93 protein-coding genes and 3 riboswitches are annotated in these 100,203 nt (G+C 63.5%); of the genes, 51 read left to right on the top strand and 42 right to left on the bottom strand.

What is annotated here, in order from left to right; translation table 11 throughout:
• Together bcsP and bcsD are read right to left on the bottom strand one after the other, a co-directional pair.
• Positions 1-484: cellulose biosynthesis protein BcsP (bcsP, locus tag QM685_RS31050; RefSeq protein WP_415122688.1), on the bottom strand; the 484-nt coding region annotated here is incomplete at its 3' end.
• 271 nt (positions 485-755) lie between these two features.
• Positions 756-1,211, bottom strand: coding sequence for a cellulose biosynthesis protein BcsD (gene bcsD, locus QM685_RS31045; RefSeq protein ID WP_415122686.1), 456 nt, complete (start codon positions 1,209-1,211; stop codon positions 756-758).
• Between the two features lie 467 nt (positions 1,212-1,678).
• Between bcsD and QM685_RS31040 the strand changes: the two genes are divergently transcribed.
• Together QM685_RS31040 and QM685_RS31035 are read left to right on the top strand one after the other, a co-directional pair.
• The gene (locus QM685_RS31040; protein WP_415122684.1) at positions 1,679-2,824 is read left to right on the top strand and encodes a GGDEF domain-containing protein; all 1,146 of its coding nucleotides are present in this window, start codon (positions 1,679-1,681) and stop codon (positions 2,822-2,824) included.
• 176 nt (positions 2,825-3,000) lie between these two features.
• Entirely contained in the window at positions 3,001-5,376 is a 2,376-nt protein-coding gene (locus QM685_RS31035) for an EAL domain-containing protein (RefSeq protein WP_415122682.1), read from the top strand.
• A gap of 13 nt (positions 5,377-5,389) precedes the next feature.
• On the opposite strand, the gene hpaI is transcribed toward QM685_RS31035, so the two are convergent.
• Genes hpaI through QM685_RS31000 form a run of 7 tightly spaced genes read right to left on the bottom strand, consistent with a single transcriptional unit; the run spans position 5,390 to position 11,367 of the window.
• Positions 5,390-6,193, bottom strand: coding sequence for a 4-hydroxy-2-oxoheptanedioate aldolase (gene hpaI, locus QM685_RS31030; RefSeq protein ID WP_415122680.1), 804 nt, complete (start codon positions 6,191-6,193; stop codon positions 5,390-5,392).
• Positions 6,194-6,203: 10 nt separating this feature from the next.
• Positions 6,204-7,007: a 2-oxo-hept-4-ene-1,7-dioate hydratase gene (gene hpaH, locus QM685_RS31025; RefSeq protein ID WP_415122679.1), complete on the bottom strand. Its 804-nt coding sequence runs from the start codon at positions 7,005-7,007 to the stop codon at positions 6,204-6,206.
• Between the two features lie 9 nt (positions 7,008-7,016).
• Entirely contained in the window at positions 7,017-7,415 is a 399-nt protein-coding gene (locus QM685_RS31020) for a 5-carboxymethyl-2-hydroxymuconate Delta-isomerase (RefSeq protein WP_415122677.1), read from the bottom strand.
• Between the two features lie 24 nt (positions 7,416-7,439).
• Positions 7,440-8,303 carry a 3,4-dihydroxyphenylacetate 2,3-dioxygenase gene (gene hpaD / locus QM685_RS31015; protein ID WP_415122675.1) on the bottom strand — a complete coding sequence of 288 codons (864 nt, stop codon included), beginning with the start codon at positions 8,301-8,303 and terminating at the stop codon, positions 7,440-7,442.
• Positions 8,304-8,340: 37 nt separating this feature from the next.
• Positions 8,341-9,798: a 5-carboxymethyl-2-hydroxymuconate semialdehyde dehydrogenase gene (gene hpaE / locus QM685_RS31010; RefSeq protein ID WP_415122673.1), complete on the bottom strand. Its 1,458-nt coding sequence runs from the start codon at positions 9,796-9,798 to the stop codon at positions 8,341-8,343.
• Positions 9,799-9,838: 40 nt separating this feature from the next.
• Complete coding sequence (locus QM685_RS31005) at positions 9,839-10,597, bottom strand: fumarylacetoacetate hydrolase family protein (protein ID WP_415122671.1); 759 nt, start codon at positions 10,595-10,597, stop codon at positions 9,839-9,841.
• Entirely contained in the window at positions 10,594-11,367 is a 774-nt protein-coding gene (locus QM685_RS31000) for a fumarylacetoacetate hydrolase family protein (protein WP_415122669.1), read from the bottom strand. The genes QM685_RS31005 and QM685_RS31000 overlap by 4 nt, the downstream gene beginning before the upstream one ends.
• A gap of 198 nt (positions 11,368-11,565) precedes the next feature.
• On the opposite strand from QM685_RS31000, the gene hpaR reads away from it, so the two are divergent.
• Positions 11,566-11,973, top strand: a complete 408-nt coding sequence (gene hpaR, locus QM685_RS30995; RefSeq protein ID WP_415122667.1) for a homoprotocatechuate degradation operon regulator HpaR — start codon at positions 11,566-11,568, stop codon at positions 11,971-11,973.
• A gap of 32 nt (positions 11,974-12,005) precedes the next feature.
• On the opposite strand, the gene QM685_RS30990 is transcribed toward hpaR, so the two are convergent.
• From QM685_RS30990 to QM685_RS30980, 3 genes are all read right to left on the bottom strand, one after another.
• Complete coding sequence (locus QM685_RS30990; RefSeq protein WP_415122665.1) at positions 12,006-13,154, bottom strand: DSD1 family PLP-dependent enzyme; 1,149 nt, start codon at positions 13,152-13,154, stop codon at positions 12,006-12,008.
• Positions 13,155-13,184: 30 nt separating this feature from the next.
• The gene (locus QM685_RS30985; protein WP_415122663.1) at positions 13,185-13,859 is read right to left on the bottom strand and encodes an HAD-IA family hydrolase; all 675 of its coding nucleotides are present in this window, start codon (positions 13,857-13,859) and stop codon (positions 13,185-13,187) included.
• A 99-nt stretch (positions 13,860-13,958) separates the two neighbouring features.
• Complete coding sequence (locus QM685_RS30980; protein WP_415122661.1) at positions 13,959-14,864, bottom strand: LysR family transcriptional regulator; 906 nt, start codon at positions 14,862-14,864, stop codon at positions 13,959-13,961.
• A 138-nt stretch (positions 14,865-15,002) separates the two neighbouring features.
• Between QM685_RS30980 and QM685_RS30975 the strand changes: the two genes are divergently transcribed.
• The gene (locus QM685_RS30975) at positions 15,003-16,094 is read left to right on the top strand and encodes a hypothetical protein (protein ID WP_415122659.1); all 1,092 of its coding nucleotides are present in this window, start codon (positions 15,003-15,005) and stop codon (positions 16,092-16,094) included.
• 22 nt (positions 16,095-16,116) lie between these two features.
• On the opposite strand, the gene aroQ is transcribed toward QM685_RS30975, so the two are convergent.
• From aroQ to QM685_RS30960, 3 genes are all read right to left on the bottom strand, one after another.
• Positions 16,117-16,560, bottom strand: a complete 444-nt coding sequence (gene aroQ / locus QM685_RS30970; RefSeq protein ID WP_415122657.1) for a type II 3-dehydroquinate dehydratase — start codon at positions 16,558-16,560, stop codon at positions 16,117-16,119.
• 48 nt (positions 16,561-16,608) lie between these two features.
• Positions 16,609-17,676 (bottom strand): Gfo/Idh/MocA family protein, encoded by a 1,068-nt coding sequence (locus QM685_RS30965; RefSeq protein ID WP_415122655.1) that lies wholly within the window; start codon positions 17,674-17,676, stop codon positions 16,609-16,611.
• Between the two features lie 80 nt (positions 17,677-17,756).
• Positions 17,757-19,160: an MFS transporter gene (locus QM685_RS30960; protein WP_415122653.1), complete on the bottom strand. Its 1,404-nt coding sequence runs from the start codon at positions 19,158-19,160 to the stop codon at positions 17,757-17,759.
• Positions 19,161-19,400: 240 nt separating this feature from the next.
• Between QM685_RS30960 and QM685_RS30955 the strand changes: the two genes are divergently transcribed.
• Complete coding sequence (locus QM685_RS30955) at positions 19,401-20,357, top strand: LysR family transcriptional regulator (protein ID WP_415122651.1); 957 nt, start codon at positions 19,401-19,403, stop codon at positions 20,355-20,357.
• A 61-nt stretch (positions 20,358-20,418) separates the two neighbouring features.
• Here the strand turns inward: QM685_RS30955 and QM685_RS30950 are convergent, their stop codons facing one another.
• The 3 genes from QM685_RS30950 to QM685_RS30940 are packed head-to-tail and all read right to left on the bottom strand — an operon-like array spanning position 20,419 to position 22,888.
• Positions 20,419-21,765, bottom strand: coding sequence for an MFS transporter (locus tag QM685_RS30950; RefSeq protein WP_415122649.1), 1,347 nt, complete (start codon positions 21,763-21,765; stop codon positions 20,419-20,421).
• 54 nt (positions 21,766-21,819) lie between these two features.
• Positions 21,820-22,383, bottom strand: a complete 564-nt coding sequence (locus QM685_RS30945; protein ID WP_415122647.1) for an isochorismatase family protein — start codon at positions 22,381-22,383, stop codon at positions 21,820-21,822.
• A 52-nt stretch (positions 22,384-22,435) separates the two neighbouring features.
• Positions 22,436-22,888 carry a MarR family winged helix-turn-helix transcriptional regulator gene (locus tag QM685_RS30940; RefSeq protein ID WP_415122645.1) on the bottom strand — a complete coding sequence of 151 codons (453 nt, stop codon included), beginning with the start codon at positions 22,886-22,888 and terminating at the stop codon, positions 22,436-22,438.
• Positions 22,889-23,029: 141 nt separating this feature from the next.
• On the opposite strand from QM685_RS30940, the gene QM685_RS30935 reads away from it, so the two are divergent.
• Positions 23,030-23,572 carry a GNAT family N-acetyltransferase gene (locus tag QM685_RS30935; RefSeq protein ID WP_415122643.1) on the top strand — a complete coding sequence of 181 codons (543 nt, stop codon included), beginning with the start codon at positions 23,030-23,032 and terminating at the stop codon, positions 23,570-23,572.
• A 46-nt stretch (positions 23,573-23,618) separates the two neighbouring features.
• Here the strand turns inward: QM685_RS30935 and QM685_RS30930 are convergent, their stop codons facing one another.
• The 7 genes from QM685_RS30930 to QM685_RS30900 all read right to left on the bottom strand — a co-directional run bounded on the left by QM685_RS30930 (position 23,619) and on the right by QM685_RS30900 (position 31,060).
• On the bottom strand, positions 23,619-24,680 hold the full coding sequence (locus QM685_RS30930) for an alkene reductase (RefSeq protein WP_415122641.1): 1,062 nt from the start codon (positions 24,678-24,680) through the stop codon (positions 23,619-23,621).
• Positions 24,681-24,763: 83 nt separating this feature from the next.
• A complete protein-coding gene (locus QM685_RS30925) occupies positions 24,764-25,066 on the bottom strand; it encodes an ArsR/SmtB family transcription factor (protein ID WP_415122690.1) in 303 nt (100 codons plus the stop codon).
• Positions 25,067-25,232: 166 nt separating this feature from the next.
• Positions 25,233-25,967, bottom strand: a complete 735-nt coding sequence (locus QM685_RS30920) for a hypothetical protein (protein ID WP_415122639.1) — start codon at positions 25,965-25,967, stop codon at positions 25,233-25,235.
• Positions 25,968-25,984: 17 nt separating this feature from the next.
• Positions 25,985-28,474: a TonB-dependent siderophore receptor gene (locus QM685_RS30915; protein WP_415122637.1), complete on the bottom strand. Its 2,490-nt coding sequence runs from the start codon at positions 28,472-28,474 to the stop codon at positions 25,985-25,987.
• 123 nt (positions 28,475-28,597) lie between these two features.
• The gene (locus tag QM685_RS30910) at positions 28,598-29,602 is read right to left on the bottom strand and encodes a FecR domain-containing protein (RefSeq protein WP_415122635.1); all 1,005 of its coding nucleotides are present in this window, start codon (positions 29,600-29,602) and stop codon (positions 28,598-28,600) included.
• Positions 29,603-30,106 carry a sigma-70 family RNA polymerase sigma factor gene (locus QM685_RS30905; RefSeq protein WP_415122633.1) on the bottom strand — a complete coding sequence of 168 codons (504 nt, stop codon included), beginning with the start codon at positions 30,104-30,106 and terminating at the stop codon, positions 29,603-29,605.
• 438 nt (positions 30,107-30,544) lie between these two features.
• Complete coding sequence (locus tag QM685_RS30900; RefSeq protein ID WP_415122631.1) at positions 30,545-31,060, bottom strand: DUF2889 domain-containing protein; 516 nt, start codon at positions 31,058-31,060, stop codon at positions 30,545-30,547.
• A gap of 217 nt (positions 31,061-31,277) precedes the next feature.
• Between QM685_RS30900 and QM685_RS30895 the strand changes: the two genes are divergently transcribed.
• The 9 genes from QM685_RS30895 to QM685_RS30855 all read left to right on the top strand — a co-directional run bounded on the left by QM685_RS30895 (position 31,278) and on the right by QM685_RS30855 (position 41,793).
• The gene (locus QM685_RS30895; RefSeq protein WP_415122629.1) at positions 31,278-32,300 is read left to right on the top strand and encodes an amidohydrolase family protein; all 1,023 of its coding nucleotides are present in this window, start codon (positions 31,278-31,280) and stop codon (positions 32,298-32,300) included.
• Positions 32,297-33,514, top strand: a complete 1,218-nt coding sequence (locus tag QM685_RS30890) for an aromatic ring-hydroxylating oxygenase subunit alpha (protein ID WP_415122627.1) — start codon at positions 32,297-32,299, stop codon at positions 33,512-33,514. Before QM685_RS30895 ends, QM685_RS30890 begins: the two co-directional genes overlap by 4 nt.
• Positions 33,515-33,516: 2 nt before the next feature.
• On the top strand, positions 33,517-34,794 hold the full coding sequence (locus QM685_RS30885; protein ID WP_415122625.1) for an NAD(P)/FAD-dependent oxidoreductase: 1,278 nt from the start codon (positions 33,517-33,519) through the stop codon (positions 34,792-34,794).
• Between the two features lie 67 nt (positions 34,795-34,861).
• Positions 34,862-35,656, top strand: coding sequence for a TetR family transcriptional regulator (locus QM685_RS30880; protein ID WP_415122623.1), 795 nt, complete (start codon positions 34,862-34,864; stop codon positions 35,654-35,656).
• A gap of 159 nt (positions 35,657-35,815) precedes the next feature.
• On the top strand, positions 35,816-37,753 hold the full coding sequence (locus QM685_RS30875; protein ID WP_415122621.1) for an AMP-binding protein: 1,938 nt from the start codon (positions 35,816-35,818) through the stop codon (positions 37,751-37,753).
• A gap of 60 nt (positions 37,754-37,813) precedes the next feature.
• Positions 37,814-38,134 carry a 2Fe-2S iron-sulfur cluster-binding protein gene (locus tag QM685_RS30870; protein ID WP_415122619.1) on the top strand — a complete coding sequence of 107 codons (321 nt, stop codon included), beginning with the start codon at positions 37,814-37,816 and terminating at the stop codon, positions 38,132-38,134.
• A gap of 58 nt (positions 38,135-38,192) precedes the next feature.
• Positions 38,193-39,116, top strand: coding sequence for an HpcH/HpaI aldolase/citrate lyase family protein (locus tag QM685_RS30865; RefSeq protein WP_415122617.1), 924 nt, complete (start codon positions 38,193-38,195; stop codon positions 39,114-39,116).
• Positions 39,117-39,253: 137 nt separating this feature from the next.
• Positions 39,254-40,396 carry a porin gene (locus QM685_RS30860; RefSeq protein ID WP_415122615.1) on the top strand — a complete coding sequence of 381 codons (1,143 nt, stop codon included), beginning with the start codon at positions 39,254-39,256 and terminating at the stop codon, positions 40,394-40,396.
• A 14-nt stretch (positions 40,397-40,410) separates the two neighbouring features.
• On the top strand, positions 40,411-41,793 hold the full coding sequence (locus QM685_RS30855; protein WP_415122613.1) for an MFS transporter: 1,383 nt from the start codon (positions 40,411-40,413) through the stop codon (positions 41,791-41,793).
• A 254-nt stretch (positions 41,794-42,047) separates the two neighbouring features.
• On the opposite strand, the gene QM685_RS30850 is transcribed toward QM685_RS30855, so the two are convergent.
• On the bottom strand, positions 42,048-42,935 hold the full coding sequence (locus tag QM685_RS30850) for a LysR substrate-binding domain-containing protein (RefSeq protein WP_415122611.1): 888 nt from the start codon (positions 42,933-42,935) through the stop codon (positions 42,048-42,050).
• Between the two features lie 620 nt (positions 42,936-43,555).
• Here QM685_RS30850 and QM685_RS30845 point away from each other — a divergent pair.
• The 10 genes from QM685_RS30845 (at position 43,556) to QM685_RS30800 (ending at position 52,309) form a co-directional block, all read left to right on the top strand.
• Positions 43,556-44,950: an acetyl/propionyl/methylcrotonyl-CoA carboxylase subunit alpha gene (locus tag QM685_RS30845; RefSeq protein WP_415122609.1), complete on the top strand. Its 1,395-nt coding sequence runs from the start codon at positions 43,556-43,558 to the stop codon at positions 44,948-44,950.
• A complete protein-coding gene (pxpB, locus tag QM685_RS30840) occupies positions 44,947-45,696 on the top strand; it encodes a 5-oxoprolinase subunit PxpB (protein WP_415122607.1) in 750 nt (249 codons plus the stop codon). Before QM685_RS30845 ends, pxpB begins: the two co-directional genes overlap by 4 nt.
• Entirely contained in the window at positions 45,693-46,634 is a 942-nt protein-coding gene (locus tag QM685_RS30835) for a biotin-dependent carboxyltransferase family protein (protein ID WP_415122605.1), read from the top strand. The genes pxpB and QM685_RS30835 overlap by 4 nt, the downstream gene beginning before the upstream one ends.
• 2 nt (positions 46,635-46,636) lie before the next feature.
• Positions 46,637-47,410 (top strand): LamB/YcsF family protein, encoded by a 774-nt coding sequence (locus tag QM685_RS30830; RefSeq protein ID WP_415122603.1) that lies wholly within the window; start codon positions 46,637-46,639, stop codon positions 47,408-47,410.
• An 8-nt stretch (positions 47,411-47,418) separates the two neighbouring features.
• Complete coding sequence (locus tag QM685_RS30825) at positions 47,419-47,649, top strand: biotin/lipoyl-binding carrier protein (protein ID WP_415122601.1); 231 nt, start codon at positions 47,419-47,421, stop codon at positions 47,647-47,649.
• A gap of 86 nt (positions 47,650-47,735) precedes the next feature.
• Positions 47,736-49,061: an MFS transporter gene (locus QM685_RS30820; protein ID WP_415122599.1), complete on the top strand. Its 1,326-nt coding sequence runs from the start codon at positions 47,736-47,738 to the stop codon at positions 49,059-49,061.
• A gap of 36 nt (positions 49,062-49,097) precedes the next feature.
• On the top strand, positions 49,098-49,913 hold the full coding sequence (locus QM685_RS30815) for a putative hydro-lyase (protein ID WP_415122597.1): 816 nt from the start codon (positions 49,098-49,100) through the stop codon (positions 49,911-49,913).
• Positions 49,914-50,166: 253 nt separating this feature from the next.
• Positions 50,167-50,592, top strand: coding sequence for a VOC family protein (locus QM685_RS30810; RefSeq protein WP_415122595.1), 426 nt, complete (start codon positions 50,167-50,169; stop codon positions 50,590-50,592).
• A gap of 101 nt (positions 50,593-50,693) precedes the next feature.
• A riboswitch (Fluoride riboswitch) is annotated at positions 50,694-50,759 on the top strand.
• A gap of 328 nt (positions 50,760-51,087) precedes the next feature.
• The gene (locus tag QM685_RS30805; RefSeq protein ID WP_415122593.1) at positions 51,088-51,660 is read left to right on the top strand and encodes an inorganic diphosphatase; all 573 of its coding nucleotides are present in this window, start codon (positions 51,088-51,090) and stop codon (positions 51,658-51,660) included.
• 199 nt (positions 51,661-51,859) lie between these two features.
• Positions 51,860-52,309, top strand: a complete 450-nt coding sequence (locus QM685_RS30800; protein ID WP_415122591.1) for a host attachment protein — start codon at positions 51,860-51,862, stop codon at positions 52,307-52,309.
• A 287-nt stretch (positions 52,310-52,596) separates the two neighbouring features.
• Here the strand turns inward: QM685_RS30800 and ilvD are convergent, their stop codons facing one another.
• Positions 52,597-54,270, bottom strand: coding sequence for a dihydroxy-acid dehydratase (gene ilvD / locus QM685_RS30795; protein WP_415122589.1), 1,674 nt, complete (start codon positions 54,268-54,270; stop codon positions 52,597-52,599).
• Positions 54,271-54,489: 219 nt separating this feature from the next.
• Positions 54,490-54,557: riboswitch (Fluoride riboswitch) on the top strand.
• Between the two features lie 471 nt (positions 54,558-55,028).
• Between ilvD and gltA the strand changes: the two genes are divergently transcribed.
• From gltA to QM685_RS30775, 4 genes are all read left to right on the top strand, one after another.
• A complete protein-coding gene (gltA, locus tag QM685_RS30790) occupies positions 55,029-56,300 on the top strand; it encodes a citrate synthase (protein ID WP_415122587.1) in 1,272 nt (423 codons plus the stop codon).
• An 84-nt stretch (positions 56,301-56,384) separates the two neighbouring features.
• Entirely contained in the window at positions 56,385-56,735 is a 351-nt protein-coding gene (locus QM685_RS30785; protein ID WP_415122585.1) for a DUF3331 domain-containing protein, read from the top strand.
• Between the two features lie 265 nt (positions 56,736-57,000).
• Positions 57,001-57,066, top strand: a riboswitch (Fluoride riboswitch).
• Positions 57,067-57,692: 626 nt separating this feature from the next.
• Positions 57,693-58,157: an IS1096 element passenger TnpR family protein gene (locus QM685_RS30780; RefSeq protein ID WP_415122583.1), complete on the top strand. Its 465-nt coding sequence runs from the start codon at positions 57,693-57,695 to the stop codon at positions 58,155-58,157.
• Between the two features lie 29 nt (positions 58,158-58,186).
• Positions 58,187-58,645: a universal stress protein gene (locus QM685_RS30775; RefSeq protein ID WP_415122581.1), complete on the top strand. Its 459-nt coding sequence runs from the start codon at positions 58,187-58,189 to the stop codon at positions 58,643-58,645.
• 68 nt (positions 58,646-58,713) lie between these two features.
• Here QM685_RS30775 and QM685_RS30770 read toward each other — a convergent pair whose 3' ends face one another.
• The 11 genes from QM685_RS30770 to QM685_RS30720 form a co-directional block, all read right to left on the bottom strand.
• Positions 58,714-59,190, bottom strand: a complete 477-nt coding sequence (locus QM685_RS30770) for a PaaI family thioesterase (RefSeq protein WP_415122579.1) — start codon at positions 59,188-59,190, stop codon at positions 58,714-58,716.
• The gene (accC, locus tag QM685_RS30765; RefSeq protein WP_415122577.1) at positions 59,183-60,562 is read right to left on the bottom strand and encodes an acetyl-CoA carboxylase biotin carboxylase subunit; all 1,380 of its coding nucleotides are present in this window, start codon (positions 60,560-60,562) and stop codon (positions 59,183-59,185) included. Before accC ends, QM685_RS30770 begins: the two co-directional genes overlap by 8 nt.
• Positions 60,555-61,358: a LamB/YcsF family protein gene (locus QM685_RS30760; protein ID WP_415122575.1), complete on the bottom strand. Its 804-nt coding sequence runs from the start codon at positions 61,356-61,358 to the stop codon at positions 60,555-60,557. Before QM685_RS30760 ends, accC begins: the two co-directional genes overlap by 8 nt.
• Positions 61,351-61,779, bottom strand: a complete 429-nt coding sequence (locus QM685_RS30755; RefSeq protein ID WP_415122574.1) for a hypothetical protein — start codon at positions 61,777-61,779, stop codon at positions 61,351-61,353. Before QM685_RS30755 ends, QM685_RS30760 begins: the two co-directional genes overlap by 8 nt.
• Before the next feature lie 5 nt (positions 61,780-61,784).
• A complete protein-coding gene (locus QM685_RS30750; RefSeq protein WP_415122572.1) occupies positions 61,785-62,783 on the bottom strand; it encodes a biotin-dependent carboxyltransferase family protein in 999 nt (332 codons plus the stop codon).
• Positions 62,777-63,472, bottom strand: a complete 696-nt coding sequence (locus QM685_RS30745; RefSeq protein WP_415122570.1) for a 5-oxoprolinase subunit B family protein — start codon at positions 63,470-63,472, stop codon at positions 62,777-62,779. The genes QM685_RS30750 and QM685_RS30745 overlap by 7 nt, the downstream gene beginning before the upstream one ends.
• Positions 63,459-63,932, bottom strand: a complete 474-nt coding sequence (locus tag QM685_RS30740) for an acetyl-CoA carboxylase biotin carboxyl carrier protein (protein ID WP_415122568.1) — start codon at positions 63,930-63,932, stop codon at positions 63,459-63,461. The genes QM685_RS30745 and QM685_RS30740 overlap by 14 nt, the downstream gene beginning before the upstream one ends.
• Before the next feature lie 15 nt (positions 63,933-63,947).
• The gene (locus QM685_RS30735) at positions 63,948-65,150 is read right to left on the bottom strand and encodes a pyridoxal phosphate-dependent aminotransferase (protein ID WP_415122566.1); all 1,203 of its coding nucleotides are present in this window, start codon (positions 65,148-65,150) and stop codon (positions 63,948-63,950) included.
• A gap of 66 nt (positions 65,151-65,216) precedes the next feature.
• Complete coding sequence (locus QM685_RS30730) at positions 65,217-65,963, bottom strand: enoyl-CoA hydratase/isomerase family protein (protein ID WP_415122564.1); 747 nt, start codon at positions 65,961-65,963, stop codon at positions 65,217-65,219.
• Between the two features lie 73 nt (positions 65,964-66,036).
• Positions 66,037-67,419 carry an NAD(P)/FAD-dependent oxidoreductase gene (locus tag QM685_RS30725; protein WP_415122562.1) on the bottom strand — a complete coding sequence of 461 codons (1,383 nt, stop codon included), beginning with the start codon at positions 67,417-67,419 and terminating at the stop codon, positions 66,037-66,039.
• 109 nt (positions 67,420-67,528) lie between these two features.
• A complete protein-coding gene (locus QM685_RS30720) occupies positions 67,529-68,653 on the bottom strand; it encodes a hypothetical protein (RefSeq protein WP_415122560.1) in 1,125 nt (374 codons plus the stop codon).
• Positions 68,654-68,920: 267 nt separating this feature from the next.
• Here QM685_RS30720 and QM685_RS30715 point away from each other — a divergent pair, with 267 nt between their 5' ends.
• From QM685_RS30715 to QM685_RS30635, 17 genes are all read left to right on the top strand, one after another.
• Positions 68,921-69,706 carry an ABC transporter ATP-binding protein gene (locus tag QM685_RS30715; RefSeq protein ID WP_415122558.1) on the top strand — a complete coding sequence of 262 codons (786 nt, stop codon included), beginning with the start codon at positions 68,921-68,923 and terminating at the stop codon, positions 69,704-69,706.
• A gap of 10 nt (positions 69,707-69,716) precedes the next feature.
• Positions 69,717-70,712: an ABC transporter substrate-binding protein gene (locus QM685_RS30710; protein ID WP_415122556.1), complete on the top strand. Its 996-nt coding sequence runs from the start codon at positions 69,717-69,719 to the stop codon at positions 70,710-70,712.
• On the top strand, positions 70,712-71,542 hold the full coding sequence (locus QM685_RS30705; RefSeq protein ID WP_415122554.1) for an ABC transporter permease: 831 nt from the start codon (positions 70,712-70,714) through the stop codon (positions 71,540-71,542). Before QM685_RS30710 ends, QM685_RS30705 begins: the two co-directional genes overlap by 1 nt.
• Before the next feature lie 159 nt (positions 71,543-71,701).
• A complete protein-coding gene (locus tag QM685_RS30700) occupies positions 71,702-72,442 on the top strand; it encodes an IclR family transcriptional regulator (RefSeq protein ID WP_415122552.1) in 741 nt (246 codons plus the stop codon).
• Between the two features lie 87 nt (positions 72,443-72,529).
• Positions 72,530-74,191 carry a class I adenylate-forming enzyme family protein gene (locus tag QM685_RS30695; RefSeq protein WP_415122550.1) on the top strand — a complete coding sequence of 554 codons (1,662 nt, stop codon included), beginning with the start codon at positions 72,530-72,532 and terminating at the stop codon, positions 74,189-74,191.
• Positions 74,192-74,203: 12 nt separating this feature from the next.
• On the top strand, positions 74,204-75,340 hold the full coding sequence (locus QM685_RS30690) for a CaiB/BaiF CoA transferase family protein (RefSeq protein WP_415122548.1): 1,137 nt from the start codon (positions 74,204-74,206) through the stop codon (positions 75,338-75,340).
• Between the two features lie 4 nt (positions 75,341-75,344).
• Positions 75,345-76,127: a LamB/YcsF family protein gene (locus QM685_RS30685; RefSeq protein WP_415122546.1), complete on the top strand. Its 783-nt coding sequence runs from the start codon at positions 75,345-75,347 to the stop codon at positions 76,125-76,127.
• A gap of 133 nt (positions 76,128-76,260) precedes the next feature.
• Positions 76,261-77,442 carry a porin gene (locus QM685_RS30680; RefSeq protein ID WP_415122544.1) on the top strand — a complete coding sequence of 394 codons (1,182 nt, stop codon included), beginning with the start codon at positions 76,261-76,263 and terminating at the stop codon, positions 77,440-77,442.
• Between the two features lie 557 nt (positions 77,443-77,999).
• Positions 78,000-78,980 carry a PhnD/SsuA/transferrin family substrate-binding protein gene (locus tag QM685_RS30675; protein WP_415122542.1) on the top strand — a complete coding sequence of 327 codons (981 nt, stop codon included), beginning with the start codon at positions 78,000-78,002 and terminating at the stop codon, positions 78,978-78,980.
• A gap of 16 nt (positions 78,981-78,996) precedes the next feature.
• On the top strand, positions 78,997-80,022 hold the full coding sequence (locus tag QM685_RS30670; protein ID WP_415122540.1) for an amidohydrolase family protein: 1,026 nt from the start codon (positions 78,997-78,999) through the stop codon (positions 80,020-80,022).
• 24 nt (positions 80,023-80,046) lie between these two features.
• Entirely contained in the window at positions 80,047-80,895 is an 849-nt protein-coding gene (locus tag QM685_RS30665; protein WP_415122538.1) for an amidohydrolase family protein, read from the top strand.
• A gap of 124 nt (positions 80,896-81,019) precedes the next feature.
• Positions 81,020-82,267 (top strand): MFS transporter, encoded by a 1,248-nt coding sequence (locus QM685_RS30660; RefSeq protein WP_415122536.1) that lies wholly within the window; start codon positions 81,020-81,022, stop codon positions 82,265-82,267.
• Between the two features lie 91 nt (positions 82,268-82,358).
• The gene (locus tag QM685_RS30655) at positions 82,359-83,345 is read left to right on the top strand and encodes a protocatechuate 3,4-dioxygenase (protein ID WP_415122534.1); all 987 of its coding nucleotides are present in this window, start codon (positions 82,359-82,361) and stop codon (positions 83,343-83,345) included.
• Positions 83,346-83,381: 36 nt separating this feature from the next.
• Entirely contained in the window at positions 83,382-84,239 is an 858-nt protein-coding gene (locus tag QM685_RS30650) for an HpcH/HpaI aldolase family protein (RefSeq protein ID WP_415122532.1), read from the top strand.
• Entirely contained in the window at positions 84,240-85,787 is a 1,548-nt protein-coding gene (locus QM685_RS30645; protein WP_415122530.1) for an acetolactate synthase large subunit, read from the top strand.
• A gap of 31 nt (positions 85,788-85,818) precedes the next feature.
• Positions 85,819-86,712 (top strand): phosphate ABC transporter substrate-binding protein, encoded by an 894-nt coding sequence (locus tag QM685_RS30640; RefSeq protein ID WP_415122528.1) that lies wholly within the window; start codon positions 85,819-85,821, stop codon positions 86,710-86,712.
• Between the two features lie 74 nt (positions 86,713-86,786).
• On the top strand, positions 86,787-88,739 hold the full coding sequence (locus QM685_RS30635) for a hypothetical protein (protein WP_415122526.1): 1,953 nt from the start codon (positions 86,787-86,789) through the stop codon (positions 88,737-88,739).
• Between the two features lie 264 nt (positions 88,740-89,003).
• Here the strand turns inward: QM685_RS30635 and QM685_RS30630 are convergent, their stop codons facing one another.
• The 4 genes from QM685_RS30630 to QM685_RS30615 all read right to left on the bottom strand — a co-directional run bounded on the left by QM685_RS30630 (position 89,004) and on the right by QM685_RS30615 (position 92,578).
• Positions 89,004-90,029, bottom strand: a complete 1,026-nt coding sequence (locus QM685_RS30630; protein ID WP_415122524.1) for a porin — start codon at positions 90,027-90,029, stop codon at positions 89,004-89,006.
• A 141-nt stretch (positions 90,030-90,170) separates the two neighbouring features.
• Positions 90,171-91,253 (bottom strand): MFS transporter, encoded by a 1,083-nt coding sequence (locus QM685_RS30625; protein WP_415122522.1) that lies wholly within the window; start codon positions 91,251-91,253, stop codon positions 90,171-90,173.
• Positions 91,223-91,453 carry a hypothetical protein gene (locus QM685_RS30620; protein WP_415122520.1) on the bottom strand — a complete coding sequence of 77 codons (231 nt, stop codon included), beginning with the start codon at positions 91,451-91,453 and terminating at the stop codon, positions 91,223-91,225. Before QM685_RS30620 ends, QM685_RS30625 begins: the two co-directional genes overlap by 31 nt.
• 51 nt (positions 91,454-91,504) lie before the next feature.
• The gene (locus tag QM685_RS30615) at positions 91,505-92,578 is read right to left on the bottom strand and encodes a hypothetical protein (protein ID WP_415122518.1); all 1,074 of its coding nucleotides are present in this window, start codon (positions 92,576-92,578) and stop codon (positions 91,505-91,507) included.
• A 324-nt stretch (positions 92,579-92,902) separates the two neighbouring features.
• Here QM685_RS30615 and QM685_RS30610 point away from each other — a divergent pair, with 324 nt between their 5' ends.
• The 5 genes from QM685_RS30610 to QM685_RS30590 form a co-directional block, all read left to right on the top strand.
• Complete coding sequence (locus QM685_RS30610) at positions 92,903-93,850, top strand: helix-turn-helix domain-containing protein (RefSeq protein ID WP_415122517.1); 948 nt, start codon at positions 92,903-92,905, stop codon at positions 93,848-93,850.
• A gap of 183 nt (positions 93,851-94,033) precedes the next feature.
• Positions 94,034-95,176, top strand: a complete 1,143-nt coding sequence (locus QM685_RS30605; protein ID WP_415122515.1) for a lactonase family protein — start codon at positions 94,034-94,036, stop codon at positions 95,174-95,176.
• Positions 95,177-95,322: 146 nt separating this feature from the next.
• Positions 95,323-96,345, top strand: coding sequence for a MerR family transcriptional regulator (locus QM685_RS30600; protein WP_415122513.1), 1,023 nt, complete (start codon positions 95,323-95,325; stop codon positions 96,343-96,345).
• A 299-nt stretch (positions 96,346-96,644) separates the two neighbouring features.
• Complete coding sequence (aceE, locus tag QM685_RS30595) at positions 96,645-99,338, top strand: pyruvate dehydrogenase (acetyl-transferring), homodimeric type (protein ID WP_415122511.1); 2,694 nt, start codon at positions 96,645-96,647, stop codon at positions 99,336-99,338.
• Between the two features lie 21 nt (positions 99,339-99,359).
• Positions 99,360-100,203: biotin/lipoyl-containing protein (locus tag QM685_RS30590; RefSeq protein WP_415122509.1), on the top strand; the 844-nt coding region annotated here is incomplete at its 3' end.

The following is a 100,203-nucleotide window of genomic DNA, read 5'->3' as shown; positions in this document are numbered from 1 at the left end:
CCCAGGCCGGCGCGGCGGGTGGAATCGGCGCGGCCACCGCCGCGCCATCACCTTGCGCCGGCGCATCCGTTCGTCCCGCATCCGGCGCCGCCCGCGCGTCATCCCCGGCCGCGTCGAGCACGCCGAAGCGCGATGACGCGCCACTCGGCATCGCGGGCTTCCCGGGCGCCGCGGCCACCGGCGGAATGTCGCGCCGATGCGATCGCATAAAGAGCGGTGCCTTCGCGCGCGTCACCGAGGCGACGTCCTTCGGCGTGGTGTCCTGGGACTCGGCGGTGAGTGCCGCGCTCTCCGGCGCCTGCGGCTTCGCCTCGCGCAGTTGTCCGATTTCCGGAATCGCCGGTTGGGTCAGATCCAGTGTCACGAGCAGCGGCCAACGGGTGCGCGCGATGCGCGCGTCGTTTTCGCGGCCGATCTCCTGGTATGCGTTGGCGTCGCCGCCAAACTGCTCGAACAGTTTTTCGATATCGCTCGATGAACTCATGATGCCGTCGTCTCGTACATGCCTTGCGTTGCCCCGAACCCGATTTCTCGTGGCGCTATTTTTTCTGCTCAACTGCTTTTTCGGGTTCCGCGCGATCACGGCGTCCGTGCCGCGCGCTCCCTTGCCGTTATTTCACTGCTATCTCGTGGTCCGGCACTGCACGCGACGCGTTAAAACCTTTGTTTCAGATGTTGACCCACGCCCGGGCGGCGCGGCTTCGTGGCCCGCGCTCACGATTGGTGCGCACGTTCCTTTTCAGGCGAGCGGTCGCTCAGGCAGGATGGCGGCCGAGGCGGAATTCGAGCGCGCTGTCCTCGCCGAACGCGCTCGTCTGCGCGACCGACAAGCCCTGCGCGCCCAACGCGCTCAGCCAGGTCTGGTAGACACCTTCGAGAAACGCCGGCGTCCACGCGAGCGCCGATTCGCCGAAAGCCGGCAGCGGCGCGCAATAGTGGACGATGCGCAGCGACTCCGCCTCGTCGGCAAGCTCGACATAACCCCAATCCATCGCGCGCCAGCAGAGATTCAACGCCTGGCCCAGCTCGGCCGTTGACGCACACGCCGGCAGCGGATGCGCGGCCGCGAAGCGGCTGCCCACGCGATGCATCAACTGACGCAGCTCGTCGCGCCCGATCTGCGCTTCGAACTCGTTCGCCAGTGCGCTCAGCATGCCGCGCCACTGCGGCGAGATCTGCCGTTCCAGCAGATAGTCGAGAATTGGGACCATGGTTTCCGGGAGTGACTCGGGCTCGCTTCGCGAAGCAAAGGCCAGGCAAGTTCGAGAAATATTTCTGGGTGCCAGAGCGGCGCGCTATATCTGTTTCGCCGCGTTGTCTGGTCGCTGCCCCGCATTCGTAGGGAGTCTACTTAAGGCGCCAACATTTAGCCACTTTCCGTTAATCAGCGTATACGCCCTCTCGATGCGCTTTCGAGGCCCGGCCACGACGTAATTTTTGCTGATCCGCTAGAGTTGAAACGTTTTCCCGCGCTGCATCATGCAAAAAGTTCACCCGCCATAGGTGTATTAACGGACAATTTCGCGGATCTTTTAGCCACGACAATTCGTGGTAAATGCAACGCCTGGCTGTCGAGCCGCACCGGGGTGTCGCTGACTATTACAGATGCCTTGCGGAATGCGGCGACGTGCGCGGGGGCGCGGGCACGTGCGACGGCGTTCGATTCAAATACATTGCAATGCTCACTCCACTCACTATTCTGCTGGTCACGGTTCTGTCGGGCGCGATGGCGATGGCCGTGCTCGGTTCGCTATGGCGCGAGGCGATTCCTGGCGTCGGCTACTGGATCACGGCCAACGCGGTGGCGATCGTCGCGCTGCTTTCATTTGCATTGCAGGGGCATGCGCCGCGCTGGCTGTCTTTCGTCGCGGCCAACGGGCTGCTCGCGCTCGCGCTGCTGCTCGTGTTCGAAGGCTGCCTGCGTTTTCTGGGACACCGCGCGCGGCCGTGGCCGGCCTACGCGGCGCTCGTCCTCGTGGTGCTCGGCATCTGCTACTGGACCTTCATCGAGCCGAACTTCAATGCGCGCGTGACGGTGATGTCCGCGTATCACGCGATCCTCTATGGAGCGCTTGCCGTACTGATGGTGCGCGGGCGCCCGGCCCACCGGCCGCGCTACAACTATTACTTCCTGGCCGCCGCGGCATCGCTGCTGTGCGCGGGGCACGGGTCGCGCGGCATCATGTACAGCTTCGGCGCGCTGATGCAGACGAGCCTGCTGCAGGTCTCGCCGTCCAACGTCGCATTCCTCGCGATCGGCATTCTCGCGCCGCCGTTCCTCGCGATCGGCGTCGTGATGCTCGCGCACGACCGCCTCGCCGAGCGGCTCGAGCGCCTCGCGAACGTCGACGATCTGACCGGCGCGCTGTCGCGGCGCGCGTTTCTCGAGATCGGCGACGCGCTGTTGAACGCGTCGTTGCGCAGCGGTGTGCCGGTAGCGATCGCGATCGTCGACATCGATTCCTTCAAGGCGGTCAACGACACGCACGGCCATGCGGCCGGCGATCAGGTGCTCGCGCACTTCGCGACATTCGTCGCGCGCGAGCTGCGGGTCGGCGACGTGTTCGGGCGGCTCGGCGGCGAGGAGTTCGGCGTGCTGTGTCCGACGACCACGGCCGCCGAGGCGGTCGTGCTGCTCGAGCGGCTGCGCGCGCAGCTCACGGCCAGCGCGCCGGGCGAACTGCCGCGCGGGCTGCGCTATACGTTCAGCGTCGGCGTGGATCAGATGCGGCGCGGCGAATCGCTCGAACAACTGATGGCGCGCGCCGACCGCGCGCTCTATGCGGCGAAGGCGGCGGGGCGTAACAGGGTGATGGTGGCGTGATTGGGGCGGCTGGCCGCATAGCGGGATAACGGCCGGCCGTAACGGCCACATAACCGGAATGGGCCGCCCAACCGGTCCCGAAATTCAACGTCGGCTAACGTCAGCCATAAATGTTTGCCCGACGTTGCCGATAACCATTGGCGGAACAACCGGAACCCGAGCCCGATAACCCCACTATGTCTGCCATCCCGACGCAGCATCTGCCCGAACCCGGTGTGCGCGAGCGCTTTCATCAGCGTTCGCTCGAACACCAGCGGCCGCTTTGCATCGTGACGATGGCATTCACGGTGATCGCGTTCCTGTGCATGGTGGTGGCGCGCACGCTGGTCGACGGTCCGGCCGCGCCGCTCGGCTATCGGCTGCTTTGCGCGCTCGTGCTCGCGCTGCTCGTGCTGGCGATCCCCCGCACGAAGTCGATCGGGCGCTTCGGCGCGATCGGCGTCGTGTACATGCAGGTGCTGATCGGCGGTGTCGTGCTGAATGCGGCCGGCGTCGCGCATCCGCTGCCGTGGCTGCTGCCCGCGCTGGTCGTGATACCGATCTGCGCGGCACCGCTGTGGCTCACGCCCGCGCATTTCCTCACCGGCAGCGCGCTTTTCTACGCGGCGGCCGTCGCGCTGCTGCTCGCCAACACGCAAACGTATGACGTCGACGCCGCCGTGTGGACGTGGGTCATCGCGATCGGCGCGCCGGCTTCGGCGGTGTTTCATTTCGGCTTCTACTATTTCCGGCGCAATCACTTTCTGCTCGAAAGCCAGCTCGCGCAGCTCGCCGCCACCGATCCGCTGACAGGTCTGCTAAACCGCCGCGCATTCGTGAAGCGCGCCCAGGCGCGCCTCGACCTGCTCGCGCCCGATGCGCGGATCAGCGCGATCTTTCTCGACATCGACAGCTTCAAGTCGCTGAACGACCGCTTCGGCCATGCGGTCGGCGACCATGCGCTGTTTCAGGTCGCGCGGGTGCTGAAGGAGGAGGTCGGGCCGCGGCACAGCGTGAGCCGCATCGGCGGCGAGGAGTTCGCGGTGCTGCTCGACGACGACCTTGGCGGCGCGCTGCAACTCGCCGAGCGGCTGCGCGTCGCGATCGCCGCGATCGAACGGCCGGACGGTCATCTGAGCGCGAGTTTCGGCGTCGCCGGGTATCGGCGCGGCGAAAGCTTCATGGTGCTGCTCGATCGCGCGGACGAGGCGTTGCTGCGCGCGAAGCACACGGGCCGCAATCGTGTCTGCGCGGAGCGCGCGCTGCCGTTCGACGCGCCGCAGCCGCCTTTCGACGACGCGTTCGCGCGGCGCGGCGCGGGCGATGACGTGGGCAACCGCGCGGCCAATGACGCGGGCGCGGATGCGGCGCGCCATCGCTGGGAAGACTTCCATCTGATCTCGTACTTCCAGCCGCTTTACAGCCTGTCGCATCAGAAGCAGGTCGGCTTCGAGGCGCTGCTGCGCGGCGAGCGCGCCGACGGCACGCTGGTGCTGCCGGCGGCGCTGTTTGCGCCGAAGCCGTCGGGCGACGAAGGCGCGCTCGACCGCGCGAGTCACGCGGTGCACCTCGGCAACGCGCGCCGCGTGCTGCCGGGCGACGCGTGGCTGTTCCTCAACATCCTGCCGGCCACGTTCATCGCCGACGGCTACGCCGATCAGCTAGCGCAAATCGTGCGCGCGGCAGGGCTCGAGCCCGGGCGCGTGATTCTCGAGATTCTCGAATCGCACGGCGGCAGCGTCGACGATATGTCGCGCGCGGCGGCGCGGTATCGCCAGCATGGCTTTCTGATCGCCGTCGACGATTTCGGCGCCGGCCAATCGAATCTCGACCGGCTGCTGCGCATTCGTCCGGACCTCGTCAAGCTCGACGGCGAACTGATTCGTGCGACCGCGCATCGCACCGGGCAGCCGATCCTGCCGAAGCTCGTGTCGCTGCTGCATCAGGCGGGGATGCTCGTCGTGGTCGAGGGTGTCGAGACCGCCGAGGAGTTGATTCTCGCGGTCGAATCGAACGTCGATTTCGCGCAGGGCTATCTGCTCGGCCGGCCCGCGGCCGGGATCGCGCCGCCCGAGTCGGTGCACCGGCAGATCGATGACGCGTTCGACGTGATCGCGCAGGGCCGCGCGCATCAGCACGCGCTGTTCGAATCGGAAGTGGCGCCGTACCGGCTCGAACTGCGGCGCGCCGCCGACGCGTTGCTCGCCGGCGCCGTGATGGACGACGCGTTCGCGACGCTCGCGGGCTTCGCGCGCTGCATCAGTTGCTTCATTCTCGACGACACCGGCCGGCAGCTCGGCCACGAGGTGCCGGGACCGGCGTGGAGCAAGGACGCGGCGTCGCTGCAGCCGGTCGCGAATCCGCGCGATGCGCGCTGGGATCATCGTCCGTATTTTCGTAACGCGGTGCTGCTGCCGGGTGAGGCGATCACCAGTAATCCGTATCTGTCGCTCGCGAGCGGGCGGCCGTGTATCGCGGTGACGCTGGCCGAGCAGCTTGCGGCCGGGCGCTGTGTGATCGGCGTGGAGCTGGACTGGTCGGCGCGGGGGTTGCCGTGGCCGGCGACCGAGTAGGGTGGGGTGCCGTTCAGTACCCGCCCTTGACCGGCGCCGCCATCGGCGCCGCATTCTTATACGACGCAGCGAGGTCCGCGGCCGCGCGGCTCAGCAAGCCTGTGTCCGTACCGACCGCGACGAAAGTCGCGCCCGCCGCGAGGTATTCGGCGGCCAGCGCCGGATCGGGCGCGAGCACACCCGCCGCCTTGCCCGCGCCGCGCACCGTATCGATGCCGTGGCGAATCGCGTCGCGCACGCGCGTGTCGCCCGGCTTGCCGAGCAGTCCCATCGACGCGCTCAGATCCGACGGCCCGAAAAACACGCCGTCCACACCGTCCACGCGCGCGATCTCCGCGAGATTGTCGAGGCTCTGCACGGTTTCCGCCTGCACGAGCACGCACAACTCCTCAGCCGCGGTGGCCAGATAGTCGGGCACGCGATTCCAGCGCGACGCGCGCGCGAGCGCGCTGCCCACGCCGCGAATGCCCTGCGGCGGATAGCGGGTGGCCGCGACCGCGTCGAGCGCTTGCGCGGCGGTGTCGACCATCGGCAGCAGCAGCGTTTGCGCGCCGATGTCGAGCAGTTGCTTGATCAGCGCGGCGTCGCTCTTCACCGGCCTCACGACCGGATGCGACGGATACGCGGCGACCGCCTGCAATTGCGATAGCGTGCTGCGCACGTCGTTCGGCGCGTGCTCGTTGTCGATCAGCAGCCAGTCGAAACCGGCGGTCGCGAGCAATTCGGTCACGTACGCGTCGGCGAGCGCGGCCCACAGGCCGAATTGCGGCTTGCCTTCGGCGAGCGCGCGTTTGAACGGGTTGGTCGGCATGGACATAGCGATGCACTCAGATGAAATTCAAACCGATGCCGCCGAGCGGGCCATAGTCGACGTGGAACGTATCGCCGGCACGCGCCGGAATCGGGCTCGTGAACGAGCCGCTCAGGATCACGTCGTTCGCATTCAGCATTTCGTCGTACGGCGCGATCTTGTTCGCGAGCCACGCGACGCCGGTGGCCGGATGATTGAGCACCGCCGCCGCCAGCCCGCTTTCCTCGACCGCGCCGTTCCTGTACAGCAGCGCGCCGACCCAGCGCAGGTCGACGTCGAGCGGACGCACCGGCCGGCCGCCGAGCACGACGCCCGCGTTCGCGGCGAAGTCGGAGATCGTGTCGTAGACCTTGCGCGGCGCGCGCGTCTCGCGGTCGAACTGTTCGATGCGCGCGTCGATGATCTCGACGGCGGGCGTGACGTAAGCGGTTGCGTCGAGCACGTCGAACAGCGTGACGCCGGGACCCTTCAGCGGCTTGCCCAGCACGAACGCGAGCTCCACTTCGACGCGCGGCGCGATGAAACGGTCCACGCGAATGTCCTGGCCGCCGTCGATGAACATGCTGTCGAGCAGCGGCGCGTAATCGGGTTCGTCGATCTGCGACGAGCGCTGCATCGCGCGCGACGTGAGCCCGATTTTTCTGCCCTTGATCACGTGGCCTTCGGCCAGTTTCAGCTTGACCCACTCGCGTTGAATCGCATAACCGTCCTGCACGGTCATCTGCGGATACTGCGCGGAAAAGTGACGCAGTTGCGTGCGCGTTTTCTCCGCGTGGTCGAGTTGCGCGGCGAGGTCGCGGATGGTCTGTTCGTCTAGCATGGTGAATGATCAGCCTTTGAGCCGTGCGTGCAGGTTGTTGTGCTTCCAGGTGCCCGCTTCGCTGAATTCGTTGATTTCGAGCGATAACGCGAGCCCCTGCCGTTCGAACTCTTGCGCAAAGCGTTGTTTGATCAGCGCAAATAGCGCATCGCCGGTGGCTTTCCTGACCGCCTCGGAACGGCCCGCGCCGATCTTCAGATTCGCGTGCAGGAATGCGGCGTCAGGACGTCCGTCGGCGATGCGGTACTGCTCGCAGCGTAGCGCGCGCACGCGGATGCCGCCGAGCGGATAGACGCGCTCGCCGTTATCGCGCTGCGCATCGAGACACTGCGCGAGCTCGTCGCACAGCTCGCCGATGCGTTGCGCGTCGGCGAGATTCGCGCTGTATTCGAGTGTCAGATGTGGCATCGTGTGTCCCTCGTGCTTCGTGATTCAGGCGGGCAGCGGCGTGACCGGGAAGATCGCGTTGATCTGGCCGGTGCCCGAACTGCCGAAATAGGGCGTGACGACTTCGACCTTGCCGTCGTAACGGTCCCAGCCGAGCGCGCCGAGCAGCATCGCGGTGTCGTGCATGCCGCCTTCGCCCCAGCATTTCTCGTTGTAGAGCGGCAGCATTTCGCAGAAGGTTTTCCAGTCGCCGGCTTCCCACAGGCGCACGACGCTGCGATCCATCTGTTCGAGAAACGGGCTCCACACCTTGTGCATGAATTGCTCCGCGGTGCCGTTGTTCGCGAAGTGGTGGGAGAGCGATCCGCTCGCGAGAATCGCGACCGTTCCGTCGTAGCGTTCCTCGATCGCCTTGCGCGCCGCGAGCCCGAAACGCGCGCTCGTTTCGAGATCGTGCCACATGCACCAGCCCGCCACCGACACCGTCTTGAAATGCTGATCGCCGTTCATGTAGCGCATCGGCACCAGCGTGCCGTATTCGAGTTCGAGCGTGGTCTCGCTGTGCGCGCGGCTTTTCACGCCCATTTCGTTCGCGACGTCCGCAATCGACTGACCGAGCCCGACATTGCCGGGGTACGCGTACGGCATGTTCTTGATGAAATGCGGCAGCTCGTTACTGGTGTACACGCCTTCGAATTTCGGCGCGCAATTGATGTGGTATTCGCTGTTCACGAGCCAGTGCACGTCGAACACGACGATCGTGTCGACGCCGAGTTCGCGGCAGCGCCGGCCGATTTCATGATGGCCGTCGATCGCGGCCTGACGGCAACCCTTGTGCGGACCGTCGAGTTCGGACAGATACAACGACGGCACGTGAGTGACTTTTGCTGCCAACGCGAGCTTGCCCATCGCGGTCTCCTTCTGTTCTGGCGGCTGGCGGCTTTGATCAGACGCCCCAGCGCGGAATGTGATGCGAGCCGAGCGACACGCAGACGTTCTTCGGTTCGAGAAACACTTCATAGCTCCACGTGCCGCCTTCGCGGCCCACGCCCGAGGCCTTCGTGCCGCCGAACGGCTGGCGCAGATCGCGCACGTTCTGGCTGTTCACGAAGCACATGCCCGCTTCGACCGCGGCGGCCACGCGCAGCGCGCGGCCGGTGTTCTCGGTCCAGATATAGCTCGACAGGCCGTACGAGATGTCGTTCGCGAGGCGGATCGCTTCGGCTTCGTCGTCGAACGGAATCAGGCACGCAACCGGCCCGAAGATTTCTTCCTGCGCGATGCGCATGCGGTTGTCGACGTCGACGAACACCGTGGGCGTGACGAAGTTGCCCTTGCGCAACCCGTCGGGCAGATCCGGCGTGTCGAGCCCGCCGCACGCGAGCGTCGCGCCTTCCTTCGGACCGAGTTCGATATAGCTGCGCACTTTCGCGAGATGCCCCTGGCTGATCATCGGGCCGACGATCGTGCTTTCCGCGAGCGGATCGCCGACCGTCAGACGCTTCGCGCGCTCGATAAAACGCTCGGCGAAACGCGCATAGATGGAGCGTTGCACGAAAATGCGCGAACCCGCGGTGCAGCGCTCGCCGTTGTTCGAGAAGATCATGAATACGGCGGCGTCGAGCGCGCGTTCGAAGTCGGCGTCGTCGAAGATCACGAACGGCGATTTGCCGCCGAGCTCCATCGAGAACTTCTTCAGGCCCGCGCTCTGCACGATGCGGTTGCCGGTCGCGGTCGAACCGGTGAACGACACGGCGTGTACGTCGCGATGCGCGACGAGCGGCTCGCCCGTTTCCTTGCCGTAGCCGTGCACGACGTTCAGCACGCCCGCCGGAATGCCGGCTTCGAGCGCGAGCCTACCGAGCATCGACGCGGTGAGCGGCGACAGCTCGCTCATCTTCAGCACCGCGGTGTTGCCGAATGCGAGGCAGGGCGCGACCTTCCATGTCGCGGTCATGAACGGCACGTTCCACGGCGAGATCAGCGCGCATACGCCGACCGGATGAAACAGCGTGTAGTTCAGATGCGTGTCGGTCGGATACGTGTGGCCGTCGACGCGCACGCACATCTCGGCGAAATAGCTGAAGTTGTCGGCCGCGCGCGGCACCAGTTGCTTGCGTGTCTGCGAGATCGTCTGGCCGGTGTCCTTCGTTTCGGTTTCCGACAGCTCCGGCACGTGCTTCGTGATCAGCTCGCCGAGCTTGCGGATCAGCTTCGCGCGTTCCGCGGCGGGCTTGCCGGCCCACGCGGGAAACGCGTTTTTCGCCGCGCGCACCGCGTCGTCGACTTCCTTCGCGCCGCCGCGCGCGACTTCGCCGAGCACTTCCTGGGTGGCCGGATTGACGGTTTCGAAATAGTCGATCGAGGCGCATGCCTCGCCGTTGATCAGATGGTCGATCGGCATTGCGTTGTCCCTTTCCTGTTCGCTTGGGTTGTGCTGTGCATCAGGCGCGGCCGAAGTCCGCGTCGGAGGCGATCGTGTTGATGAGACGGCCGAGGCCGTCGATTTCGCAGACGACTTCGTCGCCCGCATTGACGTTGACGATACCCTCGGGCGTGCCGGTCAGGATCACGTCGCCGGGCGCGAGCGTCATGAAGCCGCTCAGATATTCGATCAGCGCGGGGATGTCGGTGACGAGATCGCGCGTATTGCCGCATTGCACCCGCGTGCCGTTGACGAAGGTGCGCAATTCGAGCTCCGTGACGTCGGCGATATCGGCCGCGTCGACGAACCAGGGCCCGAGCACCGTGCCGCCGTCGCGATTCTTCACGCGCAGGTTCGGGCGATAGTAGTTTTCGAGGTAATCGCGAATCGCGTAGTCGTTCGCGATCATATAGCCGGCCACATGCCGCATCGCGTTGTCGTGCTTGACGTTCCGCGCGGTTCGACCGATCACGACCGCGAGTTCGCACTCGTAGTGCATGAACGTGACGTCGGCGGGGCGGCGCGTGACGCCGCGATGGCCGAGCACCGTGCCCGGTCCTTTCAGAAATACGAGCGGTTCTTCCTGCTTGCTGAACTGCAATTCCTTCGCGTGTTCGGCGTAGTTCAGGCCGAGCGCGAAGATCGTGCCGACTTCGACCGGCGCGAGCCAGACCACTTCGTCTTCGCGACACACGCGGCCGTCCGCGAGACGCACGCCGCTCTCGTGAGGATACGCTTCGTGAATCGCTCCCGCATACGCAACCCGGCCGCGCATCATGACTGTTCTCCGTTATGTTGATCCGCGCCGACGAACGAAACGACCAGCGGCGGCAGATTGCCGATCGACAGCGTGGCCGTGTCGCCGTTATGCGCGACCGGCGAACCGTGGCGCACGCCGAGCGTGATGACGTCGCCCGCATTGAGCGTCATGAAGTCGGTGACGTCCGCAAGCAGTTGCGCGACGTTGCGCACCGACGATGCGGTACTGGCCGTGAACGGTTGCGCGCCGTTCAGCGATACCGCAATGTCGAGATTATCCGGCGTCGCAACATGGCGCGCGGCGACGACGGCCGGGCCGATTACGCAGAAGCCGTCACGTGCGCGCAGGCGCACATTAGGGCGGTACACGTTGATATGCGGCACGCTCAGATCGCCGACCAGCGTATAGCCGGCGATGTAGTCCACCGCGCGCTCCACGCCGACGCGCGTCGCGGTGCGGCCGATCACGATGCCGAGCGACGCGCCGACTTCGACGCCCGATGCGTCGTCCGGCACCACCACGCGCGCCCGATGCCCGGCGAATGTGTTGCGCGGCTTCAGATACAGCACCGGCGCTTTCGGCGGCGCCTTGTACGGCGCCGCGTGCACCGCGTCGCCCAACGCGTCCAGCGCGGCACGGTCGTTCAGCAGGGTTCCGTACACGGCGCCGCTGACCGGCACGCGGCACGCGACGCCGCGCGCCAGCAGCGCCGCCGCGGCGCCGGCATCCACGTCGCGGGGCAGCGCGTCGCCTTCGGGATGCAGCAGATGATCGGCAAGGACAAACATGACGGTACGGCCTCGTGAAGAATCGTGGAGAAAATCCGGCGGAAACACTAATATGTTAGTAGTATCCTGCCTGATATGATTCACGGTCAATAGGCTGTGGGTTGATCGCGGGTTTTCCCTTAAGCTTCGACAGCTTCTTCTTCATTTCTTGCCAACATGTCCGCCGCATCCATCCGAGTTCTGCATCGCAATCTGCCCATGCTGTTGTTACGCGCCCGCGAAAAAATGATGGAGCGTTTTCGTCCGTTGATTACCGCGCACGGACTGACCGAGCAGCAATGGCGGGTGATTCGCGCGCTCAACGAGCATGGCCCGATGGAGCCGCGCCATATCTCCGATATCTGCACGATTTCGAGCCCGAGCATGGCCGGCGTGCTCGCGCGCATGGAGAGCATGGATCTCGTGACGAAGGAGCGTTTCGTGGAAGATCAGCGCCGCGTGCTCGTGTCGCTGACCGATACGAGCGTCGAACTGGTGCGCGTGATTTCGAAGGATCTCGAGGCGCACTATCGCGAACTCGAGCGCAAGGTGGGACCGGAAATCGTCGAGCGCGTGTATCGCGCGGTCGACGATCTGCTGGCCGGTCTGTCGGAAGAGGATGAGTGACTGACGCGGGCGCGTGCGTGTGACGTGGCGGCTTACCAGCCGTAAAAGCGTTGCCACTCGACACTGCTGCCGTCCGGCGCCACCGCGTGATATGCGGGGAACTGCGCGCCGGTCGCGCATGCGTGATTCGGCAAAATGCGCAGCTTCATGCCGATCGGAAAGCGCTGTGCGATATCGCCGACATGCGCGGTTGCGGGCGCCTCGGCTGGCGTCGACGAAAGAATGCCGTGCTCCTGATTCGCGCCGCTCACCACGTAACCGGACAGTAAGGTACCGTTCAGCAGACACGGCTGACCATAGCCGAAATCACGCGACTGCCGCGACGTGCCGCGATCGCGGCTCAGCGCCATCCAGCCCGCGTCGAGAATCGCCCAGCCCTTGTCTTCCTGATGGCCGATAACGGTCGCGAGCACGCTGAGCGCGATGTCGTCGAGCGCGCAGACGCCGACGTTGTGCATCACCAGATCGAACAGCACGTACACGCCGGCGCGCACCTCGGTCACGCCTTCGAGATGCCGCGCGGCGAGCGCGGTCGGCGTGGAGCCGACGCTGACCGCCGGGCACGCGATGCCCGCCTCGCGCAGCCGCCCGGCCGCGCGCACGCAGCCGGCGCGCTCCTGTTCCGCGAGCGCGGCGAGCGCTTCCGGTGTGTTCAACTCGTAGCTCGAACCCGCGTGGGTCATCACGCCGCCGACCTTGACACCGTTCTCGTGCAGAATCCGCCCGACGTCGAGCAGGGTCTGCTGTTCCGGCCCGATGCCCGAACGGTGTCCGTCCGTATCGACTTCGATCCAGACTTCGAACGTCTCGCCGTGCTGATCGGCGAATGCGGCGATCGCCGCCGCGGCGGTCGGATTGTCGACCACGAGTTTCAGATCGCAGCCCTGACGGCGCAGCGCGAGCGCGCGCGGCAGCTTCGCCGGGACCATGCTGACCGCGTACAGAATGTCGTCGATGCCGGCCGCGAAAAACGCTTCCGCTTCCTTCAGCGTGGATACCGTGATGCCGCGCGCGCCGGCGGCGATCTGCGCGCGCACGACGTCGATACATTTGGTGGTTTTCACATGCGGGCGGAACGCGACGCCGAGCGTGTTCATATGCGCCTGCATCCGCGCGATGTTTTTCTGCATCCGCGCGACGTCGATCAACGCGGCCGGAGTTTCGATCTGTTCGAGTTTCATGCTTGCACCTGGGAGCGGCGTGTTCGGGGTTCAACGTTGAGGATGGCCGAAGCGCTCGAGCCACGGCACCAGCCGGTCGAGCGACGGCGATTCGATCTCGGGCGCCTGCGCGCCCTCGACCAGCGGCAGGCCGACGCGGTTGTGCCAGTAGGTCCGCAAACCGGTGGCGGCGGTGCCGAACATGTCGTAGCTGGAGCCGGCGACGAACGCCGCGCGCCGCGGCTCGACGCCGAGTTGGTCGAGCGCGAGCCGGTACGGCCGCGGGTCCGGCTTGTAGACGCCGGCTTCCTCGGCGGTCACGATCGCATCCCAGCGGACCGGCAGGAGCGCGGCGGCCTGGCTGCCGAGCCGCGTCGAACAGTTGGTGACGACTGCCAGCTTGCAATGCGGCGCGAGCGCGCGCAACGCGTCGAGCGCGCCGGGCCAGGGCGTCAGGTTCAGCCAGTCCACTTCGAGCGCGTGCGCGGCGGATTCGGGCAGGCCGACTTGCGCGGCGGCATCGTGCACGAGCTGTTCGTAGGCGACGTAACGGCCGCAGCCGTAGGTGAGACGCAGATAGGCGGCGCGCCACGCGCGGCCCGCCGGTTCGGAGCCCGCCGCGCGGTTCCAGACGGTCCACGAGTCGAGCAGCGCGGTCAGCAGGTCGAACAGGACCGCGTCGGGATAGGCGGCGGATGGGGCAGAGGCATGAGCGGCGGCAGTCATGATTTCACGTTGGCCGGCTGTGGAAAGTGAATCGATTATAGGATTGCGTTTGCGCGCGGGGGTTCAGCCGGATTGATTCATAGATTCAGTCTGGTTGAATCATCGCCGCCACGGCGGCAATGGCCTGAACCGGCTCCGCAGATACTGCATGAAATGGCGCGTGCGCGCGGGCAGCCCCGTGCGCCGATGCGTCAGCGCGATCACATTCGCATCCGGCGCTTTCCAGCCCGGCAGCAGGCGCACGAGCCGGCCTTTCGCGAGGTCGTCGGCGACGTCCCATTCGGAGCGCAGAATCACGCCGCGTCCTTCGCAGGCCCATTGACGGATCACGTCGCCGTCGTTGCAGCTCAGATGCGCGCGCACGCGCACGCTGCGGCGCGTGCGGCCCTTGCTGAACTGCCACAGCGAAACGTCCTCGTTGTTTTCGCGCAGCACGATGCAAGGCAGGCTGCTCAACGCGTCCGGCGACTCGGGCGGCCCGATGCGCTTGACGAGCGCGGGCGCCGCGCAGACGAACCGCGCATTCGGCGCGATCGTATAGCCGACCAGATTCGACAGCGGCAGCTCGCCGATATGCACGACGATATCGAAGCGATCCAGCGTTTCGGTCAGCGGATGATCGGACAGCGTGAGCGCCACGTCGATATCGGGGTTCCGTTGCTGGAATTCGCCGATCACCGGCGCGAGATGGCGTCGTCCGAAACCGAGCGGTGCATTGACTTTCAGCGTGCCGACGAGACCGCCGCGGCGCATTTGCAGATCGTCGAACAGCGCATCGAACTGCTCGATCAGTTGCGCGCCGCGTTCGCATAGCAGCAGGCCTTCGTCGGTGAATTGCAGGCGGCGCGCGCTGCGGTTCACGAGCTGCGCGCCGAGTTTCTTTTCGAGCTGTTGCAGACGCTGCGTGACCGCCGATGGCGACAGCGCCAGCTTGCGCGCGGCGGCGATCAGGCTGCCGCTCGCGCGCAGCGTCAGCAGGAAGCGGATATCGGCCGAATCGTTCATGTCTGCGAGTAGCGGGTGTGGAGTCTCGCAGCATAATGCGTCCGGAGCGATCACAGGGTAAAGTGGCGCTTCTGGTTTTGAGCGTGCTTTTGTGCGCGCCACCTCCTGCTTTCGTTCGATCATTCGAAGAGAAGTCCGATGCCGTTGCCACATGAGCCGTCCACTGCGTTGTCCATTGGCGCCAGCGCCCCAAAAAACCTGCTGAAACAGGCGGTTTTTCTGCACACCGGCTGGCGCAGCGCGGGCACGTGGGTGTGGTCGCGTCTGCGTGAACTCGAGCGCGTGGCCGGTTTTTACGAGCCGCTCAGCAACGTGCTCGCGGATCTGAATCTCGCCGGCGTCGCCGCATCCCGGCCGACCCTGACCTCCGGACATCCTCCGCTCGTTGCGCCGTACTTCGACGAATACCGGCCGTTTCTGCGCGAAAACGCGCGCGGCGTGACCGGCTACGACAGGCGCTTCAGCATCGACCGTTTCTCGCGCGAGCCCGATGCGCCGTTCCCCGCGTTGCAGGCTTATCTGCGTCATCTGTGCGAGCACACCGTCGAACAGGGGCGCGTGCCGGTCTTCAAGTTTTGCCGTTCGGGCGGCCGGCTGCCGTGGCTGAAGCAGGCATTTGCCGACGCGCTGCACGTGGGCGTGCTGCGCAATCCCGCGTCGCAGTTCGCGTCGGGCTGGCTGCTGCGGCAGCAGTGGAGCAATGCGTTTTTCGTCGCCGCGCCGTTTCGCGTGCTGGGACTGAATCAGTGGGACCCGCTGATCAGGGAAGTGGTCGGCATCTGCGGGGTGAGCTTGCCGCCGCTCGCGTCGATGCCTGACGACGCGTATGCGATGGCGTGCGAGCAATACGCGCGCACGGTGGACAGCGATAACGCGTATCGCGCGTTCATTGCGTTGTGGATTCTCTGCGCGCTGCGCATGGGCGAGGGCGTCGATCTGCTGATCGACATGGACCGGTTCGGGCAATCGCGTGAATATGGCGCCGGTTTGCGTGCCGCGTTCGATGCGCAGTGCGGTTTGTCGCCTGACTTTGGCGACGCGCGCGATCTGGTCGAGGAAACGCGGCGCAGCGCGGCGCGCATGACGGGCATCGACGGCGGCGCGCTGCGCGCCGTGCATTCCGCCGCGTTGAAATTCCTGAAGGCGCAAGCCGGCGTCGAGGCCGGCTTCGTCGAAGTCGTGCGCGAGAAAATGGTGCTGGCGAACGAACTGACCGAAGCGTGGCGCTAGACGTAAGCGGCCTGCCGGCGCGTTATGCCGAACCCGCCGCCGACACCGCCGCGCGCAGCCCGAGCAGATAGCTGTCCACGCCGAAGCCGCAAATCTGTCCTTTGACGATCTCCGCGAACACCGACTGATGCCGGAACGCCTCGCGCGCGTGAATGTTCGACATATGGATTTCGACCACCGGCACCGTCAGGATCGCGAGCGCATCGCGAATGCCGTAGCTGTAGTGCGTCCAGGCGCCCGCGTTGATCAGCACGCCGTCCGCATTGTCGGTGAACGCCTGATGGATCCGCTCGCACATCGCGGCTTCGCTATTGGTCTGAAAGCTCTCGACGCGCACGCCGAGTTCGTCGCCCAACGCCCGCAGGCGCGCGTCGATTTCGGCGAGCGTGATCGTGCCGTATTGCGCGGGGTCGCGCTTGCCGAACATGTTGTGGTTGATGCCGTGCAGCATGACGAACGTCTTCATCGGTAAGCCTCGATAGCAGATGGAAAAAGATGCGGATGGCGCGCGATTTTAGCGCGCCGCCGCGACAGTGCGCGTCGTGTCGACAACCGCGCCCGATCGGGCCGCTTCGACGATCGCCTCGGTAATGCGCAGATTCAGCAAGCCGTCCTGCGCGCTGACAAGCGGTGCTTCCTCGCCGTGAATGACGCGCACGAAATGCTCGAGCTGGCGTTTTAGCGGATCGTCGCGCGTCATTGCCGCGATGCTGACGTCGAACGGCTTCCACCACGAACGGTCCGCGGCTTTGGCGTAGGTTTTCAGGCGCATCGTCGGCACCGCGAGCGAGCCGAAGGTGCCCGCGATCACATAGCAATCTTCGTCCGGATACGACGGATACGCGTTGTTTTCTCCCGATGTCTGCTCCCAGCTACGCGCGCTCGCGGCGGTGTCGGACAGCATGAAGCTGCCGAGCGCGCCGTTCGCGAAACGCAGATTGATCGCGACCGTGTCCTCGACCGGAAAGCCGCGCGTCGCATGCGACGAGAAAGCCTGCACCGCGACGATGTCGCCGCACAGCATGCGCAGGTTGTGCACTTCGTGAATCATGTTTAGCAGGATCGGACCGCCGCCCGGCTGGCGGCGCCACCCGGCGTCGGCGAAGTACTCGTCCGGCTTGAAGAACACCGCGCTGCCCATCACCGCGACCAGTTTGCCGAGCCGGCCTTCGTCAATCAGTTGCCGCGCGCACGCCATGATCGGACTGTGCGCGCGATGATGGCCGATCAGCAGCGGCACGCCGCTGCGCTGCGCTTCGTCGGCGAGTACTTCGGCTTCGCCGACGCTCGGCGCGATCGGCTTTTCGAGCAGTGTCGGCAGGCGCGTCGCGAGACAGCGTAACGCATGTTCGACGTGCAACTGGTTCGGCGTCGCGAGAATTACGCCGTCGGGCCGGTCACGTTCGAGCAGTTCGTCGAGCGTGCGGTACAGCGGCACGCGGGCCTCGGCCGCGACGACGGCGGCCGCGGGCGACGGGTCGACGATCGCCGAGAGCGCGCACGCAGCGCTTTGCCGCGCGAGCGCCATATGCGCGCGGCCGATATAGCCCGCGCCGGCCACGGCGATCCGGGTGCTGTCCATGAATCGGTTCCTCTAAAGTTCAACTGCAGTGCGGATCAGGCGCGGATGAGGCGCGCAAGAGCGGGCTTACGGCAAGCGGCTTACGCGATCGCCTTTTTTGCTTTGGCCATGCTCTGCGCGCGCATCGCTTCGTAGCTGTGCTTGTCGATCGGCATCGCGCCCGGCTCGCCGAGGTCGCTCAGCCTGACGCGGAAGTTTTCGCGCGCGCTCCACGCGGCGACCGCCGCGACGATCGTGATGGCGAACGTGATCGCGCCGACCGTCAGCGGCACGTTGTTCGATCCCGGCGGCGCGACGTACGCGAACAGCGCGGGCAGCAGCGCGGTGATCGTCGTGCCGATGTTCTGGCCGATCGCCATCGCCGAGACACGCGAGCGGGTCGGGAACAACTCCGGATAGAAGCTCGGGAAGATCGCGTTGTAGCCCTGATAGATGACGCCCCACATCAGGATCGACATCACCATCGCGAGCGGCACGTTGCGGATGCTGATCGCGTACAGGTACGCGAACGACAGCAGCCCGGTGCCGAGCGCGCCGACGATGATCGGCAGACGCCGCCCGATCCGGTCAGACAGATTGCCGACGTAGGGAATCACGAGCACCGCGACGATGTTGCCGATCACCGGAATCCACAGATACAGGCTCTTCGAAAAGCCGATGCCGTACGACGCCTGCACCGCATACGCCGCGCCGAAAATCGTCGCGACGACCGGGATCACGTTCATCAGCGAGCACAGCACGACGCGCAGCATGTCGCCCCAGTTGTAACGGAACGCTTCGATGATCGGCGAGCGCGGCACCTCGCCGCTCGAGTCTTCCTTCTCGAACGCGGGCGTTTCCTCCACTTCACGGCGAATGATGTAGCCGGCGATCAGCACGACCGAGCTCAGCAGGAACGGAATGCGCCAGCCCCACGCGTTGAACGACGCGTCGTCCATGTAGTAGGCGAGCGGCAGGAACACCGCGGCGGCGAGAATCTGTCCGGCCTGCACGCCTTGCAGCGTGAAGCTCGCGTAATAGCCGCGCCGTCCGAAGGGCGCGTGTTCGAGGATCATCGAGCTCGCGCCCGAGATTTCGCCGGCCACCGCGAAGCCCTGGATCAGGCGCAGCACGACGAGCAGCACCGGCGCGAGGAAGCCAATGTGGTGATACGTGGGCAGCAGACCGACCGCCATCGTCGACAGGCCCATCAGGAACATGCAGACGAGCAGCACGTTCTTGCGGCCGTGCGTGTCGCCCCAGTGCCCGAGCACGAGCGCGCCGATCGGCCGCGCGACGTAGCCGACGCCGTATGTCGCGAGCGACGCGACGATCGCGATTTTGGGGTTGCCGGAGGGGAAGAACAGTTGCGGGAAAATCAGGGCCGCGGCCTGCGCGTAGATGAAGAAATCGTAGTACTCGAGCGCCGAGCCGATCCAGCCGCTGGCGGTTGCCTTGCGAGCCTGCGAGCCGTGCCCGCTGCTTGCCGGTGCGTTCGTTTCCATATCGTCTCCTGAACAGTAGTTTTGGGTTCCTGTCAGCTTCTATGGCTGAATCATTGGCGTCCTTAAACCCGCGCGGTGCAAGCCAGGATTTTCCGGGGTCACGTTGCCGCGGTGCGGCAGGAATGCCAGGGTTTACCACCGCGCCGGGTACCCCGGCATGGCATGCAAACGGCTGACCCTTGCCCAACCAGTCCGGTCGGATTAGGTTAATAGAGTTCCGCGCCGACACAATGCGACCCGATGTCAAATCAGAATGCGCTCACAGCCACGAATGAGTCATTTCTGCGCGACTTGCAGTTGTTCTGCCATATCGCGCGGCGGGGCAGTTTCGTCGCGGCATCGACCGAAATGGGCCTGTCGCCTTCGCATGTGAGCAAGCGTATCGCGATGCTCGAGGCGGGTCTCGGCGTGAAGCTGTTTCAGCGCACCACGCGGCGGGTGAGCGTGACGAGCGACGGCGAAGCCGCTTTGCAGTGGGCGCAGAAAATCCTCGACGATGTGCAGGGCATGGCCGACGCATTCGCGGATCGCCGCACCGAGCTGAGCGGCCTGTTGCGGATCAGCACGAGTCTGCGGCTCGGCCGCAAACATGTGTCGCCGATTCTCGCGCTGTTGCGCGAGCGCCACCCGAACCTCGAAATCTGGCTGGAACTGCTGGACCGGCGCGCGGACGTCGTCGGCGAGAACTTCGATATCGATGTGCGCGTCGGCGATGTGCAGGAGCCGCATCTGATCGCGCACAGGATGGCTGAGAGCGCGCGCATTCTGTGCGCGTCGCCGGCTTATCTCGAGCGGCATGGCGTGCCGGTTGAACTCGACGATCTGACGCGGCACGATTGCCTGCTGTTTCGCGGACGCGACGATCGTTTCGGCGTCTGGCGCCTGAGTGGGCCGAACGGCGAGAAGAGCGTGAAGGTAACGGGCACCGTCGCGTCGAACCTGAGCGACATCGTCGTGCAATGGGCGAGAGACGGCTATGGGATCGTGATGGTGTCGATCTGGGATGTCGCGCAGAGCCTGCGCGCCGGTGAACTGGTGCGGGTGCTGCCGGATTATCAGCAGTCCGCCGACGTATGGGCGGTGACGGCGGAGCGGCTGTCGTCGTCGGCGCGGATTCAGGTGTGTATCGAATTTCTCAGGGAGCAGTTGACCCGCGGACCCTATGCGCTGGTGACGCGCGGCGTGGGTGGGTTCTGAACGGCGCCTGTCTTTTCTGAGCGCGCCTTCGGCCGCTTATCGCTCGTACCGCTTACACCGCTCATACGCTCGAAGCCGTATCTTCTTCCGCCTCGTCCACCACGCCGCGCTGCACCGCGGTGACAGAATCGGGAACGCTGGCCGCGGTGGCCGGACGGGGATCGTCGATGCTGTAACGCAGGCGCCGGCCTTCCATATAGAAGCGCAACTGGCGGTATTTCATCAGATAGACGAGGCCGACCAGCGTCGCGCCGAAACCGGAAGCGGCGCCGACACCGAGCGCCCAGCGCGGGCCGAAACGATCGGCGACCCAGCCGACCACCGGCGCGCCGAGCGGTGTGCCGCCGAGTGCGATCGCGAGCAGAATCGCGATCACGCGGCCCCGCATCGCGGGTTCGGTGGTCAGTTGCACGAGGCTGTTGGTCGACGTGGTGAAGGTTTGCGTGGATATGCCGATCACGACGAGCACGAGACCGAACAGCACGTAGTTCGGCATCAGCGCGGCCGCCGTGCAGCCGGCGCCGAACGTCGTGCCGGCGAGAAGCAGCAGCCTCATGTTGGGCCGCGCCCGGCGCGCGGCGAGCAGCGCGCCCGTGACCGAGCCGATCGCCATCGTCGAGCTGAGCACGCCGTATTCGCTCGCGCCCGCATGGAACGCGGTGACCGACATCGTCGAGATGAAGATCGGGAAATTCAGCCCGAACGTGCCGATCAGGAACAGCATCAACAGCGCCGCTTTCAGATCGGGGCGCGTCCAGACGTACTTGAAGCCTTCGACGAAACTGCCGCGCGTGCGCACCGCGAGCGGCTTGCGATGCAGTTCGTCGAGCCGCAGCATGCGCAGCGCGCCGAGCACCGCGACGAACGACAGCGCGTTGATCAGGAACACCCAGCCGCTGCCGACCGACGCGATCAGCAGGCCGGCGACGGCCGGCCCGATCATGCGCGCGGCGTTGAACGAGGTGGAGTTGAGCCCGACCGCATTCGCGAGATCGTCCTCGCCGACGAGGTCGGACACGAAGGTCTGGCGCGCGGGGGAATCGAACGCGGTTACGCAGCCGAGCAGGCCCGCGAACACGTAGACCTGCCACAACTGCACGAGGCCGGTAAGGGTGAGCAGGCCGAGCACGAGCGCCAGCGTGCCCATCGACGCCTGCGTCGCGAACAGCAGCCTGCGGCGATCGAAGTGATCGGCCGCATAGCCGGTGAGCGGCAGCAACAGCATCTGCGGGCCGAACTGCAACGACATCACGATGCCGACCGCCGTTGCGTTGTGATGCGTGAGCCCGGTGAGGACGAGCCAGTCCTGCGCCGTTCGCTGCATCCACGTGCCGATGTTCGAGACGATCGCGCCGCTCGCCCAGACACGGTAGTTGAAATTGCGCAGCGAACGGAACGTGGTGCTCACGGCAGGTTTTTCCTCAGCGCGGGGTGGTGGTCCGCATGGGTGCGGGTGACTCGCTCAGGCGCGCGAGCGCTCGAGCAGATCGAGCACTTCCTGCGCCGTGCCGGTTTCGCCGAGACGCGGGAAGATGCGCGTGACGCTGTTGGTGTGCGCGTCCGCGTTGCGGTCGGTCATCGCGTCGACGGCGAGCGTGACGTTCAGGCCGAGTTCGCTTGCGAAGCGCGCGGTCGATTCGACGCCGATGCTGGTCGCGACACCGCAGAGCACCACTTGCGTGACGCCTTGCTTTTGCAGATACGCGGCGAGGTCCGTGTTCGTGAACGCGCCCCAGGTGCGCTTCGTGACCAGATGATCCGACGGCTGCTGCTTCAGCTCGGGCAGTAGATCCGCGAAGCCGGCCGGGAAATCGCCGCTGGGGCTGCCCTGGTCGGTGCGGCCCGGCGCGCCGCCGGTGACGTTCACGAGCACCACGGGCAGGCCGTGGCGGCGGAACGCGTCGAGCAGCAGGACCGAGCGCTCGACGATCTCGCTGCACGGATGAGCGGTGGGCAGCGCGACGATGCCGCGCTGCAGATCGATGACGAGCAGCGCGGTCCTGGCGTCGAGAGTGGTGAGTGCCATGGTGTACTCCTGCGAATGACGAGTCGCGTGTTTGCGAATTGCGAATGGGGGGTTATGAATCGACGAGGCGTTTGAGTAAATCGACGCCCGTCGCGAGTTGTTGCTGTTCGGCCGCCGAGAAGCGCGTTTGAATCGTGCGATACAGCCAGTCTTCGCGCGCCGCGCGGCTTGCCTTGATTTTCTTGCGAAAGGCGGGGGTAAGGGAGAGCACCGTCTGCCGTCCGTCGTTGGGATCGGGTGTGCCGCTTACGAGGCCGGCGGCTTTCAGCACCGCAAGCGTTTCTCCCATCGATTGCGGGCGCATGCCGTGCGCGCGCGCGAGCGCGGTGACCGTGGCCGGGCCTTCGCGCTCGAGCAGAGTCAATACCTGCCCCTGCGATGGCGTGAAATCGCCGATATGGGATTCCTCGCGCAAACGGCGGCGCAGCTTGCCGACGAGCACGCGCAGATCTTCCGCGAGTGCGTGCAGTGCTTCAGGGGGAACGGGGGGAGGGGGATGGCTCATGGCTGACGGGCGGCGACATGATACGAAGGTTACCTTCGTATCTCGCCCGGGTCAAGTCACGCGGCAGCGCGCAGTCGACCGATGCTTGTCGATTGCATGGCCGGGATGTCAAACTCGGGTGATGTCCCGAGACCCGACGCCATGCCAGACGAATCCGCCGCCACCTTCCACGCCGTTACTTTCCGTTTCGCCGCGCCACGCGATGCCGATACGATCCGCGCGATCGAGTTCGAGGCGGGTCTGCGCTTCGCCAGCGTCGGCATGACCGGCATTGCCGATGCGCCGCCGATGGCGCTCGAGATCGTCGAGCGCAAGATCGCCGCGCGCGAGATCATCGTTGCGATCGACGCGGCTGCAATCTGTGCGGGCTTCGTGATGTTCGAGCCGCAGCCGACTCGCATCTACGTTCAGGAGCTCGACGTGCTGACGTCGCACGCGGGCAGGCGCATCGGTGCGGCATTGATCGGGGAGGTCGCGCGGATCGCGCATGCGCGGCAACTGACGCAGCTCGTGTTGTCGACGTATCGCGACGTGCCGTGGAATGCGCCGTACTACCGGCGGCTCGGATTTCGCGACATCGATACGGCCGATCTCGACGCGGCGCTGATCGCACGGCGCGATGCGCATATCGCGCGCGGGCTCGACGAATCGAAACGTGTGTTCATGCGGCGAGATCTCGAATGACGCGCGAATCGCAACATGCGCCCGCCGCAACCGCTCATTGCGTCACTTATTGCACCGCTTCCAGCGCCGGATAATCGGTGTAGCCGGTTTCGCCGCGCGCGTAGTACGTCGCCGGATTCGGTTTGTTCAGCGGCGCATCTTCCGCGAAACGGCGCACCAGATCCGGATTCGCGATATACAACTGACCCCATGCCACCGCATCCGCTTCACCCGCGTCGAGCACCTGCTGCGCGGTTTCCCTGGTGAACTTTTCGTTCGCGATATACGGACCGCCGAATGCTTTTTTCAGTTGCGGGCCGAGGCGGTCGTCGCCGAGCGCTTCGCGCGCGGCGATAAACGCGATCTTGCGCTTGCCGAGTTCGCGAGCGACATAGCCGAACGTGGCGGCCGGATCCGAATCGCCCATCGTGTGCGCGTCGCGGCGCGGCGCCAGATGCACGCCGACGCGATTCGCGCCCCACACGCCGATGCACGCGTCGGTGACTTCGAGCAGCAGGCGCGCGCGGTTTTCGATCGGGCCGCCGTACGCGTCGGTACGCTTGTTGGTGCTGTCCTGCAGGAACTGGTCGAGCAGATAGCCGTTCGCGCCGTGCACTTCGACGCCGTCGAAGCCCGCGGCCTTCGCGTTTTCCGCGCCCTTGCGGAACGCTTCGACCACGCCGGCGATTTCATCGAGTTCGAGCGCGCGCGGCGTCACGAACGGACGTTCCGGACGCACGAGGCTCACGTGACCGCCGGCCGCGATCGCGCTCGGCGCGACCGGCAGCTCGCCGTTCAGGAACACCGGGTCGGAGATCCGGCCGACGTGCCACAACTGCAGGAAGATCCGGCCGCCCGCCGCATGCACCGCATCCGTGACGAGCTTCCAGCCTTCGACCTGCTCCTGCGACCAGATGCCCGGCGTGTCCGCGTAACCGACGCCCTGCGGCGTCACCGACGTCGCTTCGCTGAGGATCAGGCCGGCGCTCGCGCGCTCGGCGTAGTAGCGCGCCATCAGCGCGTTCGGCACGCGAATGTCCCCGGCGCGCTGACGCGTGAGCGGCGCCATGATGATGCGGTTCGGCAGTGTGATATCGCCAATTTGCAGCGGATCGAAAAGAGTCGGCATGAGAGTTCACCTTCGGCCGCGGGCGTGGCCCGCGCCTTGAAAAAACTGCATGAAAAGGGAAGCGCGGCGATGCGAATGGGCGCTCAGAGCTTCGCGTTCATGTATTCGAGGAACGCCTGAATGACGGGCTCGTTGCGCTTGAAAAACACCCATTGACCGACCCGTTTCGACGTGACGAGCCCCGCGCGCTGCAACGCCGCGAGGTGCGCCGACACGGTGGACTGCGACAGCCCGCAGCGCGCGTCGATCTTGCCCGCGCACACGCCGTGGTCGAGCGGCAATTCCTGATCGGCGAAATGCAGATACGGCTCCCGCAGCCAGCCGAGGATCTCCCGGCGCACCGGGTTGGCCAGGGCTTTATGGATCGCGTCGATATCGGGCGTCATCTGGGTGTGTTTCAAGTTATTCGACAACCGGCACGCGCAACGCCGGATGGCGTGCGCGCGATTGCATCGCTACGGAACGAATCATATATCGTAATTTGGCGATATGTGTGAAAGCACTACTGCCGATGGGGGCGATAGCTGCCAGCGTGCGAAAAGGCGCCGCGGTTTATGCAGTCGCCCAATCGATCGCGGCATCGAAGAGCCGGATCCCTGATTCCGAAAGATTGGGAAATGAATCGTTGTCCATGAAAAACATTACGCGGCGCGCGGGCGCCAGCGCTTCATAGTCCATCGTTGCGCCTTTTTCGTAGGTGAAAATGGCGGCCTTCTCAGGCTGGCCGTAGATCGTGGCGATGATGGACGCGCCGAGCCCCGGCTTTCCCCAACTCATCGGAGCCTGCTTGCGGAAGACGTTCGCCACGCCGGCGGGCAATCCCGCGGAGACTGGATGCGGCGCATTTACGAGCCACAGATAGCGCTCCTTCCCGACTTCGCCGAAATCCGTGTCGTGGCGTTTGCCGCTCATCGCGAGATCGTCGAGCAGATCGTTTTCCCACGTGAACAGCGGCACCGGCGCGGTGCGCCATCCCGCGGGCACATCCTTCGCGGAGACCGTCGAAGAAATGACGACGAGTCGCGCGTCGTGCGCGAGCGCCGGATCGAAATCCTGATTGACGAGCCGCACCGTGTAGCCGCGCGCTTGCAGATGGGCCGCGATCTGTTGGTCGACGGCGATGTTCGGGCCGTTGAGTTGCACGACCATCAGCACGGCGCCGCGCGTGTCGCGCCGCTGCGCACGCGCGCCGGGAGCGACGCACGACGCGGCGATGGCGCCGAGCGCGAGCAGCGCGTTGCGCCGCGATGGCTTGATGGGAGCCGATGAACAAGGAGGCTGTTTCATGAGGGTTCGTGTGCGCATCAGAATTCGAAAGTGGAAAGCAGCGAGACCTGGCGAGCATCGCCCACGGCGACGAAGTAGCGATTGGCGCTGGACGGGTAGTAGGTCTTGTTGAAGAGGTTGTTCACGTTCAACTGGAACGACACGCGGTGGCCGCCCCATTTCGTGTCGTAGGTCGCGAAAGCATCGGCGACCGTATAGGCGGGCAGCGTGAAGCTGTTGGCGGAATCGCCTGGCCGCGCGCCCACGTAGTGCGCGCCCGCGCCCACGCGCAACTGGTCACCGCCGAACACGGCGCCGAAGTCGTACACGGCCGAGAGCGAGGCCGTGTTCTGCGCGACGTTCCAGAGCCGGTTCCCGGCGTATTCGGGGTCCTCGATCGTTTTGGCGTCGATATAGGCGTAGCTCGCGATGATGCTCACGTGCTGGCCGATCTGGCCGGACACGTCGAGCTCCACACCGCGCGAACGCGCCTTGCCCGAGGTACGCCAGTCGGTTTCCTTGGTCGTGTCGTTGTACTGCGAGACGAGCACGTTCGACTTGTCGATGTTGAAGAGCGCGAGCGTCCCCGTGAGACCCGCGGGCATCGCGATCTTCGCGCCCAGTTCCCACGACGTGGCTTGTTCCGGCTGCACCGAAGAGTCGATCACCACGCCCGTGCTGAGCGGCGCGATCGACGAGGTCGGTTTGAGCGACTGGGTGTAGCTGCCGTAGAGCGAGAGGTAATCGCTCCATTTGTAGACGATGCCCGCGCGCGGCAGCCATTTGTTGCCGCTCAGGTCGGTGTTCGCCACGAAAGGCCTGCCTTTCCCGGCAATCTGGTTATATGAAATGAAGCGCGCGCCGCCCACGAGTATCCATTTGTCGGTCAGATGCAGGCTGTCCTGGAGGAACACGGAAGTGTCGTGCAACGTGTCGGTCTGGTCACTGTCGCTCGCGGAGACCGTGCTCGAAGGACTCTCCAACCCGTAGACCGGAGAGAAATAATTGAATGGATATTGCGTGGCCTGGCGCAGCAGATCCGCGCGATAAATGCGCCGGTATTCGTCGTCCACGCCGATCTGCAGATCGTTGCGCAGACCCGCGATGTCGAAATGGCCGTCGACATAGGCAATCGCGTAGCTATCCGTGCTCACCGCGCCGTGCGTCGCGTCGTTGCTGCGCGAGAGCAAGCCGGTCGTGCTGTTCACGCCCTGCACGCGCAACTGGTTTGCGTCGTAGGTCTCGCGGTTGTAGCTGTAGCCAAAATGCGCCTTCCAGTTAGCGTCGATCTGGTGATCCACGAGCAATTGCGCGAGATGCGACTCGCCGCGCATCTCGTTGAACGGCTCGTCGAGGCGTTCGCGCGCGGGAATCGCCAGCGGCTCGTTAGTCTTGGGGTCGAGCGCGGTGCCGCGATCGAACGGATAGAGAAATTTGCGGTACTGATACGAGAGCACGACCTGCGTATCGCGGCCATACCACGCGACCGAGGGTGCGACGAGCGTCTCGCGGTGTTCGCCGAAATTGCGCCAATACTGTTCGTTTACCTGATCGAGCACGAGCCGGTAAGCGAGGCCCGTATCGCCGATCGGGCCCGTGGTGTCGAGCGTCGCGCCGCCGCCGTTGCGGCCGTGGCCATAGGTGGAGCCGAGCACGGAAATCGCGTGATACGGCGTGAGCATCGGCTGCTTGCTGACCACGTTGATGACGCCGCCGGGGTCCATGATGCCGTAGAGCAGCGACGTCGGGCCCTTGAGTACTTCGACGCTGTCGACCGCTTCGTTGAGCGCGCGGCCCTGCACGAGCGGCATGCCGTTTTCCATGATGGAGCCGTCCCGGTTGCCGCCGAAGCCGCGCTTGAGCAGCGTGTCCTGCGTACCCGCGAGCGTATTGCCCTGCACGATGCCGCTCACGTTCGCGAGCGCATCGTCGAGATTGCGCGGACGCTGATCGCGCAGCACCTGTGCGGGCACCACGTTGATCGCCTGCGCCGTGTCGAGCACGGGGGTGTCCGAGCGCGTGACGCTCACTTCGGCGGGCGCGCGGTAACTGCCGGCCTTGATCGTCGATGCGCCGACCGTCACGGGCGGGAGCATCGCGGGATCGTCAGGTTCGACGTTGGACGGATCCTCCACAAGCGTGAAGCTGCCGTTTGCCTGCGCGTTCGCCGAGAGCCCCGTATTGCGCAGAATGCGCGCGAGACCGTCCGCGACGCCGTATTCGCCGTGCAATCCGCCGCTCGTGCGGTTTGTCGCGAGCGCGCCGGGATACGAAATCATGACGCCCGCCTGCTGGCCGAACTGATTCAACGCGGTTTCGAGCGGGCCGGCGGCGATGTCGTACTGTTGGCGCGACGGCGCCTGTTCTGTGGCGGCGGTCGCGTTCGCGGCGGCGAGAGCGGGTGGCGCCGCGCTCACGGCAAAGAGAGCGAGTGCGGCGATGCTGATCCAGTGGCGTTGGCGAATGGCGGGACAGGCCGGGCGTGACGCGCGCGCCGCGTCGGCGTGGACAGGTGAATGCATGTTCATGAAGGCTGGGAAAAGTCGGATGAAGTGGTGCTCTCATCTGGCTTGTCCCGGGAAAATCGAAAACAGCTCAGCCTTGCGAAAAATTTTTATCGTGTCGCGAGTGGACGCGATGCCCAACGGCGATCACGTGCGAGCGGGCCCGACCGTGACCCAGTAACGCGTCAGGTAATCCACGCGCAGCGGCATGGCACGCGTGAGCGTTTCGAGTACGAGATCGGTATCGGCGAGCAGATAGGTGCCGGAGAGGCGCAGTGAGGCCACCCGCGGATCGCAACGCAGCAGGCCTTCCCGGTAGCGCGAGAGTTCGTCGAGAAAGTCGCCGAGCCGCATGTTGCTCGCGACGAGTATGCCTTTCGTCCACGCCGCTGCATCGCTCGCCACGGGTTCTCTCTGGAGTACCGCATTCGTCGTGAATTGCGCGCGCTCGCCCGCGCGCAGCATCTGTGCCGCCGAGGGCGCCGCGTCCGGCACGACGCGCACGGCGCCTTCGAACACGGCGAGCCGCGTAGCGTCCTGCGCCTGGCGCACCGAAAAGCGCGTGCCGATGGGTGTGGCCGTGCCTTGCGCCGTTTGCACCACGAAGGGCCGTGGCGCGAGGCCGTCGCGGTGTCCCGTGGCGACCATGATCGCGCCGCTCCGGAGCACGACGCGCCGTTCGTCCTGTGTGAAGCGCACGTCGACGGCGGAGGCGGTGTCGAGTGTCAGCGTGGTGCCGTCGGCGAGCGTGACGGTGCGGACTTCGCCGGTGGCCGTGTGCAGGTCCGAGGTCCAGCCCGGCCACGCCGAACGATGGCGCGCGCTCCACGTCGCGCCACCCGCGAAGAGCAGCACGGCGAGCGCCTTGATGCCCGCGCGCCGGCTGCGCCGTGTGTCCCGCGCCGGAAGCGTGAGAGCCGAGCGCGCGGCGTTCGCGGCTGCGCTATCGCCGATCGACTGAAAGCGCCCCGATACGGCTTGAATGTGCTGCCACGCGCGTTCGTGGTCGGCATGCGCGGCGCGCCACGCATCGAAGGCTGCGCGTTGCGAGGGCGTTACGCTGCCGCTGCTCAGATCGAGCCACCATTCCACGGCGCGATGCGCGACCTCTGGCGCCACGTTCGGCGGGGCGAATTTCACGGCACCGTCCACTTAGAGCGCGAAAAAGCACTGCGCCGCGGCGCGGGCCAGGTAGCGCTTTACGGTGGCCAGCGAAATATCGAGCGCCTCGGCGATCTCGGCATGCGTGGCGCCGTCGAGTTGCGCGAGCAGAAACGCGCGCTTGACGATGACGGGCAGGCCGTCGAGCAGTTTGTCGATTTCGCAGAGCGTTTCGAGCAGCACTGCCTGTTCTTCCGGCGACGGCGCGAGCGCTTCGGGCACTTGTGCAAGCGCTTCGAGATAGGCACGCTCGACTTCCTCGCGGCGCCAGTGGTTGTAGAGCACGCGCTGCGCGACCGTCATGAGAAACGCGCGCGGCTCGCGTGCCTCGATCGGCTCCTCGCGATTGAGCAGCCGTGCAAACGTGTCGTGCGCGAGGTCGCTCGCGCGATGTGCGCAGCCGAGCTTGCGCCGCAGCCATCCGTGGAGCCAGTTGTGATGCGCGCGATAAAGCGCGTCAATTTCAAGATGTACCAACGGCGGAAGGGCTGTCATACGGTTCTACGGTTCATACGGTGCGTTTCGCGGCCGGGCAGGGACGATCGCGAGGCTTACATCTTCCGTTGCGTAGGTTACACGCAGAATTCAATGAAGTAAATGAGAATCGTTCACAAATTGAGGGGCGAAGTCTTTATTGGCGCGTGCGGCCACAGTCACGAACCGCGAGGGCGAAACCCGTACCCAGGCCATGGGGCGGGTGATCGCATGGATCCAACGACGCCATGTCGTATCGGATCATTACGTCCGCCGCGGATAGCATCGAGGGCGCCGTTCGGCACGGCCTGGCCGAACGGTGCGTCATCCAGTCTGCCTTGCATAGCCCTTATATCGATAGGGCTACGTTTACGGGCAAAACCTCCCGTTTCGGGAAACGCGCCACACCTGAGCGGTAGCTCCGCTGCCATCCGGCGCGATTTCGCCGCTCCTCACCCGTCATGGCTTGCGATGGAACTTCGGGTAGTAGATCGCGACGACCGGGCTTTTTTCGTCCCAGGTATGGCAGCCATTGATGAAGAACGGTGGCGTGTCGCCATGCTCCATCGCGTCGGCACGTTCGGGCTCGAACTCCGCGCGGTACGAAAAGATCGTCTGATGCGCGGTGGTCGCAACCGCCAGGATCAAGTCCCGCAGATGGGTGCAGCCTTGCTCGCCGCCGATCGCTTCGCCGAGCTTGCGCCGGAAGCCCCGTGCGAGCGAGAGCCCGACGAGCCGCTGCAACGGCTCGATCACGCCAGCGCAATAGTTGAACGGCTTCGCGGGCATCGACGCCTCGATCGCGCGGATCGTCATGTCATCGTCGATCGTCACTCTCACGCACATGTCGTGATAAGGGGTGCGTGCCGGCAGCGCACCGCGCTCGCGGACGGTCGAAGCGTAGGTCTTCTCGTCGACGATCTCACCTTCGATATCCCATAGCCCGTCGTCGCGCAGATAGCCTCGGCTGATCACGCGCCGCTCGTGAAGCATTCGGCGCGGCTGTGGCGGTGGCAAATTCATGTCGTGCTCTCCTCGCGATGGCGCAATGCGCAACAGTGTCATTGTGGACGATCGCACGGCCGCCGTGGGCCGATTCTAGCGGCAATTTTTAATTTGACTTCAAATTCAACAAAAGCTACGATCTTTATATCGGCAGGAGATTCCGGCAGGCACATTACAAGGAAACCACATGGAAGGAACGGCGTTGAACGAAGCGGAGGCAATCCTCGATCCGGGGCTGCCGATCATCGATGCGCATCATCACATCTGGAATGCGGCGCACGGTAAATTCGACTATCTGATGCCGGACCTGCTGGCGGATGCGGGATCGGGCCACAACATCGTGGACTCGGTCTACTGTGAATGCAAATCGATGTTTCGCGAAGACGGGCCGGTCGAGCTGAGACCGGTCGGCGAGACGGAGTTCGTGCTCGATGCGATCGAGCGGGGTGGCCCGGAGGCAACGCATCTGTTCGGCGGTCTGGTCATGTACGCCGATCTGATGCTTGGTGCCGGTGTCCAGCGTGTAATCGATGCGCATCGCGACATCGCTGGTGACCGTCTGAAGGGCATCCGCAATATCGCGGCACACGATCCGTCGCCGCTGATCCGCTCGTTCGTCCCTCATGCGGGAATGCTGGCGGAGCCGGCCTTGCGCGAGGGTACCGCGTGTCTGGCGAGGAACGGACTGGTATTCGAGACGTTCGTGTTCCATCCGCAGCTCGACGAAGTCGCCGCGCTCGCTCGCGCGCAGCCCGAATTGACGATCATCGTCGTCGGCGTTGGCGGTCCGCTTGGCGTTGGTCCGTTCAAGGGGCGGCGGCAGGAGGTGTTCGACACGTGGCGTGCGGCGCTCAAGCGACTGGCTGTACAACCAAACGTCAACATTCAGATCGGCGCGTTCGGTGCCAAGATGATGGGTCTCGGTTTCCACACGTGCGAGAGGCGGCCCGACACGGAGACCTACGCAAAGGTCTGGTCGCCCTATGTCGACGCCTGTCTCGACGCCTTCGGTCCGGCTCGCTGCATGTTCACGAGCAACTATCCGGAAGACCGCTCGTCAATCTCATACCGACAGCTATGGAACGTCTACAAGTACATCTGTCGCGACCTTTCTGACGCGGACCGGCGGCGCGTTTTCAGCGGCACGGCCGCGAACCTCTATAAGCTTCCGGTTCAGGAAGCGGGAATCGATCGAAAGGATATCCAATGAATGCGGACAAAATTGCACAGATCAAGGCAGGCATGGCGTACGAAGGTTCACGCAAGGCGCCGCCCGAAGGGTTTCCCGCGCTTCCTGTCATCCCGCCGCGCCGCTACACCGATGCGGACTTCTATCAGCTTGAACTCACGCATGTATGGCGCAAATCGTGGATCTTCGCGATCCACGGTGACGAAGTACCCGAGCGCGGCAGTTTCATTCGCTGGAACCTGATGGGCGAGCCGCTGCTGTTCGTGCGTGGCAACGATGACGTGATCCGTTGCTTCTACAACACGTGTCGCCACCGTGGCGCGCCGGTCGCGACCGCGGAGCGTGGCAATGCCGACGGTTTCGTGTGCGGGTATCACGGCTGGACGTACAGCCTGACGGGCGACCTTGTCAATCTGCGCGACAAGCGCGATTTCGTCGGCCTTGATACGAATTGCCGGTCGCTGATCCCGGTGCGCTGCGAAAGCATCGGGCGCTACGTGTTCATCAACCTCGATTCGAATGGGATGACGCTTGCCGAATATCTCGGACAGGCCGGCGTGACCCTCAATGAGCATCGGGCGGATGATCTGCGCCTGGTGGACCGCAAGGCGTACCACATCAAATCGAATGTGAAAGTGGTGCTTGAGGCGTTCCTCGAGGTCTATCACATCAAGTCGATCCACGCGGATACCGTCGACCGCTTCCTCGACCATCGCGGCACGGTGATCAACCTGTGGCCGAACGGGCATTCGCAGATGATCACCCCGCGCCGCGCCGAGCGCGCCGACTGGGTCGACCCGGGCACCATCGGCCTGCCGTTGATGGAGTCGGCCGACGAAATCGTCAAGACCACCACCATGCAGACGTTTTTCTATCCGAACATGGCGATGGCGTGGGCCGATGCGGGCAGTCCCGCGATGGTTTTCTGGCCGACCGGTGTCAACACGTCGATCTGCGAGGTGCTCTGGTTCGCGCCGTCCTGGGGCGACGGCCCGCGGCCGGCGGTTTGGGACACGCGGTTCAGGAACTTCGAACGCATCCTGATGGAAGACGTGCAGTTCCAGGAAGACATCCAGCATTCGCTCGAATCGCACGGTTACCGGGGCAGCACGCTCAACTATCAGGAACGGCGCATTTATCAGTGGCACGAAGAAGCGGATCGCCGGATCGGCGACGCGGTACCCGCGCAGATGCGCGTCGAGCCGGTCCTGGAACCCTTCATCGAGCGTGATTGACGATGGACAGCGTGATCGTAATCGGCGCCGGGCAGGCCGCCATGCAACTCGCCTCAACGCTGCGCGATGGCGGCTATCGCGGCCGCCTGCTGCTGGTCGGCGACGAGCCGGGCCTGCCGTATCAGCGTCCGCCGCTATCGAAGGCGTATCTCGCCGGCGCCGTCACGCGTGAGGAACTGGTACTGAGCACATCGAAATCCCTCGAGAAGAGTGAAATCGAGCTGAGATCCGGCGTCCGCGTTTGCGCGATCGACCGTGCAGCCGCGCGCATCGAACTCGAGGACGGCGAGCGGGTCGCATACGATCAACTGGTGCTCGCGACCGGCTCGCGCAATCGCTTGCTGATGGTGCCGGGCTGTGAACTGGCCGGCGTGCGTCAGTTGCGAACGCTCGCGGAGGCGGACGCGCTGGCGACCGCGCTCGATACCGCGCGCAGCGTGGCGGTGATCGGCGCCGGCTTCATCGGGCTCGAGTTTGCCGCGCTCGCGGCGCAGCGCGGCCTCGCGGTGACGGTGATCGAGGCCGGCGCGCGCCCGATGGGTCGGGCGGTATCGCCCGAGATGTCCGGCATGTTCCGGGATATCCATGAACGCGCGGGAATTCGCTTCAGATTCGGTACGACCGTGACGCGCATCGACGGCCGCGCCGGCGCGGTGATCAGCGTGCGAACATCCGCCGGCGAGCAGGTCGCCGCCGACCTCGTGCTGGTCGGCATTGGCGTCCTGCCGAACACCGAACTCGCCGCCGAGGCCGGACTTCGCGTTGCGGACGGCGTGGAGGTCGACACACATCTGTGCACCTGCGATCCGGCGATTTCCGCGATCGGTGATTGCGCGCGCTTTCCGTCACGGTTTTCGCGTGACGAATGGGTGCGAATCGAATCGGTGCAGAACGCGATCGATCAGGCGCGCACCGTTGCGAACCGGTTGCTCGGGCAACCGTATCCGTATGGCGCGGTGCCGTGGTTCTGGAGCGAGCAGGGCGCATACCGGCTGCAGATTGCCGGCCTGACGGCGTTTCATGACACGACCGTGGTGCACGGCGACGCCGAAGAGGGCGCCTCGATCCTGTGTTTTCGCGCAGGCCGCCTGATCGGCGTCGAAACGCTGAACCGGCCGCGCGAACATATGGCTGCACGCAAGCTGCTCACCCTCGATGCCGCACTGACACCTGACATGGCCCGCCAGCCGGACTTTGACCTGATTGCGCATGCGCAGCGCAACAAGGCGCACGCCCGGCCGGGCGAACCGGCGCGGACGGCCTTCACCGCTGGGCATTAGCTCGACCGCGCTGCCGTGCCGGGAGCTGGGCGATGGGCGGAAATTGAAACTGATTTAGAATTCGGACTTGGTATCGGGCGTGGCGCGTCGTCGAGCGGGACCGGACGACGCGCCACGCCCGCGGACGTCACGTTCAACGAGGTCTCGAATGGTCGAGCAGGTAATGAAGAAGAATGGCGCGTCGCCGAAGTCGCAGCGCTCCGAGAAAAAGCGGCGGCAGATACTGGATGCGGCGGCCGATATCCTCGCCCGCCGAGGCTACGCCGGCACGATGCTGAGCGAAGTGGCCGCGCAGATAAACTCGCAGCCGGGCGGCATCTACTACCACTTCGAGTCTCGTGAGCATCTGTTCGAAGAGGTACTGCGCCATGGCCTCGAGGACGCCTACACGCATACGCGAAAGGCGGTCAACGACCTGCCCGCGACGGCGACGCCGATCGAGCGCCTCGAGACGGCGATTCGCGCGCATTGCCAACGTCAGCTGACCAGCATCGGCAGTTACGTGCGCGCCGTGTATCGCGTGATGTCGGAGATCCCCGACGAAATGCGGCAGAAGATCGAGGCGCAACAAAAAGCGTATGGGCGCTTCTTCGAGACGTTGATCGGCGCGGCGATCGACGCCGGGGAACTGGAAAAGGTCGATCGCCGCGCCTTCATGTTCCTGATGCTCGGTTCCATCAACTGGTTGCCGCAGTGGTTCAATCCGAATGGTCGGCTTTCGGTCGATGAGTTGTGCGATCTGGTGATCAAGATGAATTTCGAAGGCGTCGCATCGCCGGCGGGTCGAATGCGGCTGCGTCGGGATGTCGAAGCGCAGACGGTCGATCCGTCGAAAGCAAAGCGGCGTGCCAAAACCAAATAGCACGATCTTCCGCAGCACGATTTTTCGTTTCCTTCGATCCGGCACGCGCTGCCGCAACGGCGGCTTGCATCCCGAGCGCCGGCTCGAATATGCCGCCGCATCCGTAGTACGGAACGATTTGGCAATAACGATTGACAAGCGCCCGGTGATGCAGAAAGGTTGAAACGCGCGAAACCGTTAGCCCTCACAACCTCCCGTTTGCTACTGGCGCTCCCCGAATTCGCAAGCCGTTCGGGCGCGAACTCGGGCCTTTGTCGACGCCGGCGTCTCATCCGGCTGTTTCATCGGCCGTGCGCGACGACGCACTCCTGTCGGCGCGACGAATGCATCGTCACGCCGTCTCCCGTCAGACCACCCTCGACCGGCGGCAAAGCAGCACGGTCCCAACGTGCGGGTTGTTCCCAATGCCTATTATTTGAATTTGATTTAGGATTTAAAAACCAAAGCACGCTGAACAGACGAGACATCTTGATGACAACAATGACGCCCTTGACACCGCTCTATCCAAAGGATCTCTGGACACTACCCGCGCTGCTCGAAAGGCAGGCGCGCGAACGCGGCGACGCGCCATTTCTTCAATGGACCGACGAGGGAGCGCCTCTGAGTTTTTTCGACGTGAACGCGCGCAGCAACCAGATCGCGCATGGTTTGCATGAATTCGGTATCCGGAAGGGTGAGCGCGTCGTCTTTCTGCTCGGCAACTCGTTGTCACATGTGTATTGCTGGTTCGCTTGCACGAAGCTCGGCGCGGTCGATGCGCCGATCAACGAGAGCCTGATGGGCAGCCTGCTGACGCATCAGATGAACCTTTGCCGCGCGAACGTGGCGATCGTCGACGAGCGGCTCGTCGAACGGATTGTGCCGGTCAGGGAGGAACTGCTGTACCTGAAGCGGTTGATTGTGATCGGCGATCCGACGTCCGCCCGCATGCTGCTTCCAGAGTGCGAGGTCGTATCGCTCGATGCAATCGCGTCCGAGCGGATCGACAACCCGCCGTACATGGTCACGCCCGCCGATCCGTCGACCATCATGTTCACGTCGGGCACCACCGGCCCGTCCAAGGGCGTGCTGTTGCCACATGGCGCATTGCACTTCAATGCCGAGCAGATCGTCGCGCTCTATGGGCTCACCGCGGACGATGTCTTTATGTCGCCGTTTCCGCTGTTTCATGGCAGTGGGCGCCAGAACAGCCTTTACCCGATGCTGCTGGTCGGCGGTCGCTGCACGCTTTACCCGAAATTCAGCGGCACGCGCTTTCTCGAACGCGCCGCGCGCAGCCGCGCGACCATCACGATGTTCCATGGTTCGATGCTGCAGATGATCGCGGACCAGTCGCCGTCGCCGGCGGATCGTGCCCATCGCTTGCGCGCCGCAATCTGCATCCCGATGCCGTACACGCTGCAGGACGCGTTCCAGCAACGCTTCGGCATCGCTGAGTTGAAAGAAGCGATTGGCATGACGGAGACCTCGCTGCCGATCATTCCGCCGCCGGGGCGGAAGCCACCAAAGGGCTATGCGGGCTGCCTCATCGGCGACTGGTATGACGCGCGCGTCGCGGATCCCGAGACCGACGAGGAGGTACCGGACGGCACGATGGGCGAACTGCTGATCCGCCCGAAATTCCCGTGGACGATGATGATCGCCTACGAAAACATGCCAGCCGAGACCGCCTCGGCCAATCGCAATTACTGGTTTCACACCGGCGACGGCGTGCGCCGCGATGCGGACGGCTGGTATGGGTTCGCCGACCGGATCAAGGACAGCATCCGACGCCGTGGTGAAAACATCTCGTCGTTCGAGGTCGAGTATCAATTGCTGATGCATCCGTCGATTTCCGAATGCGCGGTCGTATCGGTGCGAGTCGATGCGGTTTCGCGGGACGAGGAAGTCAAGGCGTGCATCGTCTGCAAGGAAGGCATGCAGCTCGAACCCGTCGAACTGATCGCCTGGTGCGAGACCCGCCTGCCGCATTTCGCGGTCCCGCGCTATGTCGAGTTCGTGACCGAACTGCCCAAGACACCGACCGGCAAGACACAGAAGAACAAGCTGCGCGCCAATCCCCTCAACGAGACAACTTGGGACCGCCTCGGGTGTTGAGTGCAGCGACCATGACGACAACGCGTTGAGCGACGCGGCAACTGCACGAGAGAGCAAGCGATGGTGACAATTTTTGCAACCGACCGACGCGGCGCCGAGCATGAGATCGAGGGCGAGTCCGGGCTGTCGCTGATGCGCAACCTGAAGGACGTGGGCGGTCTCGACGTGCCGGCGATCTGTGGCGGCAACCGCGCGTGCGGCACCTGTCACGTACATGTCGATGCGGCGTGGTACGGCAGGCTGCCCGCGCCGACCATCGATGAAACCGAGCTGATCGAGGACGAACCCGCATATCAGGCCGGTACATCGCGATTGAGCTGTCAGATCAAGGTGGACGAGACCCTCGACGGCATTCGTGTCGTGCTCGTGCCGCTCGGGTGACGCGCCCGATGGCCGGGCGCGGTAACCGACCTGTTTCAACACTATGGAGGTAGCTGACATGGAATGGCCGATACGCAGTTCGATTTTCATCCCCGCCCACAAGAGCGAATGGGTTCATAAGATTGCGCGCTATCGTCCGGATGCCGTGGTCCTCGATCTCGAGGACGCGGTCGCGCCGCACAACAAGCCCGCTGCGCGGCTCGGCGTGCCTGATCTGTTGAGCGTGCTTCACCGCAACGAGATCGGCACGGTCGTGCGCATCAACGCGCTGGAGGAGGGCGGCGAACTCGATCTCGATGCCATCGTGCGCGAGGATCTCGATGCGGTGCTGTTGCCCAAGGCCGCGACAGTCGCGCAGGTCCGCGAACTCGATACGTTGCTCGCATATTACGAAGGTCGCGCAGGGATTAAGCACGGCAGCGTTGCGATCCTGATCCTGCCGGAAACGGCGGTCGGCATGCAGGATGCCCGGCTGCTCGCGCAGGAAAGCCCGCGCGTACGCGGCCTCGTCTGCGGCATACTCGGCAGCGGCGCGGCCGGCGACTTCGCGGGTGCGCTCGGCATCTGGCCGTCCGAAAGCGCGCTCGAGCAAACCTACATTGGCTCGAAGCTGTCGCTCGACAGCCGCGCGGCGGGCGCGATGCATCCAATCGCGGTGGTCAACGGCGTCAAGATCGAGGATCTCGACAAAGTGAGCGAACTGACGCAGCGAGCCAAGATCTGTGGCTATACGGGCGTACTCGTGATTCATCCGACGCACTTGCCGATCGTGCAGGAAGCGTTCGCGCCGACCGACAAGGAAGTAATGTTCTATCAAGGCATCATCGACACGATGGAGAAAACCGACGCCACCGGAGATGGCGCGGTCCGTTACGAAGGCGAAATGATCGACTACGCGATGCTCGCGCGCGCGCGGGAAGTTCTACGTGACGCGGCACGTTTCGAGAAAATCAAGGCCAGTCGAGCCGCCAGTACCCAATGAGAGAGTGCGCCCAGCCGTAGCGGCAAGCGGCTGGGCTTTTGCCGGGCTGAGCGCGCCGTCCAGACCGGCAAGCCGCGCAAGAGTCGTTTAATAAATAAGGATGTCTAAGTCTGAATTCCACAATAATGGAGACCTTGATGAAGAAAGTGTTGATGGCGCTCGCATGCACTGCGACGACTGGCATGGCGCACGCGCAAAGCTCGGTCACGATCTACGGCTTTGCTGACGAGGGGCTCCAATACACCAGCAACCAGGCGGGCTCGTCGGCGTGGGCGATGGCGCAAGGCGCGCTCGGAACCAGCAAGTGGGGGATTACCGGCAAGGAAGACCTGGGCGGTGGCATGCGTGCCGTTTTCAAACTTGAAAGCGCCTTCAACATGAGTAACGGCGCGGCGCTTCCGACCGGCTACATATTCGGCAATCAGGCCTATGTCGGTCTGGGCAGCGATCGCTACGGCGAGCTGCGATTGGGCCGGCAATACGACCTTAATTGCGACAGCCTTCTGCCGTTCACCTCGATGGGCAAGTTCGCGGGCGTGCAGGGGGCGCACGCTGGCGACGTCGACAACCTCTGGGCGGACTTCAAGCTGAGCAATCTCGCGAAGTACCTGTCGCCGGATCTGTGGGGATTCCACCTGGGTGCGGCATATGGATTCGGCAACACGGCAGGCTCGATGGGCGAGAATCAGGTCGTCAACTTTTCGCTCACCTATGCGAACGGGCCGTTCAGCGCGGCTGGCGCGTTTATGCGAGTGAACAATCCCGCGACCGCGGTGTGGGGCGGCACCGCTCCGCCCGCTGCCGGCGGCGCTTATGTCAATCCGCTCAATTCGCCGATCTACCGCGGCTACGCGAGCGCGTCGTCGATGCAGGTCGCGGGCGGCGCGCTGCAGTACCAGGTAGGCTCGTCGACGTTCGGCGCCGTCTTCACCAACGCGATGTACAACAACGCGGTCCAGACGACGACCACGCCGCTCGGTGGCAGCGCCCACTTCAACACGCTCGAAGGCAACTACATCTGGAACGTCACTCCGGCGTTCCTGCTCGGCGCTGCCTATAGCTACACATGGGCGACCAACGCGCGCTACCGGCAGTTGAATCTCGGCACGACGTACGCGCTTTCCAAGCGCACGCTGCTGTACCTGAACGGCGTGTGGCAGCACGCGAGCGGAACAAACTCGCTCGGAATGCCGGCGGTAGCGGCAAATCTGGACAGCCCGATTGCATCGGATTCACGTAACCAGACCGTCGTGCGCGTCGGCATTCGTCAGGCCTTCTGAACGGAGATGCAGTCATGAAACATTCGATGTCCTCCCTTTCCGAGGCGCAGCAGGAGCCCGCGCAAAGCGCGCCGTCGCCCATGTCGCTCGCCGGAATGGACAGTTCGAGATCGTGGTACGTGTTGATCCTCCTGACCATAACGTTCGGGGTCGCCTACATCGACCGGCAGTTGATCAACCTGATCGTCGAGCCGATCAAACACGATCTCGGCATCTCCGACACGCAGATCAGCGTCATCCAGGGCGCTGCGTTCATTTCCGCCTACCTGCTTGCAACGCCGATCGTCGGGCGGCTGGTCGACATCACCAACCGCCGCAATATCCTGATAGCCGGAATCTGCATCTGGTGCGGCTGCACCGTGCTGAGTGGGCTGGTGCACAGCTATGCCGAGCTTTTCGTCGCGCGCTTCGGCGTGGGCGCGAGCGAAGCGTGCGTGCTTCCCGCCGGCTGGTCGATCATCTCCGATTACTTTTCGACGGAACGCCGGGCGCGTGCGCTCAGTGTCTTCATGGTAGGCCCTCAGGTGGGCGGCGGACTGTCGCTGATCGCGGGTGGCCTGGTGATCGGATTCGCCGCCAATTTGCGAGAGTTGTTTACCCCGCTGAGCGGATTTGCGACGTGGCAGCTCGCATTCGTTTTCGTCGGGCTGCCGGGCGTGCTGATCGCGATCCTGCTGCTGACCGTTCGTGAGCCCGCGCGAAGCTTGAGCAGTGCGCGCGCGTCGACGGTAGCGGACCGGCACTTCTCGCTCGGGGAGGCGGCTCGCTTCCTGATTACACTGCGTGGCTTTTACGGGCGCCTATATGTCGGCATCGGCATGTTCGGCATCGTCTATCTCGGGCTGCCCGTCTGGTTTCCATCGTTTCTGATCCGATACCACCGAATGGCGCCGGCGACTGTCGGCTACCTGCTCGGCATCGTGTTCCTGAGTTCGAGTGCGGCGGGCGTTCTGCTCGCGCCGTGGTTCGCGCGCGTGCTGGAACGGAACGGCCGGCAGGGCGCGCCGCTGCACGCAACGGGTATCGCCGCGGTTGGCATGTGCGTTTGCTGCGTGCTCATTCCACTGGTGCCGGGTCCGTTCAGCGCGTTGGCGAGCTGCGCCGGCGCAATCTTCTTCTGCAGCGTACCGGTGGGCATTTTGCCCGCGGTGCTGCAGACGGGCACGCCGAGTCGACTGCGGGGCATCGTTGCGTCGCTGTACACGGTGTTTGGAAACGGCGTGGGCCTCGGCGTCGGTCCGACGGCCATCGCGCTGGTTACCGATCACGTGTTCCATGACCCCGTCAAGGTCGGATACTCGATTGCGATCATTTGCGGCGTGGCGTCTGTCGCGGCGGCGTGGATGATGTTTTCTGCACGCAAACCCTATCGGCGACTGCTCGACGACGAGCGGTGAGCACGATACTCGATCGTTGAGGCGTGGCGGTCACGCTGACTGTCCCGAACGAGTCATCTGGAACGGGATACGTCGGCCCGTCTATCGACGACTATGACTGGAGCTGTTCATGGTACGGGACAGAGAAAAGTCATTTGAATTGCGCTCCGGGCCAGGAACGGGTTGCATTTCTGCAGGAGCGCCGGCAATTGGACCCAACGGCTGTCGACTGGCGAAGCGACCCGAGTACCGCGAAGGGCGATCGCACGTCGCCATCAGACCTCTTCGTCCGAACCTTTGCCGGCAACGCCGACGATCAGTTTCGTGAGCAAACGGGCCGGTTCGCTGAGGCTTCCGCGAGCTCGATGCACGAGCCCAACATCGCGATGGAATGTATGTTCGCCCAAATCGATTGCACGAACCGCTGCCGGCCATCGTTTGTGTGTCGCAACTTCTGGCACGAGCGCTACACCGAGTCCGTTGGAGACGAGGCGCACGATCGCTTCCAGTTCGTCGACCTCACAAACTTCCTGCAACGAGAAATGCATGCCACGCAGGAAACGGTCGACCAGACGTCCGCCAAATGATGTGCGGTCGTACCGGATAAACGGCTGGGTAGATAACAGCTCGGCCCAATCAGTCTCTGGCGCGTTTCGAGGCACGATGAGCCGAAACGGCTCACTGGCCAGAGTCGTCCAGCGAAGGTCGCTATGCAGGGAAAACGGTGGCCGAATTATCGCTGCCATGTCGATTTCCCCGGCATCCACCAGGTTGACCAGCTCCATCGACAGGCCTGGAATCACATGGGACCGAGCCTCTGGACGCTGCCGGTGAAACTTTGCCAGCGCGTCCGGAAGCAGCGAGCGCTGAAGTGAAGCGATGGCTCCAACTCGTACGAGAACGTTGGCTGGATGACCAACAGGTGTGGCGCCGAGATTGTTGTACATCCGGATGAGTTCCTGCGCCTGCGAAAGGATCTGTTCACCCGTTTTGTTCAGATTGGCGGAGCGTCCGCTGCGGTCGAAGAGCGAAAGTCCCAACTCCGATTCAAGTCTCTGCATCTGCGCGCTGACGGCCGCTTGCGTGAGCCCGATTTTCGCTCCCGCGGCGGCGAACGTGCCTTCTCGTGCGACCGCTACCAAGGTTTTCAACTCCCGGATCATATCCAATTCCCTGTTGAGCTCGGGGACAATATATATAACTTTTATTTTGGTGTCTCAGTCTTTTCCAATTGTCGGGACACTCGCGATTTAGCCCTTTCAATGCAGATGCCTTGCGATTGCCGTGGCCTCGTGAGTCGCTCCAACGGCCCTTGAATCGCCGTCATTAGCCGCCATTCGTGCGCAAACTCTTCCTCCCAGGGATTAACCCTCGGTCGCGCCTTTAGAGCGTTTTCCGTTTGGAACCAGATTGGGGCAGGTCGCCTTTTTCTTCCGATACTTCGCGAACGCCGCGATGGTCCGGAGTGCCCTTGCCGACGGGGCCAATCGGCTTTGCATCCGTATCGGCCACGGCTCTGCACCAAAGTGGCCGATGTTCCATTCATAGAGAATTATTTTGCTCAGTCCAAATATATATAGCTTTCCCTGTCTTTTTGGATCAGTAGACTCAGTCTCGTGGTGAACGACGGTCGGTGCGACAGCACCGCAAAAGATTATTTCCCGCAATCGCATCGGCCCTTTGCTGCGAGTCGGTTCAAAGGCGTCAGCGAGCATCCTGTTCAACAACAGCCAACGGCGAATCGCTGGTCCTCGTGACCCGCGGACGTCAACAATTTGCGCTTATGAAACGAATTCTTGTCGCCAATCGCGGAGAAATTGCCTGCCGCATTATCAAGGCAGCGCACGGACTGGGCATTGAAGCTATTGCAGTGTATTCGGATGCGGATAAAGGTTCGAAACACTGCGAAATGGCAGATATCGCGGTGCCCATCGGTCCGGCACCCGCGGTGAAGAGTTATCTGGTCGTACAGGCAGTGCTTGATGCCGGTGCTGCGAATGGCGCGGATGGCGTACACCCCGGATACGGCTTCCTCTCCGAGAACACGGAGTTTGCGCGCGCAGCCGAAGAACGCGGCATGACGTGGATTGGCCCGTCGACCACATCCATCGAGAACATGGGTGACAAGAATCGCGCTCGCACGATCGCTGAGCAGTGCGGTGTCCCGGTACTTCCCGGCAGCATTCGTTTTTCTCCCGACGACCTCTCGAAGCTCGAACAGGAAGCCGAACGAGTCGGCTTTCCGTTACTCGTCAAAGCGTCCGGCGGCGGTGGCGGCATCGGCATGAAGCGCGTGGATTCCATGGACGGGTTGCGGACTACGGTGACGACGACGCAACAGCTTGCTTCGAAGGCCTTCAACGATGCAGGCGTCTATCTCGAGCGCTACGTTCCGCGTGCGCGTCACATCGAAATTCAGGTGTTCGGTTATGGCGATGGCACGGCCGTGCATCTGTTCGAGCGCGAATGCTCGATTCAGCGGCGCTTCCAGAAGATCGTCGAAGAGAGCCCGGCACCCGGCCTGCCGGCTGATGTACTCGAACGGATGGAGTCCGCAGCGATGGCGCTTACCGAAAGCCAGCGCTACAGCGGCGCTGGCACCGTCGAATTTATCGTCGATGCGGACACCAATGAGTTCTTCTTTCTCGAGATGAACACGCGCATCCAGGTCGAACACGGTGTCACCGAAGCCATCACGGGTTGGGACCTCGTGCAGGCGCAGATCCTGTTGGCCGCGGGTCGCCTGAAGCGGCTCGAGCAGGGCGCCATCCGTCGTCGCGGCGCCGCCGTCGAATGCCGTCTGTATGCCGAGAATCCCGCGAAGAACTTCATGCCTTCGCCCGGCAAACTCGCGATGTTCGCGCTGCCGGAGGCGGTCAATGGCTTACGCATCGACACCGGCGTGCGAGCGGGAGACGCGATCTCGCCGTTTTACGACCCGATGATTGCGAAGCTCATCTCGTCGGGAAGCGATAGAACGCAGGCGCTGGAGGTCATGGCAGCGGCCCTCGCACAGTTGCAGATCGACGGAATCAAGCATAACGGTGAATTCCTTGCGGCGTTGATTCAGCACCCCGAATTCGTCGCTGGACGCGTCGACACGGGCTTCGTTCAGCGCGAGATAACGCGCTTGCTTTCCATTGCAAATGGCTCGGTACACGATGGAGTATCAGTATGAACGGCGTCAGCAGCCCAGGCGTTTCGACGATTTGCCGCTTGCGTCATTCGAGCGAGCGGATCGTGATCGTCGAGGTACAGGCGAGCGACCGGGTTGCCGCCAATCGCGTTGCGCGCGCAATCGCCGCTCGAATTGCCGCGGGCAATCACCCGTTCATCCACGACATCGTTCCCGCGATGACCACGGTCGGGGTTCACTACGATCCGCATCGCGTCGACGTGGGGTCGAGCGGAAAGCTTCCGTATCAGGTCGTCGAAGGCTTGCTCGAGCAACTCATCGACGACAACAGCGCGGGCTCGACGGATATGGGGCACGTGATCGACATTCCCGTCTGTTATGGCGGCGAGTACGGCCCCGACCTCGCTGAAGTGGCGCGGAGCTGTGGCTTGTCGGTCGACGACGTGGTGAAGCTTCACTCCGGCGAGCTCGTCGACGTCATGATGATCGGCTTCGCGCCGGGCCACCCCTACATCGGTCTTCTGGATCAGAAGCTGGCGCCCCCGCGCCGCGCAACCCCGCGTACCGCGGTGCCACCGGGCTCGGTCGGCCTCGCCAATCGTCAGAGCGTGATCTATCCGGTGACGCTGCCCGGCGGATGGAACCTTATCGGCCGCACGCCGCTGCGGATGTTCGACCCGTCGCGCGCCGATCCGTGCCTTCTCCAGGCAGGCGACAAGATCCGTTTTGTCTCCATCGGCCCCGCCGAGTTCGACGCTTTGAATCAGGATGCAGGAGCAGCGCGATGAGCATTGAAGTGTTGAAACCAGGAGCGCTGACCACGCTTCAAGACCTGGGCCGCCGTGGCTACCAAAGGCTCGGCGTTCCCGTCAATGGCGTGATGGACGAGCGTTCTCATCGGCTGGCCAATGCTTTGCTCGGGAACGCGCAAAGCGTGGCAACGCTGGAAATCACGTTGATGGGGCCGACGCTCCGCTTCGCGGTGGATGCGGTCATCGCCGTGACTGGCGCGGACCTCGACGCCAAGGTCGACGGCGAGCCGTTCCCGCGCAACGAAGCCAAGGTGGTCAGTGCAGGGAGCGAGCTTGCATTCGGCAAGCGTCGTTCGGGCGTGCGCGCCTACCTCGCCGTTCGTGGCGGTTTCAAGGTCGACCCCGTGATGGGTAGCGCGAGCCTTTTCGCGCGCGGCGGCTACGGTGGTTTCGCCGGACGGGCGCTCGCCAAAGGCGATGTCATTCAACTGAACGATTCGTCTGAAGCCAGGGTTTCGGTAGTCAACAAAGCGCCTGTTGCATCGGATGAGGACGTTCTCGCCGATGCCGAAGCACCAATCCGCGTGATGGCCGGACGCGAATGGGCGCTCTTCGATCCAGCCTCACGGCATGCATTTCTGCAGGAGCCGTTTCGTCTGACACCGCAGTCTGATCGCATGGGATTTCGACTTGAAGGCCCGAAGCTCGAACTCACGCACGCTACCCAGATGGAGTCGGAAGCCTTGGGGTTCGGGGCCATTCAGGTGCCGGCGGATGGCAATCCGATCGTGCTGATGGCAGACCGTCAGACCACGGGGGGCTATCCCAGGATCGCGCAGGTCTGCGCGGTGGACTTGCCTCGTCTCGCCCAGAAAATGCCGGGCGAGTCGCTCAAATTCAGCCTCATCGGCATCGACGACGCTCAACGGCTGCTTTTGTCGCAAGAGCGTATGTTCGCAACCTGGGAGACATGAGCATGCCGACAATCGACCTGAACAGCGACATGGGCGAGAGCTTTGGTGTGTACCGGCTCGGAGCGGATCGCGAGGTTCTCCGCCATGTCACATCAGCGAACATTGCTTGTGGTTTTCACGCCGGTGACCCGAAAACCATCAAGGCGACGGTTCGAGCGGCCGTCGAGGCAAACGTCGCGATTGGCGCACACCCCGGTTACAACGACCTGCAGGGTTTTGGTCGTCGGCCGATCCAGATGAGCGCCGATGAGATTTACGACATCACGGTCTATCAGATCGGGGCTGTGAAAGCGTTTGCCGAAGCTTGTGGTGCAACTCTGGCCCATGTGAAAGCCCATGGCGCGCTCTACAACGTGGCCGCGCGCAATCACGACGTAGCAACGGCACTTTGTGCCGCGGTTCGCGATGTCGACCGTAGTCTGATTTTTTTCGGCCTGTCCGGTTCGAAGCTGATCGACGCTGCCAATGAGGCCGGCTTGCGCTGCGCCCAGGAAGTCTTCTCCGATCGCACGTATCAGGACAATGGTGCGTTGACGCCGCGCGGCGACCCGCGCGCCATGATTACCGACGTCAATATCGCCGTCGAGCAGGTTCTGACGATGCTTGATAGCAAACGTGTCCGTTCGGTGAATGGAGCGTGGGTCGATGTACAGCCCGATACCCTCTGCATCCACGGCGACCAGCCCGGAGCGGTTGCGTTCGCAGCAGCCGTGAGCGCTGCCCTCAGGGATGCCGGGGTCACCCTTCAGACACCGGCTATCCAGCCGCACATGTAGAGACCGTCATGACAAAACAACCTGTTCCCATCGTCGCGGAAACAACCGGTTCTCTCTGGAAAATTGTCGTCCAGCCGGGCGAGCATCATGCAGCCGGCGCGGAGCTCTTCGTTCTCGAGTCCATGAAGATGGAGATTCCTGTCGAGGCTGAAGTGTCCGGCACCCTGCATGAGTATCACGTCGTTGAAGGCGACGTCGTCGAAGAAGGGCAAGTCGTAGCCACGTTCATTCCTGACTGAAACCGTCCACCGCTGGTAGATGTCCTTAATCCGGTGTTGGGTCATACCCCGATGCCGTCGAATGGTCTTCCTAACGAGTTAGAGATATGTCTAATGCTTCGTCTGCCCCTCTTGAGGCTCAGGCTTCGACTGCCGGAACCGGGTCGTCGCCTGCCACCGCGCGCAAAGCGGCCATAGCCGCGGCCGCCGGAACGGCGATCGAATATTACGAATTCGGCGTGTACGGCTATATGGCGGCGATCATTGGGCCGCTGTTCTTTCCCTCGGATAAGCCGACTGCTGCGCTGCTATCGGTGCTGGCCATATTCGGCAGCGCCTTTCTGATGCGACCCATCGGTGGCATCGTTCTGGGCCGCCTCGGTGACCGGGTGGGACGCAAGTCGGTGTTGCTGACGACGGTGATCGGCATGGGCATCGCGACGGCGGCTGTCGGTCTGCTGCCTGTCGCCTCGGTCGCGGGCATTCTGTCGCCGCTCGCGCTGTTGCTCGTACGGTTGGCCCAAGGCTTTTTCTCGGGGGCTGAAGTGACCGGTTCGGCCGCCTACGTCGCCGAGTCCGCGCCGCGCGGCCGCCGTGGTTTCTATGGCGCTGCGACACCCGTGGGCGTCGCCATCGGAGGCGCGCTTGCCGCCGCGGTCTGCGGTCTGACCACGGGCTTTATCAGCAGCGCGCAGTTGCACGACTGGGGATGGCGTATTCCGTTCCTGATGGCGCTTCCGCTGGTAATTTTCTCGGCATTCATGCGCCGTCGGATCGAGGAGTCGGCCGTTTTCCGTCGTGTGGCCGAGACCAGCGAACCGCCCAAGGCACCGCTGTCGGAAGTCTTCAGGCATCACCGGCTGCCGATGCTCCGGGTGTTCCTGATTTCTCTCGGCCAGAACGTCGGCTACTGGGTCGGCTTCGTGTTCATGAGTATCTATCTGATCACGTACCTCAAATACGATAAGACCAGCGTCTATTGGGCCATGTCTATCGTGAGCATCACGATGGCCATGTTGATGCCGATGTGGGGTGGCCTGTCGGACCGGATTGGGCGCAAGAAGGTGCTCTATATCGGCTTCGCGGCGTACGCTCTCCTCGTGATCCCGATGATGACGATCATGAACCTCCATAACACGGCGCTCACTTTTGTTGCGTTGTTCATCGTCGCGTTGCCGATGCCGATCGTGCAATCGGTCGGCTATCCGACCTACGCCGAACAGTTCCCAACGCGAGTTCGCTATACCGGCATGGCGTTCAGCTTCAACTTCGGGACGATTCTCGGTGGCGGCGTGACGCCGTATATCGCGACGGCCCTGATCGGCCACACGGGGAACCTGCTGAGTCCCGCCTACCTGCTTGTCGCCGCGGCAGTCATAGGTTTCGTTACGCTGGCCGGCGTTCGCGAGACCGCTGACGAAGCGCTGGCGTGAGTGGGCTGCTTCGAGGACAAGGAAAAGGAGGAAAGCATGCAAAACACGAATGTGGTCGACAACAATTGCGAAAAGCGGGTGCTGACGCCGCGTGAGGAACGCCTGCGGATTCGTGCGGGTTTCAGCGGCAACACGAGCGGCATGGCGCCGGGGTACGGTCAGGGAAACCTGGTCATCCTGCCGCGCGACTGGGCGGACGATTTCAAACGCTTCTGTCAGGCAAACCCGACGCCGTGCCCGCTGATCGGCATGACCGGGGAGGGCAGCAGCTACGTACCGGGTCTTGGCGACGACGTGGACCTGCGGACGGACCTGCCGCGCTATCGGGTCTGGAAGGATGGGGTGCTGGAGCGTGAGGTCACCGACATTTCGGACCTGTGGCGTGACGATTTCGTCGGTTTCGTCATCGGCTGCTCGCTGTCCTTCGAATCCGCGCTGCAAGACGCGGGACTCGAGGTTCGCCATGTCGACGAAGGAAAGGTCGTGCCGATGTATCGTACCTCGCTTGCCACTACACCGGTCGGTGCGTTTTCGGGGCCGATGATTGTCTCGATGCGTCCCTACACCCCGGACCAGGTCCGGATTGCGACCGAGGTGTGCGCGAAGCTACCGGGCGCTCACGGAGCGCCGGTACACGTCGGCGATCCATCCAGAATCGGGATTGCGAACGTCAATGTGCCCGACGAAGGCGAACCGACTGAAATCAGGGCGGGCGAGCTGCCGGTCTTCTGGGGCTGTGGCGTGACCCCGCAGGCTGCCGTCATGGCGGCACGGCCGCCAATCTGCATCACGCATTCGCCGGGTTACATGCTGCTCTGCGATTTGCGCACCGAAGACTTGCGGCTGCTTTGAATACTTGTGGTTCAAGCCCGCATATGCGACGCCCATCAGTCGATTCATCAATCTGGATTGTGTAAAAGATAAATATCTATTGCTTTAGTTTTTGTGACTGGCAATTTAGTATGAAACGGTTGCGATAGCGTTTCGTCTTGTCAGTCGCACTGCGCTGACCGGGCAGGGTGATTCCCCGTCTGGCCGTTTTCCACCATAGCGTGCGCTTGTGTAAATCCACAGCGAACACGTCATAACCTGGCCTTGTATAACCATGAGTCTCTCCCCCTTTCATCTCGCCATCCCGGTGTACGATCTTCCCGCCGCCCGAAATTTTTATGGTGAAGTTTTCGGTCTCGCGGAAGGCCGTTCCAGCACGCAATGGGTTGACTTCGACTTTTATGGTCATCAACTGGTCATCCACGAGCAGCCGAAGACGCCGTCGCAGGAAAAGCTCAACAGCAATCCCGTCGATGGCCATGACGTGCCGGTGCCGCACTTCGGCATCGTGTTGAAGTGGGAAGAGTGGGAAGCGCTCGCGGAGCGGCTGAAGTCGTTCGATACCAAGTTCGTTATCGACCCGTATATTCGCTTCAAGGGTGAAGTGGGCGAGCAAGCGACGATGTTCCTGCTCGACCCGTGCGGCAACGCGCTGGAATTCAAGGCTTTCAAGGATATGAGCCAACTGTTCGCAAAGTAGAGGCAGAACTTTTAGCATCAACGTGGTTGACGTCAAGCCGCCCATGTCTTCCTGCCAGCGGTTCGCGATGTACGTGCATGCACGTACATCGCATGTTATTCTTTGGCGACGGAGATGGCATTCTCCTTAACTGCCGCACATGCGCGGCTAATGATGCCTACGAGTCCCGGGGTGGAGATCGTAGGCGTTCGCCAGAATGTCCGCACCCGGTTGTCCCATACTGCCAGGTGATCTCCGTGACCTCATTTCAGACTTCACGAGCTTGTGCTTCGTCCTTGCGACGAGTCAATGCACTGCGCGGCACGCTCAATTCCCGAACCCCCGTGTCATCACTGCGTCCGCACGTACGTATAGCGTCAATCCGTCTTTCTCGTTCCGCAGTAGTTCCGTCCCGTTCAGAAACCCGAAGGTCGCGAGAAATCCAGTGATGTGAGCCACGATCGGGTACCCCGTGTGAAGGGGGCGGTTTGAATACGCGTTACATCGAGGTGACGCATGGGAAAAAGCCAGAGTATCGAGTTGCTGTTCGGTCATCTTTCGCCTGGTGACGACGTGCTGGCGGAATTGAATGTGATTATTCGCCTGCCGGGGCAGAGCACGGCGGTCAGTTACGAGCGTGACCCGCGATATAACCTTCTGCGGGTCCGGTCCATCGCGGGTGGCGGTTCACGCTTCTGGCAAAACTATGGATTCGTTCCCGGCACGCGTGCTCAGGACGGAGATCCGCTGGATATCGTTGTATTTGCACCATTTCCCCTTGAGCGTCTTTCAGTCGTTGTCTGCCGACCTGTTGGCATGCTTTCTGTCGTGCACCATGCGATTACGGAGGAGAAGATCGTCGCCATGGTGTCGGATCGGATTTGCGCCGCATCTGCGCCGGTGCAGCGTCTGGAGGATCTGGGCGACTACGCATTGACGCAGGTCAAGGCTTTCTTCGAGAACTATTGTGGCGTTGGTCAGGCGGAAGCGGTCCAGTGCGGCGATTGGGGGGACCTTCATGCTGCGGAGCGCGTAATTCTGGGCGCTGTAAAGTCGTTTGAAGACAGTGCGAGTTGCACGCGCCGGTGAATCTGGTCTCGGGAATTGGCAGGTAACCGGAAAGCGCTGGACGCCGATGCGACGTGCAATTCTTCGACGCGAGTATCTCGGCTTTTCTGCCCTTCGCTGTGCGGCTACTTGCGAATGCCATCGGACGACGGTAGGCGGTTACGCAGGTTTTGCATCGTCCATGGAGTAGGGAAAGCACGTGTGTCGTGAGGAAATCAAGATGAAAAAGACAATCTGGATTGTTGTAGCTAATCAGGCGATCTCCAGAATCTTCGAGGCGGCGAGTGCCTCCGGAGCGATCGAGGAGAAAATCTCAGTCATTCATCCCGCTTCGCGGCTAAGAGAAAAGGATCTCGTCTCCGATGCGCCGGGGCGCACGTACGACAGATTCGGCGCGGGCCGTCACAGGACAGATCCCGGCAGTTCACAGCATGCTCATGAGGCGACAGGCTTTGCAGCCGAAATCGCTTCGACGATGAGGGACGCTGTATCGAAAGGCGCCGTTGGCACGCTGATCCTCATCGCGCCGGCTACGTTTCTCGGAGAGCTGCGTGGCAAGCTGGATTCGGTCACGTTACAGCACGTGACACTCGAGATCGTCAAAGATCTTACTCACCTCGACGCAGCCGGGATCAGGAGTCGTCTGCCGGAATTCCTGCCCAGACACTGACGGGTAAGTATCCCGGATACCTCTGTGATGACGACGATTCTGGATCGGACTTCGGAGCATTCCCCAATAAGTGCCGATGCGACTGTCCGGAGATGGTCAGGCATGGTCCGAAGCTTTTTGAATACCGTCTCCATGCTGTATCAACCTGGTGGACGTCATATTCGACCGGTGAAAGCGGAGCGTTGCGGAATGCCTTGATGCTCGCGTTATCAAAGCATCCTTTTCCAATGCTTCTGTTGCCTGGAAAAGGATGCTGCAGCCTTCAGCGGATGACGTCAGTACCGGCTTTAGCCCGTCACACCTCCTCTGTTTGCCGGCAGCGCGAGGGCGGCATATTTCGCCAGCACACCGCGTGTATAACGCGGTGCCGGCGGCCTCCATGCGGCACGTCGACGTTCGATTTCGGCGTCGTCCACGTTGAGTTGCAACAGCAGTCGATGCGCATCGATCGTAATCGAATCACCTTCCTCAACGAGCGCAAGGGTGCCGCCCGCGAAGGCTTCGGGAGCCACATGACCCACGACCATGCCCCAGGTGCCCCCCGAGAAACGTCCATCCGTGATAAGGCCGACCGATTCCCCGAGCCCCTGGCCGACGATCGCCGACGTGGGCGCCAGCATTTCCGGCATACCTGGGCCACCTCGCGGCCCCAGGTATCGCAGCACTGCAATATCGCCCGCCTTGATCCTGCCTGAAACGATAGCGGCAAGAGCGCTTTGTTCGTCGTCGAACACGCGGGCGGGGCCGGTCATGACGAGGCTCTTCAGGCCGGTGATCTTTGCGACTGCGCCGTCCGTGGCAAGATTTCCCTTGAGGATCGCAAGGTGTCCCTGCTCGTAGAGCGCCTTTTCAATCGGGAAAATAACGTCCTGGCCAGCTGGGGGCGTCGAGGGTACATTCTTCAGTTCCTCTGCGATGGTCTTACCCGTGATCGTGACGCAGTCGCCGTTCAGCAGGCCGGCATCGAGAAGAATACGGAGTACCTGAGGAATGCCGCCCGCCTTGTGAAGGTCCGTGGCCACATACTGGCCCGGCGGCTTGAGGTTGCAGATCACCGGTATTTTCTTACGCATGCGCTCGAAGTCGTCAATGGTCCATTCCACTTCGGCCGCGTGTGCAATAGCCAGGTAATGTAATACCGCGTTGGTCGAGCCACCCGTTGCCATGACGAGCGCCACGGCATTCTCGATGGATTTTCTGGTGATGATGTCGCGCGGTTTCAGATCGGCTTTCACTGCTTCCACCAGTACACGTGCCGATTCCGCGGCAGAATCGACCTTTTCCTGGTCCGGGTTGGCCATCGTCGATGAATACAGCAGTGACATGCCGAGTGCCTCGAACGAGGAACTCATCGTGTTGGCCGTATACATACCCCCGCATGAGCCGGTGGACGGGCACGCATTGCGCTCGATGCCTTCGAAATCTCGCTGCGTCATGCGTCCGGCAGTGAATTCTCCGACCGCCTCGAAAGACGATACGATCGTCAGATCAACGCCTTTCCAGTTTCCCGGACGAATCGTTCCGCCGTAGACGAAGATGCCCGGAACGTTGGTGCGCGCAAGCGCCATCATGCCGCCCGGCATGTTCTTGTCGCACCCACCGACCACGACCACGCCGTCCATCCATTGGCCCTGAACCGCCGTCTCAATGCAGTCCGCGATCACTTCGCGCGAGACGAGCGAATACTTCATACCTTCGGTGCCCATTGCCATACCGTCCGAGACCGTCGGCGTGCCGAAGGTTTGCGGGTTCGCATCGGACCTCCTGATCGCTTCTACCGCGGCATCGGTCAGACGCTGAAGTCCGGCATTGCAAGGCGTGATGGTTGCATGGGCATTCGCGATGCCGATCATCGGCTTGTCGAAGTCTTCCTTACTGTAGCCGAGTGCGTAAAACATTGAGCGATTCGGCGAGCGGGAGACCCCTTGCGTAATGTTCTTTGAGCGGCGGTTGTAAGCCATGGGGACGGTTCCTTTGTCGGTCATCTTCTGGAAATTGCATGACGGAGCATGATCCGCATCCGGTCAGGCGTCCAATATGTTGTACCGGTCGTATTAAGTCGCAAAAGCTATCAGTAGACGGTTTCTGTTACGCCGGAGTGCGAGCCTTTGCAGGCTGTGGAGCAGCTATTGCGCTGCGCGACGGGCTGTTGCACCGCGGGACTGATTTCGGTTAAGCTTGGTTTCAACGGAGATGGCATACCTCCAGTAACTGCCGGCAGCAGCCGGCTAATGATGCCTACGCGTTCCTGGTCAGGGAAGTGTAGGCAACTTCGCGGCGCTCCGATGCCCAGGTTTGAGTCCTTCAAACCAACAGATCCCAAATGCAATTTTCGCAGGCACGGCCGTGCCGGCTATCGCGTACGACAGGATCCGATCCCCCGGGTTTCTTGTTCCATGGCGCGTGTGTCGAAGCCGAAAGTCCGATGCGCGGCTCTTCAAGCTGGACATACGGCGTCGCTCACGACGTTGTGCATGGAAATCGGACGCCTTTGCACCTGAGGCCGCAATTGCGACGATATTCTTACGAGGTCGTTTCATAGTGCGTCGTTTACGACGACGGGCAGACCTGGCTGCTTTACGACCGTCGACGGATAGTGGCGAGGATATCAATACCTCTATGACATTGAGGCGTGGCTGTTGACTGAGCTGCGGCGCCCTCGATGGAACATCACATGTACGGAGTTAATGCTATGGATATAAAAAAAGGGCAGACGGCAATGCTTGAAATCCCTGAACGGGGTCAGGCGATAGAACTGCCTGTATTGCGTGGAACCACGGGGCCCGAGGTAATCGATATCCGAAAGCTTTACGCGCAGACGGGCTTGTTCACATATGACCCCGGCTTCATGTCAACAGCAGCGTGTATCTCGGCAATCACGTATATCGATGGTGACAAGGGGGAGCTACTTTATCGTGGCTATCCGATCGAACAACTGGCGGTGACTACGGATTTTCTCGAAACATGTTTTTTGCTGCTGAGAGGCGAGTTGCCCAGTGCCGCGCAAAAAGGCGAGTTCGTCAATACGGTCACGACGCATACGATGGTCCATGAGCAGATGCAGTTCTTCTTCCGTGGCTTTCGTCGCGACGCGCATCCGATGGCGATTCTGGTCACCGCGGTCGGCGCCTTGTCCGCGTTCTATCACGACTCGCTCGATATCAACAATCCCCGTCACCGTGAAGTGGCAGCGATCCGCATGATCGCGAAGCTGCCGACGCTGGTCGCGATGGCGTACAAGTACAGCATCGGCCAGCCGTTCGTTTATCCGAAGAACGACCTGTCGTACAGCGCGAACTTCATGCACATGATGTTCTCGAACCCGTGCGAAGAGTACAAGGTCAACGACGTGCTGGTGCGCGCGCTCGACCGCATCCTGATCCTGCACGCGGACCACGAGCAGAACGCGTCGACGTCGACCGTGCGTCTGGCCGGTTCGTCGGGGGCGAACCCGTTTGCGTGTATCGCGGCCGGTATCGCGTGTCTGTGGGGTCCTGCGCACGGCGGCGCTAACGAAGCCGCGCTGAATATGCTGGAAGAAATCGGCTCGGTCGACAACATTCCCGAGTTCATCAAACAGGTGAAGGACAAGAACTCGGGCGTGAAGCTGATGGGCTTCGGCCATCGCGTCTACAAGAACTACGACCCGCGCGCGAAGCTGATGCGCGAGACCTGCCACGAAGTGCTCGAGGAGCTGGGCCTGCACGACGACCCGCTGTTCAAGCTGGCGATGGCGCTCGAGAAAATCGCGCTGGAAGACGAATACTTCGTGTCGCGCAAGCTGTACCCGAACGTCGACTTCTACTCGGGCATCGTGCAGCGCGCGCTGGGCATCCCGACCTCGATGTTCACGTGCATCTTCGCGATGGCGCGCACGGTCGGCTGGATCGCGCAGTGGAACGAAATGATCGCCGATCCCGAGCAGAAGATTGGTCGTCCGCGTCAGTTGTACGTGGGAGAAATGCGACGCGATGTTCGGCCAGTGCGATAACGCTCTCGATTCCGGCCTGCTGCGGCCGCTCACGGCAGTGCTGCCCGGCACCGGAAATGTTCATCTCAAGAAGGCTGAAACATCATGGACAAAGACCTGACGGAAAACCGGGTGCTGGAGATGGCGCTACCTGACGGGATACAGGCGCCTGCCATCTCTGACGGCGTTCCAATCGTTCGCGTGATTGACAGGGTCGACGCAAAAACGGTCCTTCTGTCGTGGAGCGATGCGCTCTCCGGCCGCTACGGGGAGCAGACATGGAAAATGTCCGACGCAAAACGTTCGGGCAGATGCGTGTTGAGCGGGAGATGGATCGTACGAGGGGAGCCGGTCTATCGACCGCAAGCGCGTCCGCGGCCGCGCAACGCCGAGGCCATGATATCCGCGGCGTCGCTCGAGGCTCTCGCCAGATGCGAATCGCCGACCTTCTTGTGATCCATTGATCTTGCGCCCCATGCGGATTGCTCCCGATCAGGCACCGGCGCCTCGCTGCACCCCAAGCATTCGTATGTGGGGGTGCCAGCTCCACTCCGAACCGCTACCCGATGGAGCAGAAAATAATCTCCATGCGACGGATAGCATTGGAAAATAGTCATCACCGGGCCATTCTGGATCGGAAGTCCAGGTGGATTGAACCGCTTCATGCGGTGACAATGCCGCTGTGTCTCGCGCTTGCGCCACGAAAGCAGTCACAGTATCCTTGAAATCAGGAGATGGCGATTCTCCTTAATCGCCAGCCTCTCCGGCTAATGATGCCTACCGTTGGCGCACCGGGCGCTTTACAGACAACCGTAGGCATTCGAATGCTTGCCGGAAATGACACAAGGTTTTCAATCCTCCACGGACAAGGTCATCCGGCCGCAATTTTCCTGCTGAAAAACCGCTTTGAGCACGGTTAGGTCGTTTCCTTGTTTTTTGCCTAACCTTTGCAAAAAAACTCGGTGCGTCGACAGTAGACTGCCGGCGGCCTGAGTTTGACGTTGGGCCGAGGTGAGTTACTTGCCGCGCTTTTTCTGCCGGCTTCATGCTCAAAAATTCGGAGGTCGCACCATGACAAAGAATGTACCGAAGACGTCTAGCAAACCCGCCGCTTCCGGGAATCAGAAGAATCGTACGAGTGACCCCACGGAAAAAGAGGTTGACGAAGCGATCGACGAGTCCTTTCCCGCCAGCGATCCACCTGCTTTAGGAGGAAGTACGCGAATAGAAAGTGGACCGGAGCCGGAAAAACACAAGGCTCCCGCAAAGGAACATGGCAAGCACTCCTCGTCGCCGTCGACGCCAAAGTCTCGCGGTTCCTGAGCGCGTGAACTGGTGGTCCACCTGTGAGGGAATTTCAATCTGCGCGGCCAGTCGTGAGTCGAATAAATAGGTGAAAAACAGGCCCTCTCATTGTGGCGATGGAACGCGGGTTCAACGGGAGGGTACAGGCTCGAAATTGACGGTCTGGTTTATGCCAACGCAGCATTTGCACAAGGCGAACTCGAAGGCGCAATCCTGAATGAGCGCACGTACCGGCTGAATGATCTGATGCGCGCGGAGCAGGTGTTCACGTATCGCTACGACTTTGACAGCAACTGGTCGCATCGTATCCTGGTCGAGTCGGCCGTCCAGGCTGACGACCTGCCGGGCTATGCGACCGTGCTGGCAGGAGCCCGGGCGTCTCCGCCCGAATCGCTCGATGGGCCTGAAGCTTATCGAAGCTTCAGAAGGGCGACGGCCCGGGATGCGCTCTCACATCAGGCCCACGCATACCGCCTTCTCGTGGGCGACGATTACGACCCCGACCGGTATGACCGGCAGGCGGCCAATGCGGCATTGCAGCGCCTCGCCCGCAACCGGTGGGCAGACGAATGAGTGTCTTCACGTGTGCTGGAGAGAAAATCATGCGTGCACTATTACTTGCCTACGATGGCTCAGAACCAGCCCGTCTGGCTGCCAGTTTTGCGATCGAGATGGCCGGTCGGTACGGTGCGCGCCTGCATGTGCTATGCGTCGCGGGGGAGCGCGACCTTGGGCTGGAGCTGGATACGGAGTCCCTGGTGAATCAGGAAATCATCCATTGTGAGGAGGTTCTTGCTGAACTCGACCTTGGCAGGATAGAACACGCAAAGACCGCTTTTGCCGTAGGTGCCGCGGCGGAAGAAATCATCAGATATGCCCGCGAGAATGACATCGACCACATTGTTGTCGGTCATCGCGGCCACGGCCTGCTGGATCGCTGGATGATCGGGTCGGTGGCCCGCCATGTCGTCGCCTTTGCCCCATGCGCGGTGACCGTTGTGCGGGAACCGCAGCCCGATGCATCCAGCGATCAGGGCGCGGTTGGAGAATCCGGCGAATAAACCACGGCGTGGTTCGACATGCGTCGACGCTGCAATTGCAATGAGAGCAACGATACGACTGGAGCGATTTACGTGATCGATGGCGGGACGACGGCAGGGACGTTTGGATAGGCGTCCCCGTCGGACGACGGCGCTTTCCAGGTCGAGGTCGCGACGGCGACCAGCTTTCCCGCGTCGTCATAAAGGCGCGATTCCAGAAATGCGATGCTGCGCCCGCGCTGCAGGAAGCGCGCCTGGCAACGGGCGTTGCCCCGGCTGAGCGGGCGCAGATACTGGACTTTCATTTCCAGTGTCGGTGCGCCTGCGCCGTAGGCATGGTTCACCAGATGCCCCATCGACACGTCCATGACCGTCGCGATGATCCCGCCATGCAGCGTGCCGGCCGGATTGAACAGAAAGTCCCGAACGGGGAAACGCACGACGGCGCCATCCTCCGGATAGGCGATGTCGAGGTCGAGCAGACGTGTCAGAAAAAACGTGCCGAAGCCCGGCTCATACGTTTGCAATGCCGTTTCGAAAGCGGATCGGGCGGCGGTTTCATCCATTTGGCGTTCCTTTCGGTGACAGCGACATCTCTGTTCGCTTGAGCAGATTTTCCAGGTGATGAATCGTCGGCCCGCCACTTCGCACGTGGTCGTCCGTCAGAATCATCCGATGAAAATCCTTGTTGGTCTTGATGCCTTCGATGACCGTTTCGGACAGCGCGATCTCCATCCGGCGAAGCGCTTCGTCGCGATCGGTTCCGTGAGCGATCAGCTTGGCGATCATCGCATCGTAGGACGAAGGGATGGCGACGCCGGCCCGGATATGGCTATCCACCCGGATTCCCGGTCCGCCGGGCAGATCGAAGCGCGTCACGGTGCCGGGGGACGGAATGAAGGTCGACGGGTCCTCGGCATTGATGCGGCATTCGATCGCGTGGCCGCGCAGCACGATGTCCGACTGTCGCCACGGCAGTGCGTGTCCCATCGCCACCATGATCTGCGCGCGTACGAGGTCGATGCCCGTCACCATCTCCGTGACCGGATGCTCGACCTGAACGCGCGTGTTCATCTCGATGAAGGCGAACGTGCCGTCCTGATACAGGAACTCGAAAGTGCCCAGGCCCCGATAGCCGATCTGCCGGCACGCTTCGACGCAGCGAAGGCCGAGCTTCCCGATTGCATCGCGCGGAACGCCGGGAGCTGGCGCTTCTTCGAGCACTTTCTGATGGCGGCGCTGGAGCGAGCAGTCGCGGTCGCCGAGATGGATCGCGTTGCCATGCTGGTCGCACAGCACCTGGATCTCGACATGCCGGGGGTGATCGAGGAATTTCTCGATGTAGAGCGTGGGATTGCCGAATGCGTTGCGGGCCTCCTCGGCGGTGATGGCGATGGCCGCGTCGAGTTCGCCGGCGTCCTTCACTACCCGCATGCCGCGTCCGCCCCCGCCGCCCGCCGCCTTGACCATGACCGGATAGCCGAGGGCCGCGGCGAGCGCATGCGCTTCTTGCGCATCGGACGTGATCGGCTCGCTGGGGCCTGGCACGCATGGGACGCCGGCGGCCTGCATCGCCTGCTTGGCGGCGATCTTGTCGCCCATGCGGCGGATCGTGTCGGCGTTCGGACCGATGAACACGCGGCCGTCGGCTTCGACTTTCTCGGCGAAGCCGGCGTTTTCCGACAGGAAGCCGTAGCCGGGATGAATCGCGTCCGCCCCGGTTTCCTCGGCCGAGAAGAGAAGGGCCGCCTGGTTCAGATAGCTTTGCGCGGCCGGTGCGGGTCCGATGCAGACCGCGACGTCCGCCATGCGCACGTGGGCGCTGTCCCGATCGGCCTCCGAATACACGGCGACGGTACGCAAGCCGAGCAGGCGGCACGCGCGCTGAATACGCAGCGCGATTTCACCGCGATTGGCGATCAATACGGTTTCAAACATGAGGCGGTCCCCCTGGCGTACCCGCATTCAGGCGGCTGATCGGAACGATGCTGCCTCCGGCGGCTTGCACCGCGTCGCGGATGGCGCGCGCGATATCGACGGCGTTCGGTGTATCGCCGTGGATCATCACCGTTTGCGCCGGCATCGCGACGGCGCGGCCGTCCACGGTGTCCACCACGCCGTCCGCGATGAAGCGGCGTATGCGCCTCGCGACATCGTCGGGATTGCGCAGCACGGCGCCGGGTTGCCGGCGCGAAACCAGTCGGCCGTCGGCCGCGTAGCCGCGGTCCGCCGAGAAGATGCCGATGCTTTCGAGCCCGTGCCGGTGCGCTGCGCGCATGATCATCGTTCCCGGCGACGTGGAGATGATGACCCGGCGATCGAAGGCGGCAATCGCGCCGATCAGCGACATCGCCAGCGTTTCGTCCTCGCAGGCCATGTCGCCGAGCGCGCCGTGGAAGCTCGCATGAGTGACCCGGCTGCCCGCGGCCGCCGCGAGCGCATGCAATGCGCCGAATTGATAGAGGACATGGCTCGCGAAACGCTCGCCGTCGAGCGCGATGCGTCGCCGCCCGAAGCCGATGCGGTCGGGCAGGCCGATATGCGCGCCGATATCGACGCCGGCCGCGTTCGCGGCGCTCACGGTACGCGCCATGATTTCCGCATCGCCGGCGTGGTAGCCGCACGCGACGTTGACCGACGACAGGACCGGCAGCAATGACAGGTCGTCGCCGAGCTGCCATGGCCCGTAGCCTTCGCCCATGTCGGTATTGAGATCGAGACGGATGTCAGTCATGGGCGTCTTCCGGGGCTCTCAGGCGCAGCACTTCCTGGCCGTGGCCCGTCAGCGCGCCGGCCTCGACGAGCACGGCATCCAGCGTGCCCGCGCATGGCGCGCGGACCGCGCGATAGATCAGCCCGCTGCGCAGCAGCCCGACGACGTCGCCGTCGCGCACGGCATTGCCCGGTTCCGTGAACGGTGCGGCGGCGAGCGGATGCGCGGGAAGAAACACGCCGAAGCCGGCGGTGCGGACCGGAGCCGCTTTTGTCGCTGCTGCCGCCGCCGGCAACGTCGGCGCGGCGGCGCGCGGTTCCGGTTCCGCATCGACATGAAACTCCAGATGGACACGGCAGCCGGGTGCCTCGATCAGCAGGCGGGACACACGGCTCGCTCGGGCATGGGCGGCAAGCTGCGCGATCTGTGAAGTTGTCAGCATGGGGTCTAGCCTTTTGCCGTTTCGGGAGAGTTCATGTCGGCGTAGCGCGCGGCATCGCGTCCGACCCGTTCGATGAAGTCCCGATTATGGTGATTGGCCATGACGGCCTGCTGCCGCGTGACCCGGTGAAAGCGCAACGTGGCGCCGGGGCGGGCCTGAGCGATGCGCCAAAGATCGGCGCGAATGACGACGCCGATGCGGGGATAGCCGCCGGCGGCATTGGAATCCCGCAGCTGGATCAGCGGATCGCCGGACGGGGGCACCTGAATCACGCCGGGGATGATGCCGACCGAGCGCATCTCGCGCGGTTCGGCCAGCATCAGCGTGGCACCGCTCAGGCGGCTGCCCATGCGGTCGCTCATCCTTGTGACGGTCCAGCCGCTCGTCCACAACGCATGCTGCGAGGCCTGATCGAATTCGTCGTGCTCCGGGCCCGCGATGACGCGCACCGGCAGGCCGTCGGTATCGGTTGCGTCCGTGAACGCAAGCGCGACGGCCGGCGGCACGATGCCGAAATCGTCGGCGCGTCGCGCATCGGTGGCCGTGCCGACCGGCAGAAGGTCACCCGCGCGCAGAGCGCGTCCGTGAAAACCGCCGAAGCCGTGCTTGAAATCGGTGGAGCGGGAGCCCATCACCGTTTCGACGTCGATGCCGCCGGCGACGGCGAGATAAGCGCGCGCGCCGGACGTCGGACGCTCGATCGTCAGCTCTTCGCCGCTGCGCAGGCGGATCGACCAGCACGGCGGCAGCACGTGGCCGCGGTGCCTCAGCGTGCAGGCCGCGCCGGTCACGGCGACCCGAAGCTCCGCTTGCGCGCGCAAGCGCACGGGAAACGTCTGGATCTCCAGGCCGGCGGCGCCGGCGGCGTTGCCGACCATGACGTTGGCGAGACTCAGCGCGAGGTCGTCCATCGCGCCACCCTGGCACAGGCCGATACCCCGATACCCGGGGCGGGCGAGATCTTGAACGGAATTCAGCGGTGGGGTAGAAAGCACCTCTAGCATGGCAGGACATCCTCGATGACGAAACGGATGCGGTCGCCGACGGCGACTTCGAGCGGTGGATCGCGAAACGGATCGAACGGATGGTGAAAGCGCGTCGTATAACCGAGCGCATACCAGCCGCTCGGTCCCGGCGTCATGCCGATCGTCGCCTGCACGCCGCCGATGCTGATCGTGCCGGGCTCCTTGAGCATGATCGGCGTCTTCTTGCGCGGCAGCACGAGTGCGGGATCGACGCCGTACAGGTAGCCGAAGCCGGGCGTCACCGACGGCGCGAAGATCACGTAATCCCGCGCCGCATGCAGGCGCGCGGCATCCTCCAGTCCGACACCGGCATGCGCGGCGACGATCGCGAGATCCCGTCCGCGCTCGCCGCCGTAGACGACCGGGAACTCCCAGACCCGCCCCGCGAGCGCCAGCGGCTCGAGCGAGCGCCAGGCCGCCTGCAACGCGTTCGACAACTCGTCCGGCTCGCGCCGGTCCGGATCGAAGATGACCAGCAGGTTGGCCATCCCGAGGCCGGTTTCCAGAACGCCGTCCCAACGTTCGGCTTGCATGGCGAGCGCCCAGATTCGCTGTTGCGTGCGCAGATCGATGTCGCCCGGCGCTTCCATCGTGAGCGCCGCTTCGCCGAAGGCGGCGATGGTGAGCGGAGCCGGTTGCGGCGCGGAGAGAAGGTCAGGAGAGGACAAAGAGCACCTCGTCGAAGCCGATCGACTGGCCGTCCTCGACCCGAATCGTTCTGATCGTTGCGCCGACGGTCGCGGGAACCGGATGGAACATCTTCATCACCTCGATGACGCACACGGTGTCGTCGGGCTGCACGGCCTGCCCGACGCGGACGAACGGCGCCGCGCCGGGCGTAGGCGCCAGATGGACGATGCCGTCCGTCGGCGCGCGAATGACCATCGGCTCGGGCGCGACGCCGGACCCGGCCGCCGCCTCCGTCGCCGGAGCCCGTTCGGCGTCGGTGCTGTCGGGGCGTTCGGCATGCCCGACGGCCGCGGCGCCAGGACGCGCCGCGTCGGCGCGAGCGGGAGCGGGTGCAGCCTCGATGCGAATGCGCAGGTCCCCCTTCGTCACGTCCAGCGCCGACACGCGGTGCTGGGTGACGAGGTCGATCAGATGCTTGATTTCTTCCAGAGCAATCATGGCTTTCCCATTGCGCTACCGCAGTTCGCCGCAGAATTCGACGATGCGCCGGCAGGCTTCGGTCAGCAGCGCGACGTCGGCCGCATAGGAAATGCGGAAATAGCCGCCCATCCCGTAGGCCGCGCCGTAGACCGTGGCGACGTGCTTTTCTTGCAGCAGCGCCAGCACGAAGTCCTTGTCGTCGCGAATCAGCGTGCCGCCCTTCGTTCGCTTGCCGATATGCGCGGCCATCGACGGGAAGATGTAAAACGCGCCGCCCGGCTTCCGGTAGCGCAGGCCCGGCGCGTCGGCGAGCAGGTTCATCACGAGATCGCGGCGCACGCGATACGACTCGCAGCGCTCGCGCAGCAGGTCCTGCGGGCCGTCGAGCGCGGCGACGGCGGCGGCTTGCGCGACCGTGCAGATGCCGTTCGTCGCCTGGCCCTGCACGTTCAGCATCGCCTGCAGCAGCGGCTTCGGGCCCGCGCAGAAGCCGACGCGCCAGCCGGTCATCGCGTAGGTTTTCGACACGCCGTTCACGGTCAGCACCCGTTCGCACAACGCGGGCTCGACCTCGACGAGCGTGCAGAACTTCGCGCCGTCGTAAATGATGTGCTCGTACATGTCGTCGGTCAGCACGAGCACGTGAGGGTGGCGCAGCAACAGTTCGGCGATGCCCTTCATCTCGTCCCGCGAGCAGACCGCGCCGGTCGGATTGTTCGGGAAATTGAGCACCAGCCATTTGGTGCGCGGCGTGATCGCGGCTTCGAGATCGTCGAGCCGCAGCTTGAAGCCGTTCGATTCCGGGCAGTCGACCGCGACCGGCGTGCCGCCCGCGAAACGAACGATGTTGGTGTAGCTGATCCAGTACGGAGCGGGCACGATCACCTCGTCGCCCGGATCGATGGACGCCATGAACGCGTCGAAGACGATCTGGGTGCCGCCGTTGGCGACCATGATCTCGTCGAGCGCGTAATCGAGCTGGTTGTCGCGCTGGAACTTGCGGCGGATGGCCGCCTTCAGTTCCGGCGTTCCCGGTTGAGGCGGATAGCGGGTGTCGCCGCGAAGCGCCGCCGCGTGCGCCGCTTCGACGACATGGGCGGGCGTGTCGAAATCCGGCTCGCCGAGCGAAAGCGGGATCACGTTTGCGCCTTGCTGGCGGATGTCGCGCGCCATCGCGGTCAAGGCGGCTGACGCCGAGACGGGAACGTTGTCGAGTCTGGTTGCCGAAATGAACATGGTGTTGTCGCTGGAGAGAGCGCGTCGCCGGCAGGCGGCGCGCGGCATGAGTCGGCCGGTCTGTGATCAGTTCTTCGCGACGAAGCCCGCGACGCCGGACTGGATCGATGACGCGACATCCTTGCGCTGGCGAATCTCGAATGCGCGTTCGAACGATGCGCTGAGTTCGGGAAGCCGAAGGTCGCGCAGCCAGGCTTTCGTTTCGGCATAGGCATGCGGCTTCTTCGCGCAGAGGCGGCGGGCGGCATCGAACGCCCGCTCCATCACCTTGTCCGCATCCGTCAGCTCCTCGATCAGGCCGAGCGCATGGGCTTCGTCGCCGGCAACCATGCGGCCGGAGACGGAAAGTTCGCGGGTGCGATTCAGGCCGACGGCCCAATTCAGGATCGTCGCGCCGGAAATGGTCGGGATGCCGGAGTTGATTTCCGTCAGGCCCACTTGCACGCCCGGATGCCCGACGCGGTAATCCATCAGCAGCACGACCTGGAAGGCGGAGCCGACGGCGAGGCCGTTGAGGGCGGCGATGAGCGGCTTGCGAAAGGAGAGGACGGCCGTGTAGAGATTGAGGAACCGGTCCATGCGCTGGCGGGCGTCGGACGGCACGCCGATGCCGGATTCCTTCAGGTCGGCGCCGGCGCAGAAGGCTCGCTCGCCGGTTCCGGTCACGATCACCGCCTTGACGTCATCGTTTGCGTCGGCTTCCTCCAGCGCGCTCCGGAATGCTTCGCGAGCCGGCGTGTCCCACGCGTTGAGCTTTTCAGGCCGGTTCAGCCGGATGACGAGGATGTTGTCGCGGATTTCCTTTTCAATCATGGTGTTTTACCTTTTCGGGTGGGTAGCTGGATGCTTGCGGATGAGGGCCCGGTGGATGGGAATGGCGGCCCTGTCAGGGGCGGCCGCTGATTTGGCGCGCGAGGCAGGCGAGGCGGGAGGTCGCGGCGGAGTTCGAGCGCCGCTCGACGGCGTCGGCAAAACGAAACAGGTGATAGGTCGTGCGGGCGCCGAGCCAGCGCAGCGGCTCCGCTTCCCAGTCCGGCGAACGGCGGTTGGTCCACGGCAGTCGTGTCCAGCGCGTCTGCCGTCCGGCGACGAGATCCGCAAAGGTACGGCCCATCACATACGAGGCGGCGAGCCCTTGCCCGGCATAGCCTCCGGCGCTGCCCAGGCCCGTCGCGCGGTCGAGGGAAACGGAGGGCGCCCAGTCGCGCGGCGTGCCGAACATGCCGCACCACGCATGGGCGATGACCGGCCGCGCGCCCGGAAAAAGCGTCGCGAGCCCTTCCTCGAGCTGACGGATCGTGCCGCCTTCCAGCCTGCCGTCGTCGTCGAAACACGATCCGTAGCGATAGGGGAAGCCCCGGCCGGCGAGGACGATGCGCCCGTCTTGCGTGCGGGACGCGAAATACGGCGCATGCTCGGCGCCGTACAGGCCTTCGCCGTGCTGCCAGCCGATCGTGTCCCATTCGCGCTGCGATAGCGGTTCGGTGACGATCACCGACGAGCGCATCGGAACGATGGCGCGGCGGAGGCCCGGCAGAGCCGGGCTGTAGGCTTCCGTCGCACGCAGAATGACGGGAGCCCGGACGGTGCCTTCGCCGGTACGCACGAGCCCCGGCTCGATGCCGAGCACGCGCGCGCGCTCGTGAATGACGACGCCGCGCGTTTCCAGCAGTTGCGCGAGGCCGATCGCGAGTTTGGCCGGCTGGATGCAGGTGCAATGCGGGCTGTAGAGTCCGCCGAGCACGCCTTCGATGCGGATGTGCTCCCATACTTCATCCTGGGACAGATAGCGCAGGTCCGACTCGTCGAGGCCCCATGACGCGCGCTCGGCGACGGTGGCGCGCACGCGCGCGAGCCCTGCCTGAGTGCGGGCGAATTGCAGGTAGCCTGCGTGGCGCGCCTCGATGTCGATGCCGTGTTCGCGCATCAGTGACGGGATAGCGGTGACCGCGTCGATACACGCGCGACGCAGGTCGATCACGCCCGCCATCCGTTGCGGCCCCTCCGCCAGCCTGTCCCGGTGTCCGACGGGCTTGCCGGAAATCCATCCGAGATTGCGGCCCGACGCCCCGAAGCCGACGCGCTCCGCTTCGACGATACGGATGGAGCGATCCGGCAGCGTCTGTGTTAGCCACCAGGCCGCCCAGAGCCCCGTGAATCCCGCGCCGACGATGCAGATGTCCGCCGCGGCATCGCCGTTCAGCGGGCTGCGCGTTGCCGCCACCGAGCCGGCGTTGTGGAGGAAAAACGATGACTTTCCGTTAAGCATCACGACCTCGGGGCGGCAATGATTCGAGACAGTGGTTTGAATATCCGCTCGCGATGCGATCGGGCCATGCGAGCGCGAGTCGGCCAGCGCTTCGTCGATTGTTGTCCCGTCACGAACAGCATGTGGCGGCAAAATCGTCGAAGCGGGCGAGCAGTTCGCGTCCACGATCGAGCGTTTCGTTCAATCGCAGAACCGGGCAGTCATATCCGAGCCGCTGGCGCATGACGTCGGACTCGCTCGTGCCCATGCGCACGGAGCCGTCGTCGAGGATCGCGTCGATTCCGTCTCCTTGCATCGCTGCGTGAAGTACCGCGCGTGCTCCGTCGATCGTGATGCCGTCCGCCAGCGCGATGCTCGGGCGTCCGCCTTCGAACCTGACGTCGAAGCCACCCGGCAGGCCGTGCGGGGCGGAACAATGCACGGTTCGTCCAATGTCTTCGCCAAGCAGCCGGCGGGTGTTGCGGACCGCCGACACGGCGGCCGGGACGGAACTCCTGTGCGGGCACAGCCGCCGCGCGACCTGCCTGAAGCCGCGCGCATTCAGCGTTTCGGTCACATCGTCGCCACGATGCCGGACCCGGTACCAGAACGCACGCTCTTCCCACGCGTTGTCATAGTCGAGATTCGCGAGGTGGAAGTGATGGCCGATCAGCGAGATCTCGATGTCCTCGACATGCGTGCGCAGCATTTCCGCCGCGGCGATTCGCAGCACGGACGCGATGATCTCCGAATTGCCGGCGCCTATCGTCGGCGCCAGCCCGACCTTCGCGAGAATAGGGTTCACGCCGTCCGGAAACGCAACGTTGATGACGGCGGCGTCGGGCCGCGCCGCGCGGCTCGCGCGCATGATGGCCAGCGCCGGCGCCAGGTTGATCGGCAGCCAGGGTCCGAAGCGGCTGACGCCGTATATGTCCCGCCAGGTCCGCGCGGGCAGCGCCGTGGCCAACGCGAACCAGGACCGCATGGTCGCCGTATTGATGATGACATCGGCTTCGGAGCGGGCGAGCGCGTCGGCAGTCCGGGCTTCGTCGAAAAGGTCGAGCGCGACCGTATGGATGCGGATGCGGGCGTTGCCCGCGCTTTCCGCCGCGATCCGCACGTCCATCGCCGCATCGTCGAGCCGCTGCGCGCTGCTCGCAATCAGCCACAGATCGCTGATTGCCGGCATTGCCGCGAGACCTCCCGCTACCAGACTTCCTACTCCTCCCACCCCGAACAGAGCCACTGAATTCATTGAATTTCGCCATAGAACACATCGATTGGCGGTAGACTAACGTTGACAATGTGGAATGTCAATCCACAATATGAATGTATCTCGACGGCCGACCATGTTTGCCGCCAGCGCGCCAAGGTCATCAAATAATATTGACAAGATTGACAATGTGGAAGATGAATCCATAATATGAAGACCAATGCGGCGGATCGGCCCCATTCGCGATCAGCGCGGCAAGGCGATCGAGTACCGACTGAGGAGACCGGATGAAGAAGAGAGGACTGTGATATGCCGACTATCGTGATAGAGGGGTTGACCGTCGATTTCGGTTCGAACGGAAAATCCAAACAGGCGATCGGCGACTTCGACCTGGAGATCGCCGATCAGGAGTTTCTGTGTTTGCTGGGGCCGAGCGGATGCGGCAAGTCCACCGTGCTGAATGCGCTCGCTGGATTCATTCATCCGACGGCCGGCAGCGTGACCGTCGGCGGCCGGCCGGTGGACGCGCCGGGGCCGGAGCGTGGCGTGGTGTTCCAGGACGCCAACGTGTTTCCGTGGATGACGGTCGAGGAAAACGTGATGGCGGGGCCGCGCTTCCGTGGTCAGCGGGTGGACAAAGACATGAAGCGCAGAGCCGCGGACATCATCCGGCGCGTGGGGCTCGCCGGACATGAGAAGCATCTGCCGCGCGAGCTGTCCGGCGGGATGCGCCAACGCCTGGGTCTTGCGCGCACGCTGCTCAACGATCCGGGGATGCTGCTGATGGACGAGCCGTTCGGCGCGCTCGACGCGCAGACGCGGATCATCATGCAGGAACTGCTCCTCGAGCTGTGGGAGCGCGACAAGAAGACGGTGCTGTTCATCACACACGACCTGGACGAGGCGCTGTTGCTCGGCGACCGCGTGATCGTGATGAGCGCGTCGCCGGGCAAAGTAAAGTTCGAGCATGTCGTCGGCTTTCCACGCCCGCGCGACTACTCGCTGACGGGGACCATCGAGTTTCAGCAAGCCAAGCAGAAGCTTTTCGACATCCTGCACGTGGAAGCCGAGCGTGCGGACAAAACCGAACATTGAGGACAATCAAATGAAAATTGCGTCCACATTCATCGCGATGGTCCTGGCCGTGCTCGTGCCGATGCAAGCCCACGCACAAGGCAAGGAAACGACGGTGAAAGTCGCCGAGGTTCCGGCGCTGACCTGGGCCGCGTGGATGGGCCTGCCGGACAGCGCGACGGTCGGCGACACCAAGGTGAACTTCGACATCAGCAGCTTCAAGTCGTCCGGCGACGTGCTTCTCGCGGTGCAGACCGGCCAGATCGACATCGGGCCGACGGCATTCAATCTCGTCGCGTCCGCTTTCGCGACCACCAAATCGCTGCCGATCCGCATGATCGCCGGTGTCGGCGACGGCACGACGGCGGTCGTGCTCAGGCCGGATTCCGGCATCAAGACGCTGCAGGACATGCGCGGCAAGCGCGTCGGTCTGGTGCGCGGCTCCAACGAGTTCTTCAAGTTCGAGATCGCACTGGGCTCCGTGGGGATCGATCTGCATAACGATGTGAAACTGACGACGCTCAGCTCACCGACGGACCAGATTCTCGCATTGCAGCGCGGCGACCTCGATGCGATCGTCACCTATGCGCCGTACGCGACCAAGGCGGTCCAGATGGGCGGCGTGCTGGCCGACAAGATCAACGCGACGCTGATGCGCGAAGCGGGCGTGCCGACGGTGATCATCGCCAACGAGAGCTTCCTCAAGCGCGATCCGGCCGGCGCGCAAGCCGCGATCAACGCTTACGTCGCCAACTGGAGGGCATTCGACAAGGATCGTCCGTTGTGGGTGGATACCTATCTCAAGGGTGCGTCCGGCGATCGCAGTCTGATGCTCGATGCGGTCAGGACGCTGCCGATCCAGTGGGACATGAATGACGGCGCAATGGTTCGCGTGGCCAGGAATCTCGCCACCTATAAAGTCATCCCGGCCGATACCGGCAAGGATCTCGTCAAGCTCATCGATTACAGCTATCTGGAGAAGGCGACGGGCCTGTCGGCGGAGCAACTCGGCAAAGGAGGGAAGTGATGATGGGTACTGCCAGGACGACGCGAGCGGGTGGAGCACTGACCGGATGGCAGCGAACCGCGCTTGCTTTCGCTTTCCCGATCGTCGTCATCGCCGTGTGGCAATACGTCGGCCAGAAAAACCTGCTCGCCCATGGCCTGTTTCCGTCTTTCACGACGTCGATCGACGCATTCTGGGATTTCATTTCGGGCAGCCTCGGCACGAGTCCCTACTCGGGCAAGTGGCTGTCGAGCGTCGGCGCGAGTTTCCAGCGCATCATGATCGGCTATGTGATAGGGGCGGTCGTGGGCATCGCGTTGGGACTGATGGTCGGGTTCTATCCGAAGGTGCGCTATGCGCTCCATCCGACCATCAATGCGATTCGCCCCGTGTCCATCACAGCGTGGATTCCACTTGCGCTGATCCTGCTCGGCATTGGTAACAAGCCCGCCTATTTCCTGACGGCGCTTGCCACTTTTTTCCCCGTCTATATCAGCAGTATGGTCGGCGCGTCTTATGCCGACGGAGGGTTGATCCGCGCGGCCGAAATGCTGGGGGCGAGTCGTAGGCGTATTCTGCTGTCCGTGACGCTGCCGGCGGCCATGCCGAGCATCGCGGCCGGGTTGCGCGTTGCATTGGCGCTCGCCTGGACGACGGTCGTGGTGGCCGAGATGCTCGGCGCCCGTTCGGGGATCGGCTACGTGCTGATCGATTCATACAGCGCGTTCCGGCTGGATTACGTGATTGCCTGCATGTTCACGCTCGGGATTCTCGGCACGCTCAGCGACCGGGTACTGCGATGGCTTTTGCAATCGCGTCTGCGCTGGGCGGAAATCGGTGCAAAGAGTTGACGACGCCGGTGTATGCAATGATTCGGGTGCCCGGAAACACCGGCTGAATGGGCGATTTCGGCGAATGAGAGCGCTGATGCCGGGCGTATTTTTCTGACCAGGGAAATGGTGGTTTGTGATTTTCGAAAAAAAGTTGGTACGTAACGGAGGAGCACCGCGATGAGTTCTAATGGGACGCAGGCGGTTGATCGGGCTTTTGACATTCTGAATCTCGTCGGTCGCAAGCGACGGATCATGCTGGCCGATATCGCGAAGGAAACAGACTTGACCGTTCCGACCGCCCACCGGCTCGTCAAGTCGTTGGCGCGGCGCGGTTTCGTGTCTTTCAACGAGGAGACAAAAGAATACGGTCTGGGATCCGAGATCGTGTTGATGGCCGCGGGCATGCTGCTCGGCAACAATCTCGTTGAACTGGCCAGGTTGCCGCTGTTCAAGCTGAACGACCGCTGCGGCGAGACGGTCAGCCTGTTCGGCATCGGCGCGAAAGATCTTCTGTGCATCGCGGAGGCGGAATCCGACCAGCGCCTGCGCTACAACATCGGCGTCGGTCGGACGATGCCGATGCTCCACGGTGCGCCCGGAAAAGCGGCGCTCGCGTGGTTCGAGGATACGCGTATGGATTTTGTGTTCGAGCAGGCCGAGCTTTCGGAAGATGCGCGGCGCAAGGTTGAAGACGAACTGACGGTCATCCGGCAAAAAGGCTATGCGATGAGCTTCGGTGAAGTGGTGCCGGATACGACGGCATTGTCTGTCCCGATCTTCGACGGTTCGCGGCATCCGATCGGCGTGATCAGCATCGCCGGCCCCGCGCGGCGTTGGACCGTCGAGAAAATGAACGGCATCGTGCCGGAATTGCTGTCCACGAGCGCTGGTATAACGGCGCGGCTAGGTGGCGGTTAGCGCCACGGAAGAACGAGCTCTTTTCGCGCCTGTTCCGTCGATCGCCTGCTTGATGCTTGTTGCGGCTTCGCGCCGCAGGGTAGCGTCTTGCCTGCGATCGGCCGGTTCACGCGCATAACCAGAGAAGGCGAAATGAATACGGAACTGGAACACGCATGGCAACGACGCGCCGAGACAGAAGCGCGCGCGTTGCCGAGAAGCCTTGCAGCGCTGTTCGACGAAGCGGTCATCCGCTACGCGGATCGGGTGTTTTGGCGAGCGGTCGACGGCGACGGGCTGGAGCTGACCTATCGTGATTTTGGCGCGCTGGTCGAGCGTTGCGCCGCGGCTTTTCGCCGGTTCGGCATCGGCACGGGCACGCACGTCGCGCTGGCGCTTCCGAACGTGCCGGCGATCGGCGCGGCATGGATCGCGCTGCACAAGATCGGAGCGGTGGTGCTCGGCGTCAACGTGAACCTGGTGCCGAGCGAGGTCAGCTACACGTTGAGCATGGCCGACGCCGAAGTGCTGATTCTCGACATCAGCTACCGTGGACTGCTTGAACTCGACGACGGGCAGGCTTTTCCGGTCGAGCGCGAGCGGATCGTCGTGCACGGCGGCGCGTTGCCGGGATTCGCGAACTGGGATGATCTGTTGCGTGACGCATCCGGTGCGGTTCCCGCCGTCGACGTGGATAACCGCGCGCTCGCCAGCATTCTCTACACGTCCGGCTCGATGGGGATGCCGAAGCCGGCCATGTTGCCGCACGATTGGCACGTGGTCTCGGGCTGGGTGCGATCCCGACAAGGGCCGGCGCCGCGCAATATTCTCATCGATTCCCCGCTCTATTACATGGGCGGACAATGGCGCGTCGCGATGGCGATGTATATCGGCGCAACGCTGTGCGTTGCCCAGAAGCCGACGCTCAGCCGCTATCTGGATCGGCTGTTGGCCTACGACATTCAGCTTTGCGCCGTCTCCAGCCAGATCGCCAAACTGCCCGATGATCCGCGCTACGCGCAGCTCAATTTAAGTTGGGTTACTTCTTCAGGATTGCCAAAGGATATGCAGGCGCCGCTAGAGGCGCGTCTTGGTGCGCCGGTGCGCGAAATCTACGGCGCAACGGAAATCGGCTCGGCCATCGTGATGCCGACGCTGGTGAAAAGCATGGTCGGCTCGGGTTCCTGCGGCCTGCCGGATGCGTTCCGCACCTGCCGCATCGTCGATGCGGACGGCAAGGACGTGCGCCAGGGCGAGACGGGCGAACTCTGGACTGCCGGGCCGGGTATCGCGCTCGGCTATTACCGTAACGATGAAGCGACGGCCTCGACATTCCATGGCGGCTGGTATCGAACCGGTGATCTGTTCGTGCAGGATTCGCAGGGGTTCTATTACTGGCAAAGTCGGATCAAGGACATCATCCGCCGCAGCAAGGAAAACATTTCGGCTATCGAGGTCGAAGGTGCGATACGTTCTTTCCCCAGCGTGCTGGAGGTGGCGGCCATCGCGGTGCCGGACGAGTATCGCGACGAAGAGGTGAAGATTTACGTGCAGCTCGCGCCGGGCGAGACGAGAAAGAGCGTGCCGCCAGCGCGGCTGCTCGAACATGCTCGTGGCCTTCTGGCGCCGTTCAAGCTGCCACGCTACATCGAATACGTCGATACCTTCGAGCGCACCGCTTCCAACAAGGTCTCGAAGCTCGCATTGAAGAAGCAGAAGCAGGATTTGCGGCTCGACAGCTACGACAGTGTCGACGACATTTGGCGCTGACGGGAGCGAATCATGACAAGACCTCTCCAGGGCCTGAAGGTCCTCGATTTTTCTACGACGCTCCCAGGCCCGCTCGCATCGCTGATATTGACGGAAGCCGGCGCCGACGTCATCAAGGTGGAGCGGCGTGACGGCGGCGATCCGGGGCGATTCAACAAGCCTCAGGTCGACGGCGAAAGCCTGCAATTCGCGATGCTGAACAAGGGCAAACGCAGTATCGCGGTCGATCTGAAGAACGACGCGGATCTCGCCGTCGTGCTGGCGCTGGCCGGCAAGGCCGATGTGCTCATCGAGCAGTTCCGGCCCGGCGTGATGGCGCGGCTCGGTCTGGGCTATGACGCGCTGGCTGCCCTCAATCCGGGCCTGGTCTATTGCTCGATCACCGGATATGGCCAGAACGGGCCGGCTGCCCAGCGCGCCGGACACGACCTGACCTATCTCGCGCGCAACGGCGTGTTGTCGCTCGGCGGCGGACCGAATGGCGAGCCGGTTCTGCCGCCGGCACTGATCGCCGATATCGGCGGCGGCACCTATCCCGCGGTGATCAATATTCTCCTTGCGCTCGCGCAGCGGGAAAAAACCGGCAAGGGCCAATATCTCGATGTCGCGATGGCCGAGCAGGTCTTTCCGTGGATTTCGCGGCAGCTCGCCGTCCTCGCTCATGACGGCAAGGCTCCGCTTCCCGGCACGAGCAGCCATACCGGCGGTACGCCCCGTTATGGCCTGCATCGCACTGCCGACGGCAAATACCTGGCCATCGCGCCTATCGAAGCGAAGTTCTGGCAGAACTTCTGCGATGCGATCGATTTGCCCGAGGCATTGCGGAAGGACGACGCAGACGGAAAGACCGTGCGCGAGGCCATTGCGCAGCGTATCGCCGCGCAGCCGTCGGATCATTGGAAACGGATTTTCAGCGGCGATGACTGTTGCGTCGAGGTGGTCGCCGATCTTCAGGAAGCCGTGTCCGACGCGCATTTCGCGAGCCGCGGCCTGTTTTCGCGGCGCGTGACGATGGCCAATGGCGAAGCGTATCCCGCACTTTGTGTCCCGCTCATTCCCGACTTCGTCTCGCCGGACAGCGATCGTGCGCCGTCGCTCGGCGACCTGCCGCTCGACGCGGCGGTGTGGGATGAGCGCAGATCGGCGTAATTGAATGGAGGAAATGAAGATGGCTCCCATAGATTTGAATGCCGATATCGGCGAGGGTTTCGGGCCGTGGAGTTTCGGCGAGGACGAAGCGCTGATGAGGGTGATCTCGTCGGCCAATATCGCGTGTGGCTATCATGCCGGCGATGCGGAGATCATGAGCGGAATGGTCGATATGGCCGCGCAATTCGATGTCGGCATCGGTGCGCATGTCGGCTTTCCCGATATGCTCGGTTTCGGTCGGCGCGACATAGCGTTCGAACCACGCAGCTTTTCGAAGCACATCATTTATCAGATCGGCGCGCTTGCTGCGCTGGCGAGCCTGCACGGCCGCAAGGTCGAACACCTGAATTTTCACGGTGCGCTCGGCCATATGATCGCCACGCACGAGCATCTGGCCGAGGCCACGATTTCCGCCGTCGCGGCGTACGACCGAAACATCATCATCTCGACCATTCCCGAAGGCGAAACCATGAAAGCGGCGCGGCGGCACGGAATCCGTACCGTGGGCAGCTTCTTTGCCGATCGGGCCTACGGAGATGACGGCAAGCTCTTGAGCCGCAGTCTTCCGGGATCAGTACTAACTGATAGCGATGCGATCGCCGCGCGCGTGATCAGACTGATGGAGGACGGAGTGGTACAGACGGTAGGCGGTAACACGCTATCGCTCGATGCGCGCTCCGTGCTGGTTCACAGTGACACGCCCGGTGCCGCTCAGCACGCGTGCGCGATTCGCGATGCCGTCGAGCAGGCCGGAGGCCAGATCGTGCCGTTGGCTCAGCTCGTGTAGCAGAGCCTTGCCGCTGCCGATTCGGCGGCATTTTTCGAGCGTAACCGAAGCGTCGGCCGAGTCAGGGGCCAAAGACGTGTTTTTCAGTAAATCATAAATTTAGTATCACATACCACTACCGTGAGGAGAATTGATGAAACTCTCGACTTTTGTTTTTGCGGGCATCGGCGCTGTTGCAAGCGTCGCTCATGCTCAAAGCAGCGTGACGTTATACGGTATCGTTGATGGAGGCTTTACCTACACCTCCAACGCAAAGGGTTCTCACCAGTACGCGTTGACCACCGGCAACGAAGGCTCCAATCGGTGGGGATTGACCGGCTCCGAGGATCTGGGCGGCGGTCTCAAGGCCATCTTCACCCTCGAAGCGGGCTTTAATCTCGGCAACGGCACGATCGCCCAGAACGGCACGGAATTCGGCCGCCAGGCGTTTGTCGGTTTGACCAGCAGCAGGTATGGAACGGTGACCTTGGGCCGCCAATATTCGACTGCATCGACTGCGGTTGGCGCACTCACCGCGGGCGGGAGTTGGGCAGCGAATGGCGCGGGATACGGCGCACACCCCGCGGATGCCGATAATCTGGACAGTTTCAATCGCGTGGCCAACGCCATCAGATACCAGAGCAATAACTATGGCGGTTTCGCGTTTGGCGGCATGTACAGCTTGGGGGGAAAGCCAGGCCAGTTCTCGCAGAATGAAATCTGGGATCTGAATGCCACCTATGCCAACGGTCCGGTAAAACTCGCGGCCGGCTATCTGTTCGTCAAAGATCCGAACTTCTCGTTCTGGGGTAACAAGGCAAACGACAGCGCGACGGCGAGTAACATCTCCAGTCCGGTTATTGCCGGTTATGCGTCGGCGGATTCCGAACAGGTTATCTCCGTTGGCGGTGCGTATACGATCGGGCTCGCTACCATCGGCGCGGCGTATAGCAATACTCAATTCCAGAATCTCGGCTCGGTGACCGTCGCCGGCTTGACTCCTGTCGAATCGGCTTACCGTGGCACCGCATCGATCAATACGGGAGAACTGAGCTTCAAGTATCAGGTCAGTCCGGCGTTGCTGCTGGGTGCTTCGTATGCTTATATGAGGAATGCCGGGGCCAATGCGTTAGGCAGCGCGACGTACCAGCAGGCCGACCTCGGAGCGATCTATGCTATCTCCCAACGGACCTCCGTCTATGCGATTGGCGTTTATCAGAGAGCGAGGGGCACCGATTCGACCGGTGGGCCGGCTGTCGCGGCCATTGCGGGCGCAACGCCGTCGAGCACGAATTCGCAAACCGTCGTCACCGTTGGTCTCACTCACAAGTTCTGAGCTCCCGCCAGGCCCTCGACGAGTGCTTCGGTCGTGCAATACATCACGGCCGGAGTACCGTCGGCGCAGCAGCTTCGCGCGGAACACGTAGCCGCCCGCGAAGCTGCTTTGCACCGTGCCCGACGGGTTTCATGCAGCAACGGTGCCTACTACGAGGGATGTTGCCGGAACGCGTCGCTCGCACGCTGGCACGCCGGCTTTCAGTGCATCCGCCATCCAGACCTCCGCGACCGTCAACGTTCTCTATGTTTCCACCGTGGGGCAGGAAGATGTCGTGCATCCGCATCGATGGAGACGAAATTCCGTCGTCGGGCAGTCGAGGTGTGAGCTTTTTTGCATGCCGACAGATAGCGTCCTGAACCGCTCAGTGACATCGGGCAGCAGAAAGCGTTTTATACACGCTTACCCATCCCTCCAAAAAAAGTGCCAGCGAATCTGAAATTTGTATAGGGACGCCCGTTCGCCCAACGCATATCGTTCTGTCAACGAATCTGATGTCCGTCCGGTGCTGAAATTTCCGCTTCAGCCACCGGTAACGGCTCACTCATTGGAGACGAATGTTGACCAGGAAAGTCCCTCTCAAGATTGCAATCGCGGAGTATCCGCACACGGCGGCCATCCGCGACGGCTCGATTCCCATCGAAGGCGTGGAAGCCGAAATCGTGACGGTCAAGCCGCAGATCGGCGCATTCCGCCGCATGGTCCGTGACGTCGAATTCGACGTCTGCGAACTCGCACCCACCACCTACATCATCGCGCGTGCCTATAGCGCGCCGTTCGTCGCGCTGCCGGTCTTCGTGACGCGCACGTTCCATCATGGTGGCCTGCTGGTGCGTCCCGACGCGGGCATCAGGACGCCCAGGGATCTCGAAGGCAAGAAAGTCGGGGTGCGTGCCTATTCGGTGACGACCGGCGTGTGGACGCGCCAGGTGCTGATCGAAGAGTTCGGCGTCGATACATCGAAGGTGACCTGGGTCGTCGATGACGAGGAGCATGTCACGCAACTGAAGCTGCCGTCGAACGTCGTTCATGCACCGGCGAGCACTTCGCTCGCGGACATGATGGCCTCGGGCGAACTGGTCGCGGGCTTCGCCGCCGCCGCCGGCATCGGCCGCACCGGCAACCCGACGGGCGGCTGGAAGGAAGTCGAGGCCGACTATCCAGACCTGCTGCCCAATGCGGTCGAGCTCGAAGCCGATTATTTCAGGCGCACCGGTATCTATCCGATGCACGGTACGATCGTCGTGAAGGATTCGGTGCTGGCCGAGCATCCGTGGATTGCCGGGTCGCTGTTCGATGCATTCTCGCAGGCGAAGAACGAATGGCTGACGCGTCTCGATGCGGGCGGCGAGTTGACGGACAAGCTCGACAGGAAATATTCGAAGATGCGCGAGATCGTCGGCCACGATCCGCTGCCGTACGGTCTCGCCGAGAACATCAAGACGATCCGGGCACTGGAAGAAACTGCGTTCAAACAGGGCCTCATTCCGCGCCGGATGGCGATCGACGAGCTGTTCGTCGACCCCCGGGCCCGCTGAGCGAAACGGAGACGACATGATCATCGATAGCCACGGTCACTTCACGACCGTTCCCGCGTCGTTTCGCGCTTGGCGTGCAAAGCAGGTCGCGGCAGCCAACGATCCGGCCAATGCGCCGTCGCGCGACGGCGCCCATGTAAGCGACGAGCAGATCCGCGAGGCGATCGGCAACGGCCAGCTCAAGCTGCAGCGCGAGCGCGGCTACGACCTCACGCTGTTCTCGCCGATTGCCGGCTTGATGAGCCATCATCTCGGCAACGAGCGCACGAGCCTCGAGTGGGCCGAGATCTCCAACGATCTGGTCTACCGCGTGACCGAACTGTTCCCGGAGAACTTCGCGCCGGTTTGCCAGTTGCCGCAGTCGCCGGGCGCGGCGCCGAAGAACAGCATTCCCGAACTGCGCCGTTGCGTCGAGCAACTGGGCTTCGTCGGCTGCAACCTGAATCCGGACCCGACCGGCGGTTACTGGACCGGCAAGCCGATGACCGATCGCGAGTGGTATCCGCTCTATGAGGCGCTGGTCGAGCTGGACGTGCCCGCGATGATCCACGTGGCCGCGTCGTGCAACCCGTGCTTCCACGGCACGGGCGCGCACTACCTGAACGCCGATACCTCGGTATTCATGCAACTGCTGCAGTCGGACCTGTTCAGGGATTTTCCGACGCTGCGCCTGGTGATCCCGCACGGCGGCGGCGCGGTGCCGTATCACTGGGGCCGTTACCGCGGCATGTCGCTCGAAATGCGCGAGCGTCCGCTCGAAGGGCTGCTGGATAACGTGTTCTTCGACTCCTGCGTGTATCACCAGCCCGGCGTCGAACTGCTGACCAAGGTGATCCCGGCCGACAATGTGCTGTTCGGTTCGGAAATGATCGGCGCGGTGCGCGGCAAGGATCCGGCCACGGGCCATTACTTCGACGACACGAAGCGCTACATCGACGCGATTCCGTTTCTGAACGACGCGGACCGCTTCAAGATCTACGAAGGCAACGCACGGCGCGTGTATCCGCGTCTCGACGCCCGCCTCAAGGCGCGCGGCCTGTAAGCCCAGCGAAGCATAGAGACAACCATGACTTCAATCGTTGATATTCACCCGCACATCATCTCCGACGACGAGCGCCGCTATCCGCCCGCGCCGCTGTTCGGCAAGCGTTCGGACTGGTCGAAGGAACGGCCGACCACGGTCGAGACCCTGATCGCGTCGATGGACGAGGCGGGCGTGGCCAGGGCCGCGGTGGTGCATTCGTCGACCACCTACGGTTTCGACAACAGCTATGTGGTCGACGGCTGTAACCAGTACAAGGACCGGCTCGTCGCCGTGGGTTCCGTGGACATGCTGGCCGACGACGTGCCGGCGGTGATCAAAGGCTGGGCCGACAAGGGACTTGCCGGCCTGCGCATTTTCACGGGCGGCTCGACCAGGGATTTCGACCCGGGCGAACTCGACAACCCGAAATCGTTCCGCGCGTGGGAAGTGCTGGCCGAACTGGGGTTGCCGATGTGCATCCAGACCGGGCCGATCGGTTTGCCGCAGGTGCGCATGCTGGCCGGGAAGTTTCCGCGCGTGAATATCATCCTCGATCACCTCGCCCGCCCCGACGTGCTCGACGGGCCGCCGTATGCCAATGCCGCGAGCCTGTTCGCGCTGGCCGACCTGCCGAACATCTACCTGAAGCTCACGCCGCGCATCTTCGGCGACGTGAAGAAGGAGAAGGCCAGCGCGGAAACGTTCTTCCCGCGCGTGGTCGAGGCGTTCGGCGCGCGGCGTCTGGCGTGGGGCTCGAATTATCCGACTTCGCCCGGTACGCTCGAGGAAATTCTCGCGACTGCCCAGGCAGGTCTGCAATGCCTGAGCGAAGCCGAGCGCGAATGGATCTTCGGCAAAACGGCCGGGCAGTTATACCCCGCCTTGAATTGAGGCGGATCGTCGGCAGGGTAGTCCGTCGGCGGCGCGTCGGGCGTCGCTGACGGGTGCATCGCAACGCAGTGCGAACCACGAAGAAAGGCAGATGGAGACAGGAAAACCAGAGCACCGGGGGGAGATGAACCATTGGTTCATCCTCGGGCTCCTTGCAATCGGCGTGCTGATTTCTTTCGTCGATCGCAGCAGCATTTCGAGCGCGCTGGCGGATGCCAGTCTGATTCGGAACTTCGGGCTGACGAGCGTCGATCGCGGCTGGATCAACGCAGCTTTCTTCTGGTCGTACGGCGTGTTCCAGGTACCGATGGGCTGGGTGGCCGACCGTTACGGCGTGAAGTGGCCGTATGCACTCTGTTTCGCGCTGTGGTGCATCGCGACCGCGCTGATGGGCGCGGTCTCCACCCTGGAGGGTCTGGTCGTGATGCGGCTGCTGATCGGCGTGGCCGAAGCCATCGTGATTCCGGCGAGTTACCGCTGGATTCGCAACAACTTCGACGAACGCCACAACGGCCTGGCCGTGGGCATCCTGGCGATGGGCAACAAGCTCGGGCCGGCGCTGGGTGCGCCGATCGCGGCCTGGGTCATCGTCGCCTGGTCATGGAAAGCGATGTTCGTCGCGACGGGTCTGCTGGGATTGCTGTGGCTGGTGCCGTGGCTGCTGCTCGTGCGTAACGACCTGCCTTCGCGGGAAACGCTGAAGCAGGCCGACCGTGCCGCCCGTTCGGTCTCGCTCGGCAGCATTCTGGTCAGCCCGGTGGTCTGGGGCGGAATGATCACCAACTTCTGCTACGGCTACTTCACGTTCTATTCGATGACGTGGATGCCGGCCTATCTGGTCGAGCAGCGTGGTCTGTCGCTCGCGCAGTCGGGGCTCTATACGTTCTTCAGTTTCCTTGGCATTGCCCTGGTAGCGGCGCTCGCCGGTTCGGCGGCGGACTTGATGATCGCGCGGGGCAGCAACCCGATCCGGGTACGCAAGGGATTCACGATCGCGGGCTTTTTCGGCGGAACCACCGTGCTGTTGGGCGCCTATGCGCATTCGCTCGACGTGGCGCTGTTCTGGAACGTGCTCTCGCTGTCGCTGTTGGGCCTGACCACCGCGAACAACCTGGTGCTGTCGCGCCTGACCTTGATCCCCCGTCAGGCGATCGGGCTCGTAACCGGCGTGCAGCAACTCGCCACGAGTCTCGCGGGCGGCGTGGCGGCCAGTCTTTCCGGATGGCTGCTGCATGTCAGCAAGAGCTATGACCTGCCGATGCTGGTGATTCTGGTCTTCCTGCTGATCGGCGCGGCGGCGACGGCGATTCTGTTCCGGCCTGAGTGGGCTCCCAAGGCGAGCGGCGCGCAGAGTCCGCTGCAACAGGCGTAGCAGTCAGGGCCAGGCGGAAGGTTTCTCGATTCTCTTTTCGGATAAACGCGACCCCGGACGATCCGGCGGTACAGCACTGGATATTTCATACATGGCGAAAATCGTATTCGGGATGGCGGTACCCCACAGCGGCATGCTGGGGCAGGCGCCCGAGGACTGGCTCAAGAACGGCGAGCGCGACCGCGCTAACCCGGAACTGTGGTTCCGCAACCGGACATGGACGTATCCCGAACTTGAGGCGCATCGCGGAGCGGCTTTCGAGCCGTACCTGACGCTCGAAGAGCGCAGCGCGCGAGCGGCGCGCTGCCGCGCGGCGCTCGACAGGATGGCGACCGCGTATCGCGACGCGCGTATCGACGTCGCCATCATCCTCGGCAAGGACCAGAAGGAAATTTTCACGGACCATTCGCCGTCGATCGCGATCTACAGCGGCGCGCAGGTCCACAACGGTCCTCCGCAGCGCGCGGTTTACGCACCCGAGCGGCATGTCACGCACGCATGCCATCCGCGGCTCGCGACTTATCTGATCGAGACTTTTCAACGCGCGGGCTTCGACCTGACGGACCTGTTCGCGTGGCCCGACAACGTCTGGATGAAGCCGCTGCCGGACTACCCGGTGGTGCCGCATGCGTTCAGCTTCGTCTATCACCAGATCATGGGCGACAACCCGCCGCCGCACGTGCCGGTGCTGATGAACTGCTTCTACCCGCCGACCCAGCCGTCGATGTCGCGCTGCATCGAATTCGGACAGCTCCTGCGCGAGGCGCTCAAGGCGTGGCCCGAGGACGTGCGGATCGGCATCTTCGCGTCGGGCGGCCTGTCCCATTTCGTCAATGACGAGGAATTCGACCAACGCATCCTGAAGATGCTCGCCGACTACGACTACGGCGGCCTCGCCGCGGTGGACAACCGCTCGTACCAGTCGGGCACTTCGGAGATCAAGCTTTACGCCAGCGTGATGAAGGCGATGGAGGAAACCGGCGCGCGGATGACGCTGGTGGACTACGTGCCGTGCTGGCGCACGCCTGCCGGCACCGGCGAGGGCATGGGCTTCATGTACTGGCGCGCGGCCGATTGAGCCGCCGCCGATCCACGTCAACCAGAGAGAAACAGCATGAGTGATACCCGCCTGAATGGTCTGATCCGCGCCTTCGAATCGGGCAAGCCGGCATTTGCCGCGTTTTCGAAGCTGGACAGGCAGTCGGCCATCGACATGAGCGAAGCGCCGTACGACGGCATCTGCTTCGAGATGGAACACAACCCGTACGATGTCACCGCGCTCGGCGACGCGCTCCAGTATCTGCTGAACCGCAAGGCCATCGCCGCATCGGCTTCGGTCGCGCCGACCGTTACGCCGATCGCGCGCATTCCCGCCAACGGTGCGGAGATGAACCAGGCGTTTGCGAAGCAGGTGCTCGACCGCGGTGTCTACGGTGTGGTGTGGCCGCACGTCGCCACGGTGGAGCAGGCCTACAACGCGGTGGCATCGTGCCGCTACGCACGGCCGGGGAATGCGCCGCTCTACGAGCCGAAGGGCGTGCGCGGCGACGGCCCGGCCAATGCGTCGCGCTACTGGGGCTTGAGCATGGCCGACTACTACAGGAAGGCTGACGTGTGGCCGCTCGCGCCGCAGGGCGAGATCCTGGTGGGCCTGATGTGCGAGAGCACCGAGGCGATCGGCAACCTCGACGACATCCTGAAGAACGTGCCGGGCATCGGCTTCATTCTGATCGGCGAGGGCGACCTGAGCCAGGAACTCGGTTGTCCGCGCGATTACGAGAATCCGGTGGTGGTCGATGCGATGCGCCAGATCGTCGCGACCTGCCACAAGCACGACGTCGTGGTCGGGCATCCGCATGTCACCGCGAAGAATCACAAGCGCGTGCTCGAGGAGGGCTACCGTCTGCTGCTGTCGGCGCCGATGCGCAGTTACGGCGTGGTCGGCATGGCGCGCGAGGCGGCGGGTTACTAAATGAACGGAGCCGAAAGCCTGGTGGCGACGCTGGTGGATCATGGCGTCGATATCTGTTTTGCCAATCCCGGCACGTCGGAGATGCATTTTCTGGCGGCGCTCGAGAACCCGAAGATGCGCAGCGTGCTGTGCCTGTTCGAGGGGGTTGCGACCGGGGCAGCTGACGGCTGGTACCGGATGAAGGACACGCCGGCTTCGACCCTGCTGCATCTCGGGCCGGGCCTCGCGAATGGCCTCGCCAATATTCACAACGCCAAACGTGCGTCGTCGGGGATGGTCAACATCATCGGCGAGCATTCGAGCGCGCATCTGAAGTACGACCCGCCGCTGACTTCGGATATCGAGGGGCTCGCGCGGCCGCTGAGTCACTGGGTGCGGCGAGCGGATTCGGCGGCCACGATCGCATGGGACGCGGCGACCGCGGTGGCGCAGGCATCCGGACACCCGGGGCAGATCGCGACGCTGATTCTGCCGGGCGATACGTCATGGCAGCAGGCGGGAGCGTCGGTGACGGCGCCGCGTGCAGCGGCCACGCGCAAGGCGCCGGATCCGGCACGTGTGGAGCATGTCGCGCGTGTGCTGCGTTCGGGCGAGCCGACGCTGATCATTCTCGGCAACAAGGCCACCCGCGGACCCGCGCTCGACCGCGCGGGCCGCGTCGCGGCGGCGAGCGGCGCGCGCCTCGGCTCGCAGTTCTTCACCGCGCGCATCGAGCGCGGCGCGGGACGCGTGCCGCTCGAACGGATTCCGTACGCGGTGCCGCTGGCGCAGGCGTTTCTGAAGGACTTCACGCACATCGTCACGGTCGAGACGTCGGAGCCGGTCGCGTTCTTCGCCTACCCGGACCGGCCGAGCCTGCTCAAAGCCGAAGGCACGCTCGTGCATCCACTCGTCGAGGCGGACGAAGACAGCGCACTCGCGTTCGAGATGCTGCTCGATGCACTCGGCGCGCGCACCACGTTGCCGATTCTTCAGCCTCGCGTCGAGACGCCGGTGCCGAACGGCGCGCTCAATCCGCTGAGCATCGCGCACGCGCTGGCCGCCGCGCTGCCGGAGAACGCCATCGTCGTCGACGAATCGCTGACCACCGGGCGCGAGACGATGGGTCACACGATGGGCGCGGCGCCGCACGACCTGATCAACAACATGGGCGGCTCGATCGGCTATGCGACGCCGGTGGCGACCGGCGCGGCGCTGGCCTGTCCTGACCGGCGCGTGTTCTGCATGGTCGGCGACGGCAGCGCGATGTACACGATCCAGTCGCTGTGGACCCAGGCGCGCGAGGGGCTGAACATCACCACCATCATCTTTGCCAACAATAGCTACGCCATTCTCAAGGCCGAGTACTCGAACATGGGCGCGGGCACGCCGGGTGAGCGCGCGCTGTCAATGATCGACATCGACCGCCCGCGTATCGACTGGCTGGCCATGGCGCAGAGCATGGGCGTGCCGGCGGTGGCGGTGCGGAGCGCGGAGGACTTCTACAGGGCGCTGGCCGATTCGGCGCGCGAACCCGGTCCGCGGCTGATCGAGGTGCGGCTGTACTGATTCACATGATCCGGATACAAGGAAAGACTCCATGACAACGACGCTGAACGGGGTGCCGACGCTGCGCACCAACCTGGCCGAATACGCGGTGACCAAAGCGATGCGCGACGCTCGCGTGACGTCGGATCGGGTCACGCTCGACTTCTGCGGGCCGACACCCGCGCACAACGGCTTCAAGGCGATGGTGCGCGAGAACGCGTTCGACGCGGGTGAACTCGCGATCGTCACGTTTCTGCAGGCGAAGGCCTACGGCAAGCCGTACGTGCTGCTGCCGACGCCGATCTCCGGACGCTTCCAGCATCACTGCGCCGGCTATAACATCGACTTCGGGCCGCTTGATCCGAAGGACATCGAAGGCAGGCAGGTCGGCGTGCGCACCTACACGCAGACCACGGCGCTATGGATCCGCGGCATCCTGCGGCACGAATACGGCGTCGATCTCGACAAGGTCACGTGGATGACGCTGGGCGACGGGCACCTCGCCGAATACAGCGATCCGCCGAACTGCGAGCGGCTGCCGGCCGGCTCGTCGATTCCCGACCTGATGCTCGAGGGCAAGCTGGCCGCCGCGCTGCTCGGCGAGGACATGCCGAAGGATCCACGCGTGCGCACACTGGTTCCGGATGCGCAGCAGGCGGCGAAGGACTGGTTTGCGCGGGAAGGGGTAGTGCCGATCAACCATATGTTCGTGGTTCACGAGAACGTGTCGAAGCAGCGTCCCGACATCGTGCGCGAGCTGTACCGGATGATCGTCGACAGCCGCTCGCTGGCGCAAGGCGTGCCCGCCGTGTTTCCGCCGATCGGGCTGGAGGCTAACCGCAAGGGCATCCAGCTCGCGATCGACTGGGCGCTCGACCAGAAGATCATTGCGCGCCGCCTGTCCGTCGACGAGCTGTTCGACGATGTGACCGGCAGCCTCGGTTGACGATGGTGTCGATAGTGTGCGCCGGCCGCCATGCCGGTCCGGCGTTTTTAAGCCTGTTCGAATACTGATAAAAAATGGAGACTCGCATCGTGCGCATCGTGCACATCGTGCATTACCCGCTTCATCCAAAACGGAAAGTCCTCTCCTGCCTGGCCATTGCCGCAGCCGCCGCGTTCGTGCCGGGAGCGGGCGCGGCGACTGCGACGAAAGGTGACCTGCTGCTATACCGCATCGGCCCGACGACCTCGGAACTCTATATCGCCAATGCCGACGGCAGCGACGAACATCGCCTGATTCCGTCCGACGGTTTCGACTATCACGGTTCTTTTTCTCCGGACGGCAAGTGGATCGTGTTCACGTCGGAACGCGACGGTCTCGGCCACGCCAGTCTCTATCGCGTACGGGTGGACGGCACAGGCTTGCAGCGTCTGACCGACTGGGTCGGGATCAGCGATGCCGCAGTATTCGATCCGGCCGATCCGGACCTGATCGCGTTCGTGTCGTCGCGCCGCGGCAAGGATACGTGGGGCACCACCAATATCTGGACGCTCAACATCAGGACCGGCGCGCTGCATGACGTGACCGGCAATATCAGGTTTGATCCGGACAAGCCGCACAGTTTCTTCCGGCCCGCGTGGTCGCCGGATGGCAAGTGGATCGCGCTGTCGTCCGATATCGGTACCGACTGGCGCGGCCACAACCTGCCGGTCGGCTGGGAGCGCACCCAGCAAAGCAGCATCTATGAGATCCATCCGGACGGCACGGGCTTCAGGCAGATCACCACGCGCCCCGGCTATGCCGAGGGCTCGCCGTCGTGGTCGGCGGACGGCAGGCAGGTGGTGTTCTATGAAACGCCGGTCGAATCGACCTGGGGCGCGCATCGTCCCGAGGCGATCGGCAAGGTCAGCTCGCAGATCGTGCAGGTCGACGTGGCCACGGGCGAGCGCAAGGATCTGACGAACACGCCGGGATTCAAGGTGTTTCCGCAATATCTGAGCGCGACCAACGTCGCGTATCACATCAAGAACGGCGATCAGGAAGGCTTCCATACGACGCAAGGCCAGTCGCGCGACACGGCGGGAAGCGGTATCCGCTCGCCGCATTACTCGGCGGACGGCAAGAAGGTCGTCTACGAGAAAGTGGTGTACGGCAAGCCGTTCCATCCGAACGGCACGCCGCTCTACAGTTTCGATCCGGCATGGAACTACCGCTTCGTCGATGTGTTTCCGCAGCTCTCGCGCGACGGCAAGTCGCTCGTGTATACGGAGAAGGCAGTCGGCTCGTCGATCGTGGTGGCGAATACCGACTTCACCGAGGCCCGCCGTATCTACGATCCGGCTACCAGCGGCCTCGATCCGAAGATGATCGCGATGGGGCTGGCAGGCGCATTCCAGCCGACCTGGTCGCCGGACAGGCAGTGGGTGGCCTTCGGCGTGGGCGGCTGGTTCTTCACGCGCGCGCACATGCCGGGCCGCATCATGCGCATCAAGGCCGACGGCAGCATGAACGGCAAGCCGGAGACGCTGACCGACGGCAAGGAGAACGCGGGCTTCCCGAGCTATTCGCCGGACGGCACCCGGATCGTCTACCGTGTGTGGAGCGACAAGGACAAGGGCCTGCGGATTCTCGACCTGGGGACGCACAAGACCACGGTCCTGACCACCGAGCCGGACAATCTGCCCGGCTGGTCGCCGGACGGCAGGAAGATCGTGTTCACCCGCAAGGAGGTCAACCCGAACGACCCTAACAAGTTCCACTTCGACGTGTACACGATCAACCCGGACGGCACGGACGTACAGCGTGTGACCCCGCAGGGCTCGAACCAGGCCCACGCGACCTGGACCTGGGACGGCCGCATTGCGTACAGCTCGGGCGAGTATGGTTTCCGCGACGAGCTTTCGCTGTATGACGAGACGTTCCAGCCCGATGGTCAGAACTGGGTGATGAATGCCGACGGCAGTGACCGGCGTGCGATTACCGATACGCTGTGGGAAGATTCGATGCCGCTCTACATTCCCAGGCAGTAAGGCTTGCTCCGCGGTCCGGAATGGTAAAAGGCACCGCGCTCAGGCGCGGTGCCTTTTTTCATGGGCGGTCATCGAGGTATTGGATCTGGCGTGGATTATCCGGCGATCCAGCCGTATTCGTCGTATCGCAAGCCCAGATTCGAGAGGGGATGCTCCCGCAAGCCGAGGCTTTCGGTGACAGCTCGATTGCGCTGCCGCTATGCGACGCGGTGCCGGCTCGACGTACATGGAAGTCTGGATTCCACGAAGCCGGCACCCTGGATCTCAGAACTTGTGGACGATGCCGAGAATTGCACCACGCGTATTGGATCCAGGCGCGACCGTCACCCCTGCATATGCGGTGCCGTTCAACGTAAACGCAGCCTTGTTGCGATTGTTGATGAATGCGGCGGACGCATACAGCGTGGTTCGTTTTGACAGAAAGTGCTCGTAGGTCATCCCGACCTGCTGGGCGTTATTTCCATTCCCGGTACGATCGTGCGCATAGCCGTACATCAGCACGATCTGGTCGGCGGGAGCAAGGAGATAAGAACCGGACGCTTCGTACGAGTCGCGTTTTACGCTGTTATCCGTTTGCTTTTCGGTGTGGTAGGCAAGAAAGAGGCGGGCATTGCCGATGCCGTACGACGCTCCCGCATTGAACACCTTCAGGGTGGATGAGCCGGTCGAGTTCTCTGCCTGCTCGTATCCGGCTGCTGCGCGGAACGGACCATTTTCATAGCGCACGGCCGCATTGTAGAACTGCAATCCATTCGTCGGCTTCGTAGTCGAGTCGCGCATCGCGACCATGAATTGCGCGGTGAAACCGTAAAGCTGCGGCGTGAAATACGAGATCGCATTGCTTTCGCGAATCGTCAGGCTGTTGAAGTTGAGCATGGGAGAACCCATGCTCATCACTGCAACCGGATCGAGTTCGGGGTTGATAAAGATGTATTGCGGCGTGTTTTGCAAGCCGAACCGAACTTCGCCGAACGCGCCGGACAATCCGATCCACGCCTGACGGTTGAACGCATCGGCCGGATTGGCCGCGGCACCGGTGGCGCCAGAAAAACCCTGTTCCAACTGGAAGTTGACGTGAAGACCATTGCCGATATCTTCGCTGCCTTTCAGCCCATACCGGCTGGCGAAGAAACCGCCGGACGTCATACGGGTCACCGCGCCCGCGCCGCCGTTCTGGTATTCGATTGCATTGTCCACGACACCATAGAGCGTGACTGAAGACTGGGCGTAAGCGGGCTGCAACAGACCAGCCGATATCACGCCGACTAAAAGAACAAGTGGCTTGCGCATCGTGTCTCCATTTTGTTTTATAGACCCGAACCGATGATCGGGCGTGCGCCGGATAGCGCGCACTGGAAGCGTATTTGAGCGACGCTGACACGTCCCTGCACAAAAATGAGATTCGACGGTGTTTTTGCTCTTGGCGTGACGTCAGCGGTTCGCGCGAATCGCTTCGGACTGTTCATAGCCGGGTTGATCGACCTTGGGTGCCCACTTGCGCTGAAGCAGCATCACCGTGCTCATGGCGCCCAGCAGCAGGAACACGAAGATAGCCAGCATGGCGAACGTGTAGTTCCCTTTGCCGAGGTAGAGCAGCCAGCCCGACAGGCTCGCCGAGACACCGCCCGCAAGACTGGTGGCGACCTGTTGCAAGCCGGTGTTCAGACCGACCGCCTGCCTCGGAATCAAGGTCAGTTTGACCAGCGCCAGATTGTTCGCGGTCGCAAGACCGAGCAGGGAAAGCGACAGCACATTCCAGAACAGCGCCATCGTGGGCGACCTGCTGTAGACGCCGAGCAGAATGGTCGTACCGCCGACGAAACCCGCCACGATGAACGCCTTGCGTACCGCCACGGCGTCGTGACCTCGGGCGATCAGCCGGTCTGCAAGCCAGCCGGCAAGGGCTGCAACAATGGCGATCCCGGCAAAACTGAAGAACGTGTAGAGCCCGGATTTCTCGAGCGACAGGCCGCGCTGCTCCACCAGATAGGCCGGCATCCAGGTCATGCAATAGAAGGCGAAATAGCTGTAGCAGAAGTTGTTGATCAGTCCGCCCCAAACTACCGGACTCGCCAGCAGGTTGCCAAGGGGCACCGCTGCGGCCCGGTGTTTTGCGATGGCGAGTTCTTCGCCGCTCGGGTAGTCGTTTCTGACCATCAGCAACCACGGTATCAGCCAGACCAGACCGAGCAGGCCCGTCACGATGAACATCGCTTGCCACGAATACGCGATGATCATCCAGGCCGCGACAGGCGCACCGAGTGCGGGTCCCATCTTGCCGCCGATCGAGAAAATGCCGAGGGCAGTCCCTTTGCGGGTTTCTTCGAAATGGTCGGCGAGATAGCGATAGGTCGCCGGAATCACCACGGCTTCCGCTGCGCCGATGACGAGGCGCATGACAATCAATGCCGGAAGCGCCGTGACCGCGCCGGTCGCGGCCGCCGCCAGGCACCACAAGGCGAAGCAGATCGAATAGGGCCGTTTCACGCCATAGCGGTCGACCAGCCAGCCCATCGGGACCTGTACGAGACCGTAGACCAGAACACGGCGGAATTGAGCCAACCACGCTCGACGTTCGTCAGTGCGAACTCCCGAATGAAATGCCGGTCCGCGAGGGCTGCCGACAGACTCGTACGATCGACGAAGGAAATCATCAGGCCGAGCGCGAGCAGCACGAGAACGCCCCAGCGATTCTCAGTGGTTGATCGCTTCAATTGCATGGTCTCCCTACGGTTGCCGACGGCCGTCTTCACCGGATCAGCGGATCAGAAGTGGATTTCGGCGACGAACATCGGAACGGAGGTCTGGGTCGTTCCGGGTTGCTCGGAGGCCGGCGTGCCGTACATGTTGTGCCAGTATTCGTAGCCGATACCCGCGTACACCGTGCGCGGATGACCGGCGAACGACCCGAGGTCCGCCATCAGATAAGCGCGGGTCAGGAACTCCGTGGTGGTCCTGACTCCGAAACCGTCCTTGCCCTTCGGCCCGGTGAGACTGGCGAAGCCTTTGAAGACCAGCGGAACCGGGCCTACGCGGAACGGGTAGAGCCAGGAGCTCTCGAGGTGCACGGCCGGATTGAAGTGCACGTCCACGTTCGTGATGCCGTCATGGTTACTTTCCGTGCGAACGCCGAGCGTGACGTTCCAGAAGCCGTGCGGTATCGCGAACTCGAGGGTGGGCCCGAAAACGAGCATGCGGGCCCGTTCGGCAAAGGCGTCGTTCTTCGTGCCGAATTCATAGCCGGCGGTCAGGCCGAAGTCCCGGATGAAGCCATAAGAAAACGATCTGCCGAAAACCTTGCTTGCACTGAGCGAGATGCGGCCAACGCTGTAAATCTCCTGAGCGCCGCCGGAGCCCGGTGTCGCATAACCATATTGATTGGTCGGACCCGCTTCGGGATTCGCCATGCTCGAGACCAGGTAGTCGACGTTGAACGCATAGCTGCCGAACCGGAAGCCGCCCGTGGTCGTCAGGAAACCGATGTTCTGCGTGATTCTGGCCGGTGCGCCGGACTCGGTTCGCACGCCGGGATAGTAGAAATGGGTGCCCACGCGATAGCCGATATACGTGTCGTTCCACGATGGCGGCGTCGCGAATTGCCCCGGCGGCGGCGAGAGCGGCGCGGTGACGGTGCTGGCCTCGGACAGCGTCACGGGTGCCGCGCTCACATCCGATGTAGCGGTCGAGGCGATGCTGTCCGTCCGAGGCCGCTGCACCGCTCGAGTCTGTCCTCCGGCGGCCGACGGTGGCGCTGCATCCCCTGCATGCGCCAGACCCGTGAAGCAGCCGAAGAGGGCGATACCTAACAGCGGTACGCGGATGGCGTTGGTTTTTTTCATGTCTCCTTCCGTATTTATTGATATGCAAGACGCGGTCGTTTCAAGACGCCCGATTTTTCTTACCGTCGATAACAGGTTCCGGAAATCAACACGGTGAAGCCTGTCGCGGTGGGATGGAATGTATGCGATGCCCGCGCGAATGCCTTTACACAAAAATGAGATTCGCTGGCACTTTTCAACGAGGGGCGGATTCGGGTAAGTCTCAGGTCGCGGACGATCCGGATGTATGGAACGATTAGCCGTTTTCTGGCTGGAAATCCGCAGTAGCCCGGCGAGACGGCAACAACGCTCGTATCCGGCTGTTTCGGTCGTAAAGGAAGTTCAATGACGTCTGGCACCATGACGAAGGATCATCACCGCAAGCAGGGCGGTATCGTGAAGCAGACAACCGTGCCGAAGGTGCGGCTCTATGTCGAACGCCCGGACGACGAGAACTGGTTCGTGCACGTCGGGCATGTGACCGAGCGAGGCCGTTGGCGTACCGAACCGCATGCGCATCCGGCCTATGGTCAGGTCATTTTCGTGTTGCGCGGGCGCGGCGTCATGAATCTCGAGGGAAGCAGCGTGCCCTTCGAGGGGCCCTGCGCACTGCTGCTGCCGACCGAATGCGTGCATGGTCTCGACTACGAGATCGATGTCGACCGCTGGGTCGTGACGATCGACGAGGTCTATCTCCGTCAGATCAATGCCGAGCTGCGTGAATTCAGCACGCTGTGGTCCGCGCCTCGCCTGATTCCGCTTGCCTGTTCGACCCAGACCGGGATCGAGCTGTATCGTCTGATCGGCGATCTGAAGCGGGAAGCCGAATCACATGCGGTCGGTCATATCGCGGGAACCAAGGCGTTGCTGACGACGCTGCTGCTATTGCTCGTGCGTGAGGCACGTCTGGATCAACAGGCCGCGGACAGCGAAACACGCAACGACTTCCGGCTGGCCGACCGTTTCCGCAAGCTCATCGATCAGCACTATCAGGAGAACCTGTCGCTGCAGGACTATGCATCGATGATGGCCATATCGCCGGTTCAGTTGAGAACGGCCTGCGCGTCGGCGGCCGGACAGAGCCCGACCAAGATGATTCACGCGCGCATCGTCACGGAAGCCAGGCGCAATCTGATTTTCGGGAATATGTCGGTGGAGCAGATCGCGTTCGATCTCGGCTTTGCCGATGCCGCCTACTTCACTCGTTTCTTCCGCAGGGAAGTCGGGCAGACGCCCAGTCAATTTCGTGTGACCGCCCGCCAGCAGGCGGAGCAAGGCGCACTGCCGCAGTAAGCTCCATCACGGTCCCGCAGTGGGATGCCTAAAGTCCAGGCGAATCAGCGCTTTGTCCAGGGACAGGCACCCGCGCGGCGAATAATCTCGAACCGTTCCGGCACGGCGGCTGAACAGGTTCAGTCGCAGGCCGGCCCACGGAGCGTAATGGAGATGATTCAAGGACTCTTTTTGGATACTTACGTGAAACGCGTGGCGGTTGCCGTATTGAGCCTGTCCGCCGGAATAGCCGGGATGTTCGGGCAGGCATACGCGGTGTCCGGATACGATCAGTCGCAGCTCGTCTATGTGGGAACGCAGCAGGCTCAAATCCAGGCTCTGCGTTTCGATCCGTCGATGGGCAAGCTGACCACGATCGGCCCGGTGGCCAAGGGACTCAACGCAACCTGGGTGGAGAGCGATCCGCGGCGGCCGATCCTCTATGCGGTCGATGACGACAAGGTGCGGGAGGGCAGCGTGACCGCCTATGCGGTGGATCGCGCAACGGGTGCGCTTACCGCGCTGAAGCGGGCGGATGCCAACGGACGCGGGACCACGAATCTGTCGCTCGACGCGCGGTCGATGACCCTGCTGGCCGCGAGTTACGACAGCGGAACCGTGTCGAGTGTCTCGCTCGAACCCGACGGCAGCCTCGGCGCGCGCGCGTCGACGATGCAGGACACCGGCTCGGGTCCCAACCAGCATCGCCAGGCGAGTGCGCATGCCCATAACGCGGTCGTGGACCCTTCCGGTCACCATGTACTCGTTCCCGATCTCGGGGCCGACCGTGTGTTCGTCTACGGATTCGACGGCGCGACGCATGCGCTGCTGCCGGATAACGGCGATCCGCCGCGTGCTTTTGCGGTACCGCCGGGCAGTGGACCGCGGCATCTGGTATTCGGTCCCGATGGCCGCTTTGCCTACGTGATCACCGAATTGAGCGCCGAGATCTTCGTGTTGCGATGGGACGCGGCGCGGGGGCGTCTGACGCCGGTACAGACAGTCTCGCTGAGCAGTCCCGCCTTCAAGGGCGTCAGGAGCGGCGCCGAGATCGTCATGAGCGTCGATGGCCGGTATGTCTATGCCGAGGATCGCGGTGAGAACACGTTGGTCGTCTACCGTGTCGATCCCGAATCGGGCGAGTTGTCCGAGTTGCAGCGGATGACTTCCGGCGGCGAGAAACCGTGGGGCATGGAACTGGACCCCTCGGGAAAGTGGCTCTTCGTCGCGAACCAGCACAGCGGAAATGTCGCGGTGTTCAGCGTCGATCCCGCCACGGGAAAGCTGGCGGGCCCGAGCGCGACGGCGGACGTGCCGACCGCGGTGAGCGTGGCGTTCGTGGAGTGACCGGCGCGCACGACGACCCGGCCTGCTGCTGTGCAAAGCCAACGCGACGGAAGAGGTGCCTCGAAGACGTTCTAGAATCCCGTTGACTCAGCCCTTGGGGCCACCCTCATGCTGACTGCCGCTGGTCAACGACAAAGAGGTGACTGATGAGCTCTTCCGCCCGCTGTTTGAATGCGTCTGAGGCAGCCAGACGACTTGGCGTATCGATCAAGGCCCTGCGGCTATACGAGCAGCAAGGGCTGGTCACACCCGGCCGGACCGCGGCCGGATACCGCGTATATGGTCCCGGCGATATGGGCCGTGCCGCCGAAATAGTCGCGTTGCGCGCACTCGGTCTCAGTCTGGCACAGGTCGCGCGGGTGCTGGATGGCGACCCTCGTGGCTTGGGCGCGGCATTGGCCGCGCACGAAACGGTGCTGGACAATCAGATCCACGAGCTTGTCCGCAAGCTCGACAAGGTCCGCGGTGCCCGGTCCGATCTCGCGCAAGGTCAGATGCCTTCCGACGGCGATCTGGCGCGACTGCTCGATCAAACGGCCATTAGCGTGGCATTCGAGCTTCCGTGGCCTTGGGGCGGCGAGTGGTTCGAGCTTCGCGACATCCGCCCGTTGAATTACATCATCGGTTCTCTGGGCAGCGGGAAGACCAGACTGGCCCGTCGTCTGGCAAAGACGCTACCCGGTGCGGTCTTCCTTGGTCTCGATCGGCTGGAGAACGGGAGCGCCGCGGCAGTCGGATTGCTGAGCGCCGATCCGCAACTGAGGTCGCGCGTCGATCAGGCGCTGGCGTGGCTCGTCGACGAAGGCGCAACAGAATCCGAGGCGCTGCTCGCGTTGCTCGTCGGTCTGGAAACCGAAGGCCCATCCGTGCTGGTCATAGACATGATCGAACAGGATCTGGAACAGTCCGCACAGGAAGCGCTGATCACCCACCTGCGCAATCGCGCGAAGACCGGTGCGCGCCCCATCTTTCTGTTGACGCGCTCTTCAGCGATCCTGGACCTGGCGTCGGTAGGACCTGACGAGGCCATTATCCTTTGCCCGGCAAATCACAGTCCGCCCACGCGGGTAGCGCCTTATCCGGGCGCGCCGGGTTATGAAGCCGTCGCGACATGCCTGGCATCGCCCGAGGTACGGGCTCGGGTCGCGCGTAGCCCCGAGACGGCGTAAGCGTAATCCACTTCAGCGGTACTTACCTGCCGCGGACCTGTGGTCCGCGGCCGACGGTCCCCCGTCAACCCGATGTCGATGGTCGCTTCCGGGCGTTGCGCTCGGAAAACCATATGACCCACAGCCCTGCTATTACGACATTCCGTTCAGGCCCGCTCGGGCCGCCTGTCGCGAGTGCTTTCGAATCAATGGCTTGTCGAGGTCATCTGATCCGCTGACCGGATGGCATAGCCATTGCATTATTGCGACGACAAATCTGCCGCGCCGACCATGGACGCGCCTAAAAAACAGGAGACAAGATGAACGCGAATGACGATCTCGATCCGCTCGAGACCGGCGAGTGGCTGGACGCGTTGCGCGCGGTCCAGCAGCATCGCGGCGCCGAACGGAGCAACTACCTGGTCAATTCGCTGGTCGATGCCGCGCGGCGTGACGGCGTCTATGTGCCGCGCTCGCTGACCACCGCGTATAAAAACACCATCGCGCCGGATCGGCAGGAGAAGTCGCCCGGCGACCGCGCGATCGAACACCGGTTGCGTTCGATCATCCGCTGGAATGCGCTGGCCATCATCCTGCGAGCCAACAAGGAGAGCTCGGAGTTAGGCGGCCACATCGCCAGTTTCCAGTCGGCGGCGACGCTTTACGACATCGGCTTCAATCATTTCTGGCATGCGCCGTCGGATACGCATGGCGGCGACCTGGTCTATATCCAGGGGCACAGCGCGCCGGGTATTTATGCGCGCGCCTTCGTCGAAGGCCGTCTGACCGAAGAGCAATTGCTCGGCTATCGGCAGGAGACCAGTGGTCGAGGTTTGTCGTCCTATCCCCATCCGTGGCTGATGCCGGACTTCTGGCAGTTTCCGACCGTGTCGATGGGTCTCGGGCCACTGATGGCGATTTATCAGGCGCGTTTCCTGAAGTACCTGGAAGGGCGCGGCCTCGCCGACACCGCGTCGCGCAAGGTGTGGGCCTTCATGGGCGACGGCGAGATGGACGAGCCCGAATCGCTGGGCGCGATTTCGCTGGCCGGCCGTGAGCGGCTGGACAACCTGATCTTCGTCATCAACTGCAATCTGCAGCGGCTCGACGGCCCGGTGCGCGGCAACGGCAAGATCGTGCAGGAACTGGAAGCGGTCTTTCGCGGCGCCGGCTGGAACGTCATCAAGGTGCTGTGGGGCAGCGGCTGGGACAAGCTGCTCGCGAGAGACAAAAGCGGTCTGCTACTCAAGCGCATGGAAGAGTGCGTCGACGGCGAATATCAGGACTTCAAGAGCAAGAGCGGCGCATACGTGCGCGAGCATTTCTTCGGCAAGTACGAAGAGCTCAAGGCGCTCGTCGCCGACCTGAGCGACGACGAGATCTGGGGGCTCACGCGCGGCGGCCACGATCCCGACAAGGTGTTCGCCGCCTATGCCGCGGCAATCCGGCACACGGGCCAGCCCACGCTGATCCTGCCCAAGACCGTCAAGGGCTACGGGATGGGCGAATCGGGCGAAGGACAGATGATCGCCCACCAGGCGAAGAAGATGACGCAGGACGCGCTGCGCGGCTTTCGCGACCGCTTCCAGATTCCGGTGGCCGACGAAGATCTGGCCAGCGTGCCCTTCATCAGGTTGCCCGACGACAGCCCGGAGATGAAGTACCTGCACGCGCGCCGCGCGGAGCTGGGCGGTTATCTGCCGCAGCGCCGGCGCCGCTCCGCGTCGCTCGAGGTCCCGCCGCTCGACACCTTCAAGCGCCTGCTCGAGCCGACCGGCACGCGCGAAATCTCCACCACGATGGCCTTCGTACAGATGCTCGGCACGCTGGTGCGCGACAAGACGATCGGCCGGCACGTCGTGCCGATCGTGCCGGACGAATCGCGCACCTTCGGCATGGAGGGCATGTTCCGCCAGCTCGGCATCTACTCGTCGGTGGGGCAGCTCTACAAGCCGCAGGACGCCGACCAGTTGATGTACTACCGCGAGTCGAAGGATGGTCAGGTCTTGCAGGAAGGCATCAACGAAGGCGGCGCGATGTCGAGCTGGATCGTCGCGGCCACTTCGTACAGCACGAGCAACGTGCCGATGATTCCGTTCTACATCTATTACTCGATGTTCGGCCTGCAGCGCGTGGGCGACCTCGCGTGGCTGGCCGGCGACATCCGCGCGCGCGGGTTTCTGCTCGGCGGCACGGCCGGGCGCACGACGCTCAATGGCGAGGGGCTGCAACACGAGGACGGTCACAGCCAGATCATCGCCGGGACCATTCCCAACTGCGTGTCCTACGACCCGACGTTTGCCTACGAGGTGGTGACCATCGTGCGCGAGGGCATGCGGCGCATGGTCGAAGAGCAGGAGGATGTTTTCTACTACATCACGCTGATGAACGAAAACTATCCGCATCCGGGTCTTGCCGATGCGCCCGCGATGCCCGGCGCCAGTGTCGAGGAGGGCATCCTCAGAGGGCTCTACCTGCTGAAGGACGGCGGCGAGACGGCAAAGGGCGGCCACCGTGTGCAACTGATGGGCAGCGGCACGATTCTGCGCGAGGTGATGGCCGCGGCCGAACTCCTCAGGAACGACTTCAACGTGACGGCCGACATCTGGAGCGCGACGAGCTTCAACGAACTCAGGCGCGACGGCATGGCCACGCAGCGCTGGAACCTGCTGCATCCGACGGAATCGCCGCGCCGCAGCTGGCTCGAGCGCTGCCTCGACGGCCACGCGGGGCCGGTGGTCGCATCGACCGATTACATGCGCGCCTATGCCGATCAGGTGCGCGAGCAGGTCCAGAACAGCGGGCGCCGCTACACGGTGCTGGGCACCGACGGTTTCGGGCGCAGCGACTACCGCTCGAAGCTGCGGCGTTTCTTCGAGGTGGACCGCTACTACGTGACGGTGGCCGCGCTCAAGTCGCTGGCCGACGACGGCGCGGTGGCCCCGCAGGTGGTGGCCGAGGCGATTGCCAGATATGGGCTGGATACCGAGCGCGCGGCGCCCTGGACCGTTTGACACGCTCAGGATGAAAAACACATGAACCAGGCAATCGATATCAAGGTGCCCGACATCGGCGACTTCAAGGACGTGCCGGTGATCGAGGTCTACGTGAAGGTGGGCGACACGGTCAAGGCGGAGGATCCGCTGGTGTCGCTCGAATCGGACAAGGCGACGATGGATGTACCGGCGCCGCAGGGCGGCGTGGTCAAGGCGATCCGGGTGAGCGTGGGCGACACGGTCAGCGAGGGCAGCGTGATCATGCAGTTCGAGAGCGCCGCCGCCGCGCCGGCCGTTGCCGTCAAGCCGGGTGTCGAGGCGCCGCCTGCGCCGGTGAGCGCGCCGGCCGGGCGGGCCGAAGTGCGCATTCCCGACATCGGCGACTTCAAGGATGTGCCGGTGATCGAGATCCACGTGAAGGTGGGCGACACCGTCAAGGCGGAAGACCCGCTGGTCTCGCTCGAATCCGACAAGGCCACCATGGACGTGCCCGCGCCATTGAGCGGCGTGGTCGAGGAGATCCGCGTCAAACCCGGCGACACGGTCAGCGAAGGCAGCATCATCATGGCGTTGGTGACGGACGCTGGCGCCGCGGGCGGCACTGCCGCCGCAACGCCAGTAGCCACGGCGCCGGCTGCGGGTACGGCGCCGGCGGCCCCAACGGCGGGCGGCATAGACGAAGCCGGCTTCGCTCTCGCCTATGCCAGTCCGGCGGTGCGCAAGCTGGCGCGTGAACTCGCGGTCGACCTCGGCAAGCTCACCGGCACCGGCGAACACGGCCGCATCCTGCGCGCCGACGTCGAGACCGCCGCCAGGGGCGGCGGCGCCCCGGCCAGGGCGGCGTCCGCGGCACCGGCGGCCGGCGCGGGTGTCGGCGGCCTTG

Source organism: Paraburkholderia sp. (assembly GCF_047605525.1).
In the GTDB taxonomy this organism is placed as follows: Bacteria; Pseudomonadota; Gammaproteobacteria; order Burkholderiales; family Burkholderiaceae; genus Paraburkholderia.
The sequence above is the reverse complement of the archived record's forward strand: the minus strand, read 5'-3'. Positions and strand labels throughout refer to the sequence as shown.

Bases quoted from the DNA above. Each gene is read 5' to 3' on its own strand.
- aroQ (WP_415122657.1), bottom strand. From the start codon at position 16,560: ATGAAGACGTTCGTCATGCTGCACGGCATCAACCACAACATGTTCGGC.
- bcsD (WP_415122686.1), bottom strand. From the start codon at position 1,211: ATGGTCCCAATTCTCGACTATCTGCTGGAACGGCAGATCTCGCCGCAG.
- aceE (WP_415122511.1), top strand. From the start codon at position 96,645: ATGAACGCGAATGACGATCTCGATCCGCTCGAGACCGGCGAGTGGCTG.
- QM685_RS30825 (WP_415122601.1), top strand. From the start codon at position 47,419: ATGACAAAACAACCTGTTCCCATCGTCGCGGAAACAACCGGTTCTCTC.
- QM685_RS30785 (WP_415122585.1), top strand. From the start codon at position 56,385: ATGGACAAAGACCTGACGGAAAACCGGGTGCTGGAGATGGCGCTACCT.
- QM685_RS30865 (WP_415122617.1), top strand. From the start codon at position 38,193: ATGGAATGGCCGATACGCAGTTCGATTTTCATCCCCGCCCACAAGAGC.
- QM685_RS31020 (WP_415122677.1), bottom strand. From the start codon at position 7,415: ATGCCACATCTGACACTCGAATACAGCGCGAATCTCGCCGACGCGCAA.
- QM685_RS30855 (WP_415122613.1), top strand. From the start codon at position 40,411: ATGAAACATTCGATGTCCTCCCTTTCCGAGGCGCAGCAGGAGCCCGCG.
- QM685_RS30720 (WP_415122560.1), bottom strand. From the start codon at position 68,653: ATGAATTCAGTGGCTCTGTTCGGGGTGGGAGGAGTAGGAAGTCTGGTA.
- hpaR (WP_415122667.1), top strand. From the start codon at position 11,566: ATGCTGTTGTTACGCGCCCGCGAAAAAATGATGGAGCGTTTTCGTCCG.
- hpaE (WP_415122673.1), bottom strand. From the start codon at position 9,798: ATGCCGATCGACCATCTGATCAACGGCGAGGCATGCGCCTCGATCGAC.
- QM685_RS30925 (WP_415122690.1), bottom strand. From the start codon at position 25,066: ATGACGCCCGATATCGACGCGATCCATAAAGCCCTGGCCAACCCGGTG.
- QM685_RS30700 (WP_415122552.1), top strand. From the start codon at position 71,702: ATGAGTTCTAATGGGACGCAGGCGGTTGATCGGGCTTTTGACATTCTG.
- QM685_RS30725 (WP_415122562.1), bottom strand. From the start codon at position 67,419: ATGCTTAACGGAAAGTCATCGTTTTTCCTCCACAACGCCGGCTCGGTG.
- QM685_RS30710 (WP_415122556.1), top strand. From the start codon at position 69,717: ATGAAAATTGCGTCCACATTCATCGCGATGGTCCTGGCCGTGCTCGTG.
- QM685_RS30890 (WP_415122627.1), top strand. From the start codon at position 32,297: ATGAATGCGGACAAAATTGCACAGATCAAGGCAGGCATGGCGTACGAA.
- QM685_RS30640 (WP_415122528.1), top strand. From the start codon at position 85,819: ATGACAACGACGCTGAACGGGGTGCCGACGCTGCGCACCAACCTGGCC.
- QM685_RS30885 (WP_415122625.1), top strand. From the start codon at position 33,517: ATGGACAGCGTGATCGTAATCGGCGCCGGGCAGGCCGCCATGCAACTC.
- QM685_RS30730 (WP_415122564.1), bottom strand. From the start codon at position 65,963: ATGATTGAAAAGGAAATCCGCGACAACATCCTCGTCATCCGGCTGAAC.
- QM685_RS31000 (WP_415122669.1), bottom strand. From the start codon at position 11,367: ATGTTTGTCCTTGCCGATCATCTGCTGCATCCCGAAGGCGACGCGCTG.
- QM685_RS30715 (WP_415122558.1), top strand. From the start codon at position 68,921: ATGCCGACTATCGTGATAGAGGGGTTGACCGTCGATTTCGGTTCGAAC.
- QM685_RS31005 (WP_415122671.1), bottom strand. From the start codon at position 10,597: ATGATGCGCGGCCGGGTTGCGTATGCGGGAGCGATTCACGAAGCGTAT.
- QM685_RS30940 (WP_415122645.1), bottom strand. From the start codon at position 22,888: ATGAGCCATCCCCCTCCCCCCGTTCCCCCTGAAGCACTGCACGCACTC.
- QM685_RS30660 (WP_415122536.1), top strand. From the start codon at position 81,020: ATGAACCATTGGTTCATCCTCGGGCTCCTTGCAATCGGCGTGCTGATT.
- QM685_RS30980 (WP_415122661.1), bottom strand. From the start codon at position 14,864: ATGAACGATTCGGCCGATATCCGCTTCCTGCTGACGCTGCGCGCGAGC.
- QM685_RS30635 (WP_415122526.1), top strand. From the start codon at position 86,787: ATGGAGACTCGCATCGTGCGCATCGTGCACATCGTGCATTACCCGCTT.
- QM685_RS30690 (WP_415122548.1), top strand. From the start codon at position 74,204: ATGACAAGACCTCTCCAGGGCCTGAAGGTCCTCGATTTTTCTACGACG.
- QM685_RS30810 (WP_415122595.1), top strand. From the start codon at position 50,167: ATGAGTCTCTCCCCCTTTCATCTCGCCATCCCGGTGTACGATCTTCCC.
- QM685_RS30845 (WP_415122609.1), top strand. From the start codon at position 43,556: ATGAAACGAATTCTTGTCGCCAATCGCGGAGAAATTGCCTGCCGCATT.
- QM685_RS30905 (WP_415122633.1), bottom strand. From the start codon at position 30,106: ATGACAGCCCTTCCGCCGTTGGTACATCTTGAAATTGACGCGCTTTAT.
- QM685_RS30735 (WP_415122566.1), bottom strand. From the start codon at position 65,150: ATGTTCATTTCGGCAACCAGACTCGACAACGTTCCCGTCTCGGCGTCA.
- hpaH (WP_415122679.1), bottom strand. From the start codon at position 7,007: ATGCTAGACGAACAGACCATCCGCGACCTCGCCGCGCAACTCGACCAC.
- hpaD (WP_415122675.1), bottom strand. From the start codon at position 8,303: ATGGGCAAGCTCGCGTTGGCAGCAAAAGTCACTCACGTGCCGTCGTTG.
- QM685_RS30870 (WP_415122619.1), top strand. From the start codon at position 37,814: ATGGTGACAATTTTTGCAACCGACCGACGCGGCGCCGAGCATGAGATC.
- QM685_RS30775 (WP_415122581.1), top strand. From the start codon at position 58,187: ATGCGTGCACTATTACTTGCCTACGATGGCTCAGAACCAGCCCGTCTG.
- QM685_RS31040 (WP_415122684.1), top strand. From the start codon at position 1,679: ATGCTCACTCCACTCACTATTCTGCTGGTCACGGTTCTGTCGGGCGCG.
- QM685_RS30655 (WP_415122534.1), top strand. From the start codon at position 82,359: ATGGCGAAAATCGTATTCGGGATGGCGGTACCCCACAGCGGCATGCTG.
- QM685_RS30685 (WP_415122546.1), top strand. From the start codon at position 75,345: ATGGAGGAAATGAAGATGGCTCCCATAGATTTGAATGCCGATATCGGC.
- QM685_RS30750 (WP_415122572.1), bottom strand. From the start codon at position 62,783: ATGCTAGAGGTGCTTTCTACCCCACCGCTGAATTCCGTTCAAGATCTC.
- QM685_RS30600 (WP_415122513.1), top strand. From the start codon at position 95,323: ATGAGCTCTTCCGCCCGCTGTTTGAATGCGTCTGAGGCAGCCAGACGA.
- QM685_RS30760 (WP_415122575.1), bottom strand. From the start codon at position 61,358: ATGACTGACATCCGTCTCGATCTCAATACCGACATGGGCGAAGGCTAC.
- QM685_RS30990 (WP_415122665.1), bottom strand. From the start codon at position 13,154: ATGAAACTCGAACAGATCGAAACTCCGGCCGCGTTGATCGACGTCGCG.
- QM685_RS30895 (WP_415122629.1), top strand. From the start codon at position 31,278: ATGGAAGGAACGGCGTTGAACGAAGCGGAGGCAATCCTCGATCCGGGG.
- accC (WP_415122577.1), bottom strand. From the start codon at position 60,562: ATGTTTGAAACCGTATTGATCGCCAATCGCGGTGAAATCGCGCTGCGT.
- QM685_RS30830 (WP_415122603.1), top strand. From the start codon at position 46,637: ATGCCGACAATCGACCTGAACAGCGACATGGGCGAGAGCTTTGGTGTG.
- QM685_RS30955 (WP_415122651.1), top strand. From the start codon at position 19,401: ATGTCAAATCAGAATGCGCTCACAGCCACGAATGAGTCATTTCTGCGC.
- QM685_RS30755 (WP_415122574.1), bottom strand. From the start codon at position 61,779: ATGCTGACAACTTCACAGATCGCGCAGCTTGCCGCCCATGCCCGAGCG.
- QM685_RS30740 (WP_415122568.1), bottom strand. From the start codon at position 63,932: ATGATTGCTCTGGAAGAAATCAAGCATCTGATCGACCTCGTCACCCAG.
- QM685_RS30820 (WP_415122599.1), top strand. From the start codon at position 47,736: ATGTCTAATGCTTCGTCTGCCCCTCTTGAGGCTCAGGCTTCGACTGCC.
- QM685_RS30615 (WP_415122518.1), bottom strand. From the start codon at position 92,578: ATGAAAAAAACCAACGCCATCCGCGTACCGCTGTTAGGTATCGCCCTC.
- QM685_RS30630 (WP_415122524.1), bottom strand. From the start codon at position 90,029: ATGCGCAAGCCACTTGTTCTTTTAGTCGGCGTGATATCGGCTGGTCTG.
- QM685_RS30650 (WP_415122532.1), top strand. From the start codon at position 83,382: ATGAGTGATACCCGCCTGAATGGTCTGATCCGCGCCTTCGAATCGGGC.
- QM685_RS30835 (WP_415122605.1), top strand. From the start codon at position 45,693: ATGAGCATTGAAGTGTTGAAACCAGGAGCGCTGACCACGCTTCAAGAC.
- QM685_RS30805 (WP_415122593.1), top strand. From the start codon at position 51,088: ATGGGAAAAAGCCAGAGTATCGAGTTGCTGTTCGGTCATCTTTCGCCT.
- QM685_RS30850 (WP_415122611.1), bottom strand. From the start codon at position 42,935: ATGATCCGGGAGTTGAAAACCTTGGTAGCGGTCGCACGAGAAGGCACG.
- QM685_RS30665 (WP_415122538.1), top strand. From the start codon at position 80,047: ATGACTTCAATCGTTGATATTCACCCGCACATCATCTCCGACGACGAG.
- QM685_RS30945 (WP_415122647.1), bottom strand. From the start codon at position 22,383: ATGGCACTCACCACTCTCGACGCCAGGACCGCGCTGCTCGTCATCGAT.
- QM685_RS30860 (WP_415122615.1), top strand. From the start codon at position 39,254: ATGAAGAAAGTGTTGATGGCGCTCGCATGCACTGCGACGACTGGCATG.
- QM685_RS30645 (WP_415122530.1), top strand. From the start codon at position 84,240: ATGAACGGAGCCGAAAGCCTGGTGGCGACGCTGGTGGATCATGGCGTC.
- QM685_RS30770 (WP_415122579.1), bottom strand. From the start codon at position 59,190: ATGGATGAAACCGCCGCCCGATCCGCTTTCGAAACGGCATTGCAAACG.
- QM685_RS30935 (WP_415122643.1), top strand. From the start codon at position 23,030: ATGCCAGACGAATCCGCCGCCACCTTCCACGCCGTTACTTTCCGTTTC.
- QM685_RS30625 (WP_415122522.1), bottom strand. From the start codon at position 91,253: ATGGGCTGGCTGGTCGACCGCTATGGCGTGAAACGGCCCTATTCGATC.
- QM685_RS30815 (WP_415122597.1), top strand. From the start codon at position 49,098: ATGCAAAACACGAATGTGGTCGACAACAATTGCGAAAAGCGGGTGCTG.
- QM685_RS30985 (WP_415122663.1), bottom strand. From the start codon at position 13,859: ATGACTGCCGCCGCTCATGCCTCTGCCCCATCCGCCGCCTATCCCGAC.
- QM685_RS30680 (WP_415122544.1), top strand. From the start codon at position 76,261: ATGAAACTCTCGACTTTTGTTTTTGCGGGCATCGGCGCTGTTGCAAGC.
- QM685_RS30960 (WP_415122653.1), bottom strand. From the start codon at position 19,160: ATGGAAACGAACGCACCGGCAAGCAGCGGGCACGGCTCGCAGGCTCGC.
- QM685_RS30930 (WP_415122641.1), bottom strand. From the start codon at position 24,680: ATGCCGACTCTTTTCGATCCGCTGCAAATTGGCGATATCACACTGCCG.
- hpaI (WP_415122680.1), bottom strand. From the start codon at position 6,193: ATGTCCATGCCGACCAACCCGTTCAAACGCGCGCTCGCCGAAGGCAAG.
- ilvD (WP_415122589.1), bottom strand. From the start codon at position 54,270: ATGGCTTACAACCGCCGCTCAAAGAACATTACGCAAGGGGTCTCCCGC.
- QM685_RS30675 (WP_415122542.1), top strand. From the start codon at position 78,000: ATGTTGACCAGGAAAGTCCCTCTCAAGATTGCAATCGCGGAGTATCCG.
- QM685_RS30800 (WP_415122591.1), top strand. From the start codon at position 51,860: ATGAAAAAGACAATCTGGATTGTTGTAGCTAATCAGGCGATCTCCAGA.
- QM685_RS30965 (WP_415122655.1), bottom strand. From the start codon at position 17,676: ATGGACAGCACCCGGATCGCCGTGGCCGGCGCGGGCTATATCGGCCGC.
- gltA (WP_415122587.1), top strand. From the start codon at position 55,029: ATGCTTGAAATCCCTGAACGGGGTCAGGCGATAGAACTGCCTGTATTG.
- QM685_RS30915 (WP_415122637.1), bottom strand. From the start codon at position 28,474: ATGAACATGCATTCACCTGTCCACGCCGACGCGGCGCGCGCGTCACGC.
- QM685_RS31035 (WP_415122682.1), top strand. From the start codon at position 3,001: ATGTCTGCCATCCCGACGCAGCATCTGCCCGAACCCGGTGTGCGCGAG.
- QM685_RS30975 (WP_415122659.1), top strand. From the start codon at position 15,003: ATGCCGTTGCCACATGAGCCGTCCACTGCGTTGTCCATTGGCGCCAGC.
- QM685_RS30920 (WP_415122639.1), bottom strand. From the start codon at position 25,967: ATGAAACAGCCTCCTTGTTCATCGGCTCCCATCAAGCCATCGCGGCGC.
- QM685_RS30610 (WP_415122517.1), top strand. From the start codon at position 92,903: ATGACGTCTGGCACCATGACGAAGGATCATCACCGCAAGCAGGGCGGT.
- pxpB (WP_415122607.1), top strand. From the start codon at position 44,947: ATGAACGGCGTCAGCAGCCCAGGCGTTTCGACGATTTGCCGCTTGCGT.
- QM685_RS30670 (WP_415122540.1), top strand. From the start codon at position 78,997: ATGATCATCGATAGCCACGGTCACTTCACGACCGTTCCCGCGTCGTTT.
- QM685_RS30705 (WP_415122554.1), top strand. From the start codon at position 70,712: ATGATGGGTACTGCCAGGACGACGCGAGCGGGTGGAGCACTGACCGGA.